At 71.4% G+C, this 114,329-nt stretch carries 102 protein-coding genes (2 of these 102 only partly in view); 55 read left to right on the forward strand and 47 right to left on the reverse strand.

The features are described from left to right. The 5 genes in view from ABZ738_RS06990 to ABZ738_RS07010 are tightly spaced (at most 56 nt apart) and all read left to right on the forward strand, a layout consistent with a single transcriptional unit that may run on beyond the window. Positions 1 to 731: the 3' portion of a hemolysin family protein gene (locus ABZ738_RS06990; protein WP_176092526.1), read on the forward strand. 271 nt of this gene lie to the left of the window's left edge; 731 of the gene's 1,002 nt are visible here — the last part of the coding sequence; the start codon falls outside the window, past its left edge; the stop codon is at positions 729 to 731. Between the two features lie 33 nt (positions 732 to 764). Further along, complete coding sequence (trpS, locus tag ABZ738_RS06995) at positions 765 to 1,790, forward strand: tryptophan--tRNA ligase (protein WP_176092527.1); 1,026 nt, start codon at positions 765 to 767, stop codon at positions 1,788 to 1,790. Between the two features lie 49 nt (positions 1,791 to 1,839). Continuing rightward, positions 1,840 to 2,385 carry a 2'-5' RNA ligase family protein gene (locus ABZ738_RS07000; protein ID WP_236145582.1) on the forward strand — a complete coding sequence of 182 codons (546 nt, stop codon included), beginning with the start codon at positions 1,840 to 1,842 and terminating at the stop codon, positions 2,383 to 2,385. 3 nt (positions 2,386 to 2,388) lie between these two features. After that, on the forward strand, positions 2,389 to 3,312 hold the full coding sequence (locus tag ABZ738_RS07005; protein ID WP_131051662.1) for a YhjD/YihY/BrkB family envelope integrity protein: 924 nt from the start codon (positions 2,389 to 2,391) through the stop codon (positions 3,310 to 3,312). Between the two features lie 56 nt (positions 3,313 to 3,368). Beyond that, entirely contained in the window at positions 3,369 to 3,806 is a 438-nt protein-coding gene (locus ABZ738_RS07010; RefSeq protein WP_357211643.1) for a hypothetical protein, read from the forward strand. Between the two features lie 129 nt (positions 3,807 to 3,935). Here the strand turns inward: ABZ738_RS07010 and ABZ738_RS07015 are convergent, their stop codons facing one another. Continuing rightward, entirely contained in the window at positions 3,936 to 5,567 is a 1,632-nt protein-coding gene (locus ABZ738_RS07015) for a glycoside hydrolase family 13 protein (RefSeq protein ID WP_357211645.1), read from the reverse strand. 205 nt (positions 5,568 to 5,772) lie between these two features. After that, on the reverse strand, positions 5,773 to 6,855 hold the full coding sequence (locus tag ABZ738_RS07020) for a LacI family DNA-binding transcriptional regulator (protein WP_236145581.1): 1,083 nt from the start codon (positions 6,853 to 6,855) through the stop codon (positions 5,773 to 5,775). 326 nt (positions 6,856 to 7,181) lie between these two features. On the opposite strand from ABZ738_RS07020, the gene ABZ738_RS07025 reads away from it, so the two are divergent. The 11 genes from ABZ738_RS07025 to ABZ738_RS07075 all read left to right on the forward strand — a co-directional run bounded on the left by ABZ738_RS07025 (position 7,182) and on the right by ABZ738_RS07075 (position 19,592). Then, positions 7,182 to 8,486 carry an extracellular solute-binding protein gene (locus ABZ738_RS07025; protein ID WP_357211647.1) on the forward strand — a complete coding sequence of 435 codons (1,305 nt, stop codon included), beginning with the start codon at positions 7,182 to 7,184 and terminating at the stop codon, positions 8,484 to 8,486. A gap of 100 nt (positions 8,487 to 8,586) precedes the next feature. Beyond that, positions 8,587 to 9,606 carry a sugar ABC transporter permease gene (locus tag ABZ738_RS07030; protein WP_131051657.1) on the forward strand — a complete coding sequence of 340 codons (1,020 nt, stop codon included), beginning with the start codon at positions 8,587 to 8,589 and terminating at the stop codon, positions 9,604 to 9,606. Continuing rightward, positions 9,606 to 10,478 carry a sugar ABC transporter permease gene (locus ABZ738_RS07035; protein ID WP_357211650.1) on the forward strand — a complete coding sequence of 291 codons (873 nt, stop codon included), beginning with the start codon at positions 9,606 to 9,608 and terminating at the stop codon, positions 10,476 to 10,478. Before ABZ738_RS07030 ends, ABZ738_RS07035 begins: the two co-directional genes overlap by 1 nt. Before the next feature lie 50 nt (positions 10,479 to 10,528). Then, positions 10,529 to 10,870 (forward strand): hypothetical protein, encoded by a 342-nt coding sequence (locus ABZ738_RS07040; RefSeq protein ID WP_131051655.1) that lies wholly within the window; start codon positions 10,529 to 10,531, stop codon positions 10,868 to 10,870. Between the two features lie 274 nt (positions 10,871 to 11,144). Beyond that, positions 11,145 to 12,209, forward strand: coding sequence for a BMP family ABC transporter substrate-binding protein (locus ABZ738_RS07045; protein ID WP_357211789.1), 1,065 nt, complete (start codon positions 11,145 to 11,147; stop codon positions 12,207 to 12,209). A 251-nt stretch (positions 12,210 to 12,460) separates the two neighbouring features. After that, positions 12,461 to 14,110, forward strand: coding sequence for an ABC transporter ATP-binding protein (locus tag ABZ738_RS07050; protein WP_357211791.1), 1,650 nt, complete (start codon positions 12,461 to 12,463; stop codon positions 14,108 to 14,110). 76 nt (positions 14,111 to 14,186) lie between these two features. After that, a complete protein-coding gene (locus tag ABZ738_RS07055) occupies positions 14,187 to 15,509 on the forward strand; it encodes an ABC transporter permease (RefSeq protein ID WP_131051654.1) in 1,323 nt (440 codons plus the stop codon). A gap of 3 nt (positions 15,510 to 15,512) precedes the next feature. Further along, positions 15,513 to 16,796: an ABC transporter permease gene (locus ABZ738_RS07060; RefSeq protein WP_131051653.1), complete on the forward strand. Its 1,284-nt coding sequence runs from the start codon at positions 15,513 to 15,515 to the stop codon at positions 16,794 to 16,796. A gap of 16 nt (positions 16,797 to 16,812) precedes the next feature. Then, complete coding sequence (locus ABZ738_RS07065; RefSeq protein ID WP_357211653.1) at positions 16,813 to 17,526, forward strand: cytidine deaminase; 714 nt, start codon at positions 16,813 to 16,815, stop codon at positions 17,524 to 17,526. Beyond that, entirely contained in the window at positions 17,523 to 18,803 is a 1,281-nt protein-coding gene (locus ABZ738_RS07070) for a thymidine phosphorylase (protein WP_131051651.1), read from the forward strand. The genes ABZ738_RS07065 and ABZ738_RS07070 overlap by 4 nt, the downstream gene beginning before the upstream one ends. 108 nt (positions 18,804 to 18,911) lie before the next feature. After that, complete coding sequence (locus tag ABZ738_RS07075) at positions 18,912 to 19,592, forward strand: DUF4272 domain-containing protein (RefSeq protein WP_131051650.1); 681 nt, start codon at positions 18,912 to 18,914, stop codon at positions 19,590 to 19,592. On the opposite strand, the gene ABZ738_RS07080 is transcribed toward ABZ738_RS07075, so the two are convergent. Then, positions 19,589 to 20,578, reverse strand: coding sequence for a putative RNA methyltransferase (locus tag ABZ738_RS07080; protein ID WP_176092532.1), 990 nt, complete (start codon positions 20,576 to 20,578; stop codon positions 19,589 to 19,591). The two genes, ABZ738_RS07075 and ABZ738_RS07080, sit on opposite strands and share 4 nt — an antisense overlap. A 74-nt stretch (positions 20,579 to 20,652) precedes the next feature. Here ABZ738_RS07080 and ABZ738_RS07085 point away from each other — a divergent pair, with 74 nt between their 5' ends. Continuing rightward, the gene (locus ABZ738_RS07085) at positions 20,653 to 21,732 is read left to right on the forward strand and encodes an adenosine deaminase (protein ID WP_357211655.1); all 1,080 of its coding nucleotides are present in this window, start codon (positions 20,653 to 20,655) and stop codon (positions 21,730 to 21,732) included. Between the two features lie 15 nt (positions 21,733 to 21,747). On the opposite strand, the gene ABZ738_RS07090 is transcribed toward ABZ738_RS07085, so the two are convergent. Next, positions 21,748 to 22,089 (reverse strand): hypothetical protein, encoded by a 342-nt coding sequence (locus ABZ738_RS07090; protein WP_254876712.1) that lies wholly within the window; start codon positions 22,087 to 22,089, stop codon positions 21,748 to 21,750. A 461-nt stretch (positions 22,090 to 22,550) separates the two neighbouring features. Here ABZ738_RS07090 and ABZ738_RS07095 point away from each other — a divergent pair, with 461 nt between their 5' ends. The 4 genes from ABZ738_RS07095 to ABZ738_RS07110 all read left to right on the forward strand — a co-directional run bounded on the left by ABZ738_RS07095 (position 22,551) and on the right by ABZ738_RS07110 (position 27,501). Continuing rightward, complete coding sequence (locus tag ABZ738_RS07095) at positions 22,551 to 26,027, forward strand: nitrate- and nitrite sensing domain-containing protein (RefSeq protein WP_357211657.1); 3,477 nt, start codon at positions 22,551 to 22,553, stop codon at positions 26,025 to 26,027. Further along, the gene (locus tag ABZ738_RS07100) at positions 26,024 to 26,428 is read left to right on the forward strand and encodes a roadblock/LC7 domain-containing protein (protein WP_131057168.1); all 405 of its coding nucleotides are present in this window, start codon (positions 26,024 to 26,026) and stop codon (positions 26,426 to 26,428) included. Before ABZ738_RS07095 ends, ABZ738_RS07100 begins: the two co-directional genes overlap by 4 nt. A gap of 100 nt (positions 26,429 to 26,528) precedes the next feature. Next, positions 26,529 to 26,906: a DUF742 domain-containing protein gene (locus ABZ738_RS07105; protein ID WP_131057170.1), complete on the forward strand. Its 378-nt coding sequence runs from the start codon at positions 26,529 to 26,531 to the stop codon at positions 26,904 to 26,906. Between the two features lies 1 nt (position 26,907). Further along, on the forward strand, positions 26,908 to 27,501 hold the full coding sequence (locus ABZ738_RS07110) for an ATP/GTP-binding protein (RefSeq protein WP_117228677.1): 594 nt from the start codon (positions 26,908 to 26,910) through the stop codon (positions 27,499 to 27,501). A 427-nt stretch (positions 27,502 to 27,928) separates the two neighbouring features. On the opposite strand, the gene ABZ738_RS07115 is transcribed toward ABZ738_RS07110, so the two are convergent. The 9 genes from ABZ738_RS07115 to deoC form a co-directional block, all read right to left on the reverse strand. Continuing rightward, a complete protein-coding gene (locus ABZ738_RS07115; protein ID WP_357211660.1) occupies positions 27,929 to 30,295 on the reverse strand; it encodes a transposase in 2,367 nt (788 codons plus the stop codon). Between the two features lie 40 nt (positions 30,296 to 30,335). Continuing rightward, on the reverse strand, positions 30,336 to 31,388 hold the full coding sequence (locus tag ABZ738_RS07120) for a DNA primase (RefSeq protein ID WP_131057309.1): 1,053 nt from the start codon (positions 31,386 to 31,388) through the stop codon (positions 30,336 to 30,338). A 158-nt stretch (positions 31,389 to 31,546) separates the two neighbouring features. Then, positions 31,547 to 33,367, reverse strand: coding sequence for a thiol reductant ABC exporter subunit CydC (cydC, locus tag ABZ738_RS07125; protein ID WP_357211661.1), 1,821 nt, complete (start codon positions 33,365 to 33,367; stop codon positions 31,547 to 31,549). Further along, complete coding sequence (cydD, locus tag ABZ738_RS07130; protein ID WP_131054601.1) at positions 33,364 to 35,034, reverse strand: thiol reductant ABC exporter subunit CydD; 1,671 nt, start codon at positions 35,032 to 35,034, stop codon at positions 33,364 to 33,366. Before cydD ends, cydC begins: the two co-directional genes overlap by 4 nt. Positions 35,035 to 35,161: 127 nt before the next feature. Beyond that, on the reverse strand, positions 35,162 to 36,067 hold the full coding sequence (locus ABZ738_RS07135) for a M56 family metallopeptidase (RefSeq protein WP_131054600.1): 906 nt from the start codon (positions 36,065 to 36,067) through the stop codon (positions 35,162 to 35,164). A gap of 10 nt (positions 36,068 to 36,077) precedes the next feature. Further along, entirely contained in the window at positions 36,078 to 36,578 is a 501-nt protein-coding gene (locus ABZ738_RS07140; protein ID WP_176092538.1) for a BlaI/MecI/CopY family transcriptional regulator, read from the reverse strand. A gap of 366 nt (positions 36,579 to 36,944) precedes the next feature. Beyond that, positions 36,945 to 37,769, reverse strand: coding sequence for an aldehyde dehydrogenase family protein (locus ABZ738_RS07145; RefSeq protein WP_357211664.1), 825 nt, complete (start codon positions 37,767 to 37,769; stop codon positions 36,945 to 36,947). Further along, entirely contained in the window at positions 37,762 to 39,192 is a 1,431-nt protein-coding gene (locus ABZ738_RS07150) for an aldehyde dehydrogenase family protein (RefSeq protein WP_131054597.1), read from the reverse strand. Before ABZ738_RS07150 ends, ABZ738_RS07145 begins: the two co-directional genes overlap by 8 nt. Positions 39,193 to 39,197: 5 nt before the next feature. After that, positions 39,198 to 40,157 carry a deoxyribose-phosphate aldolase gene (deoC, locus tag ABZ738_RS07155; RefSeq protein WP_357211667.1) on the reverse strand — a complete coding sequence of 320 codons (960 nt, stop codon included), beginning with the start codon at positions 40,155 to 40,157 and terminating at the stop codon, positions 39,198 to 39,200. Between the two features lie 132 nt (positions 40,158 to 40,289). Between deoC and upp the strand changes: the two genes are divergently transcribed. Both upp and ABZ738_RS07165 read left to right on the forward strand, forming a co-directional pair. Next, on the forward strand, positions 40,290 to 40,922 hold the full coding sequence (gene upp / locus ABZ738_RS07160) for a uracil phosphoribosyltransferase (RefSeq protein WP_131054595.1): 633 nt from the start codon (positions 40,290 to 40,292) through the stop codon (positions 40,920 to 40,922). Positions 40,923 to 41,001: 79 nt separating this feature from the next. After that, positions 41,002 to 41,676, forward strand: a complete 675-nt coding sequence (locus tag ABZ738_RS07165; RefSeq protein ID WP_176092542.1) for a GPP34 family phosphoprotein — start codon at positions 41,002 to 41,004, stop codon at positions 41,674 to 41,676. Positions 41,677 to 41,693: 17 nt separating this feature from the next. On the opposite strand, the gene ABZ738_RS07170 is transcribed toward ABZ738_RS07165, so the two are convergent. From ABZ738_RS07170 to ABZ738_RS07195, 6 genes are all read right to left on the reverse strand, one after another. Further along, a complete protein-coding gene (locus ABZ738_RS07170; protein WP_357211669.1) occupies positions 41,694 to 41,816 on the reverse strand; it encodes a hypothetical protein in 123 nt (40 codons plus the stop codon). A 94-nt stretch (positions 41,817 to 41,910) separates the two neighbouring features. Beyond that, positions 41,911 to 42,465: a hypothetical protein gene (locus tag ABZ738_RS07175; protein WP_357211671.1), complete on the reverse strand. Its 555-nt coding sequence runs from the start codon at positions 42,463 to 42,465 to the stop codon at positions 41,911 to 41,913. A gap of 292 nt (positions 42,466 to 42,757) precedes the next feature. Further along, positions 42,758 to 42,961 carry a DUF397 domain-containing protein gene (locus ABZ738_RS07180; RefSeq protein WP_357211673.1) on the reverse strand — a complete coding sequence of 68 codons (204 nt, stop codon included), beginning with the start codon at positions 42,959 to 42,961 and terminating at the stop codon, positions 42,758 to 42,760. Continuing rightward, positions 42,954 to 43,838, reverse strand: a complete 885-nt coding sequence (locus tag ABZ738_RS07185; RefSeq protein ID WP_357211675.1) for a helix-turn-helix transcriptional regulator — start codon at positions 43,836 to 43,838, stop codon at positions 42,954 to 42,956. Before ABZ738_RS07185 ends, ABZ738_RS07180 begins: the two co-directional genes overlap by 8 nt. Before the next feature lie 215 nt (positions 43,839 to 44,053). Further along, positions 44,054 to 45,772: a phospho-sugar mutase gene (locus ABZ738_RS07190; protein ID WP_357211676.1), complete on the reverse strand. Its 1,719-nt coding sequence runs from the start codon at positions 45,770 to 45,772 to the stop codon at positions 44,054 to 44,056. A gap of 46 nt (positions 45,773 to 45,818) precedes the next feature. Then, positions 45,819 to 47,942, reverse strand: a complete 2,124-nt coding sequence (locus ABZ738_RS07195) for a serine/threonine-protein kinase (protein WP_131054491.1) — start codon at positions 47,940 to 47,942, stop codon at positions 45,819 to 45,821. Between the two features lie 207 nt (positions 47,943 to 48,149). Here ABZ738_RS07195 and ABZ738_RS07200 point away from each other — a divergent pair, with 207 nt between their 5' ends. Together ABZ738_RS07200 and ABZ738_RS07205 are read left to right on the forward strand one after the other, a co-directional pair. Next, a complete protein-coding gene (locus ABZ738_RS07200; protein WP_357211678.1) occupies positions 48,150 to 49,736 on the forward strand; it encodes a methylmalonyl-CoA mutase family protein in 1,587 nt (528 codons plus the stop codon). A 480-nt stretch (positions 49,737 to 50,216) separates the two neighbouring features. Then, positions 50,217 to 51,479 carry an amidohydrolase gene (locus ABZ738_RS07205; RefSeq protein ID WP_131054493.1) on the forward strand — a complete coding sequence of 421 codons (1,263 nt, stop codon included), beginning with the start codon at positions 50,217 to 50,219 and terminating at the stop codon, positions 51,477 to 51,479. Here ABZ738_RS07205 and ABZ738_RS07210 read toward each other — a convergent pair. Next, a complete protein-coding gene (locus ABZ738_RS07210) occupies positions 51,436 to 52,449 on the reverse strand; it encodes a DUF4349 domain-containing protein (RefSeq protein ID WP_357211681.1) in 1,014 nt (337 codons plus the stop codon). The genes ABZ738_RS07205 and ABZ738_RS07210 overlap by 44 nt on opposite strands. A gap of 113 nt (positions 52,450 to 52,562) precedes the next feature. Between ABZ738_RS07210 and ABZ738_RS07215 the strand changes: the two genes are divergently transcribed. The 3 genes from ABZ738_RS07215 to ABZ738_RS07225 all read left to right on the forward strand — a co-directional run bounded on the left by ABZ738_RS07215 (position 52,563) and on the right by ABZ738_RS07225 (position 54,944). Then, a complete protein-coding gene (locus ABZ738_RS07215) occupies positions 52,563 to 53,195 on the forward strand; it encodes an MBL fold metallo-hydrolase (RefSeq protein ID WP_357211683.1) in 633 nt (210 codons plus the stop codon). Between the two features lie 4 nt (positions 53,196 to 53,199). Then, entirely contained in the window at positions 53,200 to 54,132 is a 933-nt protein-coding gene (locus tag ABZ738_RS07220; protein WP_357211685.1) for a hypothetical protein, read from the forward strand. Positions 54,133 to 54,206: 74 nt separating this feature from the next. After that, positions 54,207 to 54,944: a hypothetical protein gene (locus tag ABZ738_RS07225; RefSeq protein ID WP_357211687.1), complete on the forward strand. Its 738-nt coding sequence runs from the start codon at positions 54,207 to 54,209 to the stop codon at positions 54,942 to 54,944. Positions 54,945 to 55,038: 94 nt separating this feature from the next. Here the strand turns inward: ABZ738_RS07225 and ABZ738_RS07230 are convergent, their stop codons facing one another. After that, positions 55,039 to 55,494, reverse strand: coding sequence for a gamma-glutamylcyclotransferase (locus tag ABZ738_RS07230; protein ID WP_131055326.1), 456 nt, complete (start codon positions 55,492 to 55,494; stop codon positions 55,039 to 55,041). 106 nt (positions 55,495 to 55,600) lie between these two features. Here ABZ738_RS07230 and ABZ738_RS07235 point away from each other — a divergent pair, with 106 nt between their 5' ends. Further along, positions 55,601 to 57,004, forward strand: coding sequence for an NAD(P)H-quinone dehydrogenase (locus ABZ738_RS07235; protein ID WP_176092550.1), 1,404 nt, complete (start codon positions 55,601 to 55,603; stop codon positions 57,002 to 57,004). Between the two features lie 66 nt (positions 57,005 to 57,070). Here ABZ738_RS07235 and ABZ738_RS07240 read toward each other — a convergent pair whose 3' ends face one another. Both ABZ738_RS07240 and ABZ738_RS07245 read right to left on the reverse strand, forming a co-directional pair. Beyond that, positions 57,071 to 57,829 carry a DUF998 domain-containing protein gene (locus tag ABZ738_RS07240; protein ID WP_131055330.1) on the reverse strand — a complete coding sequence of 253 codons (759 nt, stop codon included), beginning with the start codon at positions 57,827 to 57,829 and terminating at the stop codon, positions 57,071 to 57,073. Between the two features lie 490 nt (positions 57,830 to 58,319). Beyond that, positions 58,320 to 58,763: a DoxX family membrane protein gene (locus ABZ738_RS07245; protein WP_131055332.1), complete on the reverse strand. Its 444-nt coding sequence runs from the start codon at positions 58,761 to 58,763 to the stop codon at positions 58,320 to 58,322. Positions 58,764 to 58,848: 85 nt separating this feature from the next. On the opposite strand from ABZ738_RS07245, the gene ABZ738_RS07250 reads away from it, so the two are divergent. Continuing rightward, on the forward strand, positions 58,849 to 59,451 hold the full coding sequence (locus ABZ738_RS07250) for a TetR/AcrR family transcriptional regulator (protein WP_357211690.1): 603 nt from the start codon (positions 58,849 to 58,851) through the stop codon (positions 59,449 to 59,451). A 42-nt stretch (positions 59,452 to 59,493) separates the two neighbouring features. Here ABZ738_RS07250 and ABZ738_RS07255 read toward each other — a convergent pair whose 3' ends face one another. Further along, the gene (locus tag ABZ738_RS07255; RefSeq protein WP_176092554.1) at positions 59,494 to 60,933 is read right to left on the reverse strand and encodes a GuaB1 family IMP dehydrogenase-related protein; all 1,440 of its coding nucleotides are present in this window, start codon (positions 60,931 to 60,933) and stop codon (positions 59,494 to 59,496) included. A 15-nt stretch (positions 60,934 to 60,948) separates the two neighbouring features. Continuing rightward, the gene (locus tag ABZ738_RS07260) at positions 60,949 to 61,545 is read right to left on the reverse strand and encodes a LysE/ArgO family amino acid transporter (RefSeq protein ID WP_176092555.1); all 597 of its coding nucleotides are present in this window, start codon (positions 61,543 to 61,545) and stop codon (positions 60,949 to 60,951) included. A 71-nt stretch (positions 61,546 to 61,616) separates the two neighbouring features. Here ABZ738_RS07260 and ABZ738_RS07265 point away from each other — a divergent pair, with 71 nt between their 5' ends. Then, entirely contained in the window at positions 61,617 to 62,513 is an 897-nt protein-coding gene (locus ABZ738_RS07265) for a LysR family transcriptional regulator ArgP (RefSeq protein ID WP_131053124.1), read from the forward strand. A gap of 90 nt (positions 62,514 to 62,603) precedes the next feature. Here the strand turns inward: ABZ738_RS07265 and ABZ738_RS07270 are convergent, their stop codons facing one another. After that, entirely contained in the window at positions 62,604 to 64,355 is a 1,752-nt protein-coding gene (locus ABZ738_RS07270; protein ID WP_131053123.1) for a biotin carboxylase N-terminal domain-containing protein, read from the reverse strand. Positions 64,356 to 64,537: 182 nt separating this feature from the next. Here ABZ738_RS07270 and ABZ738_RS07275 point away from each other — a divergent pair, with 182 nt between their 5' ends. Both ABZ738_RS07275 and ABZ738_RS07280 read left to right on the forward strand, forming a co-directional pair. Further along, positions 64,538 to 65,497, forward strand: a complete 960-nt coding sequence (locus tag ABZ738_RS07275; protein ID WP_131053122.1) for an ATP-binding cassette domain-containing protein — start codon at positions 64,538 to 64,540, stop codon at positions 65,495 to 65,497. Positions 65,498 to 65,517: 20 nt separating this feature from the next. Then, a complete protein-coding gene (locus ABZ738_RS07280; protein WP_176092558.1) occupies positions 65,518 to 66,273 on the forward strand; it encodes an ABC transporter permease in 756 nt (251 codons plus the stop codon). A gap of 179 nt (positions 66,274 to 66,452) precedes the next feature. Here the strand turns inward: ABZ738_RS07280 and ABZ738_RS07285 are convergent, their stop codons facing one another. From ABZ738_RS07285 to ABZ738_RS07305, 5 genes are all read right to left on the reverse strand, one after another. Further along, complete coding sequence (locus tag ABZ738_RS07285; RefSeq protein WP_176092559.1) at positions 66,453 to 67,106, reverse strand: O-methyltransferase; 654 nt, start codon at positions 67,104 to 67,106, stop codon at positions 66,453 to 66,455. A gap of 9 nt (positions 67,107 to 67,115) precedes the next feature. Then, positions 67,116 to 67,772, reverse strand: a complete 657-nt coding sequence (locus tag ABZ738_RS07290; RefSeq protein ID WP_357211694.1) for a nucleoside triphosphate pyrophosphatase — start codon at positions 67,770 to 67,772, stop codon at positions 67,116 to 67,118. 37 nt (positions 67,773 to 67,809) lie between these two features. Next, positions 67,810 to 68,940 carry a type VII secretion-associated serine protease mycosin gene (mycP, locus tag ABZ738_RS07295; protein ID WP_357211695.1) on the reverse strand — a complete coding sequence of 377 codons (1,131 nt, stop codon included), beginning with the start codon at positions 68,938 to 68,940 and terminating at the stop codon, positions 67,810 to 67,812. A gap of 1,381 nt (positions 68,941 to 70,321) precedes the next feature. Beyond that, positions 70,322 to 70,783 (reverse strand): hypothetical protein, encoded by a 462-nt coding sequence (locus ABZ738_RS07300; protein ID WP_131053117.1) that lies wholly within the window; start codon positions 70,781 to 70,783, stop codon positions 70,322 to 70,324. Positions 70,784 to 70,884: 101 nt separating this feature from the next. Beyond that, positions 70,885 to 71,097, reverse strand: coding sequence for an acyl-CoA carboxylase subunit epsilon (locus ABZ738_RS07305; RefSeq protein WP_131053116.1), 213 nt, complete (start codon positions 71,095 to 71,097; stop codon positions 70,885 to 70,887). A 92-nt stretch (positions 71,098 to 71,189) separates the two neighbouring features. On the opposite strand from ABZ738_RS07305, the gene ABZ738_RS07310 reads away from it, so the two are divergent. After that, positions 71,190 to 73,565, forward strand: a complete 2,376-nt coding sequence (locus ABZ738_RS07310) for a serine/threonine-protein kinase (protein WP_131053115.1) — start codon at positions 71,190 to 71,192, stop codon at positions 73,563 to 73,565. A gap of 145 nt (positions 73,566 to 73,710) precedes the next feature. After that, a complete protein-coding gene (locus ABZ738_RS07315) occupies positions 73,711 to 73,890 on the forward strand; it encodes a hypothetical protein (protein ID WP_131053114.1) in 180 nt (59 codons plus the stop codon). Positions 73,891 to 73,970: 80 nt separating this feature from the next. Here ABZ738_RS07315 and ABZ738_RS07320 read toward each other — a convergent pair whose 3' ends face one another. After that, positions 73,971 to 74,726, reverse strand: coding sequence for a GH25 family lysozyme (locus tag ABZ738_RS07320; protein WP_176092561.1), 756 nt, complete (start codon positions 74,724 to 74,726; stop codon positions 73,971 to 73,973). Between the two features lie 185 nt (positions 74,727 to 74,911). Here ABZ738_RS07320 and ABZ738_RS07325 point away from each other — a divergent pair, with 185 nt between their 5' ends. Continuing rightward, the gene (locus ABZ738_RS07325; RefSeq protein WP_357211699.1) at positions 74,912 to 75,658 is read left to right on the forward strand and encodes a M50 family metallopeptidase; all 747 of its coding nucleotides are present in this window, start codon (positions 74,912 to 74,914) and stop codon (positions 75,656 to 75,658) included. 87 nt (positions 75,659 to 75,745) lie between these two features. On the opposite strand, the gene ABZ738_RS07330 is transcribed toward ABZ738_RS07325, so the two are convergent. Continuing rightward, on the reverse strand, positions 75,746 to 77,329 hold the full coding sequence (locus ABZ738_RS07330) for an acyl-CoA carboxylase subunit beta (protein ID WP_131053111.1): 1,584 nt from the start codon (positions 77,327 to 77,329) through the stop codon (positions 75,746 to 75,748). Between the two features lie 74 nt (positions 77,330 to 77,403). Between ABZ738_RS07330 and ABZ738_RS07335 the strand changes: the two genes are divergently transcribed. Then, positions 77,404 to 78,279, forward strand: coding sequence for a biotin--[acetyl-CoA-carboxylase] ligase (locus tag ABZ738_RS07335; RefSeq protein WP_176092563.1), 876 nt, complete (start codon positions 77,404 to 77,406; stop codon positions 78,277 to 78,279). Between the two features lie 117 nt (positions 78,280 to 78,396). Then, positions 78,397 to 78,957 (forward strand): PH domain-containing protein, encoded by a 561-nt coding sequence (locus tag ABZ738_RS07340; RefSeq protein ID WP_176092564.1) that lies wholly within the window; start codon positions 78,397 to 78,399, stop codon positions 78,955 to 78,957. An 80-nt stretch (positions 78,958 to 79,037) separates the two neighbouring features. On the opposite strand, the gene ABZ738_RS07345 is transcribed toward ABZ738_RS07340, so the two are convergent. Continuing rightward, positions 79,038 to 79,757: a GtrA family protein gene (locus tag ABZ738_RS07345; RefSeq protein ID WP_131053564.1), complete on the reverse strand. Its 720-nt coding sequence runs from the start codon at positions 79,755 to 79,757 to the stop codon at positions 79,038 to 79,040. Between the two features lie 101 nt (positions 79,758 to 79,858). Continuing rightward, positions 79,859 to 80,386 carry a GtrA family protein gene (locus ABZ738_RS07350; protein ID WP_131053576.1) on the reverse strand — a complete coding sequence of 176 codons (528 nt, stop codon included), beginning with the start codon at positions 80,384 to 80,386 and terminating at the stop codon, positions 79,859 to 79,861. A gap of 426 nt (positions 80,387 to 80,812) precedes the next feature. On the opposite strand from ABZ738_RS07350, the gene ABZ738_RS07355 reads away from it, so the two are divergent. From ABZ738_RS07355 to ABZ738_RS07365, 3 genes are all read left to right on the forward strand, one after another. Continuing rightward, a complete protein-coding gene (locus ABZ738_RS07355) occupies positions 80,813 to 82,663 on the forward strand; it encodes a phosphoenolpyruvate carboxykinase (GTP) (protein ID WP_131053565.1) in 1,851 nt (616 codons plus the stop codon). 31 nt (positions 82,664 to 82,694) lie between these two features. Beyond that, on the forward strand, positions 82,695 to 83,555 hold the full coding sequence (locus ABZ738_RS07360; protein WP_357211703.1) for a hypothetical protein: 861 nt from the start codon (positions 82,695 to 82,697) through the stop codon (positions 83,553 to 83,555). Between the two features lie 323 nt (positions 83,556 to 83,878). Then, positions 83,879 to 84,649, forward strand: a complete 771-nt coding sequence (locus tag ABZ738_RS07365; protein WP_131053567.1) for an isoprenyl transferase — start codon at positions 83,879 to 83,881, stop codon at positions 84,647 to 84,649. A gap of 37 nt (positions 84,650 to 84,686) precedes the next feature. Here ABZ738_RS07365 and otsB read toward each other — a convergent pair whose 3' ends face one another. From otsB to ABZ738_RS07380, 3 genes are all read right to left on the reverse strand, one after another. Next, positions 84,687 to 85,511, reverse strand: coding sequence for a trehalose-phosphatase (gene otsB / locus ABZ738_RS07370; RefSeq protein ID WP_131053568.1), 825 nt, complete (start codon positions 85,509 to 85,511; stop codon positions 84,687 to 84,689). 88 nt (positions 85,512 to 85,599) lie between these two features. Continuing rightward, the gene (locus tag ABZ738_RS07375) at positions 85,600 to 85,953 is read right to left on the reverse strand and encodes a hypothetical protein (RefSeq protein WP_131053569.1); all 354 of its coding nucleotides are present in this window, start codon (positions 85,951 to 85,953) and stop codon (positions 85,600 to 85,602) included. A gap of 159 nt (positions 85,954 to 86,112) precedes the next feature. Beyond that, on the reverse strand, positions 86,113 to 86,553 hold the full coding sequence (locus ABZ738_RS07380; protein ID WP_131053570.1) for a helix-turn-helix transcriptional regulator: 441 nt from the start codon (positions 86,551 to 86,553) through the stop codon (positions 86,113 to 86,115). Positions 86,554 to 86,817: 264 nt separating this feature from the next. Between ABZ738_RS07380 and ABZ738_RS07385 the strand changes: the two genes are divergently transcribed. The 5 genes from ABZ738_RS07385 to ABZ738_RS07405 all read left to right on the forward strand — a co-directional run bounded on the left by ABZ738_RS07385 (position 86,818) and on the right by ABZ738_RS07405 (position 90,965). Further along, positions 86,818 to 87,162, forward strand: coding sequence for a hypothetical protein (locus ABZ738_RS07385; RefSeq protein ID WP_131053571.1), 345 nt, complete (start codon positions 86,818 to 86,820; stop codon positions 87,160 to 87,162). A 28-nt stretch (positions 87,163 to 87,190) separates the two neighbouring features. Then, a complete protein-coding gene (locus ABZ738_RS07390; RefSeq protein WP_131053572.1) occupies positions 87,191 to 87,523 on the forward strand; it encodes a hypothetical protein in 333 nt (110 codons plus the stop codon). A gap of 281 nt (positions 87,524 to 87,804) precedes the next feature. Next, positions 87,805 to 89,220: a PhoH family protein gene (locus ABZ738_RS07395; RefSeq protein WP_131053573.1), complete on the forward strand. Its 1,416-nt coding sequence runs from the start codon at positions 87,805 to 87,807 to the stop codon at positions 89,218 to 89,220. 292 nt (positions 89,221 to 89,512) lie between these two features. Beyond that, positions 89,513 to 90,196: a lytic transglycosylase domain-containing protein gene (locus ABZ738_RS07400; RefSeq protein WP_131053574.1), complete on the forward strand. Its 684-nt coding sequence runs from the start codon at positions 89,513 to 89,515 to the stop codon at positions 90,194 to 90,196. Between the two features lie 115 nt (positions 90,197 to 90,311). Next, on the forward strand, positions 90,312 to 90,965 hold the full coding sequence (locus ABZ738_RS07405) for a rhomboid family intramembrane serine protease (RefSeq protein ID WP_131053575.1): 654 nt from the start codon (positions 90,312 to 90,314) through the stop codon (positions 90,963 to 90,965). On the opposite strand, the gene ABZ738_RS07410 is transcribed toward ABZ738_RS07405, so the two are convergent. Both ABZ738_RS07410 and glpX read right to left on the reverse strand, forming a co-directional pair. Beyond that, positions 90,895 to 91,935, reverse strand: coding sequence for a DMT family transporter (locus ABZ738_RS07410; protein ID WP_254877028.1), 1,041 nt, complete (start codon positions 91,933 to 91,935; stop codon positions 90,895 to 90,897). The genes ABZ738_RS07405 and ABZ738_RS07410 overlap by 71 nt on opposite strands. Before the next feature lie 29 nt (positions 91,936 to 91,964). Further along, positions 91,965 to 92,996, reverse strand: a complete 1,032-nt coding sequence (glpX, locus tag ABZ738_RS07415; RefSeq protein WP_131055994.1) for a class II fructose-bisphosphatase — start codon at positions 92,994 to 92,996, stop codon at positions 91,965 to 91,967. 148 nt (positions 92,997 to 93,144) lie between these two features. Here glpX and ABZ738_RS07420 point away from each other — a divergent pair, with 148 nt between their 5' ends. Both ABZ738_RS07420 and ABZ738_RS07425 read left to right on the forward strand, forming a co-directional pair. Then, positions 93,145 to 93,807, forward strand: a complete 663-nt coding sequence (locus ABZ738_RS07420) for a DUF4245 domain-containing protein (protein WP_131055996.1) — start codon at positions 93,145 to 93,147, stop codon at positions 93,805 to 93,807. A gap of 94 nt (positions 93,808 to 93,901) precedes the next feature. Beyond that, complete coding sequence (locus ABZ738_RS07425) at positions 93,902 to 94,735, forward strand: hypothetical protein (RefSeq protein ID WP_357211710.1); 834 nt, start codon at positions 93,902 to 93,904, stop codon at positions 94,733 to 94,735. 81 nt (positions 94,736 to 94,816) lie between these two features. On the opposite strand, the gene ABZ738_RS07430 is transcribed toward ABZ738_RS07425, so the two are convergent. Both ABZ738_RS07430 and xseA read right to left on the reverse strand, forming a co-directional pair. After that, the gene (locus ABZ738_RS07430) at positions 94,817 to 95,038 is read right to left on the reverse strand and encodes an exodeoxyribonuclease VII small subunit (RefSeq protein WP_131056000.1); all 222 of its coding nucleotides are present in this window, start codon (positions 95,036 to 95,038) and stop codon (positions 94,817 to 94,819) included. Between the two features lie 31 nt (positions 95,039 to 95,069). Then, entirely contained in the window at positions 95,070 to 96,320 is a 1,251-nt protein-coding gene (gene xseA / locus ABZ738_RS07435; protein ID WP_131056002.1) for an exodeoxyribonuclease VII large subunit, read from the reverse strand. A gap of 120 nt (positions 96,321 to 96,440) precedes the next feature. On the opposite strand from xseA, the gene ABZ738_RS07440 reads away from it, so the two are divergent. Both ABZ738_RS07440 and ABZ738_RS07445 read left to right on the forward strand, forming a co-directional pair. Continuing rightward, on the forward strand, positions 96,441 to 97,430 hold the full coding sequence (locus tag ABZ738_RS07440; protein ID WP_131051942.1) for a 4-hydroxy-3-methylbut-2-enyl diphosphate reductase: 990 nt from the start codon (positions 96,441 to 96,443) through the stop codon (positions 97,428 to 97,430). 53 nt (positions 97,431 to 97,483) lie between these two features. Continuing rightward, positions 97,484 to 97,939, forward strand: a complete 456-nt coding sequence (locus ABZ738_RS07445; protein ID WP_176092571.1) for a hypothetical protein — start codon at positions 97,484 to 97,486, stop codon at positions 97,937 to 97,939. 222 nt (positions 97,940 to 98,161) lie between these two features. Here ABZ738_RS07445 and ABZ738_RS07450 read toward each other — a convergent pair whose 3' ends face one another. Further along, positions 98,162 to 101,428: a S8 family serine peptidase gene (locus ABZ738_RS07450; RefSeq protein ID WP_176092572.1), complete on the reverse strand. Its 3,267-nt coding sequence runs from the start codon at positions 101,426 to 101,428 to the stop codon at positions 98,162 to 98,164. 161 nt (positions 101,429 to 101,589) lie between these two features. Next, positions 101,590 to 102,762 carry a DNA recombination protein RmuC gene (locus ABZ738_RS07455; RefSeq protein ID WP_131051945.1) on the reverse strand — a complete coding sequence of 391 codons (1,173 nt, stop codon included), beginning with the start codon at positions 102,760 to 102,762 and terminating at the stop codon, positions 101,590 to 101,592. 109 nt (positions 102,763 to 102,871) lie between these two features. Between ABZ738_RS07455 and ABZ738_RS07460 the strand changes: the two genes are divergently transcribed. Next, a complete protein-coding gene (locus tag ABZ738_RS07460) occupies positions 102,872 to 103,645 on the forward strand; it encodes a hypothetical protein (protein ID WP_357211713.1) in 774 nt (257 codons plus the stop codon). Positions 103,646 to 103,781: 136 nt separating this feature from the next. Here the strand turns inward: ABZ738_RS07460 and ppc are convergent, their stop codons facing one another. Then, positions 103,782 to 106,568 carry a phosphoenolpyruvate carboxylase gene (gene ppc, locus ABZ738_RS07465; RefSeq protein ID WP_131051947.1) on the reverse strand — a complete coding sequence of 929 codons (2,787 nt, stop codon included), beginning with the start codon at positions 106,566 to 106,568 and terminating at the stop codon, positions 103,782 to 103,784. A 250-nt stretch (positions 106,569 to 106,818) separates the two neighbouring features. Between ppc and ABZ738_RS07470 the strand changes: the two genes are divergently transcribed. Continuing rightward, positions 106,819 to 107,859 carry a S66 peptidase family protein gene (locus tag ABZ738_RS07470; protein WP_357211715.1) on the forward strand — a complete coding sequence of 347 codons (1,041 nt, stop codon included), beginning with the start codon at positions 106,819 to 106,821 and terminating at the stop codon, positions 107,857 to 107,859. Positions 107,860 to 107,905: 46 nt separating this feature from the next. Here ABZ738_RS07470 and ABZ738_RS07475 read toward each other — a convergent pair whose 3' ends face one another. Next, entirely contained in the window at positions 107,906 to 108,604 is a 699-nt protein-coding gene (locus ABZ738_RS07475; protein ID WP_357211717.1) for a hypothetical protein, read from the reverse strand. Between the two features lie 12 nt (positions 108,605 to 108,616). Then, positions 108,617 to 109,528, reverse strand: a complete 912-nt coding sequence (locus tag ABZ738_RS07480) for a cyclase family protein (RefSeq protein WP_131051950.1) — start codon at positions 109,526 to 109,528, stop codon at positions 108,617 to 108,619. A 210-nt stretch (positions 109,529 to 109,738) separates the two neighbouring features. Between ABZ738_RS07480 and mfd the strand changes: the two genes are divergently transcribed. The 3 genes in view from mfd to ABZ738_RS07495 are tightly spaced (at most 22 nt apart) and all read left to right on the forward strand, a layout consistent with a single transcriptional unit that may run on beyond the window. After that, positions 109,739 to 113,410, forward strand: a complete 3,672-nt coding sequence (gene mfd, locus ABZ738_RS07485) for a transcription-repair coupling factor (protein ID WP_357211719.1) — start codon at positions 109,739 to 109,741, stop codon at positions 113,408 to 113,410. A gap of 22 nt (positions 113,411 to 113,432) precedes the next feature. Next, positions 113,433 to 114,176 carry a hypothetical protein gene (locus ABZ738_RS07490; protein WP_357211721.1) on the forward strand — a complete coding sequence of 248 codons (744 nt, stop codon included), beginning with the start codon at positions 113,433 to 113,435 and terminating at the stop codon, positions 114,174 to 114,176. Positions 114,177 to 114,178: 2 nt separating this feature from the next. Continuing rightward, positions 114,179 to 114,329: the start of a nucleoside triphosphate pyrophosphohydrolase gene (locus tag ABZ738_RS07495; RefSeq protein ID WP_131051953.1), read on the forward strand. The gene runs 830 nt beyond the window's last position; only the first 151 of its 981 coding nucleotides appear in the window; its start codon is at positions 114,179 to 114,181; its stop codon lies off the right edge, out of view.

Below are 114,329 nucleotides of genomic sequence, written 5' to 3' on the forward strand. Positions count from 1 at the left end.
TGGTCCGCGAGGTGATGATGCCCCGCACCGAGGTGGTGTTCCTCTCCGCGGCGCTGACCGTCGCCGAGGCCGCACCCCTGGTCCGCGCCGGTACGCACACCCGCTATCCGGTGGTCGACGGCACCCACGACGACGTGGTCGGTGTGGTGCACCTGCGCGACGTGCTGCTGCGTCCGGACCGCGACCCGGGCACCACCGTCGGCGAGCTGGCCCGGGAGATCAAGCGGCTGCCGGCCAGCAAGCGGGTGCTCGCCGCGTTGACCGAGATGCGGCGGGAGGGGCACCACCTGGCCGTGGTGATCGACGAGTACGGCGGCACCGCCGGCATCGTCACCTGTGAGGACCTGGTCGAGGAGCTGGTCGGCGAGATCCACGACGAGTACGCCGACTCGCCCGAACCGGCTCTCGCCGGGCTGCCCACGGTGGTCGACGGACGGCTCAACCTGACCGACTTCGCCGAGCGCACCGGCGTGCACCTGCCGCACGGGCCCTACGAGACGGTGGGCGGCTTCGTGATGGCGGCGCTGGGTCGGTTGCCCGCAGCGGGCGACGAAATCCCGGTGCCCGGGGCGGGCGACGATCCCGCCGCGTCCGGCGGCTGGCTGCTGCGGGTGCTCACCCTGGAGGGACGCCGGGTGGCCCGGCTCGCGGTCACCGTCGCCCGCCTGCCCGAACAGCGTCGCGATCCGGGCGGCGTCGCCGAGCGGGCGCGACCTGCCGGCCCGTCATGACGGACGCAGGGTGTTGCTGACAGAATCGGCGGCATGTCCGACGTTCCCGCCCGCCCGCGCGTCTTCTCCGGCATCCAGCCGACGGCCGACTCGTTCCACCTCGGCAACTACCTGGGCGCGGTCCGGCACTGGGTGGCGTTGCAGGAGTCGCACGACGCCTTCTACTGCGTGGTCGACCAGCACGCGATCACGGCGGGACACGAACCGAAGGTGTTGCTCCAGCGGTCGCGGACGGCCGCCGCGCAGCTGCTCGCCGTCGGGCTGGACCCGGAACGCTGCACCCTGTTCGTGCAGTCGCAGGTGCCCGAGCACGCGCAGCTTGCCTGGGTGCTGGGCTGCATCACCGGTTTCGGCGAGGCGAGCCGGATGACCCAGTTCAAGGACAAGTCGCAGAAGCAGGGCAACGAGCGCGCCAGCGTCGGGCTGTTCACGTACCCGATCCTGCAGGCCGCGGACATCCTGCTCTACCAGGCCCACGCCGTGCCGGTCGGCGAGGACCAGCGGCAGCACCTGGAGCTCTCCCGGGACCTGGCGCAGCGGTTCAACTCGCTGTTCGGCAAGACCTTCACGGTGCCCGCGCCGCACATCGTGAAGGAGACCGCCAAGATCACCGACCTGCAGGACCCGACGGCCAAGATGTCGAAGTCGTCGTCCTCCCCGGGCGGCATCGTGGACCTGCTGGAGGACCCGGCCCGCTCGGCCAAGAAGATCCGCTCGGCGGTCACCGACACCGGTCGGGACATCATCTTCGACGCCGAGACCAAGCCGGGCGTCTCCAACCTGCTCACCATCTTCTCCGCGTTGAGCGGGCGCGGCATCGACGACCTGGTCGCCGCGTACGCCGGCAAGGGCTACGGCGACCTCAAGAAGGACCTCGGCGAGGTGGTGCGGGAGTTCGTCACGCCGATCCAGCAGCGCACCCGCGCGTACCTCGACGACCCGGCCCAGCTCGACAAGCTCCTCGCGGGCGGTGCGGAGAAGGCCCGGGCGGTGGCGGCGCCCACGCTGCGCACCGCGTACGAGCGGGTGGGTTTCTTCCCGCCGGTACGCGGCGAGTAGTCGCCCGCGCGAGGGCGAGCAGTCGGTGGCCGGAGAGGTGACGCGGAGCGTGGATCAGGGCAGCGGTGTCCCGTCGACCGACGACATCGTCCAGATCGGCATCGCCGTCGACATCCCCGAGCCGTGGGGCGGCGAGCTGACCCGGCGCCGACTGGCCTCCGGCGACCCGAACACGGTCCCGGCACACGTCACCCTGCTCGGGCCGACCGAGATCCCGGTGTCCGCGCTGGCCGCGGTGGAGGGGCACCTCGACCGGGTCGCCGCCGAGCACCTGCCGTACACCCTGCACCTGCGCGGCACCGGCACCTTCCGGCCGGTGACGCAGGTGGTCTTCGTGACGGTGGCGGCCGGCATCAGCGAGTGCGAACTGCTCGCCGCCGCCATCAACGCGGCCCCTCAACTTCGCCGTGAGCTGCGCTTTCCCTACCATCCACACGTGACGGTGGCGCAGGACGTCGCGCCGGAGGCCCTCGACCGGGCGTACGAGGACCTCGCCGACTTCTCCGCGATGTTCGAGGTGGAGGGCTTCACCCTGTTCTCGCACAGCGGGCAGACGCGGTGGCAGCCCCGCCGGTACTTCCGGCTGGGCGGCTGACCGGTGAACCTGCTGGGACGGGTCGAGGCGGGCGTCGACCGTGGCCTGCGGAGCGCCCGGCACCGCTCCCCGGCCTTCGGGCACCTGTGGCGGGCCGGGGTGCGCTACACCGACCTGCACGGCGGGCGGTTGGCCGCCGCGATCGCCTACTACGGCTTCTTCGCGGTCTTCGCCCTCGCCCTGGTGTCGTACGCGGCCTTCGGCGCGATCCTGGACGAGAACGACGAGCTGCGCGCGGGGGCGGAGGAGTTCCTCCGGGAGAACCTGCCGTTCCTCGATCCGGCGCAGGTGGCCGAGAGCAGTGGCACCGTCGGCGTGGTGGGCCTGCTGATCCTGATCCTGACCGGGATCGGCTGGGTGGAGGCGATCCGGTCCTCGCAGCGGCTGATCCACGGCCTGGACCAGCACCCCGGCAACCTGGTCGTCCGCCGGTTGGTCGACCTCGGCGTACTCCTCGTGGTCTTCGTGCTGCTCGGCGTCTCGGTGGCGGCGGTCGACGCGTTGGAGACGCTGCTGCGGTTCCTGCTGCGCAGCACCGGCTCCGTCGGGCTGACCACGGTCAGCGCGGTGCTCAGCGTGGTGGTGAACGCGGTGCTGGCGACGCTGCTGCTGGTGGCGGTGCCCCGGCTGCGGATGAGCCGGGCCCGGTTGCGGCCGGTGGTGCTGCTCGTCGCGGTCGGCATCACGCTGCTCAACACCGTCGGGCGGTTCTGGGTGGGGCGGGTGGAGCACAACCCGGCGTACACCGTGGTGGCCACCGCCGTGGGCCTGCTGGTCTATCTCTACCTGCTCAACCAGTTGGTGCTCTTCGGTGCCGCGCTGGCCGCGACCAGCCGACGCGGCCAGGTGGTCGACCTGGCGAGCCGTCCCCGGCCCGTCGACCTCGACGTGGAGAGCGATCCCGGCACCCCCGGCGGGGCCGGTTGACCGTGATGTGTGGGGAACCCGCCCCCACCTCGTCGGGCACCGACGATGATGGGCCCGTGGGGGCACTTGTGACGTTGGACCTGCCGAGCGACTCACCGATGCTCGACCTGCCGTGGATCATCACGTTCGGGCCGCTCGGAGACGCCGACGAGTGGGAGCCGGTGGTCTGCGGGCCGTACGAGCGGCCGCACGCGCTGGCGCTGGCCGAGGCGGTGGTGGCCGAGGAGTCGTTGATGGCGGTGGTCGAGCCGCTGGTGCCGGCGGTGAACGTGGCGCAGATCCGTGGTGAGATCGCCGCCGCGCAGCTCGCCGCCACCGACGAGACGGTCCGGGTGGACCAGGCCGACCTGTACGGCGACTACGAGGACACCGTCGACGAGGAGGAGATGGCGGCGGCCGAGCGGGGGGACACGGGCGGGCCGCTGCCGGTGCCGGACGAGGACGAACTGCGGGCCGGCTTCGCCCGCATCGCGACGCGGCTCCCCGGAGGCTGACGAACCACCCGGCACCGGTGCCCGGACGTCGTCGTCCGGGCACCGGTGCCCGCACCGCACCCCCCACCACAAGGGGTCGTCGTCCCGGTCATCCCGGCGGGGACCAGGTCGTCGGGGGTGATACCCCGGTCAGCGCCGTTCGAACCAGGCGGCCGTGTCACCCGGGAGCAGGTGGCCGCCGTCGCGTTCGGTGAGCGGCGCGCTGGCCACGAGCGGCGTGCCGTACCCGTCGATCAGCACCGGCGAGTCGCCGGTGTTCACCACGCAGGTCAGCACCACGGAGTCGACCTCCCGGTGGAACGCGAGCACGTCCGGGCCGGTCTGGCGCCAGGTGATGCCGCCGACGCCGGCCAGTGCCGGATGGGTGTGCCGGATCCGCAGCGCCGCCCGGTACAGCTCCAGGGTCGAGCCGGGCACGCCGGCCTGGGCGGCGACCGAGAGGGACTGCCAGGTCGCCGGGGCCGGTAGCCAGCTCAGCGCGCTGCCGGCCGGTCCGAAGCCGTACGGTGCCAGGTCACCGCTCCACGGGATCGGCACCCGGCAGCCGTCGCGGCTCTCGCCGGTACGCAGGAAGGCCGGGTCCTGACGCAGCTCGTCGGGCAGGTCGAGCACCTCGGGAAGCCCCAGTTCCTCGCCCTGATAGAGGTAGGCGCACCCGGGCAGGGCGAGCATCAGCAGCGCGGCGGCGCGGGCCCGGCGCAGCCCGACCTCCCCGTCGCCGTACCGGGTGACGTGCCGTTGCCGGTCGTGGTTGGAGAGCACCCAGGTGGTGGGGGCGCCGACGATGGTGGACTCGCCCAGCGCGGTGTCGATCACCTTGCGGAACGAGTCGGCCGACCAGGTGGCGTCGAGGAAGTCGAAGCTGAACGCCTGGTGCAGCTCGTCCGGGCCGATGTAGCGGGCCAGTCGCTGCGGGGTCTCCGCCCACGCCTCGGCCACGGCCATCCGGCCGCCGGGGTAGCTGTCCAGGATGGGACGCCAGGTGCGGTAGATGTCGTGCACCTCGTCCTGGTCGAAGTAGGGCAGGCGGCCCTTGCCGAGCAACTCGGACTGGCGACGGCCGGTGGTCATCGAGCTGAAGCCGACGTCCGGCAGGCCCTCCGCCTTGATCATGCCGTGGGCCACGTCGATGCGGAACCCGTCGACGCCCCGGTCCAGCCAGAACCGCAGGACGTCCTCGAACTCGGCGCGTACCTCCCGGTGGCGCCAGTTCAGGTCGGGTTGGGTCGGGTCGAACAGGTGCAGATACCACTGGCCGTCGTCGACCCGCGTCCAGGCGGGGCCGCCGAAGATGCTCTCCCAGTCGTTCGGGGGCTGCGCACCGTCTTCACCCCTGCCGTCGGCGAAGAGGTACCGCGCCCGCTCGGCCGCGCCGGGGGCGGCGGCCAGCGCGGCCTGGAACCACGGGTGCTGGTCGGAGGTGTGGTTCGGGACCAGGTCCACGATGATCCGCAGCCCGAGCGCGTGCGCGTCGGTGATCATCGCTTCGAAGTCGCCGAGGGTGCCGAACATCGGGTCGACGTCGCGGTAGTCGGCCACGTCGTAGCCGCCGTCGACCATCGGCGACGTGTAGAAGGGGGTCAGCCAGAGCGCGTCCACCCCGAGGTCACGCAGGTAGGGCAGACGTTCGCGGATGCCCTGGAGATCGCCGATGCCGTCGCCGTCGGAGTCGGCGAAGCTGCGGACGTAGACCTGGTAGACGACGGCGGATCGCCACCAGTCGGCGTCGGAGGTCAGCGGCGACGGAGTGCTGGCGGTCATCGGGTGTTCCCCGTTCTGTGGTGCGGGACGGCGGCACCCGGGCGTGGGCGAGGTGGCGCGGGTGTCTGAGAAGGATGCCGCCCCGCCTCTGCAAGAGTCAAGCATTTCTTGCGCAAGGGGGGCGGTGGATGTGCCGCTCCGAGGGCGGCAGGCGGCCGGAATCAGCCCGACCTTCACGCCAGGCGGAGGTGGCAGGTGTCCGGCGTCACGCCGGGATCGACAGCACCGGCGACGCCGGTCGCCGACCCTGGCCGCCCTGCGGGGCGCTGTCGTCCCGACGGGCCACCGCGGTCGAGCCGCGCACCACCAGCTCGGGACGGAAGAGGTACTCCGAGCGCGGGGCGGCGTGGCCGTTGATCTCGTCCACCAGGGCCCGGACCGCGGCGACCGCCATCGCGGTCACCGGCTGGCGCATGGTGGTCAGCGGCGGGTCGGTGAAGGCCATCAGCGGCGAGTCGTCGTAACCGACCACCGACAGGTCCTCCGGGACGGAGAGTCCGCGCTGCCGGGCGGCCCGGATCGCGCCGAGTGCCATCAGGTCCGAACCGCAGACGATCCCGGTGACGCCCCGCTCGATCAGGCGGCCGGCGGCGGCCTCGCCGCCCTCCACGCCGAACAGGGAGAGTTCGGTGAGCTCGCGCAGTTCGTCGTCGTCGAGCTGGACGAGGCGCGCCATCGCGGTCTTGTATCCGCTGACCTTGCGCTGCACCGGCACGAACCGGTCCGGCCCGGTGATCAGGCCGATCCGACGGTGGCCCAGGGCGCCCAGGTGCGAGACGGCCAACTCCGCCGCCTCGCGGTCGTCGCAGGAGACGAAGGGCGCCGGGATGCCGGGGGCGTATCCGTTGATCATGACGATCGGCAGCGGCCGGGCGATCAGGGTGCGGTACCGGTCGTGGTCGGCGGCGGTGTCGGCGTGCAGCCCGGAGACGAAGACGATCCCGGAGACCTGCCGGTCGAGCAGCATCTCCACGTACTCGTCCTCGCGGACACCGCCGGGGGTCTGGGTGCAGAGCACCGGGGTGAACCCGGTCGGGGCCAGCGCCGACTCGATGATCTGGGCGAAGGCGGGGAAGATCGGGTTGTCCAACTCCGGCACCACCAGGCCGACCAGCCCGGCGCTGCGCTTGCGGAGCCGGGCGGGGCGCTCGTAGCCGAGCACGTCGAGGGCGGTCAGGACGGCCTGCCGGGTCTCGGGTGCCACGCCGGGCCGGTCGTTGAGCACCCGCGACACCGTGGCCTCGCTGACGTCGGCCTGCTGGGCTATGTCGGACAGGCGAGCGCGCATGGCCGCACTGTAGCTCACCCTCAACTTCTTGCGCAGTGGTCGGCAAGAACTTGCAGAAGTGGGCAGCAGGCGGCGATTCGCTCCCACATCGGCGCTGTCGCAACGGCCTCCATCGGGACGGTGGGTGTGTTTCCGGTGTGCAGAGCGTGATCCAGTCGCCGTCTGCGGGCGGCTGGACCGTTGGGAAATGCCGGTAAAGCCGCAGTTGTGGAGTGGTCGGGTTGCGGATCCAGCGCGGTTGTTGCGGTGATGTTCGCAAGGGGTTTCGAGTTACGCAAGTTCTTGCTACTGTCCCGCCGACACCCGGCAGGAATCTAGGAGCGAACATGCGTCGCACAGCCAGGGGGATCGCCGTACTCGCCTCCGCCACCCTCGCCCTCTCCGTCGCCGCCTGCGGCGGCGGAGAGGACAACCCGGCTGATGGGCAGTCCACCGTCGACCCCGCTTCCCTCACCGCAGAACTGACCTGGTGGGACACCTCGGACCCGCAGAACGAGGGCCCCGCGTTCCAGGAGCTGATCGCCAAGTTCAACCAGACGCACCCGAACGTGAAGATCAACTATCAGTCGGTCCCGTTCGGTGAGGCGCAGAACAAGTTCAAGACCGCCGCGCAGGCCAAGAGCGGCGCTCCGGACATCCTCCGCGCCGAGGTGGCCTGGGTGCCGGAGTTCGCCTCGCTGGGCTACCTCTACGCGCTGGACGGCTCCGAGCTGCTCGCTGACTCCTCGGACTTCCTGGAGACGCCGCTGGCCTCCAACAGGTTCGACGGCAAGACGTACGGCGTCCCGCAGGTCACCGACAGCCTGGCGCTGATGTACAACAAGGAGCTGCTGAGCCAGGCCGGCGTCGACGCGCCGCCGAAGACCTGGGCGGAGCTGAAGACCGCCGCGCAGGCGGTCAAGGAGAAGACCGACGCCGAGGGCGTGTACGTCAACCCGGCCGGCTACTTCATGCTGCCGTTCATGTACGGCGAGGGTGGCGACCTGGTCGACACCGCGAGCCAGAAGATCGTCATCAACTCGGAGCAGAACGCGGCCGGACTGGCGATCGCCAAGGACCTGATCACCAGCGGTGCGGCTGCCAAGCCGTCCGCCAACGACGCCTACGGCACCATGATGACCCTCTTCAAGGAGAAGAAGGTCGCCATGATCATCAATGGCCCGTGGGAGGTCAACAACGTCACGTCGGCCCCCGGCTTCGGCGGCCTGGAGAACCTGGGCGTCGCCCCGGTGCCGGGCGGCTCGGCGCGGGCCGGTGGCCCGGTCGGCGGCCACAACTACGTGATCTGGTCCGGCATGCCGCAGGAGAAGGTGGACGCCGCCGTCGCGTTCGTGAAGTTCATGAGCTCCGCCGAGTCTCAGGCGTTCCTGTCCGAGAAGCTCGGCCTGCTGCCGACCCGCACCTCCGCGTACGCCCTCGACGCGGTGAAGAACAACCCGGTCGTGGCCGCGTTCCAGCCGGTCGTGGAGGCCGGTGTGGGCCGTCCGTGGATCCCCGAGGCCGGTCAGTTCTTCGGCCCGCTCGACCAGATGGCCACCGAGGTCCTGATCCAGAACAAGGACCCGAAGGCCGCGCTGGACACCGTGGCCCGGAAGTACAAGGCCGAGGTCGTGCCCGGCTACGGGCTCTGACCGTCCGCGCCGGCTCCGGCCGGTGACCTTTCGGCACCCGGCAGGGTCGCGCGGCCGTCGCGGTCGCGCGCCCCTGCCGGACTTCTCCTCGGGAGCGCTGATGACCACCGTGACAGCCGACCCGGCGCCGTCGTCCACGACGCCGCCCGGCCGGTCCGCTCGAACGTCCCGGCTGCGCCGCAGTTGGGACAAGCACTGGTACGCCTGGGCGATGGTGCTGCCCGTCGTGATCGTCCTGGCGGTACTGATCTTCTACCCGCTCTTCCGCGGGATCTGGCTCTCCTTCACCGACCTCACCGAGGCCAACCAGGTCGCCGAGATCTGCACCAAGTCGATCACCGGCAGCGAGGTGTGCCGGGACAACCCCAACAAGTGGGAGTTCGTCGGCCTCGACAACTACGTCCGGGTCCTCACCGGCCAGGTCGGCGACTTCTGGCAGTGGACCGGCGTCACGCTGATCTGGACGTTCGTCTGCGTGGCCTGCCACTTCGGTCTCGGCCTCGGGCTGGCCACCATGATCAACCGGCCGATGTGGGGCCGCAGCATGTACCGGGTGCTGCTGGTGCTGCCCTGGGCGGTGCCCGCCTTCGTCAGCGCCTTCGCCTGGAAGTTCATCTTCAACGAGCGCTTCGGCCTGGCCAACGCCCTGCTCTCGGCGGTCGGCATCGACCCGGTCTCCTGGTTCGCCGACCGGTGGACGGCGCTGCTGACCGCCATCGTCACCAACATCTGGCTCGGCGTGCCGTTCATGATGGTGGCCCTGCTCGGCGGGATGCAGACCATCCCGTCCGAGTTGTACGAGGCGGCCGAGATCGACGGCGCCTCGCCGTGGCAGCGGTTCGTCAACATCACCCTGCCCGGCCTGCGTCCGGTCAGCATGACCGTGGTGCTGCTCGGCACCATCTGGACCTTCAACATGTTCCCGATCATCTTTCTGGTGACCGAGGGGCAGCCGGCAGGGCAGAGCGAGATCCTGGTGACCGGTGCCTACCGGGCGGCGTTCGAGGGCATCCGCAACTACTCGCTCGCCTCCACGTACGGCGTACTGATCCTGTCGATCCTGCTGGTGTTCTCGATGTTCTACCGGCGGGCCCTGCGCAAGCAAGGCGAGGTGTGGTGATGGCGCAGGCACGCAGACCCGCGCAGGTGCGCGGACCCGGCCGCAGTCGCCGTTCGCCGCTGAAGTCGGTCCTGCTGCACGGCACGTTGATCCTGGCCTCGCTGATCGCGGTCGGCCCGATCGCCTGGGTGCTGTTGTCGTCGCTGAAGCCCGGGTACGCGATCCAGAGCAGCGAGCTGACGCTGTTCCGGGACACCACGCTGGCCAACTACAGCTACGTGCTGACCAGCACGAACTTCCCTAGGTGGTTCCTCAACTCGGTGATCGTCGCGGCGTTCACCATGAGCATCGGCATCTTCCTGTCGGCCACCACCGGCTACGCGGTGTCCCGGTTCAACTTCCCGGGTCGCCGGCCGCTGATGATGGTCTTCCTGGTCACCCAGATGTTCCCGGTGGCCATCCTGATCGTGCCGATCTACACGATCATGGCGCGGCTCGGGCTGATCAACACCATGCCCGCGTTGATCATCGCGTACCTGACCATCGCGGTGCCGTTCTGCGCCTGGATGTTGAAGGGCTACTTCGACTCCATCCCGACCTCGCTGGACGAGGCGGCGGCGCTGGACGGGTGCGGTCCGTTCGCCACCTTCTGGCGGGTGGTGCTGCCGTTGGCCCGCCCGGCGGTGGCGGTCACCGCGTTCTACACCTTCCTCACCGCGTGGGGCGAGGTGGCGTACGCGTCGGCCTTCATCCAGACCGACAACAAGTTCACCCTGGCCTACGGCCTCCAGCAGTTCGTGCCGCAGTTCAACCCGCAGTGGGAGTACCTGACGGCCGCCGCCGTCCTGGTCACCGTCCCGGCCGGGCTGGTCTTCTTCGTCGCCCAGAAGCACCTCGTCTCCGGCCTGACCGCGGGCGGCACGAAGGGCTGACCGGAAGGCCCTCTACTACAAACCGTCGTTGATAGGGCAGGATGGGTCGGGTGGAAGCACTTCGACTCATCCTCCTCTACGGCCACCTGATCGGCTTCGCGCTGCTGCTCGGCGGCGCGATCGCCCAATACCTCACCGGCAAGATCCGGATCAACGCCGCGATGCTCTGGGGCGCGGTGATCCAACTCGCCACCGGCATCGGACTCTCCGCCCCGCTGCGCGACGGCGACGAGCCGGCACCGGCGAAGCTTGTGACGAAGCTGGTGTTCGCGCTGCTGATCTTCGTAATGGTCTTCTTCTCCCGCAAGCGGGACGAGGTGAACCGTGGGCACTTCCTCGCCATCGTGGGATTGACCCTGGTCAACGCCGCTGTCGCGGTCTTCTGGCGGTGAGCGGCGAGCCCGTCGATCATCGCCGGAAAGGGACTTAACGGACGCACCTTCGCCCGCCTGTCGCCACCCTGAGTGATCTGCCCCACCGGAGCATTACGTACGGGTAACAGGCCTCCAACAGTCCTGCACGATTGTCGTTCGGCAGGTGGGCGCGGGCGTACGCTCTGCGTCCGTAACGTGGGATGCCGGCGGCACAGCGCAAGCCGGTTCAAGGGAGCCACCGCAACCACGCGGTGTGCAGTGGGAAGGAGACGTCTTGCGCTCGGTGCGTGGGATGCGGATCGCCTCGGTCATCGCGGCGGGTGGGCTCGTACTGAGCGCCGCCGCCTGTGGCGAGGCCCCGGATGAGGACAACAACGCCGGTACGGGCGGCGAGAAGTTCACCGCCTGTATGGTCACCGACGTCGGCGGCATCGACGACAAGTCGTTCAACGCCTCGGCCTGGAAGGGCCTGCAGGACGCCAAGGCTGAGAACAGCAACATCGAAATCAAGAACACCGCGTCCAAGGCCGAGGCGGACTACGAGCCGAACCTCACCCAGTACGTGAACCAGGACTGCAACTTCATCCTGGCCGTCGGTGGCCTGATGACCGACGCCACCAAGAAGATCGCCGAGGCGAACACGGACCAGCAGTTCGCGATCGTCGACGCCAACCCCGGGGTGGGCAACGTCTACCCGATGGAGTTCGACACCGCCCAGGCCGGCTTCCTCGCCGGATACGTCGCCGCCGGCATGAGCGAGAGCGGCAAGGTGGCCACCTACGGCGGCATGAAGATCCCGCCGGTGACCATCTTCATGGACGGCTTCGTCGACGGCGTCGCGCACTACAACCAGGCCAAGAGCGCCGACGTGCAGGCCCTGGGTTGGAACAAGGAGACCCAGAACGGCTCCTTCACCAACGACTTCATCAAGCAGGACGAGGGCAAGAAGGTCAGCGACGCGCTGGTCGCCCAGGGCGCGGACATCATCATGCCGGTCGCCGGCGGCGCCGGCCTCGGCACCACCGGTGCGGCCAAGGCCTCCGGCGGCAAGTACAACACCATCTGGGTGGACGTCGACGGCTGCGAGAGCACGCCGGACTGCTCGGCGATCATCACCACCGTGGTGAAGAACATCCCGGGCGCCGTCAAGGAGGCCGTGCTCAAGGCCGCCGGTGGCGAGAAGCTCAACGCCGAGGAGGGCTTCGTCGGCACGCTGGCCAACGACGGCGTCTCGATCGCCCCGTACCACGAGTTCGAAGGCAAGGTCCCGGCCGAGCTCAAGGCCGAGGTCGACAAGCTCAAGGCGGACATCGCCGCCGGCACCGTCAAGGTCGAGTCGGCCGCCCAGCCGAAGTGACCCGTCACCGGTCGCCCCGGTGAGACGATCACCGGGGCGACCGGTACGCGGAGCCGAATCATGATCCGGCCGCTCCGGCGCGGGGAGACCCGCGCTCGGGGCGGCCGGTCCGCGCCCCCGGTCGGGTCCCGGCCGCACACCGTCCGCCAGCAGCTACGCTGCACCATCGCTTCGCACTCCAGGAGGTTGCGCTGAGACTCGAACTGCGCGGCATCACCAAGCGGTTCGGTGATCTGGTCGCCAACGACCACATCGACCTGACGGTGGAGCCTGGAGAGATCCACGCCCTGCTCGGCGAGAACGGCGCGGGCAAGTCGACCCTGATGAACGTCCTCTACGGGCTCTACCAGCCCGACGAGGGCGAGATCCTGGTCGACGGCACGCCGCTCAAGCTGCGCGGCCCCTCCGACGCGATCGCCGCCGGCATCGGCATGGTGCACCAGCACTTCATGCTCGTACCGGTCTTCACCGTCACCGAGAACATCATGCTCGGCGCCGAACAGGTGCGCGGCGGCATCGCCGGATTCCTGGACCGGCGCCGCGCGCGCCGCGAGGTCGCCGAGGTCTCGGAGCGCTACAACCTGCGGGTCGACCCGGACGCGGTGATCGAGGACCTGCCGGTCGGCGTCCAGCAGCGGGTCGAGATCGTCAAGGCGCTGACCCGCGACGTCGACCTGCTCATCCTGGACGAGCCCACCGCGGTGCTCACCCCGCAGGAGACCGAGGAACTACTCACCGTGATGCGGTCGCTCAAGGCCGCCGGCAAGTCCATCGTGTTCATCACCCACAAGCTCGGCGAGGTCAAGGCGATCGCCGACCGGATCACGGTGATCCGGCGCGGTAAGACGGTGGGCACCGCGTCGCCCGACGCCAGCCGGGACGAGCTGGCCGCACTGATGGTCGGCCGCAGCGTCCGGCTCACCGTGGATAAGGCGCCGGCCACGCCGGGCGAGCCGGTGCTGGAGATCTCCGGCCTGGTCGTCGACGACGACCGGCAGGTCCGCGCGGTGGACGGCATCGACCTGACCGTACGCGCGGGCGAGGTGCTCGGCGTCGCGGGCGTGCAGGGCAACGGGCAGACCGAACTGATCGAGGCGGTCATGGGGCTGCGCCCGGTGCTCGCCGGGACGATCAGCCTCGACGGTCAGCGGGTCGACGGCTGGAGCACCAAGAAGGTGCTGCGCGCCGGGGTCGGCTACGTCCCCGAGGACCGCAGTGTCGACGGCCTGGTCAAGGAGTTCAGCGTCGCCGAGAACCTGGTGCTGGACATCTACGACCGGCCGCCGTTCGGCAGCGGGCTGTCGCTCAAGCCGGACGCGATCGCGAAGTCGGCGCAGGAGCGGATCGACCAGTTCGACGTCCGGACCTCGTCGGCGCAGGCGCCGGTGGGCACGCTCTCCGGCGGCAACCAGCAGAAGGTGATCGTGGCACGGGAGCTGTCCCGGCCGCTCAAGCTCTTCATCGCCGCCCAGCCCACCCGGGGCGTGGACGTCGGTTCGATCGAGTTCATCCACAGCCAGGTCATCCGCGAGCGCGACGTGGGCACCGCCGTGCTGGTGGTCTCCAGCGAACTCGACGAGGTGATCGGGCTGGCCGACCGGATCGCGGTGATGTATCGCGGCCGGGTCATCGGCATCGTCGGCCCGGACACCCCGCGCGAGGAGATCGGTCTGCTGATGGCGGGCATCACCCCCGACGCGACCGGCGGTTCCCCGGAGAGCACCCCAGCCGCCGACGGCACCGCCGTGGCGACCATCGACCGGGACGACGCAGCGGTGACCGACGCGGACGCGGCGAGCGCCGACGGCACGACCGCGACCACCGACCGCGACGTCACGGCCACCACCGACGGCGTGGCCCCGGCCCCCGAGGGTCCCGGCAACGAGGACGAGAAGGCATGAGCGAGCTCTGCGAGCGAATCATCAGGCTCAGTGCGGTGGTGCCTCATGACGGTACGGAGCGAAGCGGAGTGCCGGCATGACCACTTCTTCCCAGCCTGGCTCGCCGGACAAGGAACCGGCGAGCGAGGAGCAGGCCAACCGGACGGCGATCGGCAACACCGAGCGCGCCGAGACGGCCACCACCGGGCAGTCCCCGCAGGGACGGCCCACCCTGGGTCGGCTGTTCCTGGAGAACCTGTGGGCGGCCAACACGTTCACCGTGACGCTGCTGTCGCTGGTGCTGGCGATGGTGGTCGGCGCCATCCTCATGATCATTTCTGATCCGGACGTGCTGGGCACCTACGCCTACTTCACCGCCCGCCCCACCGACGCGCTCAACGCGAGCTGGACGCTGGTCAGCGAGGCGTACGCGAACCTGTTCAAGGGCAGCGTCTTCGACCCGGCCGCCACCACCGTCAACGCGGCGCTGAGCCCCATCTCGGAGACGCTCACCTACACCGCGCCGCTGGTCTTCACCGGCCTGTCGGTAGCGCTGGCCTTCCGGGGCGGCCTGTTCAACATCGGTGCCCAGGGACAGGCCACCATGGGCGTGATCCTGGCCGCGCTGGCCGGGTTCCTGCTGCCGCTGCCGCCCGGCCTGCACCTGCTGGTCGCGGTGCTGGCCGGTGCGGTCGGCGGCGCGATCTGGGGTTTCATCCCCGGCATCCTCAAGGCGCGGACCGGCGCCCACGAGGTGATCAACACGATCATGCTCAACTACATCGCGGTCTACTTCCTGACCTGGCTGATCGTGCAGAACGGCGTGCAGGACCCGAACCGCACCGACGCGATCAGCCGGCCGGTGGACGCCTCGGCCCAACTGCCGCGGCTGTTCGGGGACGGGCTGCGGGCGCACGCCGGAATCATCCTCGCCGTGCTGGCCACCCTGGCGGTCGCCTGGCTGCTCAACCGCTCCACGCTCGGCTTCGAGCTGCGCGCGGTCGGCGCCAACCCGGACGCCGCCCGCACCGCCGGCATCAGCGTCACCCGGACGTACGTGCTGATCATGGTCTTCGCCGGGGCGCTGGCCGGACTGGGCGGCTCGCAGATGGTGCTCGGCACCACGGCCGCCGCCCTGACCCCGCTGGTGGTCGCGCAGATCGGCTTCGACGGCATCCTGGTAGCCCTGCTCGGTCGCGTGAAACCGTGGGGAGTGGCGCTGGCCGCGCTGCTCTTCGGCGCGTTGCAGGCCGGCGGCAACCGGATGCAGTCGTACTCGGGGATCTCGCTGGAGCTGGTCACCGTGCTCCAGGCGCTGATCGTCATCTTCATCGCCGCGCCGGCCCTGGTGAAGGCGATCTTCCAGCTCCGGGCGGCCCGCGCCGCCCGGTTGCAGACGAGCCTCGCGAAGGGCTGGTGAGGCATGTCCACCATGGCCGTCCCCGACGTCGCGGTCGCGCAGGTCGACGAGGGCTTCTGGACCCGGACCCGCAAGGTGGGCCTGGTGCTGTCGGCCCTCGGCCTGCTGGCCACCGTGCTGTTCGGCGCGCTCGCCACCGGTGAGCAGGCCCGCTTCACGCTCAGCGAGGACTCCGCCGGGGCCGCGTTGGAGATCCACGGGACGGTCGGCGCGGTCCTCTTCGGACTGATCGCGCTGGCCGCCGGGGTGGCGATGCTCGCCACCCGCCTGCCGAAGCGCTGGTTCGTCCCGGTGCTCGCCGTCGGTCTGGTCGCCTTCGTGCTCTCCTTCCTCTGCTGGCAGGTCTCCGCCGCACCGACCGGGCAGAACTTCATGCCGCTGGTCAACATCGTGCGCGGCACGTTCCTGCTCGCCCTGCCGTTGATCTTCGGTGCGCTGGCCGGTGTGCTCTGCGAGCGCTCCGGCGTGGTCAACGTGGCCATCGAGGGTCAGTTGCTGATGGGCGCGTTCAGCGGCGCGCTGTTCGGCAGCATCAGCGGCAGCATCTGGGTGGGCCTGGTCGCCGCCGCGATCGGCGGCGCGTTCATCTCGCTGCTGCTCGCCGTCTTCTGCATCCGCTACCTGGTCGACCAGGTGGTCATGGGCATCGTGCTGAACCTGCTCGCGGTCGGCATCACCGGCTTCCTCTACGAGCGGCTGATGCAGACCGACGCGGCGCGCTACAACAGCGCTCCCCGGTTCAGCAACTGGGAGATCCCGCTGCTCTCCGACATCCCGGTCCTCGGGCCGGCGCTGTTCCAGGCGAACATCTTCCTCTATCTCGCCCTGCTGCTGGTGCTCGTGATCCACATCGCGCTGTTCCGCACCCGGTGGGGTCTGCGGACCCGCTCGGTCGGCGAGCACCCGACGGCGGCGGACACCCTGGGCGTGAAGGTGCTGCGGGTGCGCTACCGCAACGTACTGCTGGCCGGGGTGGTGGCCGGCATCGGCGGCGCGTCGTACACGCTGGCGCTCTACTCGTTCACCAAGAACATGATCGGCGGTAAGGGCTTCATCGCCCTGGCCGCACTGATCTTCGGTCGGTGGAGCCCGACGGGGGCGCTGCTCGCCGCGCTCTTCTTCGGCTTCGCCGACCAGTTGGCCACCTACCTGGGCGCGATCAACAGCATCATCCCCGGCCAGTTCCTGGCCATGCTGCCGTACCTGGCGACGATCCTGGCCGTGGCCGGGCTGGTCGGCCGGGTCCGGGCACCCGCCGCCGACGGCAAGCCGTACATCAAGGGCTGATCCAGGGGAGCGCAGCATGGAGATCGACTGGGCGCGGTTGCGCGCCGCCGCCACCGAGGTGATGCGGCACGCGTACGTGCCGTACTCGAAGTTCCCGGTGGGCGCGGCGGCACTCGTCGACGACGGCCGGGTCGTGGTGGGCTGCAACGTCGAGAACGCCGCGTACGGTGTGGTGCTCTGCGCCGAGTGCGGCGTGATCTCCTCGCTGCACGCCACCGGCGGAGGCCGGATCGTCGCGCTGTCCTGCGTCGACGCCACCGGTGAGCCGCTGATGCCGTGCGGGCGCTGCCGGCAACTGCTCTGGGAACAGGGCGGGCCGGAGTGTCTGATCGAGGCCAGGGGCGGTCCGCTGCGGATGGCGGAGCTGCTGCCGCACGCCTTCGACGTGGCCGACCTCGACGCGGTGACCCGGGAACGGCCGGTGCCGGTGGTCCCCGACCGACTGGCCGCCTGGCGGGGACGCGGCACCGTCTTCGTGCACCCCGACCTCTCCGCCGGCCAGCAGATCTGGACGGCCTACTGGGAACGGTCGGCCGGCGACGACGCGGGCGCCGAGACCGGGGTGCTGGAGGAGGCGCCGACCTGGGACGACCCGGCGGAGGCGATCACCTGGGGGTTGGCGCGTACGCCCCGGGTCGTGGTGGTGGACGCGTCGGGGACGATCTTCTGGGCCGGTGAGGGTGAGCCGCCGGTGGAGATTCCGGTGCGGTGGGATGGGACTCAAGGGTGAGTGTGTTTACTGCGGTTGACGTGATTCGGGCGAAGCGGGACGGGGGAGTGCTCTCCGACGCGCAGATCGACTGGGTGGTGGACGCGTACACCCGGGGGGCGGTGGCCGACGAGCAGATGTCGGCGCTGGCCATGGCGATCCTGCTGAACGGCATGACGGGACCGGAGATCGCCCGGTGGACGGCCGCGATGATCGCCAGCGGCGAGCGGCTCGACCTGTCGTCGGTGTCCCGGCCGACCGTGGACAAGCACTCGACCGGCGGTGTCGGTGACAAGATCACCCTGCCGCTCACCCCACTGGTGGCCGCGTGTGGCGCGGCGGTGCCGCAGCTCTCCGGGCGCGGCCTCGGGCACACCGGCGGCACGCTGGACAAGCTGGAGTCGATCCCGGGCTGGCGGGCCGCGCTGAGCAACGAGGAGTTCACCGCCCAACTGCGCGATCTCGGGGCGGTGATCTGCGCCGCCGGGTCGGGGCTGGCCCCGGCCGACCGCAAGCTGTACGCGTTGCGGGACGTCACCGGCACGGTCGAGGCGATCCCGCTGATCGCCAGCTCGATCATGAGCAAGAAGATCGCCGAGGGCACCGGCGCGCTGGTCCTCGACGTGAAGGTCGGCTCCGGCGCGTTCATGAAGTCGGTCGACGATGCCCGTGAGCTGGCCCGGACCATGGTGGAGCTGGGCGGCGCGCACGGCGTCCGCACGGTCGCCCTGCTCACCGACATGTCGACGCCGCTCGGCCTGGCCATCGGCAACGGGGTCGAGGTCACCGAGTCGGTCGAGGTGCTGGCCGGCGGTGGCCCGGCCGACGTGGTGGAACTGACGCTGGCACTGGCCCGGGAGATGCTCGACGCCGCCGGGCTGCCCGACGCCGATCCCGCAGCCGCCCTGCGCGACGGGCGGGCGATGGACGTGTGGCGGTCGATGATCCGCGCACAGGGCGGTGACCCCGACGCGCCCATGCCCACCGCGCCCGAGGTCGAGGTGGTGCGCGCCGAGACGGACGGCTACGTCGCGACCGTCGACGCGTACGCCATGGGGGTTGCCGCGTGGCGGCTCGGCGCCGGCCGGGCGCGCAAGGAGGACCCGGTCAGCGTCCCCGCCGGGGTGCTGTTGCACAAGCGGCCCGGTGACCCGGTGCGGGCCGGTGACCCTCTCTACGAGCTGCGTTCCGAGAGTCCGGAGAGGATTCCGGGGGCGCTGGCGGAGGCGGCCCGGGCGGTGACTCTCGCGGCGACACCGTCGGTCCCGAATCCACTGGTCCTCGAACGGGTGGAGTGAGTCCACCCTGGTCGCGCCCCATGGTGCCGGGCCGGTCTGGCCGCTATCCTCGCAGGCCAGGGGGGACAATCGGCGCCCGAGACATCATGACCAGACAGGGATGTTGCCGTGATCGTGCCTGCCCCCGACCCTCGCGAGGTGCGTGAAGCGAGCCTGGAGGAGCTGTCCCGGCTGCGGCTGCCACTGCCGCCACCGCAGTTCCCGCTGGTGTGGGAGCCCGGCGACGAGATCGAGTTGCGGCCGACCCCGGAGGTCGAGGCGCGGATCGCCGTCCTGCACCTGATCCAGGCGCGCTGCTTCGGTATGCCGCCGCAGGCGGCGATGAGCTGGTTGCTGGCGTCGCACCTGTTGGAGATGGTCACCCCGCCGGAGTTCCAGTTCGTCACCGGCGCCAAGGGCGACCACCGTTCGTTCGTGCTGCACCACGACGCGCTCTTCGCCCTGACCTGGGTGCTCGGCCTGACCAAGCAGCTCGATCCCACGCTGCCGGTGGACGAGCGGCTGGTGGAGCGTCTGCCGAACATCGTCGAGGGGGAGACCTTCCGGCGCTGGCAGGCCCGCATCCTGACCGCGCCGCAGCATCCGGCCGACGCCGCCGCCCTGCTTGACCTGCACTACTGCCTGGACTGGGCGTACCTGGAGGTGAGCCGGGCCGGGCGGTTGTTGCCGGGGCTGGTGGACGCCAACGCCATCGGCCAGCGCCGTTGGGCGCTGGAGTGGGCGGTGATGCTGCGCGGGCCGTACCACGACGAGCCCCCGGGCTGGGAAGAGGTCGACCTCTCCACCTAGGGACGCGGGCGGTACACGCCGAGCCGGACCGAGACGGTCACCCGGACCGGCTCGCCGAGGGCGGTGATCCGGTCGGCCAGCCCGGCCGGGTCGGTGTGCCAGGCGCTCGGTCCCATGCCGACGAGTGTCCGCACGTCCGCACCGGTCAGGCGCAGCTCCTGTCGGTGCGCGGTGTGCGACTCCTCGACGAAGTGCCCGCCGAGGCCGGCGGCGACCCGGTCCGCCTTGGCCGGGTCGACCCGGAGCAGGTCGAGCGCGTCGACCAGCTCGGTGAGGTGGTCGACGGCCGGCGTCACCACCAGCAGCCGCCCGGTCGGTGCGAGGACCCGGTGGAACTCGGCGCCGTTGCGGGGCGCGAAGACGTTCAGCAGCAGCGCCGTCGACGCGTCCGCCAGCGGCAGACGCTGCCAGGTGTCGGCGACCGCCGCGGTGATCCGGGGGTGCGCCCGGGCGGCCCGGCGCAGCGCGGGCTTCGAGACGTCCAGGGCAAGACCGACGGCCGCCGGCAGCGCCGCCAGCACCGCGGCGAGGTGCCGACCGGTGCCGGCGCCCGCCTCCACCACCAGCGGGTACGCCCCGACGTCGTCGGTCGGGACATCCTGGTGCGGCCCCTTTGCTCTGCTTACCTCGGCGCAACAGACACGCCCGGAAACCGGTGCGTCCGTTGAAGCAGAGCAAAGGCAGCGCGGGACACCTGGGTGCGGGGTGGCGGCCTGCCCGGTGACGCGGGTGGCGGCCTCGGCGAGGGCGGCGGAGATCAGGTCGTAGTGGCCGGCGGCGAGGAAGTCCGCCCGTGCGGCGACCATCTCCGCGCTGTCGCCGCCGTGCGGGGCGCGGCCGGCGAGCAGGTTGACGTAGCCCTGCCGGGCGATGTCGAAGCTGTGCCGACGCGGACACGTCAACGTGCCGGCGGCACCGGCGGAGACCTCGCCCAGCGGGTCTGCGCAGACCGGGCAACGCAGCCGCTCGACGACGCGAGTTTCCATCACCACAGCAGGTTGCAGGCCAGATCCACGCTCCCGAGCGTACCCAGCGGTCCGCTGCGGACTAGGGTCTGGTCATGGCCGCGAACATCGGGTATGAGGACATCGTCAAGGCGCCGAAGGCGTTGCTGCACGACCACCTGGACGGCGGTCTGCGGCCCGCGACGATCGTCGAGCTGGCCGCCGAGGTCGGTCACGAGCTGCCCACCACCGACCCGGCGGAGCTGGGGCGCTGGTTCGTGGCGGCGGCCGACTCGGGTTCGCTGGAGCGCTACCTGGAGACGTTCGCGCACACCGTGGCCGTGATGCAGACCGCTCCGGCGCTGCGCCGGGTGGCCCGGGAGTGCGCACTGGACCTCGCCGCGGACGGGGTGGTCTACGCGGAGGTGCGCTTCGCCCCGGAGCAGCACCTGGAACGCAATCTGAGCCTGGACGAGGTGGTCGAGGCGGTGCTGGCCGGGTTCGTCGAGGGCAGTGCGCTCGCCGCCGAGGCCGGTACGCCGATCCGGGTCGGCACGCTACTCACCGCGATGCGGCACGCGGCGCGCTCGCAGGAGATCGCGGAGCTGGCGGTTCGCCATCGCGACCACGGGGTGGTGGGGTTCGACATCGCCGGTGCCGAGGCCGGTTTCCCGCCCACCCGGCACCTGGACGCCTTCGAGTACCTCCAGCGGGAGAACTTCCACTTCACGATCCACGCCGGTGAGGCGTTCGGGCTGCCCTCCATCTGGCAGGCGATCCAGTGGTGCGGAGCCGACCGGCTGGGCCACGGCGTACGCATCGTGGACGACATCACCGTCGGCGCGGAGCCGGTGCTCGGCCGGCTGGCCGCGTACGTGCGGGACAAGCGGATCCCGTTGGAGCTCTGCCCGTCGTCCAACGTGCAGACCGGTGCCGTGGCGTCGATCGCCGAGCACCCCATCGGGCTGCTGCGTGACCTGCGGTTCCGGGTCACCGTGAACACCGACAACCGGCTGATGAGCGGCACCTCGGTGTCCCGGGAGATGGCGTTGCTCTGCGAGGCGTTCGGCTACGGCTGGCGTGAGGTGCAGTGGTTCACCATCAACGCGATGAAGAGCTCCTTCATCCCGTTCGACGAGCGGCTCCGGATCATCGACGAGGTCATCAAGCCCGCGTACGCCAAGCTGCTGGCCTGAGTCTGCGGCGCCGGCTCACCGGGCCGGTGGGTGGCCGGGGCGGTGCAGGCCGGCGACCTGACGCAGGATCTCCCGGGCGCGGGCGGCCTCCGCGCCCAGTCCGGTCTGGCGGCGCAGCACGGCCGGCTCGGCCCGCAGCAGCGTCACGCCCCGGCGCAGCAGCACCCGGGGGCCCTTGCGCTGCTCGGCCAGGTCGCGGGCCAGTCGACGGAGGAAGGTCGCCCCGCGCGGTCGGCGCAGCGCGTACGCCCCGGCGAGCACGCCCCGGAGTCGGCACTCCTCGACGATCTCCGCGGCGAAGATCCCTTCGGCCACGAAAAGTGGCGAGTCGGCCAGCTCGAACGGCCGATTGGCCACCCGGCGGTCCTCATTGATGGCGTATACCGGGACGTCTGCCCGACCGTCCATCGCCAGTCGGGTTATCACCTCAACGGCTGTTTCGGCGTCCCACGAGGCGGGCGACTCCCAGTCGATCTGGCCGTCTCGGCGTGGTAACGATGGGTCATCGCCATTCTTGTAGAAATCGTCCAAACAGAGCACTGGCAGGCCGGTTTGTCGCGCTACGTACGACTTCCCGGAGCCGGAGGGGCCGGCGAGCAGGACGACTCGGTGCGGGGGCTTCATTACCTTCAGTGACTCCGAACAGACGGACCGCGATCAAATTGCGTCAACATCTCATCACACCTTTGGCTGGGGCCAACCTGGGCTTTCTCTTTCCGGAGAGGCGTGATGGAATCTCGGATGGTCCGACCCGCCGGGTCGGCTGCTGGGCGTTGTCCGCAAGACAACGCGGACGCTGCAATCACGAGGGCGGTGACGTGAGCAAACGACCGAAGACGGCAGGCTCCTTCCTGTCGCGTATGGGTCGACCGGTCGGTCGGCTCCGCGACATGCCGATCTGGTCCAAGCTCGGTCTCATCATGATCGTGCCGACCATCGCCACGGTCGTCGTGGGCACGAGCGGTCTGGTCGACCACCTGGACTCGCTCAGTGACGCCAACCGGGCCGGCGACCTCGCGGAACTCATCGGGCACTCCGGTGCCCTGGTGGACGGTCTGCAGGACGAGCGGACGGCTGCCGTCCTGCTCCTCGGCGTGCCGCCGCAGTCGGCCGGGCAGGCCGAGTCGGAGGCGAAGAAGAACGCCTCCGCGCGCTACACCGATGTCGCGGGCGCCGTCGACCGGGCCACGGATCCCTACTCGTCGCAGCGCTCCGACCTCACCGACCTGCCGCCCAGCCTTCAGGATCTGTTGACGGCGATCGACGAGCGCCTCGGTGACCTGCCGGGCACCCGGAGCCAGGTGATCAACGGCAAGTTCAAGATCACCGACACGCTCCAGTCGTACGACGAGCTGATCAACCAGCTGCTCTCCGTGCGGGACTCGGCCAGCCAGCTCGCCGGTGACAACGACCTGAGCGACCGGATGCGTGCCTCCGCCGCCGTCGCGCGGGAGAAGGAGTGGCTCTCCGTCCGCCGGGTGGTCGTGCACCGCGCCATGATCCAGGGCGGCATGAGTTCGACCCTGCGCACCGACTACATCTCCAGCGAGACCGGCCAGCAGCAGGCGCAGCAGAGCTTCAACGCGGTCGCCACCGAGGCCGAGGCGGAGTTCCACGCCCAGACCGTCGGTGGTGGTGACCGGCGTGAGGCGACGATCTATATCAGCCAGGTCAACGCCGACACCTCGGACACCCTCGGCGGACTCGACTTCACGCCGGAGCAGTGGGACACGGCGCTGGTCGCCAACGGTCGGCTGATCCGGTCGGTGGAGTCCAAGTTCGACTCGGACGTCGCCGCCGAGGCCGCCACCCTCCGCTCCGACGTGCAGCGGCAGGTGTTCCTGGAGACCGGCCTGCTGCTGACCACGCTGCTCTTCGCTATCTTCCTGGCGTTCCTGGTGGCCCGCTCGATGGCCCGTTCGCTGCGTGACCTCCGACAGGGCGCGCTCTCCATCGCCCAGTACGGCCTTCCCCAGGCGGTGGCCCGGCTGCGCGACCCGCAGGTCACCGGCCAGCTCTCGCCGATGCAGCTCGCCAACCAGATCGCCGAGCCGCTGCCGGTGCGCAGCAAGGACGAGTTCGGGCAGGTGACCGAGGCGTTCAACGCCGTCCACCTGGAGGCGGTCCGGACCGCCGCCGAGCAGGCCGCCCTTCGGGCGTCCGTCGCGACCATGTTCGTCAACCTCGCCCGCCGTTCCCAGATCCTGGTCGACCGGCTGATCGGCCACCTCGACCGGCTGGAGCGCGGCGAGGAGGACCCGGACCGGCTGGCCGAGCTGTTCCAGCTCGACCACCTGGCCACCCGGATGCGCCGTAACGACGAGAACCTCCTGGTCCTCGCCGGTGCCGACTCGACCCGTGTCCAGCGGGAGCCCGCCGCGCTGATCGACGTGCTCCGGGCGGCCCAGTCCGAGGTCGAGCACTACACCCGGATCGAGTTCGGCGTCATCGACCGGGACATCGAGGTCGCCGCGCACGCCGTCAACGACCTGGTCCACCTGGTCGCCGAGCTGTTCGACAACGCGACCGCGTTCTCTCCGCCGGACTCCCAGGTGCTGGTGGAGGCCCGCCGGGTCGGTGACCGCGCCACGCTGTACGTCGAGGACCGCGGCATCGGCATCAGCGCGGAGCAGTTGACCGACCTCAACGAGCGCCTCGCCACGCCGCCGCAGGTGGACGTCGCGGTCTCCCGGATGATGGGCCTGGTCGTGGTCGCCCGGCTGGCGTCCCGGCACGCCGTCCGGGTGGAGCTGCGTCCTGGCAACGACCGGGGCACCGTCGCCGACGTCACGTTGCCGCCGACCGTGCTGGTGCCGCGTGCGCTCTCCGGCCGTGGGCAGCAGCACCCCGCGCTGCCTCCTGCCGCCCCCCAGCCCGGCCCGGCCCCCGCGTTCGGTGGCATGCCGCCGACGGGTCACAACGGCCACGGTCCGGGCATGCCGCAGGTTCCCACGCAGCGTCCCGGTGGCTCCGGCAACCAGGTGACCCTGGGTGGCCGACCCTTCGACCCGGCCAGCCGCAACGGTGCCGGTGCACCCGGCTTCATGGCCGGCGCGGGCAACCTGCCCGCCTGGTCGGACCTGACCGGTGCCAGCGGCGTCCCGGGCGGCAACAACTTCGCCCCGCGGAACCCGAACGGGTCGTCGCACGACCCGCTGCCGCAGCGTCGCCACACCGACGAGCCGCACTCGGGGCAGCAGCCGAACATCCCGCGTCAGCTTCCGAGCAGCCCGGAGGCGGCTCCCTACGCGCCGCCCGCGGTGTCCGCGCCGCCGGTGCCGCCGGTCTCGTCGCCGCCGGTCTCGGGTACGCCGTACTCCGCGCCGCCGGTCTCCGGCGCCCCGGTCTCCGGGCACCCGGTCTCCGGTTCGCCGGTCTCGGGTGCGCCGGGCGGCTTGCCGCAGCGGCCCGTCTCGCCGGGCACCGGATACCAGCAGCCCTCGGCGCCGCCGGCCTGGCCGCCGGTCGCCGGGGAGACGGCCGCCCCGGCGGTGCCCGAGCGACTGGCCGCCGCGCTGGACATGACCACCGAACTGCCTCGGGTGTCGCGTCAGACGCCGCAGCAGACGCCGTCCGCCTGGCCGACCTCGGCGCCGCAGCCCCAGCCGACCACGCCCACGCCGCCGCAGGCCCAGAACCGGCAGCGGTACGCGGACGAGACGATGGAGCTGCCGATCTTCCGGGAGCTGGAGTCCGCGTGGTTCCGCACCCGTCGTCCGGGGCCGGAGGAGTCGGCCGGCGCCCGCCAGCCGGCGGCCAACGGCGCCACGACCCAGCAGATCACCGCGATCGACCCGGGTCGGCCCGCGCCGCAGCCTCCGGCCGCGCCGGCAGCCAAGCCGCCGATGGCAGAGGCACCGACGGCCGCAGCCGCGTCCGGCGGGAACGGCGGGTTCCGTCCCAGCGGTGGCGGCGAGAACAGGCCCTCGTACCGGTCCGCGCCGCAGGATAATGTGTGGCAGACCGCGGCCGACGACGGTTGGCGGGCCGCCAGCGCGGCCAGCCAGGCGCCGGCGGCGGCCGCCGCCACCACGCAGACCGGGCTGCCGAAGCGGACGCCGATGGCCCAGCTTGTGCCGGGTGCGGTCGAGAAGCCGGCGGCCACGGTGCAGAAACGTAACCCCGAGTCGGTGCGCGGTCTGCTCTCCGCCTACCACCGGGGTGTCCAACGGGGACGTAACCACCCGTCGGACAGCAACCCGACCGGCCCGGAGGGAACTTCGGGCGGGCAGCAATCCTCGCAGTCTGGCTCAGGCCCGGTGGCCGGGAGCGGGCAGAAGGAGCAAGAAGGATGACTAGTACGCAGGATCTCGGTTGGCTGTTGGCCAACTTCGCCGATCGGGTACCCGGTGTCGCGCACGCGGTCGCCGTCTCCGCGGACGGCCTGCTCCTGGCGTCGTCACGAGACCTTCCGCGGGATCGGGCGGACCAGCTGGCGGCCATTGCCTCCGGCCTGGTCAGCCTGACCCAGGGTGCCGCCCGCTGTTTCGAGGGAGGGGCGGTGCTGCAGACCGTGGTCGAGATGGACAACGGCTTCCTGTTCCTGATGTCGATCTCCGACGGCTCGTCGTTCGCGGTCCTCGCCGCGCGTGCCAGCGACGTGGGACAGGTCGGGTACGAGATGGCTCTGCTCGTGGACCGGGTGGGCGATGCGCTGACTCCGGCGCCACGTACCGCCGTCGGGATGATGGGCTGAGCGTCGCGCCAGCCGGTGGGGCGGGTGAGGCGCGAACACGACTTACGAGGAGTAGCGCCGGTGCGAGCCGGTGCCGGGGACGAAGGAGGTGAGCGGCGACATGGCCGATCGTGACGAGCCGACCGGCGCTTTGGTCCGTCCATACGCCGTGACCCGCGGTCGTACCCGTCCTCGCCTCGACATCGCCCTGGAGGCGCTGGTCGAGACCACGGTGCGCGGTCGGGCCGTTGCCACAGGCAACGGCGGGCAAGGCCGAGAGCACCAGTACATCGCTGCGCTGTGTGACGGACGTGTGCAGTCGCTCGCTGAGATCGCGGCGCGTATGCAACTTCCGCTCGGCGTGGCCCGGGTGCTCATCGCCGACATGGCGACGGACGGCCTGGTCGCTATCCACGAGCCGACCATCCTGGACGACTCGGACGACGCGGTGGGCACTGAATTGCTGGAGAGGGTGCTGAGTGGACTTCGCAGGCTCTGACATGTCGCACCGTCCGCCGACCCCGAGCGGGCGCGTGACGTCGGCGAAGATCGTTATCGCCGGTGGATTTGGCGTCGGCAAGACGACGCTGGTCGGCTCGGTCTCGGAGATCACGCCGCTGACCACCGAGGCCATCATGACGTCCGCCGGTGTCGGCGTCGACGACACCCGGCAGGTGCCGGGTAAGACGACGACCACGGTGGCCATGGACTTCGGTCGTATCTCGATCGATCGTGACCTGATCCTGTACCTCTTCGGTACGCCGGGTCAGACCCGTTTCTGGTTCATGTGGGATGAACTGGTCCGGGGCGCGATCGGCGCGGTCGTGCTGGTGGACACCCGCCGGTTGGCGGACTGCTTCGCGGCGATCGACTTCTTCGAGCACCGGCGGCTGCCGTACCTGGTGGCCATCAACTGCTTCGACGGCATGCAGTACCACGATCCGCAGGACGTCCGGGAGGCGCTCGCTATCTCCAGCGACGTGCCGGTGGTGGCCTGCGACGCCCGGAACCGCGAGTCGACGAAGCACGTGCTGATCTCGTTGGTCGAGTACGTGCTCACGATGCGCCGTACCCGGGCCGTCGCTCCCGCCTGACGATCGGCTGCCGCGCCCGGTGCCGACCAGGAGGGCACCGGGCGCGCAATGCTGTCCGCAGCCCGGCCGGAGGTTCGGCGGCTCGGTCGGGGCCGCCCGGCCGACCGCTCAGCTCGGGCGGTTCCAGGCCACGTCGGGTGGACCGCGAGACTGCGCAGCGTGCGTGTGGCGGCTCCGGAGCGGGCTGATGTCCCCGGGACCACCACGGCGTCCGATCGGGCCGTCACGGCGCGCTGGGCGGCGTGGATGACGCCGGCGAATGACACGGGGAGCCCTACCGTGCGGACCACCTCCACCCCGGCGGCACGCGGTGCACGATCATGACCTGCGGGGTTGGTGCGTTGGTCATGCACACGCCCGGTCGACTCGATGTCGAATCAACCGGGCGTGGGTGAAAAAACGCAGGTGAGCGGGGTTGTGGCAGGCGTCAGGACCGGTAGCCGGCGGAACGGTACTCGTACTCCCGGTCGTCGTCGCGCTCGCCGGAGTCCCGGGTGAAGTCCCAGCCACCGGCGGACTCCCGGCCCGGTCGCCCGCCGACCGCGAAACCGCCGATCTCCTGCCCGCGACGCCAGCCGCGGAAGTAGCCGGTGGTGTTCTCGGCCAGGCTGGCCGCGTCCCGGACGATGCGCAGCGGACGCTCCTCGCGCAGCGGCGAGCCGGGCACGAGGTTGGCCTGCGGCACCCGCTTGGGCAACCCGGCCCCGGTCTCGGCACCCACCGCCGGACGGGCGGCCTGCTCGGCGGCCTCCCAACCGGTGTCGGCCAGGCTGGACCACTCCAGGTCGGCGCTCTCGCCGTGCCCGACGAACCAGGCGGACCTGGCCTGAGCAAAGATCAACAGGTCGCCGTCGCCCTCGTCGGGGACGGGCGGCGGCCGGTGCTCCACCGGCGGCTCCGCGCGGCGCGCCGGCGGGGTGAGGTCCAACCGCTCCACCGGACGCCCGCCACGTGCCGGGTCACCCCGGTCGACCAGCCGCAGCGGCGGGGTCTCCTGGGCCGACTCGGCGGAGCTGCGCAGGGCACGGTCGGCCAGCGGCGGCGGCTCGACCAGTCGCAGCACCGGCGGCTCGGGCGGCAGGTCGTCGGCGAGCCACGGCGGGGTCACCCGACGCTCCGCACCGAGGTCGGCGGGGGGCTGCGGTGCTTCGTGCCGCTTCCGGTCGTCGTAGGCGGAGGTGACCACCGGATTGAGCGGCGAGGTGACGTCCGCCGGGTTCTCCGGGTTGTTCACCAGCGGCCAGTTGGCCCGCGACCCCGGGGGTGCCGTCGGCTCCTGATCGGGTCGGGGCGCCGGCACCGGAACGCTGAGGTCGGTGGCGCTGAACCCGCCGGTCGGCGGTTCGCCGTTGGTCTTCGGACGCGGCGGGATGATCGTGCGCTGCCGTTCGGCCCGCGCGCTGTTGATCGCTGCGGTGGTGAGTGTCGGCCGGAACGGTTCGCCGGCCTCGGCGGGCGGCACCGTCCCGCGCTGCGAGGGCGCGATCGGCGTGATGCCGGGCGGCGGCGGGGGCGGCGTCGAGATCGGACGGTTCGTCGGGCCGTCGATGCGCGACGGGCCGGGCTCGGCGTGCGTCGACGGCGCGGAGACGGGCGGGCCGGACATCGCAGCCGGCGTCAGCGGCATGGGTGCGACGGGCGGCGGTGCGACCGGTGCCGGGGCGACCGGCGGCGGACCGAGCGGACGCGGCGACGCGGGACCGCTGCCGGGCTGCGGCTCGGGCCGACTGCGGCGGCCACCACCGGCCGGTTCGGGCCCGGTGGGCCGGACCGGGCGCAGACCGGGGGCGGGAGCCGGAGCGGGCGCGGCGGCGGTGGAGGCCAGCTCGCCCACCGGCTCGCCCCGTCGGGCGGCGGCCCGGCGTCCGACGGCCGGTGCGGGGGGAGCGGTGCGGGCGTGCAGGGCGCCGACCAGCGCCTCGCAACCGGCGTCGCAGGCCCGGACCGAGGCGACCGCCTGTCGGATCGTCTCGGCGGCGGCGGAGGTGAGGGCCCGGTTGACCGTGGACCGGCGCGGCGTTTCGGAGATCGCCACCCGAAGCGCGGTGACCGCCTCGTCGATCGCGTCCGCCTCGCCCGCGCCCTCGGCCGCGAGCTGGGCGGTGACGGCGTCGGCGGTGACCGCCGCGTCACGACCGCGTCCTGCGGCGTCGGTGAGCATGCCCGGCTCGGGCAGCGCGTCCAGCACCGCCAGCGGGATCGACTCGGCCGGATCCGGGTAGGCCCGCAACGCGGCCGGGTAGAGCTCGCGCAGCACCTCGCGCAGCGCGGCTGCGGCGGAGTGCCGGCCGGCGGCCAGGGCGGCGTGCGCCGCGAGCACCTGCTTGTAACCGGCGAGGTCCCGGGGTGCCGGCAGGGTCACCGCGGAGAGGGCGCCGGCCTGGAGGGCGCGAGCCAGTCCGACAGCCCGTCGGACGGCCGGCGGGGCCTGCATCTCCTCCAAGGAGTCGTCGTCGGCGAACCGCTCGGCGAAGTCGTCGACCGAGTCGTCGTCGGCGATCGCCAGCGGACGACCGGCGGCGCTGAGTAGCGAGGTGACGGTGTGGTCGTCACTGTCGGCGGCAATCGCCGCACCGCTCGGCCCGCCTGAGCGCTCCACGAGCAGCGTGACCAGCCGGGCGTAACCCGCCGGGTCGTCGCTCACCTCGCAGACATGCAGCAGACGGCCTGCGTCGTCGACCACAGCGGACGTCAGCGTCGAACCGGCCGAGACCGGTCGGCCAGCCGGATCCGCCGAGGCCAGACCGCAGTACACGCGCACGAGCGCCACGGCGTCGTCCTCCTCCCGGAACACAGGGTCTTCTCTGCCAGAGACTGATGCTCCCTGGTGCGCGTCAGTCGCGCCAGTCCACGACCGCAGAGATCTTTCCGACAATGGTCCGCCAACCCAGACTTGCGGTTTGTGCCCCAATTTTCTTCAGCTTACGTCGACCGAGGAATCCGCCGATGCCGCCCTTGACAGACGCGCGTAGCGCGTCGTCCAGATCGTCGAGGCTGGAGCCGCTGGACAGCATGTCGAGCACGGCGGGCAGGCGCAGCGCGTACGACAGGTCGCGAGCGACCTCGCCCGCCTCGATGAGCAGCGTCGGAGCCCAGCTGTCGTGGCCACCCCGCAGGTTCTCCACTACCAGATCGAGCTCGTAGACGTCCTCCTCAAGCGGGGCGATGTCCGCCGGTTCCACCCGTTCGGACAATTCATTCCAGCTGTCCAGCTGGGACATATCGTTGGGCGCACCGGAACGGACGAAGCTGACCAGGGATTCCGGGGTCTTGAACAGCAGCAGCCGTCCCCGGTGACTCAGGAAGACGGGGACTTCCTCGTCGCCGTCGTCGTCCGCCTTCTCGTCGGCGTCCTCGTCGGCGTCGGAGTCCTTCTTCGAGGTGGACTTGCCCGAGGCGGACTTGCCCGACTCCTCGTCCTTGTCCTGCTTCTCGTCCTCGTCGCTCTCGGCGAACTCCCGGGCGACGTCCTCGTCGAGGATCACGACGTCGTCGTCCTCGTCGTCGGTCTCGACGACCTGCCGACGGGCCAGGAACGGGTCGTCGGCGTCGCGTTCCGCGACGTCGGTCGGGGTCAACTCACGGGCCGGCCGGTAGGCCCGCAGGGTGAAGCCGGTGCCGGCGGGCAGAGCGACCTCGATCGGGTCGATCCGCAGCTCGTCCCAGAGGGCGCGGGACGCCTGGGCCGCCGCGCTGTCCGCCTCCTCGACGTCCGACGACTCGTCGTCGGCCTCCCGCTCGGCGGGGTCCGGCTCGGCGACGGCCTCCGGCTCGGTGGCGTCCGGCTTGGCGGGGCCGGTGGTGTCATCGAGCTCGGGCTCGTCGGCGTCCGGCCGTTGGGGCGACTGGCGGGCCACGGTGACCTCCGTGTGCGTCGGGCTGCCCACTCACCGACTCGATGTCGATGAGTGACTCTGGGCACATACCCTAATGGGCTGCTCTGGGTAATCGGTGCCCGCACCCCGATGGCGGTCCCGACAACCCGTACGCCGCGCCGTCGCCGGCCGGTGCCGGTCGGCCCGGCATCGGTGACGCGCCGCACAGGTCAGGGCCGGTGCGGGCCGGAGAGCGCGAGGTAACCGTGCTCGGCGGCCTGCTGCACCACCCACTGGTCGCGGTACCAGCCCTCGGCGTCGACCAGGTCCGCGTGTGGTCCCCGCTGGACCACCCGCCCGGCGTCGAGCACCAGCACCTCGTCGAGCCCGTCGAGACCGGTGAGTCGATGCGTGATCAGAAGCACCGAATGCCCGGCCGGCGTGGCGGCCAGGGTGGAGGCGAGCACCTCGTCGGCGGCGACCGGGTCGAGACCCTCCGTCGGCTCGTCCAGCACCAGCACGCCGGGTGCGGCGAGCAACGCGCGGGCCAGCGCCAACCGCTGCCGTTGACCACCGGAGAGCTGCCCACCCTCCTCGCCGACCACGGTGTCCCAGCCCTCCGGCTGCGCCCGTACCCAGTCCGCCAGGCCGGCGGCCTCGGTGGCGGCGGCCAGTGCTGCCTCGTCGGCGTCGGGGCGGCCGAGGAGCAGGTTGTCCCGGACGGTGGCGTGGAAGACGTACGCCTCGGCGAGCAGCCCGCCGACCGCCCTCGGCAGGTCCTCCGGCGGGTACGTCGACACGTCGTGGCCGTCCAGACCCACCCGACCGCTGTCCGGGCGTACCGCACCGGTCAGCACGGCGGCGAGGGTGCTCTTGCCGGCCCCGCTCGGGCCCACCACCGCGATCCGGCGGCCGGGCGGCAGGTCGAGGTCGAACCGGTCGAGCGCGGCGGGCACCCCGGCCCGGTAACGGACCGTGACCTCCTCGAACCGTACCCGGGGGACGTCGCGCCGCTCCGTCGACGGGTTGTCCCGCCCACCGGTCGGCTCCCCGGCGGCGGCCGGTGTGTCGCGGCTCTCGGCGGCCGGCGTCAGCAGCGGGGCGACCCGGGCCAGTCCGGAGCGCAGACCGGTCCACTGCCGGGCGGCACCGACCAGCGCGAGGGCGATCTCCACGGCGGCCAGCGTGCCGACCGCCAACACCCCGATCCACGCGCCGGACACGTCGGTCCGCAGCGCCACGACCACCACGGCACCGGCGGTGAGCCCGGCGACCAGCACCCCGAGGGCGTCGACGGCGAAGCCGCGCGCGGCGAGCCGCCGCTCCAGCCGGGCGAGACGGCGGGCCCGCCCACCGGCGGCGTCGAGCGCGCTGGCGGTGGCACCGAAGGCGGCCAGGTCGGCGGCGCCGTGGGTCAGGTCGACCGCGTCGGTGGCGAGGGCACCGCGCAGTGGTGCCATCTCGGCGGCGGCCCGCCGGGTCAACGCGGTGGCCAGCAGCGGCAGGCCCACGCCTGCGACCAGCAGGCCGACGGCGAGGGTGAGCGCTGCCGGCGGCGAGATCAGTGCGGTCAGGCCGACGGCCACCAGGCTCACCGTCGCCGCGGCGGCGGCCGGGACGAGTACCCGCAGCAGCAGGTCCTGCACCGCCTCCACATCGGAGACCAGACGGCTGAGCGCGTCTCCGGTGCGCGGCGGGGCACCCCGTCGGGCGGCGAGCGTGGCGAACACCCGGGCCCGGACGTCGGTGACGAGCCGGAGCACCGCGTCGTGCCCGGCCAGCCGTTCCGTGTAGCGCAGCACGCCCCGGCTCACCGCGAGCGCCCGCACCGCGACGATCGCCACGGTGAGCCGGTCCAGTTCCGGCCGACCGGCGGCGGTCATCAACAGCCAGGTGGCGGTGGCCATCAGGGCGAGGGCGGCGAACTCGGTGGCCGCCGCGAGCAGTCCCGCTCCGACCAGCCGTCGCAGGTACGGCCGGGCCAACCGGAGTACGGCCGCCTCGGGCGACGAGTCGACACGGCGGGTCGTGGTGGCCGGAGCGGTGCTCATCGGGCCTCCCCGGCCGGTTGCGGGGTCAGCTCGGTGACCCGACCGTCCTCGACCCGCAGGATCCGGTCGGCGTCCTCCAGCAGCGCGGGGCGGTGTGCGACCAGCAGCGCGGTCCGTCCGGTCACCAGTCGACGGGTGGCCGACAGCACCGCCGCCTCGGCGGCGGCGTCCAGGCGGGCGGTCGGTTCGTCGAGCAGCACCACCGGTGCGTCCCGCAGGAACGCCCGGGCCAGCGCCACCCGCTGCCGCTGGCCGCTGGACAGGCCGTGCCCGCGTTCGCCGAGCCCGGTGTCCAAGCCGTCGGGCAGCGCGGCGACCACCTCGTCCAGCGCCGCGTCGCGCACCGCTGCGGTGATCGCCTCCGGTGCGGCGTCGGCGTGGCCGAGGCGGATGTTGTCGGCCAGCGACGCGGCGAACAGGTGGGCCCGCTGCGGCACCCAGGCCACCTGTCGACGCCACTCGTCGGCGTCCGCGCCGGCCAGGTCGACACCGCCGACGGTGACCCGCCCGGTGGTCGGTGCGACGAAGCCGAGCAGCAGCCCGAGCAGGGTGCTCTTGCCGGCGCCGCTCGGGCCGATGATCGCCACCCGCTCGCCGGGCCGGATGGTCAGCGACACGTCCCGCAGCGCGGTGGTGCGTTCGTACGCGACCGTCACCGCCTCGAACCGGATCTCGCCGCGCCCGTCGGGCGACGCACCGGAGCGGGGTACGGGCGTCGGCGCGGAACCGGAGAGCGTGAGCGCCTCGTCCAGCGCCGTGAGGCCCTCCATGCTGGCGTGGAACCGGCTGCCGGCGGCCCGCAACGGCAGGTACGCCTCCGGGGTGAGCAGCAGCACCAGCAGCGCGGTCTGGAGTGCCAGCCCGCCGTCGAGCAGGCGGAGACCGACCGGGACCGCGACCAGCGCCACCGACAGGGTGGCCACCAGCTCCAGCACCAGGGCGGAGAGGAAGGCGATCCGCAGGGTCTGCATGGTGGCGACCCGGTGCCCGTCGGCCATCCGCCGCACCGCGTCGGTCTGCGCGCGGGCCCGCCCGAACGCCCGCAGTGTGGGCAGCCCGGCCACCATGTCCAGGAAGTGCCCGCCGAGGCGGGACAGCCGCCGCCACTGCCGTTCGGTGGCGGCCTGGGCCTGCCAGCCGAGCAGCGCTCCGAAGATCGGGATGAGCGGCAGGGTCAGTGCGATGATCACCGCCGAACTCCAGTCGGCGAAGACGACCCGACCGAGCACCGCCACCGGCACCGTGACGCTCAGCACGAGCTGCGGCAGGTAACCGGTGAAGTAGGCGTCGAGCGCGTCCAGTCCACGCCCCGCCAGCGTGGCCAACTGTCCGGCCCGCTGGCCGGCGACCCAGCCCGGACCGTGCCGGGCGACCGCGCCCAGCAGATCGGCCCGCAGCGCGGCCTTCACCGTGGCCGCCGCCCGCGCCGAGACCGCGCCCTGCGCCCACACCACCAGCGCGCGGGCCGCGACGGCGGCCACCAGACCGGCCAGCGCGACGCGGTCCAGCCGCCCGGTGAACGCGGTCGCCAGGAGCATCGCCAGGGCGGTCGCCTGCGCCACGACCAGTCCGGCGGCGAGCACCCCGAGCAGCGCGAGCAGCACGAGGTCGCGTCGGGCCGCAGGGACCCGGCGCAGCAGCCGTGGGTCGAAGGGGCGGCGGCTCACCAGGGCACCGGTGCCCGACCGTCGGTCCGTCCCCGGAGAATCCGCCAGCACATCGCCTGGCAGCCTAGTCGGGACGCGCCGAGCGCCCGCGAGCGCGGAGCGGGTACGCGGGACACCACGTCGGTCGTCAGCTCAGGAACAGCGAGATGGGCAGGGCGGCCACGGTGGTGGCCACGGTCAGCGCGGTAGCACCGATCAGCCGGGCGGGGCGTTCCGCGACCATCAGCCGCTGCACCCGTACGTCCAGGTCCCGGTCGCCCAGACCGAGCGTGCCGACCGGCGTGATCCGGTTCTCGGCAGCGGCGAACCGGCGCAGCGCACCGGCCAGCGGGGCCTCCGCGTGCAGCTCCCGAGCCTTGTCGTCGGCACGCATCTCGACCAGCAGCGACACCCGCTCGTGCGCCTCGTGCACCCAGCGCAGCCACGGCAACGCCCGGCACAGCGCGGTGAACGGCATCAGCACCAGATCGTGCCGCTCCTCGGCGTGCGCCCGCTCGTGCGTCAGCACCGCCTCCAGCTCGGCCCGGTCGAGCAGACTCAACGTGCCGGCGCTGACCACCACCCGGGGCTTCACTCCCGGCAGGCAGTACGCCGCCGCACTCGGATGGTCGAGCACCAGCGCCCCGGGCACGGTGGGGTCCTGCCGGGCCACCAAAGCCAGCAGGTCCCGGTGCCGCCGCTGCGCGCGCACCGTGCCGTGGATGCTGCGTACCGTCGAGGTCAGCAGCACCGCGCCGATGCCGAACCCGACGCCGACCAGCCCCAGGTGCACCGGGCCGACGCCCACCGGAAGCGTGCTGTGCCACAGGTCGTTCGCGAGCGCCAGCAGCGCGCTGCCGGTGCCCCGGTCGTACGCGGCCAGCCCGATCGCGATCGGCAGGCCCACCGCGGAGAGGCCGGCGGCCAGGCCGACCGCCTGCCAGCAGAGGATCGCGACCCGAGGGGTACGCCAGGTCCAGGTGGAACGGGTGAGTACCTGCGCGATCAGCCAGCAGGCCAGCATCGCGGCGGCGAAGTGCACGGTCTGCGCCACGTCGTCGCCCCTACCGCTCCGCGGTCTCGTCGGCCCGACCCGGCCGGGTCGTCCGGTCCCGTCGGATCGCCTGTTCCGGTGCGGGTGCCTCGACCTGATCGGTCAACGCCGCACCGTCGCCCGGCCCGTCCGGCGTACCCGGGGTCATCCCGGCCTCGGCGGAGAGCGCGGCCCGCAGGACATCGGCCTCGGTGCCCGTCACCGAGCGGGCGAAGCGGACCAGTGCCGCGTCGCGGCTGCCACCCAGGTCCAGGGCGTCGAGCATGATCTGGGCGATGTACGCCTCGCGGCTGGCGGTGGCCCGATAGCGCCAGGCCCGCCCTTCCCGCTCGCGCTGCACCATGCCCTTGCCGGCGAGTCGGTCCAGCACCGTCATCACCGTCGTGTACGCCAACTCGCGCCCGGCCAGCACGTCGGCGACCTCGCGCACCGTCACCCCGTCGGACGCGGCGGGAACCGTGTCCCACAGCACGTCCATCACCGCACGCTCAAGATCCCCCAGCCGAGTCACCCCTGAATCCTACCCCCCGTAGTAGACCCCCCGCCCCGCACCCGCCTCCCACACCCGCTCCCCACACCCGCTCCCCACATGCCCCGCCGATCATGGAGCTCCGGCAGAGCTTCAGGCAGGATATGCACCCTTTGCCCGCGCCCCCACTCCATGATCGCCGCACCCGGCCCCCGGCGGCGCGAGAGCACGCCCCGCGAACACCCCCCGCAACCGGTGACTCAGCGAAAGGCGGCACCCGAAAGCCGCCACCAGAACTCCGACCGCGCCCAGGTCAGGTTTCCGGGGGGAGCCCACCCGCGTAGGGATCAAGCCTGACCGCCCGGAGCGGGTGGGCTCCCCCCGGAAACCCCCACAGCAAGAAAGGAATCACACCCCCTTGGGATGCCACACCGTCTTCGTCTCCAGCAACGCCGTCATCCGCCCGAGCCCCGGATCAGCCGACCAGTCGTGCCCGGAGCCCACCGGACGGAGTACCCGCTTGAGGTTCTCCGCGGCCTTGATCTCCAGGTCGACCGCCAGGTCCGCGTCGGTGACCCCGGTCAGGTCGATCGCGTTGACGTCCATGTGGGCGGCGAGCGTGGGTACGGTCTCCGGCAGCCGCCCGGTGAGGATGTTGACGACACCGCCGGGCAGGTCGGAGGTGGCGAGCACCTCGGCGAGGGTGATCGCGGCCAGTGGCGCGTCCGGGGAGGCGGCGACCACGACGGTGTTGCCGGTGACGATCGCCGGAGCGATCACGCTGACCAGGCCGAGCAGGGGCGGGCTCTCCGGGGCCACCACGGCGACCACGCCGGTCGGCTCGGGTGCGGAGAGGTTGAAGTAGGGGCCGGCGACCGGGTTCGCGCCGCCGTACACCTGCGGCAGCTTGTCGGACCAGCCCGCGTACCAGACCCAGCGGTCGGTGGCGGCGTCGACTTCGTCGGCGGGTACGCCGAGACCGATGAACTGGTCGCGGCGGCCCTCCAGCATCTCGGCGACGCGGTAGAGGATCTGACCCCGGTTGTACGCGGTCGCTCCGGCCCAGCCCTTCACGGCGGCGCGGGCGGCGACCACGGCGTCCCGGGCGTCCTTGCGGGAGGCCAGCGACACGTTGGAGTCCTGCACGAGATACGACCGTCCCGACTCGCTACGCGGGAACTTCCCGCCGATGAAGAGCTTGTACGTCTTGCGTACCGCGACCCGCTCAGACATTGAGGTACGCCTCCAGCCCGTGCCGGCCGCCCTCGCGACCGTAGCCCGACTCCTTGTAGCCGCCGAACGGCGAGGTGGGGTCGAACTTGTTGAACGTGTTGGCCCAGACGACTCCGGCGCGCAGCCGGTCGGCCATCCACAGGATGCGGGAACCCTTCTCGGTCCAGATTCCGGCGCTGAGCCCGTACGGCGTGTTGTTGGCCTTCTCCACGGCCTCGGCCGGGGTGCGGAAGGTCAGCACGGACAGCACCGGGCCGAAGATCTCCTCGCGGGCGATCCGGTGGGCCTGGGTGACGCCGGTGAAGATGGTCGGCGCGAACCAGAAGCCACGGTCCGGCAGCTCACACGGTGGCGACCAGCGCTGCGCGCCCTCGGCGGCGCCGGCTTCGGTCAGCTCGTGGATCCGGGCGAGCTGGGCGGCGGAGTTGATGGCACCGACGTCGGTGTTCTTGTCCAGCGGGTCGCCGACGCGCAGCAGCGCCATCCGACGCTTGAGCGATTCCAACACCTGCTCGGCGACGGACTCCTGGACCAGCAGCCGGGATCCGGCGCAGCAGACGTGCCCCTGGTTGAAGAAGATGCCGTTGACGATGCCCTCGACCGCCTGGTCGACGGGAGCGTCGTCGAAGACGATGTTGGCGGCCTTGCCGCCGAGTTCCAGGGTGAGCTTCTTGTCGGTGCCGGCGACGGCGCGGGCGATGGCCCGGCCGACGTCGGTGGAGCCGGTGAACGCCACCTTGTCGACGCCGTCGTGTTCGACCAGGGCGCGGCCGGTCTCGCCGGCGCCGGTGACGATGTTGACCACACCGGCCGGGAGGTCGGCCTGCTGGCAGATCTCGGCGAAGAGCAGCGCGGTCAGCGGGGTGGTCTCGGCGGGCTTGAGCACCACCGTGTTGCCGGCGGCGAGCGCCGGGGCGATCTTCCAGGCCAGCATCAGCAGCGGGAAGTTCCACGGGATGACCTGCGCGGCGACGCCGAGCGGTCGCGGGTTCGCGCCGAACCCGGCGTGCTCCAGCTTGTCCGCCCAGCCCGCGTAGTAGAAGAAGTGCGCGGCGACCAGCGGCAGGTCGACGTCGCGGGACTCCCTGATCGGCTTGCCGTTGTCCAGCGACTCCAGCACGGCCAGCTCACGCGAGCGTTCCTGGATGAGGCGGGCGATCCGGAACAGGTACTTGGCCCGGTCCCGGCCCGGCATCGGACCCCAGACCTTCTCGTACGCCGTCCGCGCGGCCCGGACCGCGCGGTCCACGTCCTGGCTGCCGCCCTCGGCGACCTCGGCGAGTACCTCCTCCGAGGAGGGGCTGATCGACTTGAAGCTGCCGCCGTCGGCCGGGTCGACGAAGGCGCCGTCGATGAACAGGCCGTAGGAGGGCTTGATCTCCACCACCGAGCGCGACTCGGGGGCGGGTGCGTATTCGAACATCGCGTTCAGTCCAGGGTGAAGTAGTCGGGACCGGCGTAGACACCGGTCGTCAGCTTGGTGCGCTGCATGAGCAGGTCGTTGAGGAGACTGGAGGCGCCGAAGCGGAACCAGTCCGGGTCCAGCCAGTCCGGCCCGACGGTCTCGTTCACCATGACCAGGTACTTGACGGCGTCCTTGGTGGTCTTGATGCCGCCGGCCGGCTTCACGCCGACCTGTCGACCGGTGGCGGCCCGGAAGTCGCGGACCGCCTCCAGCATGACCAGCGTCACCGGCAGGGTGGCCGCGACCGGGACCTTGCCGGTGGAGGTCTTGATGAAGTCGCCGCCGGCCAGCATCGCCAGCCAGGAGGCACGGCGTACGTTGTCGTAGGTGGCCAGTTCGCCGGTCTCCAGGATCACCTTGAGGTGGGCGTCCCCGCAGGCTTCCTTGGTCGCCACGATCTCGTCGTACACCTCGGCGTAGCGACCGGCCAGGAACGCGCCCCGGTTGATCACCATGTCGATCTCGTCGGCGCCCGCCTCGACGGCGGCCCGGGTGTCGGCGAGCTTGATCTCCAAGGGCGCCTGACCGGACGGGAACGAGGTCGCCACGCTGGCCAGGTGCACGTTCGAGCCGCGCAGCACCTCGGCCACGTGGGGGACCATCGCGGGATAGACGCAGACCGCGCCGACATGCGGGCAGGAGGGGTCGGCCGGGTCGGGGCGCAGCGCCTTGGCGGCGAGCGCGCGTACCTTGCCGGGGGTGTCCGCGCCTTCGAGCGTGGTGAGGTCGACCATTCGGATCGCGAGGTCGATCGCCTGTGCCTTGGCGGTGGTCTTGATGGAGCGGGTGCCGAGTTGGGCTGCCCGCTGCTCCGCGCCGACCTGGTCCACGCCCGGTAGGCCGTGCAGGAAGGTCCGCAGAGCGGTCTCGGATCGTCCCAGCTCGGAGAGGTCCGACCGGGCCGACGTCGCTGTCGCCGTCATGCGCCGAAGTCTACGCAGGCGGGAGCCACCCGATCTTGATCATGACGGCGGGCGGGTGTCCCGGGTGAGCGACGTCGCTGCTCGGGGCCGGGGCCCGTGCGTCGGGGTCCGGGGCGGGTAGGTTGAGCGATCGTGGACGTACACGTCATTGACCATCCGCTCGCCCAGTCCCGGCTGACCGCCATGCGGGACGAACGGACCGATTCCGCCTCGTTCCGGGCGGCGCTGCACGAACTCACCACCATGCTGGTGTACGAGGCAGCGCGCTCCTTCCCGATCGAGCGGTACCCGGTGCAGACCCCGGTGACCGGCACCGAGGGCACCCGGCTGGCCAACCCGCCGCTGCTGGTGCCGGTGCTGCGGGCCGGTCTCGGCATGGCCGACGCCGCGCTGGGTCTGCTGCCGGAGTCGTCGATGGGCTTCGTCGGGCTGGCCCGGGACGAGGAGACCTTCGAGCCGCGCGCCTACATGGAGTCGCTGCCCCGCGACCTGAGCGGCCTGCCGGTGCTGGTCCTGGACCCGATGCTGGCCACCGGTGGCTCGCTGGAGCACTGCTGCCGGCTGCTGGCCGACCGTGGCTGCACCGACATCACGGTGCTCTGCGTACTCGCCGCACCGGCCGGCATCGCCCGGCTGGAGCGGTCCGGCCTGCCGCTGCGTCTGGTCACCGCGTCGATCGACGACGGTCTCAACGACAGCATGTTCATCGTGCCCGGTCTCGGTGACGCCGGGGACCGCCAGTTCGGCGGCATGCCCCGGTTCTGATCCGTCTGTCGTCGTCCCACGCTCGTGGTGGCGGGTTTGTCGTGCGGGCGGTGGCATCGAGCGGCTACCGTCTCGGGCCATGACTGGTGTTCCGCTCGCCGAGGAACTGCTCCTGTTGGCGTACGACGACGAAACCGGCAAGGCGACCATGCCCCGGATCAGCCTCGACCTGGGCATGGCCGCCGCCGTGTTGATCGAGCTGGCCCTGGCGGGCCGGATCGCGTACGCCGAAGGCGCTCTGACGGTGGTCGACGCGACACCGACGGGCGAGCCGATCACCGACGACGTGCTGTCCCGGATCGCGGCGGACACCCCGCACAGCCCGTCCTCCTGGGTGCAGCGGCTGCGGCACGGTCTGCGCGACAAGGTCCTCGGTGACCTGTGCGCACACGGGGTGGTCCGGGACGTCGACGAGACGGAGATGGGCTTCATCCACGTGCACCGCTACCCGGTGCTGGACCCCTCGGTGGAGGCGGAGACCCGCCAACGGCTCGCCGCCGCGCTGACCGGTGAGGCACCCGACGAGCGGACCGCCGCCCTGGCGACGCTGGTCGCCGTACTCCGGATGGAGTCGGCGCTGGGGGCGACCGGCGAGGACGCCACCGAGGCCCTCCGCCGGTTGGAGGAGATCGCCAGTGGTGCCGGCTTCTCCGGCGAGGTGGGCCTGGAAAGCTCCGTGGTCCGCCCCTCGGTCGGCCTGGTGGTCGCCGCCCTGGGCCGCGCCGTCCAGGCCGCCCTCGGCCCCCGTCGCTGACCGGCCTGCCACACCCTTCATTCCGCCGCCCCGCCGCCCCGCCGCCCCGCCTCCCCCTCGCCGGTCTCGCCCAGCGCTTCGCCGATCATGGAGTTGCGTTTGGTGAATCGTACTGATCTGTCCACCTTCGCGACCGCCATAACTCCATGATCGCGTGGGTGTGGATGGAGGCGTGGTGGGGCGGGGAGGGGTGGTGGCGAGGGTCGGGGGCGCGGGTGGTCGGTCTGGACGGGGTTAGGCATCCAGCGGGGGTTCGACCGGCTTGAAGTCGCCGTCGTAGAGATCCAGTGACACGAACACCTGACGCGAGCCGCTGAAGGGATCCGAAGCCAGCCCGTACAGGCGGACGTGCGCGTTCGGGTGTCCCCGGAGTGCGTCGACGACCGTGTCGGCCTCGATGCCCGTGCGAACTCTGAGGCGCTCCCACTCGCCGGCGGGAACGCGGACGTCCTCGATCCGAATGCGTCTGAAGCTGCCTCGGCGGATCCGGGGCATCCACGACGAGTTCAGCGGCAGCTTGATCAGGATGCGCGTCAGTCCGTCGGCGGTTCTTTCGTGATCAACTCGGAGTTCGGCGTGAAATGCCACGTCGACCGCATCGCGATGCCCGACGTTGGACACCGTGGCGACGAGTTCCGTCGTTCCCTCGCCTGCTCCGGACGGCGTCACGGCCATCGGCGAGGACCAGGCAAGTTGTGGGGAAAACACTCGGAAGACTATCCAGAGCATGAGAATCGACTGAAAGACACCGATTGGAATCCCGACGAGAAGCGAGATCATGACGTCCATTGATGCGGGAACCTCCCTGGATGACGCGCCTTGATGGGGCAAAGGAACCTGCGTCGAATTGTCGCTCCGGGCATCCACTGTTCCAGTGATGGTCAAGCTCGCGAGGAATCCAGGTCCCGGCAGGGGCTGTGCACCTCGGTCGAGCGTGCACAGCCCGGCCGGCGGCGATCGAGCTCGTACACGTCGGTCGATGGACGCGCCGACGTGCGACACGACGGGTTCGGCCGAGCGCGGCATCTCGCTCAGGCCACGCGTGCAGGGCAGTCGTGACGCTGCCCGGTGGAGTGGGAGGTCAGTGCGGTAGGTGGGTGGTGCGGACGGCGGTGACGAAGGCGGACCAGGCGGTGGGCGTGACGGTGAGGGTCGGGCCGGTCGGGTCCTTGCTGTCGCGGATGCCGACGACGTCGGACAGGTTGTCGGCGACCTCGACGCACTCGCCGCCGTTGGTGCCGCTGCGGGTGCTGGTGCGCCACTGTGCGCCGGTCAGATCACTCATAGCACTCTCCCCGGATGGCATCGATGAGCTCCATCGATTCTCCCTCCCCGAGCGCGATGGATTCCAGCCCTCGCCAGACCCGCACGTAGGCGGCGATCTCGTGCGGCTGGTCGAGATAGAGCGCGCCGGTGAGCCCTTCGACATAGACGGTGGGTGGTTCGGACGGGCTTCCGAGCAGGGAATCCGGGAAGTCGAGCAGCACGAAAGTGCCCGCCTCGGCGGCGAGTGGCGGGCCGGCGGCGAGCGGCAGGACGCGGATCGAGATGTTGTGCCGTTGGCCGACGGCAAGCAGGTGGCGGAGTTGACCGGCCATCACCGGCCGGTCGGGCACCGGGCGGCGCAGCACCGCCTCGCTCAGCATCACGGTCAGTTCCGGAGCGGGTGGAAGCCGTCGCGTCAGTAGTCCCTGCCGCTGGATTCGGAAGTGCACCACCTTCTTCCGTTCCTCCTCGCCCAGATCGGGCCGGTTGTGCAGAAAGAGCGCGGTGGCGTACTCGGGAGTCTGCAGAATCCCCGGCACCAGTTCGGCGTTGTAGTACCGCACGCTACTCGCCACGTTTTCCAGCCCGACATAGAGCGAAAACCAGGCGGGGATGGACTGGCCGTACGCGTGCCACCATCCCTCGGCCTTGCTGACCTCGGCGAGCCCGACCAGCACGCTCGCCTGGTCGGGTGTGGCCTGGTAAAGCTCGCAGAGCACGCGCACGTCCGGACCCCTGGCCGGGGAGAGGCCGCGCTCGATCCGCCAGATCTTCTGTCGCGAGCAGTCGAGCCGGTCGGCTGCCGCCTCGATGCTGACCCTGGCATCGACCCGCAGTTGGGTGAGCAGCCTGCCGAGCTGCCGTCGCGGGACGGTCGAACCGTTCGTTGCATGCACCGTGCAACACTCCTCAGTTCCAGAATGCAACCAGATTCCGCCGTCGAGGAAACGTATTGCGAACTCGTTTCCGCCGGATGCGGAAATGGCGATGGTTGATGGAGTGATGCTATTTGTCGACGCGCAACGCGGGCAAGCGGTAGCGCTCGGTGATTGTGCTCGGGTGTTAGGAGGGGACCCCTGCTATGCACGAGGCGTTAATAAGGTGCCCTTCCTTACATCCCTAAAGCCCGCGCAACCTCCAGCCGCAACTCTCCGACGGCCGCCTCCGCGCGAGCACGGGCCGCCGCGACGTCACCGTCGGCGACCTGCTCGACCACCTCCAGGTACGCCTTGAGCTTCGGCTCGGTGCCGGAGGGCCGGATCACCACCCGGGCCGCCCCGGTACGCAGGATGATCACGTCCGCCTCGGGCAGCAGGTCCTGTGCTTCGGTGACCGGTTGGCCGAGCAGCGTGTCCGGGGTGGCCGCCCGGATCCGGGCCATCGCGTCGGCGATCAGCCGCAGGTCGTCGACGCGGACCGAGAGTTGATCGGTGTGGTGGACGCCGAACTCGGCGGCCAACTCGTCCAGCCGGTCGGTGAGCGTACGGCCCCGGGTCTTGAGGTCGGCGGCCAACTCGGCCACGGTCAGCGCGGCGGTGATGCCGTCCTTGTCGCGTACGTGGTCGGGGGCGACGCAGTAGCCGAGTGCCTCCTCGTAGCCGAACACCAGCGGCGCGGAGCCGTCCCCGGCCCGCACGATCCACTTGAACCCGGTCAGCGTCTCGCCGTACGGCAGGTTCCGGGCGGTGCACATCGCCCGCAGCAGCGACGACGAGACGATGGTGGTGGCGTACAGGCCGGTCACCCCGTGCCGCATCAGGTGGTCGGCGAGGAGCACCCCCACCTCGTCACCCCGCAGCATCCGCCAGCCCGCACCGCCCGCTGCGCCGCTCGGCCCACCCGCGACGGGGGCAGAGGGCGCGCTGGCCGGGGTCCGGACCGCTACGGCGCAGCGGTCGGCGTCGGGGTCGTTGGCGATGGCGAGATCCGCGCCGGTGGTGTCGGCGAGCGCGACGAGCAGGTCCACCGCGCCCGGTTCCTCCGGGTTGGGGAAGCTGACCGTCGGGAAGTCGGCGTCCGGTTCGGCCTGCTCCGGGACTACGCCGGGCACCGGGAAACCGGCGGCGGCGAAGGCGGCGGTGAGGACCGCCGCGCCGACGCCGTGCAGCGGCGTGTACGCCACCGTCAGGTCGCGGGATCCGCCGGGCGACACCACCTGCACCGCCCGTGCCACGTAAGCGGCCACCAGGTCGTCACCGAGCACCTCGCCCCCGGGACCGAGTGGCACCCGGCTCAGCGGGCCGACCGACCGGATGGCGGCCTCGATGCCGGTGTCGGCCGGCGGCACGACCTGCGCTCCGGCACCGGAGTCGCCGCCCAGTTCGGCACCGAGATAGACCTTGTAGCCGTTGTCCTGCGGCGGGTTGTGGCTCGCCGTCACCATCACCCCGGCGACCGCACCCAGTTGCCGCACCGCGTACGCGAGCACCGGAGTGGGCAGCGGGCGGGGGAGCAGCAGGGCCGGGCGACCCGCCCCGGTGGCCACCCGGGCGGTCTGCTCGGCGAACGCGCGGGAGCCGCGCCGGGCGTCGTACCCGATGACCACCGGGCCGGTGCCGCCCTCGGCGGCGAGCCAGGCGACCAGCCCGGCGGCGGCCTGGGTGACCACGGCGAGGTTCATGCCGTTGGGACCGGCGCGCAGCGGGCCGCGTAGCCCGGCGGTGCCGAAGGTCAGCGGCCCGGCGAAGCGGTCCGCCAGTTCGGCGGCGCTGTCCGGCAGGCGGTCGAGCACCGCCCGCAGTTCCGCCTGGTCGGCCGGGTCGGGGTCGTCGGCGAGCCAGCGCTGGGCTTGCTCGCGGATGGTGTCGATGTCAGTGGTCTCCGCCGCCATTGCCTCTTGATAGCACGGCGGCGGATCACCGTGGACGTCTCCCCGGTCAGCCGGCGGAGGTGAGCTGGAACGACTTGAGCATCTCGTCGTAGATCGGCTTGCTCTCGTCGAACCGGGCGTCGCTGACGGTCAGATAGAAGGAGTAGATCCGGCCCTCGTGGGCCACCCCGTGCCAGACGCCGTGCCGCATGGCCTCGCCGTCACCGCAGGTGTACTCGAACTCGGCCGACGGCTTGCCGGCCAGTTCCTTGTCCGCCATCGAGATCTGCGTGTACGGCTTGGCGCAGGAGTTGGACCGCGTCCTGAGGTTGTTCTCCGCGCTCTGCGCCCAGCGGGTCGAGCTGCCGGCCCACTTCTCGTTGAGGATGCGGACCCGGCGACCGCTGTCGTCCGGGTCGGTGTAGTCGATGTAGACGGCCCCGGCCGGGGCGGTCCGCTTCCAGCCCTTCGGCACCAGCATCTGCACGCCGCGCGCCGAGTGCTCCTGCATCTCGACCGGGTCCCCCTCGTCCGAGGAGTTGCCGGGTCCGGCGACCGGGTCGGTGACGGGCGGGTCGCCGCCGCCGGAGAGCGCCACCACGCTGATCAGCAGGACCAGCACCAGGCCACCGGCCGCCGCGAGCTGGACCTTGCGCGGCCAGCCCTTCACGGTCTCGACCGCGCGGGTCCCCGTGGCCTTGGCCTTGTCGAGGGGGCTGCTGCCGCCACCACCGGCGGGCGGTGCTGGTGCGCCGTACGGCTGGCGGGGCGCGGCGGGCCAGCGACCGCCGTAGTCGCCGCCGAGCTGCTGGGTGGCCTCCGGCCGGGCACCGAACCCGTACGCCCCGGCACCGATGTGCTGAGTCGCGTCCGCGCCGATGCGCTGGGTGGCGTTCGCGCCGATGTGCTGGGTGGCGTCGGCCCCGATCCGCTGGGTCGCCTCCGCACCACCGATCCGCTGGGTGGCTTCCGCACCACCGATGCGCTGGGTCGCCTCGGCCCCGCCGCCGTAGGTGCGGCCGGCGGACGAGGCGGCGTTCTGCTGACCCGGGCGGGCCAGCGCGTCGGCGCTGGTGTCCTCCATCGCGGCGGCACTGGCGGCGGTGGCCTTGCCGGGCCGCTCACCCCGGCTGAGGGCGGCCAGCCGGTCGGTCAGCGACTCACCGGGGGCGAGCATCGCCGGGCCGCCGATCTCGGCGGACGGCGTGGACTTCTTCGCCGGGGCGGCCGGCGCGGTGATCGGCGCGGACTGCTGCGGCATCCGCACCACGGAGTAGGGGTCGGTCATCGAGTTGACCGCGGACGCGGTGCTGCTCAGCGGGCCGGCGAGCAGTTCGCGCAGCATGGCGCGCGCGGTGTGCACGTCGAGTCGACGGGCCGGGTCCTTCTCCAACAGGCCCATCAGCACCCGGGTCAGCGGGCCGCTGCGCTGCGGCGGGGCCGGCGGGTCCTCGACCACCGCGTGCATGGTCTCGATCGGGTCGCCCCGGTCGAAGGGCGGTCGGCCCTCCACGGCGGTGTAGAGCGTCACGCCGAGGGAGAACAGGTCGCTGGGCGGGCCGAACTCCTGGCCCATGGCCCGCTCGGGCGAGATGAAGTGCGGCGAGCCCAGCACCATCCCCGGCGTGGTGAGCTGCACGTCGGTGGGCATCCGGGCGACACCGAAGTCGGTCAGCACGCAGCGACCGTCGGAGCAGATCAGCACGTTGGCCGGCTTGACGTCGCGGTGCAGCACCCCGATGGCGTGAGCCACCTCCAGGGCGCCGAGCAGCGCGATGCCGATCTTGGCGACCACCCGCTGGGCGATCGGCCCGTCCTCGATCACCATGTCGGCGAGGCTGCGGGCGTCCAGCAGCTCCATCACGATCCACGGGCGTCCGGCCTCGGTGACCACGTCGTACACCTGGACCACCGCCGGGTGGGCGATGGCGGCTGCCGCGCGGGCCTCGCGCAGGGTGCGTTCGTACATCGCGTCGCGGTCGCTGGGTGCCAGGCCGGGCGGTAGGACGACCTCCTTGACCGCCACGTCGCGCCGCAGAAGTGTGTCTGTGGCCCGCCAGACCGTGCCCATGCCACCGTTGCCCACCGTGGAACGCAACGAGTACCGGTCACCGATGACGGTGCCGGGTGTCGCGCGGCCGTTGGTAGGGATGCTGACTGGTCCGCCGCTCCACGTCGGGATCTGAGTCACAGAAAAGCCACCGGGGGAAGTCGAGGGGGCTGGGACACAACCTCTCTATCTTGCTGGTTCAGACGCCCGATGCGAAACCCGGCGCGGCGGACGTTTACCGACCGGAACGGTACGTGTGCAGGTCCTCACGTCGAGTGGTGGCGTCGAGCGGGCCAGTGTGCGCTATCCCTCACCCAGTGACCAGCACATTCGTCCTACCATCCGGTGATGAGCGAACGGCGGCGGTCAAGCGAGTCCGGCTTCCCGATCGAGGGCGTCTACACGGCGGAGCACCTGCCGGGTGATCTGGACTCCCGGCTGGGCGCTCCCGGCGAGTACCCGTACACCCGTGGGGTCTATCCCACCATGTACACCTCCCGCCCGTGGACCATGCGTCAGTACGCCGGCTTCGGCACCGCCACGGAGTCCAACGCGCGGTACCACCAGTTGTTGCGGGCCGGCACCATGGGTCTCTCCGTCGCCTTCGACCTGCCCACCCAGATGGGGTACGACTCCGACGACCCGATCGCCTCCGGCGAGGTCGGCAAGGTCGGGGTCGCCATCGACTCCATCGAGGACATGCGGCTGCTCTTCGACGGCATCCCGCTGGACAAGGTCTCCACCTCGATGACGATCAACGCGCCGGGCTCGGTACTGCTGCTGCTCTACCAGCTCGTCGCCGAGGAGAACGGGGTGCCGGGCGCCGCGCTCAACGGCACCATCCAGAACGACATCCTCAAGGAGTACATCGCGCGGGGCACCTACATCTTCCCGCCGAAGCCGTCGTTGCGGCTGGTCGCCGACACGTTCGGCTACTGCCGGACCGAGGTGCCGAAGTGGAACACCATCTCGATCTCGGGCTACCACATGGCCGAGGCCGGTGCCTCCCCGGTGCAGGAGATCGCCTTCACGCTGGCCAACGGCGTCGAGTACGTCCGCGCCGCGATCGCCGCCGGGCTGGCCGTGGACGACTTCGCGCCCCGGCTGTCGTTCTTCTTCGTCGCCCGCACCACGCTGCTGGAGGAGGTGGCGAAGTTCCGGGCGGCCCGGCGGATCTGGGCTCGCCTCATGCGCGACGAGTTCGGGGCGAAGAACCCGAAGTCGCTGATGCTCCGCTTCCACACCCAGACCGCGGGCGTGCAGTTGACCGCCCAGCAGCCCGAGGTGAACCTGGTCCGGGTCGCGGTGCAGGGGCTGGGCGCGGTGCTCGGCGGCACGCAGTCGCTGCACACCAACAGCTTCGACGAGGCGATCGCGCTGCCCACCGAGAAGGCGGCCCGGTTGGCGCTGCGGACCCAGCAGGTGCTCGCGTACGAGACGGACCTGACCGCCACGGTGGACCCGTTCGCCGGGTCGTACGTGGTGGAGGCGATGACCGCCGAGATCGAGGCGGCGGCGGACGCGCTGATGGGCCGCGTCTTCGAGTTCGGGTCGTCGGTGGAGGCCATCGAGGCGGGTTTCCAGAAGCGCGAGATCGAGCAGTCCGCGTACCAGATCGCGCAGGAGATCGACTCGGGTGAGCGGGTGGTGGTCGGGCTCAACCGGTTCACCATCGACGCCGAGGAGCCGTACGAGCCGCTGCGGGTCGACCCGGCCATCGAGGCGGCGCAGGGCGAGCGGCTGGCCAAGCTGCGGGCCGGGCGGGACGGCGCGGTCGTCGAGCGGGCCCTGACCGAGTTGCGGGAGGCCGCTTCGGGCACCGGCAACGTGCTCTACCCGATGAAGGCCGCCCTGCGGGAGCGGGCCACCGTCGGCGAGGTGTGTGGGGCGCTGCGCGAGGTGTGGGGCGTCTACCGCCCGACCGACCGCTTCTGAGTCGTTCTCGGCACTCTTCCGGTCGCTTCTCGCCACTCTTCCGGTCGCTGTACGTGTCGACGCGGCCGTCTCCGGGTATCCCGTCCGAATGATCTCGTTGACGCACACCCTGTGCGGTCGAGGACTGTCCGGACGTGTGAACGTCCACCGGTGCCGATCGCCGTGGGTGGTCGGGTAATTGTCGTACCGTCAGTTCATCGCGCCGACTAATGCGACAATTCGGAACGACGGGCGACGAGTTTCGACAAGATTCTCCGCCCGCATCCCCGATTACGCGTTGTAGGAGGTGGGGGGCGGATGGCAGCGTACGAACGCGATCTACCTGCTGTCCCACCCGTCTACGGGCACTCCAAGCAGGGCATACGTGACGCTGTGCGGTCCGACCATCACCGGAACGAGGTTGCGCAGAGTTACCTTCAGGGGTCTACGCTGTCTGCTGTCCCCGATGATCCATCCATTTCTAGTGATCGAGAATTCGACGTGACGAGTGCGTTGACCATGCCGACCGGCGAGCAATTGGCGTCGTCCTGGCCCGAGGCGCCACCGACCGGTGGCCAGCCCCTGCCGTCCGAGCTGGACCACCTGCTCGCCCTCCGGGTACCGGGCCTTATCGCCACGCGCCGTCACATTCACGCGCATCCGGAGCTGTCCGGTTCGGAGTTCGACACCGCCGCCCTGATCGCCCGGGAACTCACCCTGGCCGGGCTCAGCCCCCGGATGCTGCCGAAGGGCAACGGGGTCATCTGCGACGTGAACGGCCGCCCCGACGGGCCGGTGATCGCGCTGCGCGCCGACATCGACGCGCTGCCGCTGACCGACGTCAAGGACGTGCCGTACCGCTCCACCGTGGACGGGGTCTGCCACGCCTGCGGGCACGATGTGCACACCACGATCCTGCTCGGTGTCGGCATGCTGCTCGCCCAACTCGCCGACCTGGGCGAGCTGCCCGGCCGGGTCCGGTTGATCTTCCAGCCGGCCGAGGAGATCCTGCCCTGCGGATCGCTCGAAGTGATCGAGGCGGGCGGACTGGACGACGTGGTGCAGATCTTCGCGCTGCACTGCGACCCGAACCAGCCGGTCGGCAAGGTCGGCCTGCGGGTCGGGCCGATCACCGCCGCCGCCGACAACGTGACCGTCCGGCTCACCGGGCCGGGCGGGCACACCGCCCGCCCGCACCTGACCGTCGACCTGGTCGACGCGCTCGGCCGGCTGATCACCGAGGTGCCCGCGCTGATCAGCCGCCGGGTGCCGGCCAACAGCGGGCTGCTGCTGGTCTTCGGCCACGCCTCCGCCGGCACCCGCTACAACGTCATCCCCTCCGAGGCGTCCGCCTCCGGCACGCTGCGGGTGATGGACCGGGACGCCTGGGAACAGGCCCCGAAGATCGTCACCCAGGTGGTCCGGGACGTGATCGCCCCCACCGGGGCCACGGTCGACCTGGAGTACCTGCGGGGCCGCCCGCCGGTCTGCAACGACGCGGCGGCGATCAACGTGCTGACCTCGGCCACCGTCGCCGCGCTCGGCCCGGAGGGCGTCGCCGAGACCCCGCAGAGCATGGGCGGCGAGGACTTCTCCTGGTATCTGGAGTACGTCCCCGGCGCGCTGGCCCGGCTCGGGGTCGGCCGCTCCGGGCCGAACGTGGACCTGCACCGGGCGTCGTTCGACGTGGACGAACGGTGCATCCCGGCGGGCGTACGACTCATGGTGCAGACCGCGCTCCAGGCACTGGCGGCGGTTCGCTGACCGACGACGACCCGAGGCCCACCCCGGGCGGTGGCGGCGTGCCGATCGGCGCGACCAGCACCGGCTCGGGGCGGACCCGGCGGCGTCGGCGGTGGCTCCACCACCAGAGCGCGCCCAGCGGTACGCCGAGGACCAGCAGCCAGGGCAGCACCGCGCCGAGCACGGTGAGCAGGACGGTCATCGAGGCGAGAAAGACCGTCCAGCCCCCGCTCAGCCCGGCCAGGAAGCCGATCTCCCGCTCCTCGTCGGCGGTGCTGGCGTCCGGCCCCACCAGCGTCACGGTGATCGTGGAGAGCGCGGTCAGATCGGCGAGCCGCCGCTTCTTCGCCTCCAGCGAGGCGAGGTCGGCCTCCCGTCGGGCCAGCTCGTTCTCCAGGCTGACCAGGTCGGCGATCGAGTCGGCCCGGTCGAGCAGCCGGCGACCGCTCTCCACCCGGGCCCGCTGGGTGGCGATCCGCGCATCGAGGTCGACGGTCTCCTCGGTGACGTCCTCGGTGTCGATCTGCCGGCGTTCCTGCCGACCGAGACCGGCCAACTCCTCGACCACCGGATAGAACCGGTCCGCCGGCACCCGCAGGGTCAGTTCCGCGACCGCGTCCGCGTCCGAGCTGCGGCGCTGGTCGCCGCCGACGAAGCCACCCACCCGGGTGGCCGCACCGGTCGCCGCCCGTGCCGCGGCCTCCACGTCGTCCACCTGCACCCGGATGGATCCGGTGTAGACGATGGACCGCTGGTCGACCCGGGTGTCCGCCGCCGCGCCGGCACCGCCCCGCTGATCCGCCGGACCGGGCCGCTCGCCCGCCGGACCGGCGCCGTCCGCCGCCTGCGGCGCGGCGGCCCGGCCCGCCTCGTCGGAGGTCGCCGCGCTGTCGCTGCCGCTGTCGCCACTGCCGCAGCCGGTCACCACCAGCAGCATGACCAGCGCAGTCAGTCCCGTCGCCGCGTGCCGGCGGGCTCTTGTCGGAGTCATCGATGTTCCCTTCTTCGACCCTGAGCGGGTGATAGCTCGGACGTCGAGCGCTGCCTCCCCGGTTCCGGCAGACTGCGCTCAGGACGTCACGATTCGATATGGGAGGCATCACGATGCGGATCACCAAGTACGCCCACTCGTGCCTGCGGGTCGAGCACGACGGGGGAGTGCTGGTCGTCGATCCGGGTGTGTTCAGCGAGGCCGCCGTGGCACTGGACGGGGCCGACGCGGTCCTGATCACCCACGAGCACCAGGACCACGTGGACGCCGAGGCGATCAACCGGCAACTGGCCCGGCGGCCGTTCACCATCCACGGACCGGCCTCGGTGGCCGGACCGCTCGGCGACGCGGCCGAGGCGCTGCGCCCGGTCGCCCCCGGAGACACGTTCACCGCCTCCGGTGTCCCGGTCCGCGCCTACGGCGGTCGGCACGCGGTCATCCACCCGGACATCCCGCTCGTCGACAACCTCGGCTACCTGCTGGACGAGGTGGTCTACCACCCCGGCGACGCGCTGTTCGTGCCGGACGACATCCAGGTCGACACGCTCTTCGCCCCGATTCACGCGCCCTGGTCGAAGTTCTCCGAGGTGGTCGACTTCATCCGGGCGGTGGCACCGCGCCGGGTCTACGCGCTGCACGACGCCCTGCTCAACGGCAACGGCCTCGCGGTGCTCGACCGGCAGTACACCGCCCTGTCCGGCAGCGAGTACCGACGGCTGGAGCCGGGCAGCCGGCTCGACGGCTGAGTCGATGCCCGCACCGCCGTCCGACCCGGTGCCGCGGCTCTACCGCACGCCACCGGACCGTTTCGTCGCCGCCCGCGACGAAGCGGTGGCGCAGGCCCGGCACGCCGGGGACGTGCGGGGAGCCCGCGAGATCGCCCGACTTCGTCGCCCCACGGTCGCCGCCTGGCTGGTCAACCTGCTCGCCATCGAGCGACCCGAGCTGGTGGGCGACCTGGCGCAGTTGGCCGACGCGTTGCGGGACGCCCAGCGCGAGCTACGCGGTCCGCGCCTGCGGGAACTCTCCGCGCAGCGGCGGTCCGTGGTCGCCGCCCTGGTCGCCGAGGTACGCCGGCTCGCCGCCGACGTGCCGGGGGCGCCGTCGGCCGGGAAGCTGCCGCTGGCCGAGGTCGAGGCGACCCTCAACGCGGCCCTCGCCGACCCCGGCGTGGCCGAGCAGGTGCGATCCGGTCGACTGCTCCGCCCCGCCCACTACGCCGGGTTCGGCGAGGTGCCCCGGCCCCAACTGCGGCTGGTCACCGGCGAGGAGGAGCCGCCCGCACCGGCGCCATCCGACCGTCGGCAGGACCGCGGCGCGATGCGGGCCGAACAGGCCCGACGGGCCGCCCGTGCCGAGCTGACCCGCCGCCGCAGGGCGCTGGAGAAGGAGCTGACCCGGGCGCGTACCGACCAGGAACGGGCCGAGACGGACCTCGACGCCGCGCAGTCCGCCGAGCGCGCCGGCACGGCCGCGCTGGACGCGGTCGAGACGGAACTGGCCGAGATGGAACGCCGCCGGGCCGTCACCGAGCAGGAACTGAGCCGGTCCCGACTGGCCCGCCGGGCCGCCGAACGGGCCGCCGCCGTCGCCCGGCGACGCACCGGTGAGGTGGAGGCCGCGATGGAGGCGTTGACCGCCGAGGAGGGGGATGCCGACTCGGGCACCGGCGCGGCAGACTGATCCGTCATGGACGGACCTTCGGTCGGATCCTTCGTGGACGGACGCTCGGACGCCTGCGCGCCGGGCGGCACCGCATGACCCCGGAACAGGTGGCGGCGGCCAGCAAGCCGGTGGTGCTCGCGCTCGGCGAGGCGTACGTCCGGTGCCCCACCACGCTGCGTCGGGCCCGGCTGCTCGGCATCTCCGGCTGGGCCTTCTACATCACCGGGCGCGCCGGGGCACTGGGTGACGTACGGGCCGAGACGGTCGCCGCCGCGCTCGGGTTCATCGCCCCCGACGCCGTCGCCGACGGCTGGGACGCCGCCGCCCGCACCGTACGCCCCACCGAGGTGGCCGCCGCCAGCCTGGCCGAGTGCTGTCGCTGGGGCGAGGACCAGCTTTCCGCGCTGCCCCGCGTCGACCGGCTCGCCACCCTCCTGGAACGGACCGTCGCGGCGGCCGACGCCAGCGCCATGCCGCTCTTCGCCGCCTGGCGGGCCGTGCCCTCCGAGCCGGGGAGCCCGGGTGCGCGGGCCGCCGCCGGGCTGCGCCTGCTCCGCGAGCACTTCACCGGCGCGCACCTGGTGGCCGTACGGGCCGGCGGGATGACGCCGCTGGAGGCGGTGCTGGCCGGGCCGGAGGGCGAGAGCGGGGCGATGGCCTGCGGGTGGCCGCCACCGTACCCGCCGGTCGGGCCGCTGGTGCGTCGCCGGCTCTGGGCCGAGGCGGTGACCGACCGTCTGGTCGCGCCCGCCTTCGCCGTGCTCGGCCCGGCCGACGGCGCCGAACTGGTCGAGTTGTTGACCGAGGCGCGGGCGCACACGCAGGGCTGACCGGCGGTGTCGGGCGGTGACCGGCGTCCGGCTCGGCGGGGGTGCCGGGCAGGGCGCCGCCGGTCGGTAGCAGACTGGGGGTGTGGGAGACGCGCTAGGCCGACGCCGTGCCGGTGGGGCGGGACCGCAGCTCGACGACGTAGTCGTCCGGCGCGCCCGCCTTCTCGGCGGCGTTCGCGATCTCCGAGACGTACCACGAGGTGGGCAGGCCACCCTCGTAGCCGTCGAAGACGTACACCCACGCCGTCACGTCGCCGTCCAGCGTCGAGACCCGGACGGTCAGCTTCCGGTACGTACCGGCGGTGACACCCTCGATCTCGTCGAGCTGGGCCGCGTCGTACGCGTGGATGTCGTAGAGCGCCACGAAGACGCGGTCGCCGGGGGACTCGACCACGGTGCTGACGGCACCCTCCCAGCCGATCACGTCCTCGCCGGCGAAGGTGAGTCGCCAGCCTTCCAGCCAGCCGATGCCCACCATGGGGGAATGCGGGCAGTAGGCCCGCATTCGGGCAGGGTCCAGGTTCGAGCCGTAGGCGGCGTACAGACGCACGGCGATGACGATAGCCCGCCGGGCGGGTGGGGGAGAATACGACGGTGCGTGTCGGACGCGTCGGGGAGAAGAAAGTCACTGTGAGCATGGACGAAGGGCGGTCGTGGTGAGCCAGATCGTGATCATCGGCGGGGGGCCGGCCGGTTACGAGGCCGCGCTGGTCGCCGCTCAACTGGACGCCGCCGTCACCGTGGTGGAGGCCGACGGCGCGGGCGGAGCCTGCGTGCTGTCCGACTGCGTACCGTCGAAGACGTTCATCGCCAGCTCCGAGGTGGTGACCGGATATCGGGACACCGAGGTGTTCGGGGTGCACTCCGACGGCCTGGAGGCGGTCACCGTCGACGCCCGGGCGGTCCACGAGCGGGTCAAGCGGCTCGCCCTGGCGCAGTCGTCCGACATCCACGCGAAGCTGCTCAAGGCCGGGGTCACCTTCGTCTCCGGGCAGGCCCGGCTGGGTGAGGACACCCTCGGCCACACCCACCGGGTGATCGTCACGCCCGACGGCGGCGCGGCACCGTACTCGATCAGTGCCTCGACGGTGCTGGTCGCCACCGGCGCCACCCCCCGCCAACTGCCCACCGCCGTGCCCGACGGCGAGCGCATCCTCACCTGGCGGCAGGTGTACGACCTGCCCGAGCTGCCCGAGCACCTGATCGTGGTCGGCTCCGGCGTGACCGGCGCCGAGTTCGCCAGCGCCTACCTGGCGATGGGGGTCGAGGTCACCCTGGTCTCCAGCCGGGACCGGGTGATGCCGCACGAGGACGCCGACGCGGCGCAGGCGATCGAGCGGGTCTTCCGGGCCCGGGGCATGAGCATCCTGAACAACTCCCGCGCCGAGGGGGTCCGCCGGACCGACGACGGCGTCGAGGTCGTCCTCTCCGACGGCCGCAAGGTGTACGGCTCGCACGCGCTGATCGCGGTCGGCTCGATCCCGAACACCGAGGAGCTGGGCCTGGCCGAGTACGGCGTCACGCTGGCCCGGGGCGGTTACGTGACCGTGGACCGGGTCTCCCGCACCAACGTCCCCGGCATCTACGCGGCCGGTGACTGCACGGGTGTCCTGCCGCTGGCCAGTGTCGCCGCGATGCAGGGCCGGATCGCCATGTGGCACGCGCTCGGCGAGGCGGTCCGGCCGTTGCGGCTGCGTACCGTCTCGGCGAACGTCTTCACCGACCCCGAGCTGGCCACCGTGGGTGTGTCGCAGGACGAGATGGACGCCGGCAAGGTGCCGGCCCGGCAGGTGATGCTGCCGTTGGCCGGTAACGCCCGGGCGAAGATGGACGAGGTGGCCGACGGTTTCGTCAAGCTGTTCTGCCGTCCGGCCAGCGGTCAGGTGATCGGTGGCGTGGTGGTGGCGCCGAAGGCGAGCGAACTGATCCTGCCGATCACGATGGCGGTGGAGAACAACCTCACCGTCAACGAGCTGGCCCAGACCATCACCATCTATCCCAGCCTCTCCGGCTCCCTCACCGAAGCCGCCCGCCAACTCATGCTCCACGAACTCGAATAACCACCCGCCCGCCGCACCCCCGCCGTGCCCCCGCCGTGCCCGTCCCCGCCCGCTGAGCCCCCGCGATCATGGAGTTGTGCCTGCCGATAGGTGCACTTCGGCGGCTTTTGTCGAAGCCATAACTCCATGATCGCCGGGATCGCCGGGATCGCCGGGGAGAGGCCCGGGGCGGGGTGTGGGGAGGAGGGTGGCGGCCAGGACGGTGAGCAGGACAACCTCGGCGAGGATGAGGGCGCGCTCGATCAGGCCGTAGTAGGCGCGGTCGCCGGGGTAGGCGGACCAGATCATCGCGGCGGCGAGGAGCAGGCTGGCGACGGCCAGCGCGCGCAGCCACCGGGCGGTGCGAGCGGTGCTGGCGGTACCAGCCGTGCTGGCGGTGCGAGCGGTGGTGGGCAACTGGGCGGCGATCAGCCAACCGGCGAGCGGCAGGGCCAGGAAGGCGACCACTGAGGCATACCGGTGCAGGTAGGCGGCGGTGTCCATCTCGGTGCCGGGCGGGTTGGTGGGTACCAGTCCGGCCAGCAGCAGCCCCCCGGCCCAGGCGGCGAGCAGCACCTGGGCCGCGCCGACTCCACCACGGCCGGTACCGGCCGGTCCGGCGGGTCGGTCGAGGCGGCGCAGTCCCAGGACGAGCACGGCGGACGCTGCGGCGAGGGTGAGCATGGCGAGGTGGATGGCGCCGCCGGACTCGGAGACGGCGTAGTCGCTGACGGTGAGGTGCAGCGGGTCCAGGTCCTCGACACCCGCGTGGCCGATCACGGCGAGCAGTGCCGCGAGGACGATGCCGCCGAGCGCCAGCGTCGCGCTGTTCCGGGTTGCAGGCATGGCTCAGCCTGTCGCGGCGGGCACCTCAGACGGATCCGGGACGAGCACCGAAATCCGTCCTCGGGGACACCCCGAGTGTCGATCCGGCTTTCCCCGGTGACGGGCGTCGGGGTACCGGAGGGGAGCGTGTCACCTCTGTCCGGTCACCGGGTGAGTTGACCGGAACATACCGAGAGTGACGGAGTGTCCGACATCACCGCGTCGGTCGCGGGCGCTGATGACCAGCCGCACCGTCTCCCGCCCCGGGGCCGACGGGCACCTTTCGGCACTACTACCAGGGAGATCGGGCAGGGTCGTCGCCAATCGATGGTCGCGGGATCGGCGTCGGGACGCGTACCGTTGTCGGCGCGCGGCCCAGTGGGCGCCGGGTCCCCCGTTCCTGGTGCCCGGGTCGCCGCCGGGCCGCTGGCAGGTCCCGTGCCAGCGGCCCGGCCACCCTCCGCCGCCCGCCACCGTTGATGACGGGTGAGAACCCGGCGGCGTTGATCGGTCATGGCCCGACGGCGACCGCGACGGCGGCGGCGAGAAAGACGACCTGGAGTGCGGTACGGACGCCGAGCGGGGTGACCGGGCGCCCGCCCAGGGTGAGTCCTCGGCGCGCGGCCGAGACGTTCGCCGGGAACATCGCCAGCATCAGTACGGCCAGTCCGGCGGCGGTCCAGCGGGCGGTGGCCGGCACCAGCAGGCCGACCGCGCCCACGAGTTCCAGCACGCCGGTCACCGTGACCAGCAGGTCCGGTCGGGGCAGTCGGGGTGGGACCATCTCGATCAGGTCGCGTCGCCGGCCGGTGAAGTGTGCGATCCCGGTCAGCACGAACATCACGGCCAGCCCGACCCGCAGGGCCGGGTGCCAGCCGTCGAGCACGGAAATCCCGACCAGGCCGGCCAGTCGGGCGAGCGCGGTGCCCGCCACCAGGGCGATCAGCGGAGCCATCGGTACCTCCTCGAAGACCAATCTTGTCGCCGACAAGATTGGCTCGTGATGGCGTATCTTGTCAATGGCAAGATAGGCTCGGGTGATGACCGGCACCCGCGGCTACCACCACGGCGACCTGCCTCGTGCCCTGCTCGCTGCGGCGGAGGAGGCGATCAGGGAGTCGGGCCCGGCGGCGCTGAGCCTGCGTGACCTGGCCCGACGTGCCGGCGTCTCGCACGCCGCCCCGGCCCACCACTTCGGCGACCGGGCCGGCCTCTTCACCGCGCTCGCGGTGCAGGGCTTCGACCTGCTCGCCGAGGCGCTGGAATCGACCGGCGGCGAACTGCTGGACCTCGGCGTGGCGTACGTCGACTTCGCCGTGCGGCACCGCGCCCATTTCGAGGTGATGTTCCACCCCGATCTCTACCGATCCGATGCCGCCGAGGTCCGGGCCGCCCGGGACCGTGCCGGTGCCGCCCTGCACGCCGGGGTGACGGCACTGCCCGCCGCTTCGACGGACGCCGGCGACGGGCGGGGCGGCGTGCACGGGCCGCTTGGTGACGCCCTGGCCGCATGGTCGATCGTGCACGGCTTCGCCACGCTCTGGCTGGCCGACGCGCTACCACCCGGGGTGGGTGACGACCCGCGAGAGGTTGCCCGAACGGTGATCGAGCGCCTCTTCACTCCGGCGGCGGACCCCGGCTGAGCGAACCCCGGCCGTCACCAGCCGACTGTCACCAGCCGACTGTCACCAGCTCGTCGGCAGCGGCATCCCCTCGGTGTAACCGGCGGTGCTCTGCACCCCGACCAGCACCCGATCGTGGAACTCGTCCAGGTTCCGTGCGCCGGCGTAGGTGAAGGCACTGCGTACGCCGGAGATGATCTCGTCGATCAGGTCCTCCACCCCGGGCCGCGTCGGATCCAGGTACATCCGGGCCGACGAGATGCCCTCCTCGAAGATCGCCTTCCGGGCCCGGTCGTAGGGGCTGTCGTCGCCGGTCCGGGCGCTGACCGCGCGCGCCGAGGCCATCCCGAAGCTCTCCTTGTACCGCCGGCCGTCCTCGTCGGTGTAGAGGTCACCGGGCGACTCGTAGGTGCCGGCGAACCAGGAGCCCACCATCACGTTCGACGCACCGGCGGCCAGCGCCAGCGCCACGTCACGCGGATGCCGTACCCCGCCGTCGGCCCAGACGTGCCGGCCCAGCTCGCGGGCGGCAGCCGCGCAGTCCAGCACCGCCGAGAACTGCGGGCGACCCACCCCGGTCATCATCCGGGTGGTGCACATCGCGCCGGGTCCGACGCCCACCTTGACGATGTCCGCACCGGCCGCGACCAGGTCGCGTACGCCGTCGGCGGTGACCACGTTGCCGGCCGCCACCGGTACGCCCGGGTCGAGACCCCGGACGGTCCGCAATGCGCTGATCATCCGCTCCTGGTGGCCGTGCGCGGTATCCACGACCAGGGTGTCCACCCCGGCTTCCAGCAGCGCCGACGCCTTGCCCGCCACGTCGCCGTTGATGCCCACCGCCGCCGCGATCCGCAGCCGGTCCTGGGCGTCCACCGCAGGTCGGTAGAGCGTCGCCCGCAACGCGCCCGGCCGGGTGAGCACCCCGACCAACCGACCCTCGCCGTCCACCACCGGCGCCAACCGCCGCCGCGCCACGCTGAGCCGGTCGAAGCCGGTACGCGGATCCGCGTCCACCGGCACGGTGTGCAGATCGGCCGACATCACATCGCGCAACTGGGCGAAGCGGTCCACCCCGACCGTGTCCGCCTCGGTCACCACCCCCATCGGGCGGCTCTCCTCGTCGACCACGATCACCGCGCCGTACGCCCGCTTGGGCAACAGGTGGATCGCGTCACCGACGGTGTCGTTCGGGCCCAGCGCGATGGCCGTGTCGTGCACCAGGTGCCGCTGCTTGACCCAGGCGACGACCTCGGCCACCACCTCGATCGGGATGTCCTGGGGGATCACCGCGATGCCGCCGCGCCGGGCCACCGTCTCGGCCATCCGCCGGCCGGCGACCGCCGTCATGTTCGCCACCACCAGCGGGATCGTGGTGCCCGTACCGTCGCCGGTGGAGAGGTCGACGTCCAGCCGTGAACCCACCTCCGACCGGGCTGGGGCCATGAAGACGTCGTTGTAGGTCAGGTCGTACCCGGGAGTCGCGCCACTGAGGAACCGCACCCGGCCATCATTCCCTCAGCTCACCAACAGCGCGACCGCTACCACCACCATCACCAGCGCGATCACGCCGTCGAGCACCTGCCAGACCCGGGCCCGGGCGAGCATCGGCGCGAGCCGGTACGCCCCCGCGCCGAGTGCGCTGAACCAGACGACGCTGGCCACCGCCGCGCCCAGGCCGAACAGCCACCGGTGCGGCTGCTGCTGCGCGATGCCGCCGAGCAGCAGCACGGTGTCCAGGTAGACGTGCGGGTTGAGGTAGGTGAAGGCGAGGCAGGCCAGCAGCGTCGCGCCGAGCCGCGCCGGGGGCCGCTCGGCCGGCGTGAGCGCGCTCGGACGCCACGCGCGGCGGGCGGCCAGGGCCGCGTACCCGAGCAGGAAGGCGGCCCCGCCCCAGCGGATCGCGGTGAGCAGGTCGGGTCGGGCCGCCACCACCGACCCCACCCCGGCGATGCCGACGCCGATCAGCAGGGCGTCGGAGATCGCGCAGGTCAGGACGACCGGCACCACGTGTTCCCGGCGCAGACCCTGACGGAGTACGAAGGCGTTCTGCGCGCCGATGGCGACGATGAGGGCGATGGAGAGGGAGAAACCGGCGACGACAGAGGTGAGCACGACGCCGACGGTAGGAGCGCGGGTACGGATCAGTCCAGCTAAAGATTCTTCATCCGGTTAAGCTGAACTGCATGGGCGGTCTGGACTCCACCCAGCTCCGGACACTTGCCGCCGTGGTCGCGGAGGGCAGTTTCGAGGCGGCGGCACGCCTGTTGCACGTCACGCCCTCGGCGGTCAGCCAGCGCATCAAGACACTGGAGGAGACCGTCGGGCAGGTGCTCGTCCGGCGGCACCGTCCCTGCGACGCCACCGAGGCCGGGCGACCGCTGCTGCGTCTGGCCGGGCAACTCGCCCTGCTCGAACGGGAGGCGCTGGCCGATGCCCGGGGGCCGCTCGGCGGCGACCGGAACCGTACCCGGGTCGCGATCGTGGTCAACGCCGACTCGCTCGCCACCTGGTTCCCCGCTGCCCTGGCCCGGCTGCCCGACCAGCCGGAACTCTCCTTCGACATCCGGCAGGACGACCAGGACCACACCGCCGCCCTGCTCCGCGACGGGGTGGTGACCGCTGCGGTGACCGCCCAACGCGAGGCGGTGCAGGGCTGCCGGGTACGCCGTCTCGGCACGATGCGCTACCGGGCGCTGGCCGCGCCGTCGATGGCCCGACGATGGTTCGCCGACGGCCTCACCCGGGCTGCGGCAGCCGCCGCACCGGTGGTGGTCTTCGACCGCAAGGACCGGATCCAACACCGCTTCCTGCGTACGGTGACCGGGCACGCGGTCGACCCACCGGTGCACTACGTGCCGTCGGTCCCGGCGTTCAACGAGTCGATCCGGCTCGGCCTCGGCTGGGGAATGATGGCCGAGCAGATCGCCGACGCCGACGTGGCCGCCGGACGCTGCGTGGACATCGCCCCCGGCCGGGTGCTGGACACCCCGCTCTACTGGCAGCACTGGCGACTCGACTCGCCGGTGCTGACCGCGCTGACCACCGCCGTCTGCACGGTGGCCGCCGAATCCCTGCGCTGAGATGTCAGGACCTGCGCTGAGATGTAAGGAGGGGTCCCCTGCTATACACCAGGCGTTAGCAGGGGACCCCTCCTTACATCCGGGAACGCCTCAGGCGATGGTGCAGATGGCGGCGCCGGCGGTGATCACCGCGCCGACCTCGGCGGCCAGGCCGCCGACCGTACCCGCCTTGTGCGCGTGCAACGGCTGCTCCATCTTCATCGCCTCCAGCACCACGACCAGGTCGCCCTCGGCCACGGTGTCGCCGTCGGCGACCGCGATCTTGACGATCGTGCCCTGCATCGGCGAGGTGAGCGCGTCACCGCCCGCCGCCGCGCCGCCCGTGGCACCGCCGCCCCGACGGGTGGGCTTCTTCGCGCTCGGTGCGGCACCCGCCGTACCCGCGCCCAGCCCGGCGGGGAGGCTGACCTCCAGCCGCTTGCCGCCCACCTCGACCACGATCGTCTCGCGCTCGGCCGGGGCGGCCGGGCCGTCGGCCACCGCGGTGAACGGCGGAACCGTGTTGTCGAACTCGGTCTCGATCCAGCGGGTGTGCACCGTGAACGGCTCGGCGGTGAACGCCGGGTCACGGACCACCAGGCGGTGGAACGGCAGCGCGGTGGCCATCCCCTCGATCACCATCTCGTCCAGCGCCCGCCGGGCCCGATCCAGCGCCTCGGCGCGGGTCTCCCCGGTGATGACGACCTTGGCGAGCAGGCTGTCGAAGTTGCCGCCGATCACGTCGCCGGCCGAGATGCCGGTGTCCACCCGCACGCCGGGCCCGCTCGGCAGCCGCAGGGCGGTCACCGTGCCGGGAGCGGGCAGGAAGCCCCGGCCCGGGTCCTCGCCGTTGATCCGGAACTCGATGGAGTGCCCGCGCGGCGTCGGGTCCTCGGTGAGCCGCAGCTTCTCCCCGTCGGCGATGCGGAACTGCTCGCGTACCAGGTCGATGCCGGCGGTCTCCTCGGTCACCGGGTGCTCCACCTGGAGCCGGGTGTTGACCTCCAGGAAGGAGATGGTGCCGTCGTTGCCGACCAGGTACTCCACCGTCCCGGCACCGTGGTAGCCGGCCTCCCGGCAGATGGCCTTCGCGCTCTCGTGGATCTGCGTGCGCTGCGCGGCGGTGAGGAACGGCGCCGGTGCCTCCTCGACCAACTTCTGGTGCCGGCGCTGCAACGAGCAGTCCCGGGTGCCGGCGACGATCACGTTGCCGTGCTGGTCGGCCAGGACCTGCGCCTCGACGTGGCGCGGCTGGTCGAGGTACCGCTCGACGAAGCACTCGCCCCGACCGAAGGCCGCGACCGCCTCGCGGGTGGCCGATTCGAAGAGCTGCGGGATCTCCTCCATGGTGCGGGCCACCTTCAGGCCACGCCCGCCGCCCCCGAAGGCGGCCTTGATGGCCACCGGCAGACCGTGGTCGACGGCGAAGGCCATCACCTCGTCCGGGCTGTCCACCGGGTCCGGGGTGCCGGGCACCAGGGGAGCACCGGCCCGCTGGGCGATGTGCCGGGCGGTGACCTTGTCGCCGAGGTCGCGGATCGCCTGCGGGGTGGGGCCGATCCAGGTCAGGCCCGCGTCGATGACCGCCTGGGCGAAGTCGGCGTTCTCGGAGAGGAAGCCGTAGCCGGGGTGCACCGCGTCGACGCCGGACCGGGCAGCGACGTCGATCAGTTTGTCGATGCGGAGGTAGGTATTCGCAGCGGTGTCGCCCTCCAGGGCGTACGCTTCGTCGGCGAGCGTGGCGTGCAGGGCATCCCGGTCGGAGTCCGCGTACACCGCGACGCTGCCCAGGCCGGCGTCCTGGCACGCGCGGATGACCCGGACGGCGATCTCGCCCCGGTTGGCGATGAGTACCTTGCGCACCTTGGTGGCTCCTCCCGGCGGGTTTCTGACCGGGAGTTTATAGCTCACGGTGGTGCCCCGAACGATCGCTCAGTGTGGGATGACGCACTGTCTGGCCAGGTCGTCGGCGGCGTGGTGTCGTACCGATGTGGTGGAGTGCCGTGACGATATGGCCGGAGAGTGGCCATGAGCGGGGAGTGGAAATGATCGAGACCAGAGGGCTGCGGAAGTCGTTCCGCAGCCGGGCCGGTCGGGAGACGAAGACCGTCGAGGCGGTACGCGGCGTCGACCTGGACGTCCCGGCCGGTGAGATCTTCGGGTTCCTCGGCCCGAACGGCGCTGGCAAGACCACCACGTTGCGGATGCTGGCGACGCTGATCGAGCCGGACGGCGGGCAGGCCACCATCGCCGGTGCCGACCTGCTCAAGAACCCGGGTGAGGTACGCCGTCGGATCGGTTACGTGGCCCAGGGTGGCAGCACCTGGGACGAGTCGACCGCGCGTGAGGAACTCGTGCTCCAGGCCCGGATGTACGGCATCGGCAAGGCCGAGGCCCAACGTCGGGCGGTACGCGCGCTGGAGGCGTTCCAGCTCAGCGAGTTCGCTGACCGCAAGTGCAAGACGTACTCGGGCGGTCAGCGACGGCGGGTCGAGATCGCGCTCGGCATCATCCACGAGCCGAAGATCGTCTTCCTGGACGAGCCCACCACCGGCCTGGACCCGCAGAGCCGGGCGCACATGTGGGACGAGATCCGGCGGCTACGGACCGACGGGATGACCGTCTTCATCACCACGCACTACCTGGACGAGGCCGACGCGCTCTGCGACCGCATCGCGATCATGGACCACGGCGAGGTGGTCGCCGAGGGTACGCCGACCGCCCTCAAACGGGAGATCTCCGGCGACGTCGTGCTGGTCGGCCTCGACATCGTGGCCACCGGCGAGGCGGAGAAGCTGCTCGACGGCGAGGAGTACGTGAACCGGCTGGAGAGTCTGGAGGACGGCGGCCTGCGCCTCTTCGTCGACGACGGCGCGACCGCCATCCCGCGGATCCTGCGCCGTGTCGACGGTGCCGGTCTCGACCTCAAGTCGATCGAGCTGCACCGCCCGAGCCTCGACGACGTCTTCCTCACCAAGACCGGCCGCTCGCTGCGCGAGTCCTGACCCGACCAGGAGAAAGTCCCATGAAGCTCGCCCGCGACACCTGGCTGATCTTCCAGCGGCAGTTCCACCTGCTGCTGCGCAACCCCGTGTGGGTCTTCGTCGGCGTCTTCCAGCCGGTGATGTATCTCCTCCTGTTCGCCCCGCTGCTCAAGCCCGCGCTGAACGCGCCGACCCAGGCCGAGGCGTACAAGATCTTCGTTCCCGGCCTGCTGGTGCTGCTGGCCATCTTCGGCGGCCTGTTCCAGGGCTTCGGCCTGATCGCCGAGCTGCGCGCCGGAGTGATCGAACGCTCCCGGGTCACCCCCGTCAGCCGGCTCGCCCTGCTGCTCGGCCGCTCGCTGCGCGACGTGGTGTCGCTGATGGTCCAGGCGGTCATCATCACCCTGCTGGCGCTCCTGTTCGACCTGCGGGTCTTCATCGGCGACCTGCTGCTGGCATACCTGATGCTCGCCCTGATCGCGCTGATGACGTCGGCGGTCAGCTACGGCGTCGCGCTCAAGGTCAAGAGCGAGGACGCGCTGGCTCCGCTGATGAACACGGTCGCCCAGCCGGTGCTGCTGCTCTCCGGCATTCTGCTCCCGCTCGCCTTCGCGCCCGGCTGGTTGCAGGGCGTCGCCAAGTGGAATCCGTTCTCCTGGGCGGTGGACGGCACCCGCGCGCTGTTCAACGGCGACATCGGCAACGACCGGGTCTGGCAGGGGCTGACCATCATCGCGATCCTCGCCGCCGCCGGCGTCTATTGGGCGGCCCGCCAGTTCGCCCGCAGCGTCCGGTGACGTGAAAGGAAGGGCACCTTATTAACGCCTGCGGTAGAGCACGGGCACCCTGTTAACGCCCCGCTCACCCAGCGGCGGCACGACCGACACTCAGCGGCACGGCCGACGACCGTCGATCCGGACGCCGGCACCGGTCCGCGTACCCCAACCGGGGAGGCGACCGGTGCCGGCGTGAACGGTCAGTGCACGCGGGCGAGAGTCAGGCCGTCGGCGATCGGCAGCATCACCGCGTCGACCCGTACGTCGGCGAGGACGTCGTCGTTGAACGCCGCGATGGCCCGGTCCGCCTCGCTCTCCGGCGCCACCACCCGTCCGTGCCGCAGCACGTTGTCCACGGCGATCACGCCACCCGGCCGCATCCGGGGCACCAACTCGTCCCAGTAGAGCGGATAGCTGGTCTTGTCGGCGTCGATGAAGGCGAAGTCCAGATACCGCTCCTGCGGCAACTCCCGCAACGTCTCCCCGGCCGGGCCGATACGCAGCTCGACCCGGTCGTCGACACCGGCCCGCGCCCAGTACCGGCGCGCGATACCGGTGTACTCCTCGGAGATGTCGAAGCAGGTCAGGCGCCCGCCGTCGGTCAGGCCCCGGGCGATCGCCAACGAGGAGAGACCGGTGAACGTGCCCACCTCCACCGCGTTGCGGACACCGAGCAAGCGGGTCAGGAACGTCAGGAAGGCGGCCTGCTCCGGCGCCACCTGCATGGAGGCGTGCTCCGGCAGGAGGGCGAGGGTCTCCTCGGCCAGGTCGCGGACGATCTCGTCCGGTGGCGCGCCGTGCGCGACGAGGTACGCGTGCAACTCGTCGGTGAGCGGAATCGACTTCAGCGTCATGTTCGGACGCTAACCGAGCGGCTCGACGATCTGGTTACCGGGCGCCACTTTCGTCCACAAATCGGTAATCCGCAGGTCCAGCTCGTCGAGCAGCCGCCGCAGCAACGGCATCGACAACCCGACGACCGTGCCCGGATCACCCTCGATCCGCTCCACGAACGCCCCGCCCAACCCGTCGATCGTGAACGCGCCGGCCACCGCCAGCGGCTCGCCGGTGGCCACGTAGGTGGCGATCTCCCGGTCACTGATGTCGGCGAAGTGCACCACCGTGGAGGCCACGGCCTCGGCCCGACGCCCACTGACGATGTCGATGAGACAGTGGCCACTGTGCAGCACTCCGCTGCGCCCCCGCATCCGCTCCCACCGTCGGGTAGCGTCTGCCGCGTCGTCGGGCTTGCCGAAGATCTCACCGTCGAACGCGAGCACCGAGTCGCAGCCGAGCACCAATGTCCGTTGACCGTCGCCGGGCGCCAGCCGGGTCAGCACCGCCTCCGTCTTGAGTCGGGCCAACTCCAGGCAGAGATCCTCCGCCCGATCGGTCACCACCACACTCTCGTCGACACCACTGACCAGCACGTCCGGCTCGATGCCGGCGGCCTGCAGAGTCTTACGGCGGGCAGGGCTCGCCGAAGCGAGCACGAGGCGGAGCGGAAGCACATCAGACACGCGCACGACGGTACCGCCAACCGTCCGCCCAGACCCCTCAGCGGCTGATGCGTGGCGGCGGGTCGTCCGACCGTCGCCGCCGCCGGACCCACCACACCCCACCGGCACCGGCCGCCAGCAGCACCGCCAGAGTCACCAGACCTCGCACGGCCGCACCGTCCTGATCGGCCTCAGGACCCACGGCCCGCGTCGTGCCCGGCCCAGGGGTGGCCGACCCGCTCGGCCCAAAACCCCTCGGCGGTACGTCTGCCGTGAGCGCCGCCACCAGATCGATCACGCCGTAGCCGTACTGGTCGTCGCGCCCGGGAGGCCCCTTGTCGATCGCGGTCGCCGTCAACCGGTGCGCCACCTCGTCCGCCGGCAGATACGGATACTTGGCCCGAATCAACGCCGCCGCCCCCGCCACGATCGCCGTAGCTCCCGAGGTGCCTGTTCCTACCCGGTATCCACCGTCAAAGTTGGTGCTGTAGATCTCGACCGCTGGCGCGACGACATCGATCTCGCCCCCGGACACCGAGATCGCAGATCGCTTGCCGTCTTGGTCGATTCCGCCCACGGCGACTACATCTGGATAGGCCGCTGGAAAGCCTACGGCCTCGTCTTCTGGAAGGTTCCCCGCAGCGGCCACTATTAAAACGTCTGCCTGCTGTGCTAACTGAACTGCCTTTTGAAGTCGAATATCCGGAGCTCCGGTGGAGGAGATGCTAATGACGTCGGCGCCGTTGTTGACCGCATAAGCGATCGCGCGAGCCAGATCGTGAGCTGTGCCCTCCTGTCCGGCCGACTTGAAGCGGACCGGAAGGATCTCGGCTTCAGGTGCGATTCCGAGTGTGCCGCGACCTGAGGATTGGCCATGTGAAGCAATTAGGCCTGCCATGGCCGTTCCGTGGCCATCTACATCCTGCCAACCGTCACCGTTGCTATCCGCCACGATGTCCGCACCGGGAAGCAGGTTTTTGCGCAGATCGGGGTGCGGTGCAACGCCAGTGTCTAATACAGCGACTACTACTCCTTTTCCTTGGCTGGTCGCATGTGCCTTCTTTGCGCCAAGGTAGTCAAGATGGCCCTGCAGCTTGCGTATCTGAACGGTGTCCGGCTCTGAAGGAATGGCTAGCGCGTGGCTGGGTGTCGGTGCGGTGAATGCGATCAATAGCAGAGCCATGCGCATAACTCGATGGTCTAAGTTCACCGACTTAGGCCGATGGCTGGCCCTGGGTCGATTGGTCCGTCGTCGTCGGGTGGCCTTACAATGGGGCTAACGCCCTGATCAGTTTCCCAAGGATTCTCTGGGTCCCAGTGGCGGGGGTGCTTAGGATCGCGACCGGGTTGACTGGGGTGTTCGGGCGACCCGCGAAACCCGCGCGCGATCGAGACTCCCGAGTGTGGGGATCCGCCATAGGGTGGAAACGCATGGCCGGCACCTAGTCCTCTTCCCGCACCGGGGCGAGAGCCGGCTCCGCCGGTTGGGCCCGAGCCGGCTGCGCCGCCCCCAATCACGCCGCCAATTGGGTTCACTCCGCGCGAATGGTTGGTTCCTGCGGCGGGTTGGCCAACGCCTAAAACTGGTGGCCCTCCGATAATTCCACCTGGCGGCATTGGGCGTGGTGTAACGCTTGGTGCGCCTGTTTTCGGCCGTTGTGCTTGGCCAGGCTGCACCTGCCTTGACTCTGAGGCGAGAGGTCGCGTGACAGAGGACGTCGATGGAATGGACGGTGCGTCCCTGCCAGGGGAGGATGCTGGCGCCGTGGACGGTGGTGTTGGGTTTGCCGGAGTAGGGGGCGGATTAGCGTTGCCTAGCACCGGACCCGGGTTAGCGGCTGCGGGTGTCGTCGCCGACTGCGACAGTCGGGGCAGTTGAGTGTCGCCTGATGTGACTTTGACGTTTGCTGGCATTGGGACAATGGGCGGAATGGCGGGTAAGGGAGTGCCGCCGCCTGCATCGAACTCGGATTCTGGCTGATCCTTGGCAGGTTGCCTTCGTATTGCTGGCGGGGGCTGGCGGAGGGTTACTTGGGCCTGTTGGAGGTCGCTGCTCAGGCCGTACATGATGCCGCGCGCCCTGACGTTCAACTGCTCCAGATCGGCATCGGTCACCGGTGGTCGGCTGTTCCGGCTGCCGGCGACGGCTTTCGGGTCGGCGGCTGTCTGTTCCCATCCGCGCTTCTGTCGGAGCTTGTCCGCGTACTCGTCGTGGATCTTCTTGAGTTCGGTGCGGGTGCTGGTGATGGCCTGGGTGGCGGCGGTGAGCGCGCTCTGGTTGGCGCTGGCGGCGTCGTGCGTGCGCTGCACCTGCGCGATCAGGTCGTCCAGCTCGGCGAGGTAGGCGCGGGCGGCCTCGTTGGTGTCGGGCGGCCAGGCCCGGGCGAGACGCTGGCGGTACGTCCGGAGGCGGTGCAGGTGTTGGTCGGCCAGCTCGGAGATCTTGCGCCAGCCGGCGACGTGCCGCCAGTGGTTGTCGGGATCGTGGTCCTGGAGGCAGGCCCACATGTCGGCGACGCTCATCAGGTACCAGTCGGTGAGGCCTCCGCTGCGGCCGACTCCCGGGTCCCTCACGGCAGCACCACCGACCCGTCGTTGTCGGGGCCGGTCGGATTGGTCAGCGACGGTGAGGGTGTGGGCTGGGCGGGTACGTCTCCCGGCTGCCCGAGCGCCTGCTGGACGTCGGCGACGCGGGCTGCGGAGAAGGCGTCGGTGTCGGCGTACCGGTCGGCCACCTGTCTGGCGGCGCGCGCCAGGTGGCCGGTGGTGTGGCCGAGGCCCCAGACGGCGTTCGTCGTGGCCTGCTGTGTCTCCCAGTGGGCCCGCATGAACTGCACCAGCTCGATGAAGGCGTCGGCCGGATTCGGCACCCGGGTCAGCATGTCGTCCGCGATGCGCGGCAGGTGGGGCGTGTAGTTGCCGTCCACCTCGGCGCGGAGCGTGTCGGCGAATTCCCGCATCTGGCGGAGGTCCGCCTCGACGCCACGGTGGCCGCCTGACCAGGACGCCTGTCGATCATCCTCAGGGATCATCGGCCCTCCAAACTGTAACGGCCCGGTTCCCCTCTGTGAGGCTAATCCTTGGACGCCTCCCCGGCAGCCCCGGTCGCCGTCGACAGCCTCGCCGATCCGCGTCAGCGGGGCAGACCGGAGGCGCGCCAGGCGCCGCTTCCCGGGAGCAGTGTGGCACCGGCCGGTCGGCCGCTGCGGGCCCAGACCGAGACCGGGGTGGTGGCGGCGACGGGGGCCGGGCGGGAGCGGACGACGATCGCGCCCACCAGCGCGGCCAGTTCCTCGGCGGTCGGCACGCCGCGGACGACCCGGAACAGCGGCTCCTCGACAGACATGCACCCCAGCGTACGCGCTGTGAGCTCGACCTCCGGCACACAGTGGCGTGCCGACGGTGTGAGCGTCGGGGGTGGCGGGTACCGTCTCAGCGATGTCTGAGCCTTCCCCCCAACTCGTCGCCGACCGGTACCGGCTCCTCTCGCCGCTCGGTCAGGGCGGCATGGGCCGGGTATGGAAGGCGCGCGACGAGGTGCTGCACCGTGACGTCGCCATCAAGGAGTTGGTCCCGCCGCCGGGCCTGACCAACGAGGAGCGCCGCGAGATGCGCGAACGCTCGCTGCGGGAGGCGCGCGCCATCGCCCGCCTCAACAACATCAACGTGGTACGCATCTTCGACGTGCTCCGCACCGACGGTGACCCGTGGATCGTGATGGAGTACGTCGCGTCCCGTTCGTTGCAGGACACCCTCGCCGAGGACGGGCCGGTGCCGGCGGCCCAGGCGGTGCAGATCGGGCTGGGCGTGCTCAACGCCCTGAAGGCGGCGCACAAGGCCGGCATCATGCACCGCGACGTCAAGCCCGGCAACGTGCTGCTCGGCACCGACGGTCGGGTGGTGCTGACCGACTTCGGCCTGGCCACGATCCCCGGCGACCCGAACGTCACGCGCACCGGCATGGTGCTCGGCTCCCCGGCGTACATCTCGCCCGAGCGTGCCCGGGACGGCACCACCGGTCCGGAGGCGGACCTCTGGTCGCTGGGTGCCACGCTCTACGCCGCCGTGGAGGGCAAGTCACCGTTCGCCCGACCGTCGGCGATCAGCACCCTGGCCGCGCTCGCCACCGAACCGGTGCCGCCGGCCCGTAACGCCGGACCGCTCAAGCAGGTGCTCGCCGGGCTGCTGCGCAAGGACCCCGAGGAGCGGATCACCGCCGAGTCGGCCGAGCGGATGCTGCGCCGGGCCAGCGGTAAGCGGAGTCGGGGCATCTCGCTGCTCGACGGTGTGCGCCGGCCGGGGCCGAACGGGCCGCGTGAACCGCGTCAGCCGATGGTGCCCGCGCCCCGCCCGTCGGGGGAGCAGCCCACCGCGCCGGTGACTCCGCCCGTGCCCCGTACGCCCTCGGCCGTGGGTCCGCTCGCGGCGGGTGCCGCCGCAGCCGGCGCGACCACCTCCGGTCCGTCTGGCTCCGGTGCGACGGCCGGAAAGCCGCCGGTCTCCGACGCCGCGCCGACGGCGAAGGTCGCGGCTCCCACCGGCGCGGACGCCGATCCGACCACGAAGATGGACGCCGACCTGACCGCGAAGGTCGACGCCGGTCAGGACGCGGACCCGACGACGAAGGTGGACGCGGCGTCGACCGCTGCCGGTGCCGCCGGTGCGGGGCTGACGTCAGGTGCGGACGCGGCATCGTCCGCGACGGATTCCGGGGCCGACTCCGGCGGGTCGACCACGGAGACCGCGACCGGCCGCGACGACGCCCCGGCGGCCCAGGACGGCGGGGACACCGCCCCGGCCGGTACGCCGACGACGCCGGACGGATCCGACGCGACCGTGCGGGCTGCCGCGACCAGCGGAGCAGCCGCTGCCTCGGCCGACGTCACCAAGGTCGACGGTCCCGCTGTGGAGGCGAAGGCGCAGGCCGACGCGAGCGCGACGACCGACCGGCCCGGCTCGGGCGAGCCGACCCGTCGGGTCGGCCCACCGGCTCCCACGGCGGCCGCCACCCCCGTCGCGCCCGCCTCGACCTCGTTGATGCCGTCGGCACCGGTGAGCCCGGCGGCACCGGCTCGGGGTTCCGTCTTCAAGACCGGCCAACTCCGTTCCGAGCGCACCCGCCGTGCCGTGCTGGTCGGCGCACTGGTCGCGCTGCTGCTCGTCGGCCTGGTGGTGGCGGTTCCGCTGCTCACCAGCGGTGACGGCGACGGCGGCGACACCCCGCAGGACACGGCCGGCACGTCCGAGTCGTCCGCACCGCCGACCTCGGAGCCGGCCGCGCCACCACCGACCTCTGCCGCACCGCCCAGCGCCTCCCCGTCGGCGTCCCCGTCACCCACCCCGTCCGAGAGCGCCGCCGGTGGCCTGCCCGAGGGCTGGACGTTGCGGAACGACCCGGTGGGCTTCAAGGTGCCGGTGCCGGAGGGCTGGCGGCGCAGTTCCGGCTCCACCTGGGTCAAGTACCGCGACCCGAACGGCGTCAGCGAGCTGACCATCGACCGCACCTCGTCGCCGCAGCGGGACGCGGCGGCCACCTGGCGGCAGCTCGAACCGGGTCGGAAGAACGTCCGTGGCGTGCAGAACTACCGGTTCATCGACATCTCGACGATCGACTGCAAGTGGCGGACCTGCGCTGACTGGGACTGGAACCAGACCCGCAACGGGGTCGAGCTGCGGGTACGCAACCGGGGCTTCGTCACCGCCAGCAACCGGGGCTTCGCCCTGCGCTGGGAGGTGCCGAACAGCGAGTGGGACGCGCAGTTGCCGAACTTCGAGACGGCGTTCCGCGAGTTCGTGCCGGACCGTCAGGACTGAGGTCCGCCGACAGCAGGGCGGTCGAGACGAGGCATGACCGTCCGTCGTTCGGGGTACCTGATCTCGAAGGACGGAAGGGAGGCCCGAGATGGGTTACCGACCAAGGGATGCCCGAACCCGACTGACACTGTGGACGAGCGCAGTGGTGGGTGTCGGCGTACTACTGTTCGTCACCTTCGGAGTCGCACTGCTGGCCACGTTGCTGAGCGTCGTGACGCTCGCCGGGGCCGCGTACGTGGGGTGGGCCGTCACCCGTCGGGGCACGGTGGCCCGGCACGGCGGTGTCGGCGTACCCGTGGCACTCGCCGCGCGACGGCGGGCCTGAACCGGCGGTGGTCACGCCACGGCGGCGGGCCGACGTCCCGAATCCACTCGGTGGACGTCGACCCGCCGTCGTGACGTGTGTCAGGCGGTGTTGTTGGCCAGGGCGATCAGCCGGTTCCGGTCGCCGTTCCAGTAGTTGCGGTCGACCGCGCCACTGATGCCGGCGACGCTGCCCGAGTCGGTGTACTGCCAGAAGCTCCAGACCGGGGCGCCGGCCGGCAGCGCGCCGACCGAGGAGGACCAGCGGGCGACCCAGACCGGGTGGTTGGTCCATGGGCCGGTCCAACTGCCGGTGCACTGGTTCCAGAAGCTGGTGGTGGTGTAGATGACCGCGTAGCGACCGGTACGCGAGCGGTAGGTGTTCAGGAAGTCCTGCACCCAGTTGCGCATGCCGGTGGTGCTCAGGCCGTAGCAGTAGCCGCCGCTGTACGGGTTCGCCTCCAGGTCCAGCGCGGCGGGGAGCGTACGGCTGTCGGCCGACCACGCACCGCCGTTGGAGGCCAGGTAGTTCGCCTGAACGGCGCCGGAGGAGATGTTCGGCCGGGCGAAGTGGTACGCGCCCCGGATCACCCCGGCGTTGTACGCGTTGACGTAGTTCGTGTTGAAGTTCGGGTCCTTGTAGCTCGTACCCTCGGTGGCCTTGATGAAGGCGAACTGGATGCCCGCGTTGCGGACGCTCGTCCAGTTGATGGTGCCCTGGTAGCGCGAGACGTCGATGCCGGGCACGGTGGCCGCCGCGGCGGGGGTCGCGGTGGCGACGAGCCCGGCAGCAGCGGTCGCGAGTACGGTGAGCGCGGCGGCGGTCAGCCGGCGCAGCGTTGGTCTGGTCCGACCCATGGCGTCCTCCTGAGACGACTGTCGATAGACAGACATCTTTGAAGGTGAATGCCCGCCAAGGCAAGAGATACTAAGAAAACTTTCAATACGGTACGGGTCGACCACGGACGGGTGTCCCGGCCGGCACCGGAACGAGACAGCCCGCCCTGGGACCTTCGTGCCCTGCGGGCGTAGGCTGCCGCCCCATGGTGTCGATCGAGGGCATGACCGCGTTCTGGGACCGTCTGCTCGGCGCGCAGCCCGACCCGCCCCCGCTGCTGGTGCTGCTGACCGGCCTGGTCGCGCTGGTGGTGGTCTCCACCCGGATGCCGTGGCGGATCGCCCGCAACGCGATCACCATCGCGCACGAGGGCGGTCACGCGTTGGCGGCCGTACTCACCGGACGCAAGCTGCACGGCATCCGGCTGCACTCGGACACCTCGGGCCTCACGCTCTCGGCCGGGCGTCCCACCGGACCGGGCATGGTGCTCACCCTGCTCGCCGGCTATCTGGCCCCGCCGCTGGTCGGTCTGGGCGGGGCGTGGCTGCTCGCCGGAAACCGGATCACGCTGCTGCTCTGGCTCGCGGTGGTCCTGCTGCTGGCGATGCTGATCATGATCCGCAACGTGTACGGGGCGCTGACGCTGGTGGTCACCTGTGGTGCGGTGCTCGCGATCTCCTGGTACGCCAGCCCTCAGGTGCAGGCCGCCTTCGCCTGGACCGGCGTGTGGTTCCTGCTGCTCGGCGGCGTACGCCCGGTGGTGGAGTTGCAGCGGCTGCGCACCCGGCGCGGGATGCCGGCCTCCGACGCCGACCAGTTGGCGGGCATCACGCCGCTGCCGCCGTTCTTCTGGGTGCTGCTCTTCGGCATCGTCAACGTCGTCGTGCTGGTGGTGGGCGGCCGGATGCTGGCCGGGCCGCTGCTGACCGACGCCGGCATCGCCTTCTGGTGAGCTACGCCGGTGTGCGGCGCAGTTGTTAGGAGGGGTCCCCTGCTATACGCCAGGCGTTAGCAGGGGACCCCTCCTTGCACGCAACCCCTACAGCGGGATGTTGCCGTGCTTCTTGGGCGGGAGCGTCTCGCGCTTGGTGCGCAGCACCCGCAGGGCACGGACGATCTGGAGCCGCGTCTCGTGCGGCGGGATGACCGCGTCCACGTACCCGCGTTCGGCCGCGACGTACGGGTTGGCCAGGGTGTCCTCGTACTCGGCGATCTTCTCGGCCCGGACCGCGGCCGGGTCCTCGGCGGCGGCCAGTTCCTGGCGGTAGAGGATGTTCACCGCGCCCTGGGCGCCCATCACCGCGATCTGCGCGGTCGGCCAGGCGAAGTTGAGGTCCGCGCCCAGGTGCTTGGAACCCATCACGTCGTACGCGCCGCCGTACGCCTTGCGGGTGATCACGGTGACCTTCGGCACGGTGGCCTCGGCGTACGCGTAGATGAGCTTGGCGCCCCGGCGGATGATGCCGTCCCACTCCTGACCGGTGCCGGGCAGGAACCCGGGTACGTCCACGAAGGTCAGCACCGGGATGTTGAAGGCGTCGCAGGTACGCACGAACCGGGCCGCCTTCTCGCTGGCCGCGATGTCCAGCGTGCCGGCGAAGTGCATCGGCTGGTTGGCGACCACGCCCACCGGACGCCCCTCGACCCGCCCGAAGCCGACCACGATGTTCTGCGCGTAGAGCGGCTGGACCTCCAGGAACTCCCCGTCGTCGAGGACGTGTTCGAGCACCCGGTGCATGTCGTACGGCTGGTTGGCCGAGTCGGGGACGAGGGTGTCCAGCTCCCGGTCGGCGTCGGTGACGGTCAGCTCCGCCGGGGCGTCGAAGACCGGCGGCTCGTCCAGGTTGTTGGCGGGCAGGTGGGACAGCAGCGCCTTGACGTAGTCGACCGCGTCGGACTCGTCGGAGGCGAGGTAGTGGGCGTTGCCGCTGCGGGTGTTGTGGGTGCGCGCCCCGCCGAGGTCCTCCATGCCCACGTCCTCGCCGGTGACCGTCTTGATCACGTCCGGGCCGGTGATGAACATGTGCGAGGTCTGGTCGACCATGACGGTGAAGTCGGTGACCGCCGGGGAGTAGACCGCCCCACCGGCGCACGGGCCCATGATGAGCGAGATCTGCGGGATGACGCCGCTGGCGCGTACGTTGCGGAAGAAGATCTCGCCGTAGAGGCCGAGCGACACCACCCCCTCCTGGATGCGGGCGCCGCCGGAGTCGTTGATGCCGACGACCGGGCAGCCGATCTTCATGGCCAGGTCCATCACCTTGACGATCTTCTGCCCGAAGACCTCGCCGAGGGAGCCGCCGAAGACCGTGAAGTCCTGGGCGAAGACACAGATCTGCCGGCCGTCGACGGTGCCGTAGCCGGTGATCACGCCGTCGCCGTACGGGCGGGAGCGGTCCAGGCCGAAGTTGGTGGACCGGTGCCGGGCGAACTCGTCCAGCTCGACGAAGGAGCCCTCGTCGAGCAGCATCTCGATCCGCTCCCGGGCGGTCTTCTTGCCTCGCGCGTGCTGTTTCTCGACCGCGCGGGCCGACCCGGCGTTCACTGCCTCGTCGACCCGTCGTGCCAGGTCCGCCAGCTTGCCCGCGGTGCTGTGGATGTTGGTCCCGGTCTCGGTAGTCACCCTGGGAATATAACGATGGTTCAGGTCGCCGCCGCTGTGCAGTTCGCCTCACCCGTGGCCCGTAGGCTGGCCGGATGCCGGATTCGCCGTACACCGACCTCGATCGTCCGCCGCTGTCGGCGACCCGGTTGCGCCGGGCGCTGGTGGCGCCGTACGGCCCGTGGACGCGTCTGGATCTGAGGGCCGAGACCGGTTCCACGAACGCCGACGTCGTCGAGGCGGCCCGGACGGGGGAGCCGGAGGGCCTCGTCGTGGTCGCCGAGCGGCAGAGCGCCGGGCGGGGGCGGCGGGGGCGGGCCTGGCAGTCACCGCCGCGCGCGGGCATCGCGACCAGCGTGCTGCTGCGGCCCGGCCAGGCCGTGCCGGACCGTGCCTGGTCGCCGGCACCACCGTCCGGGTACGGCTGGCTGCCGCTGTTGGCCGGTGTCGCGCTGGTCGAGGCGGTGACTCTGTTGGCGGAACTGGACGCCACCCTCAAGTGGCCCAACGACCTGCTGCTCGGGGACGCCAAGTGCGCCGGGATCCTCGCCGAGGCGGTGCCCGGACCGGGTCCGGAGGATCCGCCCGCGATCGTGCTCGGTGTCGGGTTGAACGTCACGCTGCGCGCCGACGAGCTGCCGGAACATCCGACCGGACTGCCGGCCACCTCCCTGCAACTGGCCGGTGCGGTGGCCACCGACCGGGACCCCCTGCTGCGGGCACTGCTCCGGGCGGTCGCCGACTGGTACGCCCGCTGGCGTGCCGCCGGTGGGGACGCGGCCGCCTGCGGCCTGCGGGACGCGTACCTGGCGGTGTGCGGGACCGTGGGCCGCGAGGTGCGGGCCTTCCTGCCCGACGGCACGGAGCTCACCGGCACCGCCACCGGGGTCGACCTCGACGGTCGGCTTCTGGTCACCACCGCCGCCGGGGAACGCTCCCTGGCCGCCGCCGACGTCCTCCACCTGCGCTGACCCCGGCCGGGCCGAATCGTCGGCGGGGTACGCCGCCGAGGTCGGCCGCGTGGCGGATGTGAGGGGGTGGCACTGGGGGGTTACGGTCTGCGCGTCCGTTCCTGCGAGGAGGTTTCCGTGGCGTTCCCCGAGGACGTGCTCACCGAAGACGAGCATGTCGTGCTGCACCTGCATCCGCACTGGAAGACCATGGTCCGTCCGGTCGTGGTGCTGGTGTTCGCCATCGCCGCGGTGGCGGTCGGTGTGCTGTTCCTGCCCGCCGGTGGGGGCGGCTCGATCACGCTCGCCGTGATCGGCGGCCTGGCGTTGCTGGCCGTACTGGTGCTGACCGTCTGGCCGTGGATCGGTTGGCGCACCACGCACTTCCTGTTCACCAACGAGCGGGTGGTGCTCCAGCACGGCGTCTTCTCCCGCGAGCGGCGGGACATCCCGCTCAGCCGGGTCAACGACCACTCCATGAACCAGCAGTTCGTCGGCCGGCTGCTCGGCTACGGCACGCTCACCATCGAGTCGGCCGGCGAACGCGGCCAGTCCGTGCTTCCCGACGTGCCGAAGGTGGACCGGGTGCAGACGAAGCTCTACGAGCTGGTCGAGGCCTTCCACGACAAGCACTCGCTCGGCGACGGCGAACTGCGCGAGATCCTCGCCGAACGGGACACCAAGGGTGGCGGCCTCTGAGGCTGCCCCACCCGGTCCACGACCGGACGGCATGGGAAACGCCCGTCGGCGAGTGCCGGCGGGCGTTTTCGTCGTCCGGGTCAGCGGCGCCGGAACCGGCGCGGCGCGGGAGCCGGCTGGAGTTGGGCGGCCAACTCCTCCTCCAGTTCCTTGTCCAACCCCGCCAGCTCGGCCTGCGGGGCCGTCGGCGTCGGCCGGGGCTGCACCGCCAGCGGCGGCGGCACTGGTGGCGGAGTGGCCGGTGGCTCCTCCTCCTCCAGCTCCGTCATGGCCTCGGCGAGTTCGGCGACCGGGTCCATCCCGGCCATCGTGTCCCACTCGTCGCGGGGCAGCCCGGCCCAGGTGGTCTGGGTGGGCTCGACCGCCGGTGCGGGCTGGAAGACGAACGTGCGGTACGACCAGAAGCGGAAGAGTGTCGCCAGCAGCACACCAACCGTCTTGGCGACGTTCAGGGCCAGCAGGCCGGTGACGCCCAGCCCGTATTTGGCGGCTGCCAGCACGCCCAGCTCGATCAGCAGACCCACGCCGTTGAAGAGGAAGAACAGGGCGTATTCGCGCTGCATGGCCGACTTGGGCCGATCGCGATACGTCCAGTGTCGATTCATCAGATATGACGTGATCGTCGCCACCACGGTGGCCACGACCGTCGCCTTCAACTGCCCATCGACGAAGACGGTGAGTGCGAGCGCGTTGAACACGGCGTAGTTGATGACCGTGTTGACGCCGCCGACCAGGCCGAACTTGAGAGCCTCGTGGATGAACTTCTGCCAGCGCTCAGGCAGCAGACGGACGAGAGGCATGGGCAACACCTTAGGGCAGTGGGCGGGGTACGGCTGGCTTCGGACGGGACCGGCTGACTGTGACGGGACCAGGTGGCTCTGACGGGACCGGAGGCGGCAGGTCACGCGTCCCGGTCCGGGTCCGCTTCCGCACCGGTCGGGGTTCCCGCTTCGACGAAGACGAACCGTCGGTACGACCAGAAACGGAACAGCGTCCCGAGCCCGGTGCCGACGACGAAGCTGGCGATGTTGTCGGCCAGGCGGGTCTGGAAGATCTCCGGCCAGATGCTGCCCAGCCCGTACCTGCTGATGGCCAGGCACCCCACCGCGATGCCCAGGCCCACCGCGTTGAAGAAGAAGAACAGCGCGTACTCGCGGGCCGGGTTGGAGCGCTTGCGGTGCCGCCAGGTCCAGAACCGGTTGCCCAGGAAGGCGAAGGTCGCCGCGATCACCGTGGCGATGGTCTTGGCGGTGACCTGCTCGACGTTCTGCGGCCCGATCAGGTAGTTGAACAGGGCGAAGTCGATGACGAAGGCGATGCCGCCCACGGTCGCGAACTTGCTCATCTCCCGCACGAGGTGACCGAACCGGTCGACCAGGGAGTGGACCAGACCCGTGCGGGTCTGCGGGGAGCCTGGCTCCCCGGTCATTGTGGCGGCCACGAAGCGAGCGTACCGGTTGCCGGGGTCGCGATCGGGTAGCAACGGCCACCGGGGCCCGCCGGGGCGGTGGTACGGACAGGCACGAACGGAGCGTAACCGGACGGCTGCGATTCGGTGTTGTTTCGCACTTCCGCTCACGAGGTCGAAAAGTGACCTGTGACTCTTTGGCGTAGCGCCGTTGACCTGAGGTCCGCCGCAGGATTTGCGTGAAACTGCGCGTGAAAGCGGGTAAAGGCTCGTGATGCCGCAGCGTGGCCGCACCTTGTGCAGTTCTTCACAACCAGTACCACTGACTGGGGCTGTACATCGGTTTACGCTGAGCCCAATCCCATGTTTCCACGAAGGCGACGCATCGCGGCGCCGAGACTCGTGCACTCCATAGACCGGTCAGCGTCGACCACAAGGAGATGTGTCATGGTTGCTCCGGCCACCGTCAGGGGAATCGATCAGGCCCCGACGTCCCATCCCAAACTTCTCGCCTGGGTCCGTGAGGTCGCTGAACTGACCACCCCTGAGCAAATCGTCTGGGTGGACGGCTCCGATCAGGAATGGCGTCGCCTCACCGACGAACTCGTCGATGCCGGCACGCTCATCCGGTTGAACCCCGAGAAGAAACCAAACTCGTTCTACGCCCGTACGGACCCGACGGATGTCGCGCGGGTCGAGGAGCGCACCTTCATCTGCTCCGCGGACGAAGCGGATGCCGGGCCCACCAACAACTGGATGGCCCCCGCTGAGATGAAGCGGACCATGACCCCGCTCTACCGCGGTTCGATGCGCGGACGGACGATGTACGTCATCCCGTTCGTCATGGGCCCGGTCGAGGCCGAGAAGCCCATGTTCGGTGTCGAGATCACCGACAGCCCGTACGTGGTCGCGTCCATGCGGATCATGACCCGGATGGGCGCCAGGATCCTGGAGGCGATGGGCGACGACGCGGACTTCGTCCGCGCGCTGCACTCGATCGGCGCGCCGCTCGCGCCGGGTCAGCAGGACGTCGCCTGGCCGTGCAACGAGACCAAGTACATCTCGCACTTCCCGGAGAGCCGGGAGATCTGGTCGTACGGCTCCGGGTACGGCGGCAACTCGCTGCTCGGCAAGAAGTGCTACTCGCTGCGGATCGCCAGCGTGATGGGGCGGGACGAGGGCTGGCTCGCCGAGCACATGCTGATCCTCAAGATCACCTCGCCGGAGGGTCGGGTCTACCACATCGCGGGTGCGTTCCCGTCCGCCTGCGGCAAGACCAACCTGGCCATGCTGGAGCCGACCATCCCGGGCTGGAAGGTCGAGACGATCGGCGACGACATCGCCTGGATGCGCTTCGGTCCGGACGGCCGGCTCTACGCGGTCAACCCCGAGTACGGGTTGTTCGGCGTCGCGCCCGGCACGGACTGGAAGACCAACGCCAACGCGATGCGGACGCTGGAGCAGGGCAACTCCGTCTTCACCAACGTCGCCCTGACCGACGACGGCGACATCTGGTGGGAGGGCCTCGGCGAGCCGCCGGCGCACCTGATCGACTGGAAGGGCAACGACTGGACGCCGGAGAGCGAGAACCTCTCCTCACACGCGAACAGCCGGTTCTGCACGCCGATCACCCAGTGCCCGATCCTCGCCGACGACTACTTCGACCCGAACGGCGTCCCGATCGACGCCATCCTGTTCGGTGGCCGGCGGCGGGACACCGTCCCGCTGGTGACCGAGGCGCGGGACTGGGTGCACGGCGTCTACATGGGGGCCACGCTCTCCTCGGAGACCACCGCCGCCGCCTCCGGTGCGGTGGGCGTGGTGCGGCGTGACCCGATGGCCATGCTGCCGTTCATCGGCTACCACGCCGGTGACTACTTCCGGCACTGGATCGAGATGGGCAAGGGCACCGACGGCGACGAGTCGAAGCTGCCCCGCGTCTACTACGTCAACTGGTTCCGCAAGGACCCGGAGGGCAACTTCCTCTGGCCCGGCTTCGGCGAGAACTCCCGCGTGCTCAAGTGGGTCATCGAGCGGATCGAGGGTCGCGCCGAGGCCGTGGAGACGCCGATCGGCATGGTCCCGACGCCGGACGCGCTCGACGTCGACGGCCTGGACATGACGCCGGAGGACGTCCGGATCGCGCTGAAGGTCGACCCGGCGGAGTGGCGCGACGAGTTGCCGCTGGTCACCGAGTGGTTCGAGAAGTTCGGCGACAAGCTGCCCGGTGTCCTCTGGGCGGAGCTGGACGCTCTGCGCGCCCGACTCGACGCGGAGCAACCGCAGCGCGGGGTGTGATCGACGCCGGATCCGGGCATCATCGGATCTCATGAGGACGGCCGCCGAGACCGAGGTCCGGCGGCCGTCCGCCGTCCGGGCGCTGACCGCACTGCTCGCCGTGACCGCTGCGGCCACCGTCGTGGTCGAGGTGCTCAACTGGTGGTACGCGCCGGAGCAGGGCTTCGGCCTGGCGGTGCGTACCGGTTGGGCGATGCTGCGCTCGTTCGGCTTCCTGCTGCTGATCGGCCACGTGCGCCGGGGCCGGACGGTGGCCCGCCCGCTCGGCCTGATCCTGGCGATCACCACGGTCTTCGCGGTGGGCCGGCTGATCGTGCCCCGGCAGGGCGTGCCGTCCCTGCCGGGCCTGCTCGGCTTCGCCCTGCTCACCGCGCTCTGCGCGACCGTGGTCTGGCTGCTGTACCGGTCCCCGGCGATCGCCGGGCACCTGGTGCGACACCGGTCCCGGCTGGTGATCGACCGGTCCGGCATCTCCTGGCGGGAGACACCGCCGCGCCGGCCGGAGACGAACGCCTGGCTGCTGACCAGCCGGGTCGCCGCGTTCACCTACAGCCCGCTGATGCTGGTGCCCGCCCTGGTCGCCACCGCCGGGATCGTCGACGGTCGACTGATCGCCGTGCCGGCGGTGCTGTTCTGGCTGGGCGCCGGCATCGCGACCAGCTACCTGGTGCTGTTCTGCACGGCCTTCCTGCTGCGGGGCAAACGCTGGGCGGGCACCCTGCTCGTGGTGGTCAGCGTCGCCGTACTCGCGGTCGACCTGCCGCTGTGCTGGTGGCTGCTCGGCGTCGACGGTCTGGTCCGGGACGGCGCCCCACTGGTCGCCGCCGCCGTCCTCGCCGTCTACGGCGTGCGCCGGGCCGCCCGAGTCTCCACCCCGGCGTCCCCGGCCTGATCCCGCCGCGCGTCCGCACCCGACTACCTCCGCGCCCGGCGTGTCGGCGGGCCGGATGGGAGGTGTTGCTCGGGCCCTTTGCTCTGCTTCAACCGACGCAACAGAATTCATGCGTTTTCGGTGCGTGGGGTGAAGCAGAGCAAAGGGCGCTCCGGGGGTGACCGGCAACCCACGTGACAGCCCGTGGGAGAGGCGCGGCGACGGCGTGGTAGCGGCGTCGGCGCAGGTGGTGGGCGGGGTGCGGGGGCGGTACGGAAGGGCCACGGCGTGGTGTCGGCCACCGGCACCCGGATCCGGGTGGGGGCTCGCTACCCTGCAAGGTGATGACTCTGCGGAAAATTCTCTACTCCGTCTACGAGCGGCGGTTGACCGCCAAGCTCGCGGGCCGTCCCGTGCCCCAGCACGTGGGTGTGATGTGCGACGGCAACCGCAGGTGGGCCCGGGAGATGGGGCTCGTCGACCCCAACGACGGGCACCGGATGGGCGCCGAGCGCATCAAGGAGCTGCTGCGGTGGTGCGACGCCGCCGGCGTCGGGCACGTGACGCTCTGGCTGCTCTCCACCGACAACCTGTCGCGGCCGGCGGAGCAGCTCGACCCGCTGCTCCAGATCATCGAGGACCTGACGACCGAGCTGGCCGAGCAGGGCAACCCGTGGCGGCTGCGGATGGTCGGGGCACTGGACGTGCTCCCCGCGCAGCATGCCGCCGCGCTCAAGGCAGCCGAGGAGCGCACCCGGGAGCGCGGCGGCGGCGCCCAGGTCAACATCGCGGTCGGGTACGGCGGCCGGCGGGAGATCATCGACGCGGTGCGCTCACTGCTGCTGGAGCAGGCGGCCAACGGCGGCACGCTGGAGGACCTGGCCGGCTCGCTGGACGTCGACGACATCTCCGAGCACCTCTACACCCGGGGGCTGCCGGACCCGGATCTGATCATCCGGACCAGCGGCGAGCAGCGCATGTCGGGCTTCATGCTCTGGCAGTCGGCGCACTCGGAGTTCTATTTCTGCGAACTCAACTGGCCGGACTTCCGTCGCGTCGACTTCCTCCGCGCCCTGCGCTCGTACGCCACCCGCCAGCGCCGCTACGGCGTCTGACCGTCGCATCGGCCTGAGGCGACACCGCCGTACCGCCTCAGGTGAGGTGGTGCGTGGCCTCGGTGAGGAAGTCGCCCAGCGCGGCGGGGGAGTCGATGGTGAGGTCGGCGGCCTCGGCGACCTCGTCACCGGTCTCCGGGTTGGCCACCGCGACGCAGACGCCCAGGAAGTCGGGGTCGGCGGCGGCGCGGGCCCGCAACGCGGCGAAGGCCTTGATGTCGGAGACGTCGTCGCCGAAATACCAGGCACCGCCGACGCCCTGCACCAGCTCGCCGATCACCATGCCCTTGTCCCGGTCGACCGGCGGCTTGACCTCCAGCACCATCCGCCCGACCTGCAACCGCAGGCCGAGGCGCTCGGCCTGCGCGCGACCCCACTCCTCGATGGTGGCGGCCAACTGCGGGGCGGTACGCCAGTGCAGCGCCACGGAGAGCCGCTTGTACTCGACGAGGGCACCCGGCGGCAGCTCGGCACGGGCCAGGTCGGCGAGTTCGGCCATGGTCGGCACCCAGGGCAGCGCGGCCGGCTCGGTGACGGTCTCGCCGCCCGAGTGGCTGTGCTCCAGGCCGTAGAGCCCGTAGAGGTCGACGCCGGTGAGCCCGCCGAAGTGCTCGCGCAGGAACTCCACCGGACGCGCGGAGACGATTGCGATCCGCCGGACGACCGGGGCGAGTGTCTCGATCGCGGCCAGCACCTTCGGCGCGGGTTGCACCTGCGTGGGATCGTCGGCCACTGGCGCGAGTGTGCCGTCGAAGTCGAAGAAGAGGATGGTCTCGGCTGCCCGGTCGGCGGTTGTCTGCCAGGCCTGGTCGGCGTTCAACGGGGTCTTCGGCGGCTGGTTGCCCAGATTCAACGGCGGCACGCGCGTCAGCGTACCCCGGCTTCGGCCGGTCATTCCTGGCGTGGAGCCGGCGCGGTCGTCGGGCGGGGTCAGCGTTCGGCGCGCGGGGTCAGCGTTCGGCGGCTCCCCGGCCCCGACGTACGAAGGGCACCACGGCCGCTTCCTGGCCGTGGCTGAGCAGGTAGCCCTCCACGAAACCGGTGTTCCGGTCGCCGGTGTGGGCCTCGATGTCCCGGAGCCGCTCGACCAGGAACTCGGTGAGCGCGGTGAGCCGGTCGTCGAGCCGGTCGTGCAGCTCGGCGAGGACGGCCAGGACGATCGCGGTGGCCGCGGTGGTGAGCGCGAGAAGGTTCACGAGCAGGGGAAGCTGCCCGCCGTTCAGAGCCAGGGTGACCGCGTTCCCGGTGACGCAGAGCGTCAACGAGACCGTCGCGACCACGACCGCCATCCATTTCAGGGTCATGACAGACCCCCTTCTGTCCCGCAGGGCTGGGTTCGGCCTTGTCCCGTCCCCCCGCCGACGACGAGCCCAAGCAGTACGAATACGGACGCTAGCGCGCCCGTTCCGACCCCGTAGCGAAACGAATGAGGCTGACCTGCCGTTCTTTCGCCATCTGAGGAACTAACTGGCGGCGTCGCCTCGTTTTCGGACACCGGCCGGCAGGGTCGGGCGATATGCGAGATAACGAATGGTTTCTCTAATGTGGAACTTCTCCGCGTCGGAGACCTCCGGGTCGACCAGTCGACGCAGGAGCGCCTCGACGTCGGGGTCCATCGGCGGTGGCGGCGGGGCGGACCGGCGCGACGCCGTACGGTCCCAGCCGAGCGCCGCGAAGGCCGCAGCCGGGTCGAGCCCGAGCCCCTCGCAGAACGCGACCACCCGTTCCGCCTCCGGGTCGCTGGCCCAGTCGCCGCGGACCCAGCGGTTGATGGTCTGGCGTGAGACGCCGGTGCGTCGGGAGACCTCGGTGCCGCTCCACGCCCGGGTGGCCCGGGCCTCATCGATGGCGCGTCGGACGAAGGTGGCGAAGGCGATCTTCCGCGCGTTGGCCGTCTCGGTCACGTGGTGACCGTACGGCGAATGCGCCTCATGAGAAGTCCCGGGCACGCCTTTGTCACGCTTGCGTGACGCTGATCCTGGCCTGGCAATTCGGGATGAAGTGCTGTTCTTGAGGGGTGTCACCTGGGCAGGATAGATGTCCGTGGGGGTCGAGGCAAACAAACGAAAAGCTGATACTGTCACGCCCATGGGACAACCTACGGTGTGTCACGTGAATGAGACGATAGGTGCTCAGCTGCGTCACGCGCTCGGTGCAAGGGGGGAGTGGTGACCGAACTCGCGACCCGTGCCCAGGCATTCGGTCTGATCGCGGAGGGCGTCGCCGCCGGCCTGATCGCGCCGTGGCGGCTCTATCTCGCCCGGGGCTGTCGCTACCTGTCGCTGTCCGTCGGTGACCGGGCCGAGTGGAACGCCTGGCGTACCCACCTCGGCTGCCCGGAACTCAGCGTCCGGGTCTACGACGCCGGCGGGGAGATCCGCCGCTCCTCGGTGGCCGAGGTGGTGGTGGACGGCTGCCGGATCAGCGTCGAGCTGGTCGAGGAGATCGGCACCGACGATCTCGACCGGTTGCTGATCGCCGACCCCACCACGGTCGAACCGGAGGAGAAATGACGATCGGGCGAGGAACCGGGGCCGCCGGATGAGCCCGTTCCTCGCGATCTTCCTCGTCCTGGTGCTGGCCGCCACGAGCTATGCCGCCGGTCGGCTGCACGGGCAGCTCAGCTACCGGATCGGCTACCGCTTCGGCTACCGCCAGGGGTACTTCGACGGTGACCGGGGAGCGTGGAACCGGCGTCGTCGGGACGCGCAGGCGGCCATCGCCACCGCACTCGCGGTGACCGCGCCCGCCAAGCGGGTCTCCGCCGGGGTGGTCCGACCCGGCACCACGTACACCGGATCGTCGTTCACGGAGCCGGCCGCCTCGGTCGTGGGGCGGCACCCGACCAGCACCCTGGTCCGGCGGACCGGCTGAGTCCGGTGACGGTGGGTCCACCGGCCGGGATGCGCGCAGGGGGCATGCATCCCGGCCGGTCCGCCGCCTGATCCGCCGGTGGCACCAGCAGTTAACGAAAGGCCACTAGCCGGGACGGGTGCGGGCGGCTAGCGTCTAGGCATGGCGCGGGATTGTCCCGAGCCAGCCGGCCCGCCCGGCCTGCGACCTCGCACACGGGGCCCGCATCCGACCCCGTGTCAGCCGGGCACCGGAGGAGGCGGACCGCGGGTGGCCGGGTGCCCATCCGCCGGAGCAGGCCTGTGACGACTCGCCGTACTACCCCCGGTGCCGACCAGAGCCCGGCCTCGACTGCCACGACTCGCCGCACCACCCGTAGCCGCCGGACCGCCGCGGCCGGGTCGGCGGACACCAGGGAGCCCCGACCAGCGGGCCAATCCTTCGTCCTGGACACCTCCGTGCTACTCAGCGACCCGGCGGCGTTCCACCGCTTCGCCGAGCACGAGGTGGTGCTGCCGCTGGTGGTGATCTCCGAGCTGGAGGGCAAACGACACCATCCCGAGCTGGGCTGGTTCGCCCGACAGTCGCTGCGCACGCTGGACGAGTTGCGGGTACGCCACGGCCGGCTGGACCGGCCGATACCCGCCAACGACGTCGGCGGCACGCTGCGGGTGGAGCTGAACCACACCGACGACGGGGTGCTGCCGCCCGGTTTCCGCAACGAGTCCAACGACGCCCGGATCCTCTCCGTCGCGTTGAACCTCGCCGCCGAGGGGCGGGAGGTGACACTGGTCAGCAAGGACATGCCGTTGCGGGTCAAGGCCGCCTCGGTCGGGCTGCGGGCCGACGAGTACCGGCACGGCCAGGCGAGCGACCCGACCTGGACCGGGATGGCGGAGCTGGAGTTGGGCGAGGAGGACATCTCCCGGCTCTACGGCGGCGAGACCATCGACGTGGACGCCGCCGCCGGCCTGCCCTGCCACACCGGTCTGGTGCTGCACTCCGCCCGGGGCTCGGCGCTCGCCCGGGTGTTGCCGGACAAGACCGTACGGCTGGTGCGCGGCGACCGGGAGGCGTTCGGGGTGCACGGGCGCTCGGCGGAGCAGCGGATCGCCTTGGACCTGTTGCTCGACGAGTCGATCGGCATCGTCTCGCTCGGCGGCCGGGCCGGCACCGGCAAGTCCGCGCTGGCGCTCTGCGCCGGGTTGGAGGCGGTGATGGAGCGTCGCCGGCACAAGAAGGTGATCGTCTTCCGCCCCCTGTACGCCGTCGGCGGCCAGGAACTGGGCTACCTGCCGGGGTCGGAGTCGGAGAAGATGTCGCCCTGGGCGCAGGCGGTCTTCGACACGCTCGGCGCGGTGGTGCACGAGAACGTCCTGGAGGAGGTCACCTCCCGGGGGCTGCTCGAGGTGCTGCCGCTGACCCACATCCGGGGTCGGAGCCTGCACGACGCGTTCGTCATCGTGGACGAGGCGCAGTCGTTGGAGCGGGGCGTCCTGTTGACCGTGCTGTCCCGGATCGGCCAGGGCTCCCGGGTGGTGCTGACGCACGACGTCGCGCAGCGGGACAACCTGCGGGTGGGTCGGCACGACGGCGTCACCGCCGTGATCGAGGCACTCAAGGGTCATCACCTGTTCGCGCACGTCACGCTCAGCCGATCGGAGCGATCTCCGATCGCCGCCATGGTGACCGACCTGTTGGAGGATGTCCCCCAATGATGCCCGCTTAGGGCGTTTTAGAGCTGTTATTTGCCGTGACCCATGTCACAATCGAGGCTGGCGGTTTCCCATCAGCCTCACCGTGCGCGATGGTGTCCAGCGGGCGCCCACGCACCTGACGCATCGTTGGTGATCGTTCGTCACTCCACGAGGGGGTCGGCCGATTCGCCGGGAAGCGGACGGGGTGCGTCTTCGGCCACCGGCCTCACCGGTGGCGGGCGCTCGCGGCACGCCTCGGCCCGGTATGGCCGTGGTCACGCCGCGTCCCTGACCCCGACGAAGGGATCACCACGTGAGTCGGCCATGGAGCCGGTTCACCGCCCGCGCCACAGCCGTAGCGCTGCTGAGCATGGGCGTGGCCGGCGGTTTCTACCTCAGCGAGGACCGCCAGTCTCAGCGCCAGGGCCCAGGCGCGCAGGTGGCCGGAAGTGTCACCGAGATCGACGTCGAGTACCGACAGGAGTCGCAGCGGGTCTCCCGTCAGGTTCGCGCCGCTCGGGAACAGGCCACCGAGACCAGGAAGCGGGCCCGTGCCGCCGCCGAGAAGGCCCGCAAGGCCGAAGAGGCAGCGCGCAAGAAGAAGGCCGAGCAGGAGCGGAGGGCCCGAGAAGAGGCCGCGGCGCGTGCCGCCTCCCGGCCGTACGACGGCCCGATCCCCGCCTCCTGCGCGGAGTACGGCGGCAACCGCAAGATCGGTTGCGCCATGATGATCGACGCAGGATTCAATATCGACCAGTTCCCCTGCCTCGACAAGCTGTGGAACAAGGAGAGCGGCTGGAACCACAAGGCCCGCAACCCCTCCTCCGGCGCCTACGGCATCCCACAGGCGTACCCGGGCAACAAGATGGCCTCGGTCGGCGCCGACTGGCAGACCAACCCGGCCACCCAGATCACCTGGGGGCTCGGTTACATCAAGGGCCGGTACAGCAATCCCTGCGGCGCGTGGGCGAAGTCGCAGAGTTCGGGCTACTACTGAGTCCCACCTGAGCACCTTGACGACGGCGGTACGCGGCACTCGCGTACCGCCGTCTTCGTCCCCGGTGGTGGGCGAAAAGTGGCGGCTGCCCGCGATTGCTGATAGCTCTTGACGGGTGACCCTGCAGCCCGGAAGCGGCGACCCCCACCGGTTCGGCACCGATGCGTTCTACGCCTCCATCGGCCGGGCTTTCGTCGCCATGTGCGCGGTGGTGCCGGTCCTCTTCCTGATCGAGGGTCTCGACCAGTGGCTCGGCGCCGGCTTCGACGCCGCCGCCGGCATCATCCCGCAGCGCATCGACGGGCTGGACGGCGTCTTCTTCTCACCGTTCCTGCACCACGGCTTCGACCACCTCTACAGCAACAGCATCCCGCTGATCCTGCTCGGCACCTTCGTGCTGGCCGCGGGCGCCCGCCGGTTCCTCTGGTCGACCCTGGTGATCGTGCTGGTCAGCGGGCTGGGTGTGTGGTTCACCGGCTCGCCCAACACGATCGTGGTGGGCGCCAGCGGTGTCATCTTCGGCTACCTCGGCATCCTGCTGACCCGGGGCATCTTCGAGCGGAGCTGGTGGAACTTCGCCGTCTTCCTGTTGGTCGGCCTCCTCTACGGCGGCCAGTTGGTCGGCGTCCTGCCCACCGACGAGCGGATCTCCTGGCAGGGACACCTGTTCGGGCTGCTCGGCGGCATCGTGGCCGCGATCATCTTCCGGCGTCGCCGGACCGACCTCGACGGGCCGTACCGCTCCGAGTCCCCGATGACGATGCCCTGACCCCGTCGCCGTCACGCCGCCGGGCCCGAGCGGCCGCGCCGATCCGGCCACCGAGCGCGGCGACCGCCACCGCCACCAGCGTCAGCGCCGCGCCGAGCACCGTACTCGTCGCCGGGCGGGTCTGCGCGGAGGGAAGCAGCACGTCCAGCAGCACCGCGCCGACGACCTGACCGGCGACGGTGGCCAGGCCGAGCAGCAGCACGCCGGTGAGGCGGACCACCGCCGCCGCCACCGCGATGAAGGTCACCCCGATCGGCCCGCCCAGATAGAGCCACGGCTCGGCGGGCAGGTCACCGGCGGGCACACCGCGTACGGCGAGGCTGACCACGAAGACGGCCAGCAGGGCGGCCGTACCGACGGCGAAGTTGACCAGCGTGGCGGTCACCGTGCTCCGGGTGGCCTCGCGGACCCGCCCGTTCACCGCCTGCTGCCAGGCCACCCCGACGCCGGCCAGCAGCGGCAGCAGGGCCAGACCGATGGTGGCCGGTTCGGCCAGCCGATCTCCGACGGCCAACAGCACCGCGGCCACGGTGAGGACCGCACCGGCGAGCCGGGCGAGGGTCACCGGCTGCGGCCCGCTCGGGCCGACCCCGGCCCGGTCCACGACGAGACTGCTGCCGGACTGTCCGGCGACCACCGCCACGGTGAACACGGCGACGCCGAGCGTACCGACGGTGGCGCTCTGGGTGAAGACGAGGAACGCTCCGCAGACCCCGCCGAGGCACTGCCAGAGCCGCAACCTGCCGGTGCCGAGCGCGGCGCGCAGCGCGGTCAGGCCCCGACGCCCGTTCCCGGTGGCGACGCCGAGCACCACCAGCACCAGCAGCCCCAGGCCGAACGAGACCAACGCGGCGGCGACCCCGTCGTCGAGCCGTACGCCCAGCTCGCCGTTGATCCGCGACTGGGTGGCGACGGCGACCCCGGCGACGGCTCCCAGCGCCACGGCACCGGCCCGCCGACCGGCCGACACCGTCGGCCCGGTCGCCGTCGCGCCCTGACTCAAGCCTGTTGGTCCAGGGGGCGGCCGTCGAAGTCCACCGCCGAATAGAGCGCCAGCTTCTCCAACTTGTGGAACGAGTCGATCACCCGGATCGTGCCGCTCTTGGACCGCATCACGATCGACTGCGTGTACGCCCCACCCGAGCGGTAGCGCACACCCTTCAGCAGGTCACCGGAGGTGACACCGGTCGCCACGAAGAAGCAGTTGTCCCCGGTGACCAGGTCGTCGGTGGTGAGCACCCGGTCCAGGTCGTGCCCGGCGGCGAGCGCCTTCTCCCGCTCGGCGTCGTCGCGTGGCCAGAGCTTGGCCTGCATCATCCCGCCCATGCACTTGAGCGCGCAGGCGGCGGTGATCCCCTCCGGGGTGCCGCCGATGCCCATCAGCACGTCGACGTCGGACTCGCCCCGGGCGGCGGCGATGACACCGGCGATGTCGCCGTCGGAGATGAACCGGATGCCCGCCCCGGTACGCCGGATCTCCTCCACCAGCCCGTCGTGCCGGGAGCGGTCGAGTACGCAGACCGTCACCTCGTCGAGGCCGGTGCCCTTGACCTTGGCGATGCGGCGCAGGTTGTCGGCCACCCCGGCGTTGATGTCGACCACGTCCGCGTACGCCGGGCCGACCGCGAGCTTCTCCATGTAGAACACGGCGCTCGGGTCGAACATCGCACCCCGTTCGGCGACCGCCAGCACCGCGAGCGCGTTCGGCATGCCCTTGCTCATCAGCGTGGTGCCGTCGATCGGGTCGACCGCGACGTCCACCTCCGGGCCGGTGCCGTCGCCGACCTCCTCGCCGTTGAAGAGCATCGGGGCGTTGTCCTTCTCGCCCTCGCCGATCACCACGACACCCTTCATCGGGATCGAGTTGATCAGCTTGCGCATGGCGTCGACGGCGGCGCCGTCGCCGCCCTCCTTGTCACCCCGGCCGACCCAGCGACCGGCGGCCATCGCCGCGGCCTCGGTCACCCGGACCAGGTCGAGGGCGATGTTGCGGTCGAGGTTCTGTGGGGTACGCGTCCTGGCGGTCGTCATGAACGGCTCCTCCTCGCGGCGGTGCGGGGTTGACCGGGCCGGGTCCTGCCGGCTTCGTTCCTGATCCTCACACGATGGCGGACCCGCGACCGGGGCGGGGCGGTGATGGGCCGGATACCGCCGGTCGGGCGGCTGCGAGAATGGCCCGGTGGAACCCGCACAGCCTGCCGACCGCGCAACCGCAGACCAGCCGTCGACGGCCGAGCAGCCGACCGTCGACCGGGCCGCCGGACCGGACGTACCCGAGGACCGGCCGGAGCCGACGCGGACCGCCGGGGAACCGGCGGCCGAGACCGCCCCGGGACGCTCCGAGCGCAGACCCCGCGACATGGCCATCTCGCTGCTGGTGCTGCTGGTCCCGATCGCCCTGCTGATCGCCTTCTCCCGGGGCTTCCTCGGTGGGGACGCGCCGAGCACGGTGAACCCGACCCCCGCCTTCGATCAGGCGCGCTCGGCCGCCGCCTTCCCGGTCTCCGAGCCGTCCGGGCTGCCCGACGGGTGGAAGACCGTACGTGCGGCGTACCGGACCACGGAGGAGGGCGCGACCCTGCGGGTGGGCTATCTCACTCCCGAGGGGCGTGGTCTGCAACTCGTGCAGAGCAACGTGCCACCGGAGCGGCTGCTGCCCACCGAGCTGACCGAGCAGGGGCGACCGCAGGGGCAGGCCGACCTCGGGTCGGGCGCCTGGCAGCGGTACACCGGGCGGGGCAACGAGCAGGCATTGGTGTTGCTCGAACCGGAGCGGACCGTGATCGTCGTCGGGGACGCCCGGGACAACGAACTGCGCGAGATGGCCACCGCCGTCGACTGAGCCTGCTTCGTGGTGATTGCGGGCGGCGTCGGCAGGGAACAGGAGAGGCGAGCCACCGGCGCGGGAAGCGTCGGGTGACCGCTGGGAGACACCGATGACCATTCGCAGACTGAGCGCCGGTCTCATGGCCGCCGCCTTGCTCACGCCTGGAGTCGCCGCCTGCACAACCTCCGGTGACACCGCGCCCACCACCACCGCCACACCGTCCGCCACCGGCTCCGGCGCACGCGCCGCGGACTCCGAGGCCAAGCAGGCGCTGCTGGACTCGACCAAGGAGATCAGCAACGGCAACTTCCGGTTCACCATGTCCGGCGTCGGCTCGGTCGCCGAGGGCCAGGTGCACCAGCCGAGCCAGAGCGCCGAGATCCGGGTACGCCTGGGCGAGCCGACCGACGACCTGGCGATCAGCCTCGACCTGATCCACGCCAAGCCGGACAGCTGGGTCAAGGTGGACCTCAAGGGCGGCGCCGCGACCAGCGTGCCCGGCCTCGACCGGCTGAACCTCGGCAAGTTCCAGCACCTCGACCAGAGCCGGATCCAGGGAGACCGCAACCTCGGCTTCGACTTCGACAAGGTCGACCCGGCCGGGAGCGCCGCGCTCACCCAGGCGGTCACCGAGGTGCAGCGCACCGGTGACGGCACCTTCTCCGGCACCATCGACGTCTCCAAGGCCGCCGAGGCCGGCTCGCTGGACCAGGGCGTGGTCACCGCGCTCGGCCCGGAGGCCAACGCGGTGCCCTTCACCGCCACCACCGACGCGCAGGGCCGCCTCACCGAACTGGTGCTGCGGATGCCGCCGACGGGGGCCGCCGCCGGCCAGGAGATCAAGATGACGTACAGCGACTACGGCAACGCGACCGCCGCGCAGAAGCCCCCGGCCGACCAGGTCGTCGAGGCGCCGCCGGAGTTGTACAACCTGTTCAAGTAAGCGGTCCCTCGCGGGGCGGCGACGAGACGCGGCGGGAGCCTTCCGGCTCCCGCCGCGTCGTGTCCGGGGTACGTCCAGGCGTCAGGTCGTCGACTCCTGGCGGGCGGCGTCGATCCGGGCACGGGCGCCGTCGAGGCGACTCTGGCAGATCACCGCCAACGCCTCACCGCGCTCCCACAGGGCCAACGACTCCTCCAGCGACGTCCCGCCGGCCTCCAGCCGCTCCACCACCGACGCCAGTTCGGCACGAGCCTGTTCGTAGCTGAGCCGCTCGTCCGACCCGTCGGTCTTCTCGTCAGTCATCGCTTGCCTCTCCCACAACAGGGCCGACAGGTCAGGGGTTCACGGTGGCCGACAGTTCGCCGTCGGCGACGCGTACCCGCAGCGGGTCACCGGGTGCCACGTCGCCGGCGGCGCGGACCACGTGGCCGTCGGCGCGCTGCACGATGGCGTACCCCCGGTCCAGGGTGGCGGCCGGTGAGAGCGCGCGCAGCCGGGCCAGGGTGTGCCGGAGGTCGTCGTCGGCGGCGGCGATGCGGTGGTCCAGGCAGCGCACGGCCCGCTGGCGCAGGGCGGCCAGGTCACCGGCCCGCTGCTCCACCATCACCTGCGGGCGGGCCAGCGCCGGACGGGAGCGCAGCGCCTCGATCCGGTGCGACTCGCGGTCGACCAGGTGGTGCACCGCGCGCCGCAGCCGGTGGCGGGCCTGCCCGATCAGGCGTACCTCCTCGGCCAGGTCGGGCACCACCCGCTTGGCCGCGTCGGTCGGGGTCGACGCGCGGACGTCGGCCACGTAGTCGACCAGCGGCGCGTCCGTCTCGTGGCCGATCGCGCTGACCACCGGCGTACGGCAGGCGAACACCGCCCGGCAGAGGGCCTCGTCGGAGAAGGGCAGCAGGTCCTCGATGCCGCCACCGCCCCGGGCCAGGATGATCACATCGATGCTCGGGTCGCCGTCCAGCACCTTGAGCGCGTCCACGATCTGCGGCACGGCACCGGGGCCCTGCACGGCCACGTTCACCGTCCGGAACTCCACCGCCGGCCAGCGGCGACGGGCGTTGGTGAGCACGTCCCGCTCGGCGGCGCTGGCCCGGCCGGTGATCAGCCCGATCCGCTGCGGCAGGAACGGCGGCCGGCGCTTGCGGGCCCGGTCGAACAGCCCCTCGGCGGCGAGCAGCTTCTTGAGCTTCTCCAGCCGTGCCAGCAGCTCACCGAGACCCACCTGCCGGATCTCGTCGGCCCGCAGGCTGAGCGTGCCCCGGGCGGCATAGAACTCCGGCTTGGCGTGCAGCACGACGCGGGCGCCCTCGCGCAGCTCCGGCGCGCCGGTGTCGAGCACGTCGCGGTTGGTGGTGACGGTCAGGCTCAGATCCGCCGACGGGTCACGCAACGTGAGGAACACGGTGCTGGCGCCGGGCCGCCGGCTGATCTGCGCCACCTGCCCGTCGACCCAGACCCAGCCCAGGCGCGCCACCCAGGCGCCGATCTTCTGACTGACCACGCGCACCGGCCACGGCTCCTCCGCGGTGCTGGCGCCTGTGCCGGCAGCCGTCCCGCTCCCGGTCGCCGTCCCACCCGTACTCACCCGCCCACCCTAAGCCCACCCACCGACCGCCTCGCTGATCACGACCGGGGCGGCGGCCGACGGGGTCGGCGGCGGGGCGCGCGCGGTGCCGGGGGCGCGGGCGGCACGTACGATGGGGGCGTGACTGAGGGCGAGAGGACTTCCGGGACCGGTAAGCGCGTGCTGCTCGCGAAGCCCCGTGGATACTGCGCGGGCGTCGACCGGGCGGTGCAGACCGTCGAGGAGGCGCTCAAGCTCTACGGTGCCCCGATCTACGTCCGCAAGGAGATCGTGCACAACAAGCACGTGGTGCGGACGCTGGAGGCCCAGGGCGCGATCTTCGTCGAGGAGAACGAGGAGGTCCCCGAGGGGTCCACCGTCATCTTCTCCGCGCACGGCGTGGCGCCCGAGGTCTACGAGCAGGCGAAGGAGCGGTCGCTCAAGGCGATCGACGCGACCTGCCCGCTGGTGACCAAGGTGCACCACGAGGCCAAGCGGTTCGCCGCCGAGGACTACGACATCCTGCTCATCGGCCACGAGGGTCACGAGGAGGTGATCGGCACCTCCGGCGAGGCCCCCGACCACATCCAGTTGGTGGACGGCCCCGAGGACGCCGACCGCGTCACCGTGCGCGACCCGAGCAAGGTCGTCTGGCTGTCGCAGACCACGCTCTCGGTCGACGAGACCCTGGAGACCGTGGCCCGGCTCAAGAAGCGGCTGCCACTGCTCCAGTCCCCGCCCAGCGACGACATCTGCTACGCCACCAGCAACCGGCAGCACGTGGTCAAGGAGATCGCGGCCGAGTGCGACGTGGTGCTCGTGGTGGGGTCGCGCAACTCCTCCAACTCCGTACGGCTGGTCGAGGTGGCGCTGGACGCCGGTGCCCGCGCCGGACACCTGGTCGACTTCGCCCACGAGATCGACGACGCCTGGCTGACCGACGCCCGGACGGTGGGCCTCACCTCCGGCGCGAGCGTGCCGGAGGAACTGGTGCAGCAGGTGCTCGCGCACCTCGCCGAGCGCGGCTTCGCCGACGTCGAGGAGGTGGTGACCGCCAACGAGCGCCTCACCTTCTCGCTGCCGCAGGAACTCAAGCGCGACATGAAGGCCGCTGCGGCGGCCCAGAGCTGATCCGTCGGCACGCGCTGATGGAACGGTTGACCTTCCGGACACGTCAGACCGGCATGAGGACCCTTCGGATCGCCGCCACCGCGCTGATCGTCTGCACGGCGCTCGTCGCCTGCGGCGGTCAGGACGCCGGGACCGGCCCCACCACCGCCCCGACCCCGACGGGAGCGTCACCCGTGACCGAGCTGCCGACCCCGGATCCGACCGGCCCCGTGCCCCCGCCCTCCGACCCGGTGGACCCGACCGCCCCTGTCAGCCCGCCGCCGGCCGGCACGACCCGGGGCGTGCCGACCTCGCCGCCGGTCACCGGTGAGATGACGCTCACCGGTCGGGTCGAGGCCGGCGTGGAGCCCGGCTGCCTGCTGCTCGACGGCTACCTGCTGTTGGGCGGGCCACGTGACGTACTCACCTCCGGTGCCTCGGTGACGGTGACCGGTCGGCCCAACCCGAGCCTGATGACGACGTGCCAGCAGGGCACCCCCTTCCAGGTCGCCACCGCCAAGCGCGGCTGACCCACCCCACCCGCGCTGCGGTACGCGCCCCCGGGCGCGCACCGCAGCGCCCTGTCGATCATGGAGTTGCGGCAGCGGCAGAAGGCGCGTATCACCCCCAACTGCTCGCCAAAAGTCCATGATCGGCGGGCGTGTCCGGCGGTGGTGGAGAGGACAGCGAAAAGGCGGAAGCCCGCCTCCGGGTGGACCGGAGACGGGCTTCCTGGTGGTGCGGTGGTGGTGTCAGTTCACTGCGCCGACGGAGACCGCGCCGCGGCCGACGACTGCGCCTTCGGTGGTCACCACGGTCAGCTCACCGTAGAGCGCCCGACCCGCCGACGGGGTGGACTGGGCGGTCACCGAACCCGAGAGGTTGCCGGTGGCGCCGTTGGCCAGGGTGAGCGTGCCACCCGAGGCCGTCAGGGTGCCGAGCGACGGGGACGAGAACGAGTCCCGGTAGTCGTACTGGGTGCTGCCACCCGCACCGTCCACCGCGTACGCGTCCACGACGACCCGGTAGGTGCCCGCGACCGGGTTGGTCAGGGTCACCGCCTCCTCCGAGTCACCGTCGGCCTGCTGCCCGACCAGGGTGGTGCCCCGGTAGATGAACAGGTCGAGGTCGGCGCTTGCGTTGGACGGGTTGCCGATGCGGGCGGTGAAGCTGGTGGCGCCCGCCGGCACCTCGACGGTGAACTCCTGCTTGGCCAGCTCGACGATGGTCGGCCGCTCGGTGTGCACGCTGGACAGCGGGCCACCCTGGCCGGTCACCGAGACCGGGCCGAAGGTGTTCTTCAGCGACCAGGTCACCGGGGTCGGGACACCGGCGGTGACCGCCGGCAGCTCGACCACGGCCGGCTCGACCGCAACGCCCTGCACCCGTGCCTGGAGCTGGTACGGGTTGTTCAGGGCCGGCGAGGTCCGCCGCGACTCCACCTCGATCTCCCAGACACCCGGCAGTGGGTTCTGGTAGTCACGCTCGAACGCGTTGCAGACGACCGTGCTGGCGAAGTTGGTGTAGCAGGCCAGGCTGGAGGTGCTCTCCACCGGGACGCCGTACGGGTTGAAGGCGATGAAGCGGGTCTGCGACCCGGTGGCGATGCCGGAGAGGTTCACCTGCAACGCCCCGGCACCCGGCGGCACCGTCACGAAGTACGACGTGGTGCTGTTGCGCTCCACGGTGCCCCGCGCCGAGTAGGCGAAGGCGGGCTTGCTGACGTCGTTCGAGGCCACCACGACGGCGGAGAACTCGAAGTCGATCGTGTTGGTGCGCGGGTCGTCGACCGTGACGATCGTGCCGTGGGCACCGGCGGTCTTCGGCTTCGCGGTGACCGTGATGGTGACGGTCTTGTTCAGCGGCAGCGTGACGTTCTTCGGCGCCGAGAAGGTGCCGTTGTTGCCGCGCAGGCCGATGTTGTGCTTCACGTTGCCGGTCGGGCCGCTGGTCCGGGTCAGCTTGACCTGGTACGACTTCGACTGGTTGACCTTGTGTCCGCCGTTGGCGGCGTCACACCGGTTGTAGACGCCGGTGCCGCTGTTCGGCGTGGCGAGCTGGCCGGAGAGGACGGTGCAGACCGGAGCCTCGGCGGTGTAGTCGTTCGGCTCGCTGCTCTTGCGCAGCAGCTTCCAGGCACCCGGCACGTCGAACATGCCGTAGCCCTGACCGAAGGTGGCGGTGTTCGCGATCGGCTTGGCCGAGCTGTAGATCGCCCGGCGCAGCGCGGCCGGGGTCACGCCCTGGTCAGTGGCCTTGGCGGCCGAGAGCAGCAGCGCGGCACCACCGGCGGCCTGCGGGGAGGCCATCGACGTACCGTTGGACATGCCGTAACCCGACGGGAGCGGGTAGCCGGCCTCGGCGACCGGGTTGCCGGCCTGCCAGACCGGGGTGGTGGAGATGGCAGAGCCCGGAGCGGCGATGTTCGGCTTGGCACCACCGTCCTCACGCGGGCCGCGCGAGGAGAAGTTGAACAGGGCGTTCTTCTGCTTGACCACCGAGCCGTAGTTGGCCAGCCAGGTGTCCTTGCTGATGCTGGCCGCGACGCTGACCACGTTGGTGGACGCGGACGGGTCGCCGATGGTGTTCACACCCGGGCCGGAGTTGCCGGCCGAGATGAACATCTGCACACCGTAGGTGGTGATCAGGTTGTTGTAGAGGACGGCGCGGGCGTTGTTGCCGTCGTTGAGCGCCGGCAGGCCGCCGATCGACATGTTGATGACGTCGACGCCCCGGTTGATCACCAGGTCGGCCATGCCGGTGGTGAGCGCCGCGTACGTGCAGCCGCCGCCCCAGGAGCAGGCGCGCGAGGAGACGACCTTGGCGCCGGGGGCGGCGCCGTTGAACGCCTTGTTGCCCAGCATGCCGTACGCGGCGGTGATGCCGGCGACGTGCGTGCCGTGCGAGCCCTCGACGATGCCGATGTTGACGTAGTCGACCAGGCCGGGGCCGCCGAGCGGGGTGGTGTCGACGTTCTTGCGGTACTCGACCACGAACGACATCCGTTCGGTGATCGGAGTCGCCGGGTTGTCGGTGCCGAAGTGGTTGACGTCGAACTTCTCCTTGTAGGGCCGCATCAGGGCCTCGTCGGTGAAGTCGCCGTCCTGGTCGGTGTCCACCCAGATGTTGTTGGTCACCGGGTCGAAGAGCACGCCGAACTGGTCGGTGGTGTCCCCGTCGCGGTTGACGTCACCGCCCGGCTCGCTGTTGGCGGTGATGTTCTCGCTGAACAGGTTGAACCGGTAGGTGCCGGCCGGCGCGGTCCAGGTGCGGCCCGCGACGGTGAACGTGGGACCGGTGACCTGCGTGATCATCGGCCGCCAGGTGGGGTCCTCGAACGGGTCGGTGGCGGTGACCCAGTCGACGATCTTGCGCTCGCCGGTGGTGGTCTTCTGCAGCGCCGGGTGGTCCAGGTCCACACCGGAGTCCATCACGCCGATGGTGACGCCGCGCCCGTCCCACTTGGGGTTCTGCTTGACGAACTTGGCCGCACCGATCTCGCCGGTCGGCATGTAGGGGTTGTCGGCGGGCGTCTTGGCACCGGGGCCGCTGAGCGTGGAGCCCTGCTTCTCGGCCTTCTTCGCGCCCGGGACGACCTCCGGCTTCGGGTCGGGGAGCTGGATCTTCTCGTCCAGGTCCACGGCGGCGACGCCGGGCAGGGTGGCGGCCGTGACCGCCTTGCCGGTCGGCACCTTCGCCAACACGTAGCCGATGGTGTCGTAGCGCTCGGTGACGGCGGCACCGAGGTCCTTGAGGTCGTCCGCGACGTCCTTCGCCTTGCCCTTCTCGGTGGCGACGATCATCGTGACGGTGGGGGCCTTCTTCGCCTCCGCCTCGGAGAGCAGCTTGGCGTCGTGCTCGCCGAGCGCCTCGGCGGGGGTGGCCTGCGCGGCGTCGGGTCCGGCAGGAGCGGCGCTCGCGGTGGCGGTACCGCTGACCACGGTCACGGCGCCCGCCGCCATGACCGAGGCGAAGAGCGCGGCGGAGGTACGCCGGCTCAGGATTCGGGGTTTACTCACGTTCTCTTTCCTCCAGAGAACAGGGCGCCCTCAGATGCAGGGCACGCGTGAGGCGAATCCTTCGTGGTGCCGACCATCGATGTCACTACCGGCAGGTACGTTGTGACCATCTCGTGATACGCGAGACGCGCAATGTCACATCGAAGGTGGTAAGGGTCTGATTAGTCCGGCCGAATTCGACCATCCGTTGTGGAAAGACCATCGACCAGTTCCGGTGCCTGCGGCTGGCGAGGGGCGATCTCGACCTGGTTCGGCACCGCCAACTCCTGGTCGGAAACGCCCAGTTCGGCGAGCTTACGCGCGCTGACCAGCACCCGCGCCTCCAACGAACCCACCGCCCGGTTGTACGCGGTCACCGCACCGCCCAGCGACGCGCCGAGCTTGCCGACGTGGTCGCCGAGGGTCGACAACCGTCCGTACAGCTCCCGGGCCAGCGTGTGGACCGCCAGGGCGTTCCGGGCGAGTTGCTCCTGCCGCCACGACCACGCCACCGTACGCAGCAACGCGACCAGGGTGGCCGGCGTGGCCAACACGACGTTGCGGGTGAACGCGTGCTCCAGCAGCGTCGGATCGCGCTGCAGCGCCACGTCCAGGAACGGGTCGGCCGGCACGAAGAGGACCACGAACTCCGGGGTGGACTCGAAGGCCGTCCAGTACGACTTGGCGGCCAGCGCGTCCACGTGCCCCCGCAGGTGCTTGGCGTGCAGGTCGAGGTGCGTGTCCCGCCCCCGCTCGTCGCGCGCCTCCATCGCGGTCAGGTACGCGTCGAACGGCGCCTTCGCGTCCACCACCACACTGCGCCCCCCGTGCAGCCGGACCACCAGGTCGGGGCGGACCGTCTGCTGGTCGGTGGCGGCGGTGACCTGCTCGGAGAAGTCACAGTGCTCCAGCATCCCGGCGGCTTCCACGATCCGCCGCAACTGGTGCTCGCCCCACCGGCCGCGTACCTGGGGAGCGCGCAGCGCCGCCACCAACTGCTTGGTCTCGGTACGCAGCTCACCCGAGACCGTGCTCATCGACCGCACCTGTTCGCGCAGCTCCGCGTACGCGTCGACGCGGTCCCGCTCCAACTCGGCCACCCGCTGCTCGTAGCGGCGCAACGTGTCGTGCAGCGGCGCCACCGCCCGGGCCACCGCCTCCTGGGACTGGGCCGTCGCCTCGTAGCTCAACGCCCGCATCGACTGCTCCAGCCGCCCCTCGCCCTCACGGGTGGCGCGCAGGGTGGCGTCCAGCCGGGCGATCTCGGTCGCCGCGCGGGCCCGCGCGGCGAACCAGCCCACCGCACCGCCGGCACCGAGACAGACGACGACGACCGCCAGAGTCGAGAGCTCCATTCCGACGAGCTTGCCAAAGATGAGCGCTTCGCGCCTCGATCGGCACCGCGTGCCGCGTCCGACCTCGTCAGGAGGTGGGCCGCTGGCAGATGGTGGGTACGTTGGAGTGGTGGAACTTCTGCTGGTCGTACTCCTTGTCGCAGGTCTCGTCGGTGCGTTCGTCTGGTGGCAGCGGGAGCGCGCCGCGCGTGAGGCCCGGAAACTCGCCGATGTCCAAGCCGACGCCCGACGCTGGTACGAACGCCTCGGTGGGCAGGTGATGACGCTCAGCGGTGACGATCCGGCGGTGCGTCAGGCGCTGGCCGACGCCGCCGAGCGGTACCACGCGGCCGGGTCGCAGATGGAGCAGGCCAGGAGCATCACGCAGTTCACGTTGGCCCGGGAGACCGCGGTGGAGGGGCTGACCTACGTCCGGGCGGCCCGGACGGCACTCGGCATCGATCCCGGGCCACCCCTGCCACCGCTGGCCGCCGCGAGTGGGGCCGGCGAACTGACCGTGCCGCGCCAGGTCCAGGTGCAGGGCCAGAAGTTCAAGGCCGGTCCGCAGCCGGGCCGGGACACGCCGTACTACTACCCGGGCGGGCGGATGCAGGGCCGACCGGTGCCGTCCGGCTGGTACTCCACTCCCTGGTGGAAGACGGCGCTGGGGGCCGGAGTCGGCGTACTCGGCGGCATGCTGATCGCCGACGCCCTCTTCTCGCCCTCGTTCGGCGACCCCGGCTACGACGCCGGTGCGGCGGCGGGCCTGGACGACCAGGGCGGCGACTTCGGCGGCGACGCGGGCGACCTGGGCGGTGGTGACTACGGGGGCGGCGACTTCGGCGGTGGCGACTTCGGTGGCGGTGATTTCGGCGGCGGTGATTTCGGCGGTGGCGACTTCTGACGTCGCGTTCTGACGTCGGCGGCAGCGCCCGCAGATGTGTCGCGGCAGCGCCCGCAGATGTTAGGAAGGGTCCCCTCCTATACGCCAGGCGTTAGGAGGGGACCCTTCCTTGCAGTGCTTCCGAACCTCGCCGCGGTCAGCCGGTGTTGCGCATCCCGGCGGCGATGCCGTTCACGGTGGTGAGCAGCGCGCGCTCCAGAGCCGTACCGTCGCTCGGGGCCCGTCGGCCGCCCGGTGCGGTGGCCACCGCCCGACCGGCGGCACCGGAGTCGCGGTACTGCCGCAGCAACGCCACCTGGAGGTGGTGCAGCGGCTCCAGGTAGGTGTCGCGTACCGCCAGGGTGCGTTGCAGCACGGGGGAGTTCTCCAGCAGGTCCGGCGAGTCGGTGACCGCCAGCACCTCCCGCCGGGTCAACTCGTACTCCTCCTCGATCTTGGTGAAGATCGGGTGCAGCTTCTTCGGCACGAGGGTCTCCACGTACCGGCGGGCGATGTCGAGGTCGGTCTTGGTCAGCATCATCTCCACGTTCGACAGGAACGTGCGGAAGAAGTGCCAGTTGCGGTTCATCTCGGAGAGCACGTCGGCCAACCCGGCCTCGCGGGCGGCGGCCAGACCGGACCCCACCCCGAACCAGCCGGGCACGATCTGTCGCGTCTGGGTCCAGCCGAACACCCACGGGATGGCTCGCAGCCCGCCCAGGCCGGCGCCGGTGTTCGGTCGCTTCGCCGGCCGGGAGCCGATGTTCAACGCGCCGAGCAGCTCCGTCGGGGTGGACGCCCAGAAGTACGCCGGCAGGTCCGGGTCCTCCACCAGCGACCGGTACGACCGGAACGCCGACTCGGACACCACGTCCATCGCCGCGTCCCAGCGCTCCAGCATCTCGGCGGGCTGCCGGGGCGCGGTGTGCAGCAGCGTCGCCTGGAGCGCGGCGGCCACGGTCAGCTCCAGGTTCTCCCGGGCCAGCGCGGGCAGCGTGTACTTGTCGGAGATGACCTCGCCCTGCTCGGTCACCTTGATCGCGCCGTCGAGCGTGCCGTACGGCTGGGCCAGGATCGCGTCGTGCGTCGGTCCGCCGCCGCGCCCCACCGTGCCGCCCCGGCCGTGGAACAGCCGCAGGTGCACCCCGTGTCGGGCGGCCACGTCCCGCAGCGCCCGCTGTGCCCGGTGGATGGACCACTGGCTGGTGGTGATGCCGGCCTCCTTGTTGGAGTCGGAGTAGCCCAGCATCACCTCCTGCACGTCGCCCCGGGCGGCCACCAGCGTCCGGTACGCGGGCAGCGACAGCAGCTCGTCGAGGAGTTCGCCCCCGGAGTTCAGCTCGGCCGGGGTCTCCAGCAGCGGTACGAACCCGACCCGCGCCCGACCGCTGTGCACGTCGACCAGGCCGGCCTCGCGGGCGAGCACCACCGCGGCGAGCACGTCGTCCACGCCGAGGGTCATCGAGATGATGTACGACTCGATCACCTCGCCGCCGAACCGGTCCTGCGCCTCGCGGATGGCGCTGAACACGTCGAACGTCTTGCGCGCCGCCTCGGTCAACGGGGTGTCGGCGGTGGAGAGCGGCCGACGACCGGTCAACTCGTCGGCGAGCAGCTTGGTGCGCTCCAGCCTGGTCAACGCCGGGTAGTCCTCGACCTCGCCGACCGCCCGGTAGAGCTGGATCAGCACCTCGTGGTGCTTCTCGGCGTGCTCCCGGACGTCCATGGTCGCCAGGTGCAGGCCGAACGCGGAGACGGTCCGGATGGTCGAGGCGAGCCGGCCGACGGCGGTGAGCTGCCCGGAGTTGCGGGCCAGTGAGGCGCGCAGCAGATCCAGGTCGGCGATCAGCTCGGCGGAACCCCGGTAGTCGCGCCCCGGCACGTGCGGAGTGCCCTGACGCAACCGGGCTCGCGTGTTGGCCAGCTTGGCGCGGACGCAGCGGGCCTTGAGACGGTACGGCTCCTCGGCGTTGACCCGGCGGAACCGGGGCGCCACCTCGGGCAGCGCGTCCAGGTCGGCGGCGAGGCTGGCGGAGAGGTCCAGCGACACGTTGCGCAGCCGGCGGGAGACGGAGACCTCGTTGATCAGCTCATCCATCGCCGCCTCGGTGGCGGTCAGCCCGTGCTCGTGCTGGATGGCCAGCACCTCACGGGTCACCGTCGGGGTGACGAAGGGGTTGCCGTCGCGGTCGCCGCCGATCCAGGTGCCGAAGGTCAGCGGACGGGCGGTCGGCGAGGTCTCCACACCGAGGGTGCGCAGCGTCTCGGCGAGGTCGTCGAGCACCTGCGGGGCCGCCTCGGCGTACAGGTCGCGCAGGTAGTAGATGGCGTTGCGGGCCTCGTCGGTCGGGTCCGGCCGGTCCAGCCGCAGCTCGTCGGTCTGCCACATCAGGTCGAGCAGCTCGGCCAGTCGGCGGTTGGCCGGGCCCTCGTCACTGGCCCCGTAGAGGATCGCGTTGGCCGTCTCGGTGTCCAGCTCGTCGGCGATGGCGCGGAGCTTGGACAGGATCGAGCGGCGGGCCGCCTCGGTCGGGTGGGCGGTGAAGACCGGGCGTACCGCCAGCCGGCGGGCCACCGACGCGATCTCCTCGGCCGGTACCCCGCGCTCGGCGATCATCTTGGCCGCCTGGTCCAGCCAGCCACCCTGCACGGCGCGGCGACGCCGCAGGTCCCGGGCCCGGTGCACCTGCTCGGTGATGTTGGCCAGGTGGAAGTAGGTGGAGAAGGCGCGGGCCAGTTTGGTGCCGGTGGTCACGTCGAGCCCACCCAACCGCCGGGCGGCGGCGGGGGCGTCGGTGCGTACCTGGGCGCGGATCTCCTCGACGAGGTCGAGCAGGGGGCGGCCCTCCTGGCGGGCCAGGGTCTGCCCGAGCAGGGTGCCCAGCCGGCGGATGTCGGCGCGTAGGGCGGCGTCGGGCCCGTCGTGATCGTGCTGGTCGGTCACCGTGCGCTCCTTACGTGAGTACGAAGGACAGCGCTGTCCGACTTCCCCGATCGTATCCGCGCGCACCCGGGTGAAAGGAGGGGCCCCTTGTTATCGCCTTTTGTATAGGAGGGGTCCCCTCCTTTCACCCGGAAGGAGGAGTGAGGGACGTCCGCGCTGGTGGCGCCCCATGCAGCGGGCAGATCCGGGGTCGAGCCCGCCCACCCGCGGTGATCAAGGCCACGCCGCCGAGGGGCGGTACCGTCGGCCCATGCCGTCGTTGCGCTACCCACCGAAGCCCCGCCCGGGGGACCGGGTCGCGATCGTCTCGCCCTCCGCCGGACTGCCGGGCCTCTTCCCGCACGTGTACGAGTTGGGCCTGCGCCGACTGCGCGAGGAGTTCGGGTTGGAGCCGGTGGAGTACCCGACCACCCGCGTCATGGGTGCCGACCCGCGGGACAGGGCCCGCGACCTGACCGAGGCGTTCGCCGACCCGACGATCACCGCCGTGCTGGCCACCATCGGCGGCGACGACCAGATCACCGTCACCCCGCACCTCGACGACGACGTGCTTCGCGCCAACCCGAAGCCCTACTTCGGCTACTCCGACAACACCAACCTGCTCCATCACCTGCACCGCTTGGGGATCGTCGGCTACCACGGCGGGTCGGTGCTGGTGCACCTCGGCCGCCCCGGCGCGCTGCACCCGATGACCGCCGACTCGCTGCGCGCGGCGCTGTTCGGCTCCGACTGGTACGACCTGTCGGCGGCGCCGGAGTGGGGCGACGAACCGGCCGACTGGAACGACCCGGGCTGCCTGGCGGCGGAGCCGGTGATGTTCGCCGGTGCGGGCTGGCGCTGGCAGGGACCGGCCACGACGGTGACCGGCCGCACCTGGGGCGGCAACCTGGAGGTGCTGCACTGGCTGCTCGCCGCCGACCGGGTCGCCCCGGCGGAGTCGTTGCGGGGGTCGGTCTTTCTGATCGAGACCTCGGAGGAGTTGCCGCCCGCCGTCGAGGTCTACCGCATGTTGCGCAACCTCGGCGAGCGCGGCCTGCTCGCCGGCTTTCCCGCCGCACTGGTCGGCCGCGCCAAGGCGTGGAACTTCGACCGCCGGCTCACCCCCGACGAGAAGGCCGGCTACGCCCGGGAGCAGCGCGCCGCCGTGACCCGGGCGTTCGCCGAGTACGCCCCCGACGCGGTGCTGGTCTTCGACGTCGACCTCGGTCACACCGATCCGCAGTTGATCGTCCCGTACGGCGGGGAGGTGCGGGTCGACGCGGTCGACCGCCGCATCTCGGTCCGCTACTGACGGCCCGTGTCCCGGGGCGGCGGCCGGACCACCACCCCGGGGGCGCTCAGGTGAGCTGGCAGCGGCCGGCGCTGTAGTGGGCGACGGCCGCCAGGATCTCCGCCTCGGGCTTGTCCGCGAAGTTGAGGGTGGCGACCAGGCCGGAGCCGTACAGGACGTTCAACGGCGCGCTGTCGAACGCCGTGTAGCCGCCCAGGTTCGGCATCGTCGCCGGATTGTGCGGCTTGACCACCAGCATCTTCTCCAGGCTCCACCGGCGGCGGGAGATCTGCGCGACGGCCTCCCACGGCAGCCAGATCGCCTGACCACGGGTGGGCCGGCTGCGGATCCAGAGGCCCTCGTGGCTCAGTGCGAGCACCGGACCGCCGGAGCCGATCAGCCAGAGCTGGAGGCCGACCGGCAGGGCGACCAGGAGGAGCAGACAGCCCAGCGCGATCGCCAGGCCGAGTCCGGCGCTGCCGCGTTCCGCCGAGTTCATGGAGCCGAGAACGAGGAAGCCAGCACAGCAGGCGAGCGGGCCGAGGGCGGCCAGCAGGACGCCACCGATGACCAGACCGCGCTTGGCGAGGTTGGGGCGTACGACGAAGGGCTGGTCCTCGGGGATGCGCTTGACCACGGGGGTCGGGTGCGGACCCGACGGCCAACCGCCGTGCGAAGACTGGGCGGGTTGACCGCCGTACGGCGGCTGGGCGGGTTGACCGCCGTACGGCGGCTGGGGCGGGTGTCCGGGCGGCGGGTAGGTCACGGTTCTCCGGTCTCAGTCGATACGGGCGTAGGCGCGGACGGGGAAGGTACCCATACCGGCGACCTTCGGCGGGGCGGCGGTGAATCGGAAGCCGTCGGGCGGAAGCTGGTCCAGTCCGGTCAGATGCTCCACGATCGGGACACCGGCGGCCAGCAGGATGCTGTGCGCGGGACGCGTACCGCCCGCCGCCGGGCTCATGTCGTCGATGTTGATCGAGTCGATGCCGACCAGGGCGACACCGGCGTCGACAAGCGCCCGGGCGCCGTCGCCGGTCAGGTGGGGTGCCTCCGGTGCGCCGTACCGGGCGGTGCCGAAGTGCGCGTCCCAGCCGGTGTGCAGCAGCACTGCCTTCCCGGCGACGTCGTACGGCGCCAGCAGCAGGCGGTCCACCGCACGGGTGCCGACGGGCAGGCGCACCACGAGCGCGGGCAGCTCGGCCAGGCGGTCCAGTCCGACGCCGGCCAGGTCGCTGCCGTCGGCGTAGCGGTGCGCGGGGGTGTCCAGGTACGTCCCGGTGTTGGCGATCATGTCGATCCGCCCGACCTGGAACTCGGTGCCCGGGGCGTAGGCGCTCCGGGAGTCCTCCCGGGTCAGCCACTCGGTGATCCGGGGCGTCGGCCAGCCGGGCAGGGTGGTCATCCCGTCGGTGACGACATGACTCAGCTCGACGAACCGGTGGCCGGTGCCCGGGGCGGTGGCCGTGACGCCGCGACCGCCCTTGTGCGGCTCCTCGACGATCGTCGTGCCGGTGATGCGGACCTCGGCCACCATCAGCAGCCCGAGGTGCCGGACGAAGAGCGCCGCCAGGTCCTCGTCGGTGATGCTCCGGCCGGGGATGTCCAGCCGGAAGCCCTCGGTGCGCAGACCGCCGCCGTTGGCGAAGGTGACGTCCGCGTCGAACTGTGCGCGAAACTCCCCGTTCATGCCGGGCAGCCGACCACAGCGCCCGGCAGTCGTCAAGATCCTGCTGGTGGCCCCGACCGTACGCGCGGACCGGCAGGCCGCAGGCGTGCCGGAGCCCGGACGTCGTGGACGGCGGTGGATCGTCCGACCGGAGAGATAGTGTCGACCGGTGGAACCCCCCGTCCGGACGGACGCGGGGCGATCGTCGTGTCCTCACCCGCGGAAGTGATCATGACTGCGCTCACCGGACTGTTCGCCGCCGCCCTGGCCGACCCGGGGCTGGCCCGTGTGCGTGACCTGGCGCGCTCGGGTGCGGCCCAGGTCGACGGCCTCGACCTGACCGCGCCACCGGCGTTGCGCCCGTTCGCGGTCGCCGCCGTCGCCGCGGACCCCGCCGAACAGGGGCGGGACGCGACGGTCGGCGGTGCCGGGCGGCCGGTGCTGGCGGTCACCGCCACCAGCCGTGAGGCGGAGGACCTGGTGGCGGCGCTGGGTGGGCTGCTCCCCGCCGAGCAGGTGGCGATCTTCCCGAGCTGGGAGACGCTGCCGCACGAGCGGCTCTCGCCGCGCTCCGACACGGTCGGTCGACGGCTGGCGGTGCTGCGCCGGCTGGCCCACCCGGACTCGGCGGACGCGCACGGGCGCACCGGGCCGCTGCGGGTGGTCGTGGCGCCGGTCCGGTCGATGCTGCAACCGCAGCTCAAGGGACTCGGCGACCTGGAGCCGGTGCGGCTGTCCGCCGGGGACGAGGCCGACCTGGAGCAGGTGGCGCGCCGGTTGACCGACATGGCGTACGCGCGGGTCGACCTGGTCACCAAGCGGGGCGAGTTCGCCGTCCGTGGCGGCATCCTGGACGTCTTCCCGCCCACCGACGAGCACCCGTCGCGGGTCGAGTTCTGGGGCGACGAGGTGGAGGAGATCCGCACCTTCGCCGTGGCCGACCAGCGCACCATCGAACAGGTGCCGCAACTCTGGGCACCGCCCTGCCGGGAACTGCTGCTCACCCCGGCCGTCCGGGAGCGGGCCGCCGAGCTGGCCGGGCAGCACCCCGAGCTGGCCGAGATCCTGGACAAGCTGGCCGGCGGCATACCGGTGGAGGGCATGGAGTCCCTCGCCCCGGCGCTGATCGGCGACGACTCGATGGAGTTGCTGCTGGACTGCATGCCCGAGGGCACGCACGTCCTGCTCTGCGACCCGGAGCGGATCCGCACCCGGGCGCACGACCTGGTGCGTACCTCTGAGGAGTTCCTCCAGGCCAGCTGGGCCGCCGCGGCCGTCGGCGGCCAGGCCCCGATCGACCTCGGCGCCGCCGCCTTCCGCACCCTGGCCGACGTCCGCGCGGCCGCCGCCACGCGGCGCCGGCCCTGGTGGACACTGTCCCCGTTCGGGATGGCCGAGCCGGACGCCGCCCCGGAGCGGCAGCCGTGGGAGGACGCGCCGGAGGCGGTCGACGTCACCCCCGACGACGCCATCGCGGTGAGCCTGAGCGCCCAGCCCGCGCCGCTCTATCACGGCGAGACCGACCGGGTGGTGGCCGACCTGACGCGCTGGACCGGTGAGGGCTGGTCGGTCGCGCTGGTCTTCGAGGGGCACGGCCCCGCCCACCGGGCCGTCGAGGTGCTCCGCGACGGTGGCCTGGGCGCCCGGATGACCGAGCAGGTCCCGGACGCGCCCGTGTCGGGCGAGGTCCTGGTCACCTGCGGCAGCCTCACCGGCGGCTTCGTCGACGAGGCGGCCCGGTTCGTGCTGCTCACCGGCAGCGACGTCACCGGTGGCCGGGGCGTCTCCACCCGGGACATGCGCAAGATGCCGAGCCGGCGGCGCAACACGATCGACCCGTTGGAGCTGCGGGCCGGCGACCACGTGGTGCACGAGCAGCACGGCATCGGCCGGTACGTGGAGCTGGTGCAGCGTACGGTCAACGGCGCGTCCCGGGAGTACCTGGTCATCGAGTACGCCGCGAGCAAGCGCGGCCAGCCCGGCGACCGTCTCTTCGTCCCCACCGACCAGCTCGACCAGCTCAGCCGGTACGTCGGTGGTGAGCAGCCGACGCTGCACAAGATGGGCGGCTCGGACTGGCAGAAGTCCAAGGCCCGGGCCCGCAAGGCGGTCAAGGAGATCGCCGCCCAGCTCATCCAGCTCTACGCCGCCCGCAAGGCGTCCAAGGGGCACACCTTCGGCCCGGACACCCCGTGGCAGCGGGAACTTGAGGACGCCTTCCCCTGGCAGGAGACGCCCGACCAGCTCGCCGCCATCGAGGAGGTCAAGCGGGACATGGAGCAGAGCGTTCCGATGGACCGGCTGATCTGCGGCGACGTCGGCTACGGCAAGACCGAGATCGCGGTACGCGCGGCGTTCAAGGCGGTCCAGGACGGCAAGCAGGTGGCCGTGCTGGTGCCCACCACCCTGCTGGTGCAGCAGCACTACAACACGTTCGCCGAGCGGATGAGCCAGTTCCCGGTGACGATCCGGCAGCTCTCCCGGTTCCAGACGCCGAAGGAGGCCGAGCAGACGCTCGCGATGGTCGCCGACGGCACCGCCGACATCGTCATCGGCACCCACCGACTACTGGCGGCCGCCACCCGCTTCAAGTCGCTCGGGCTGGTCATCGTCGACGAGGAGCAGCGGTTCGGCGTCGAGCACAAGGAGCACCTGAAGTCGATGCGGGCCGCCGTCGACGTGCTGAGCATGTCGGCGACCCCGATCCCGCGCACCCTGGAGATGGCGATCACCGGCATCCGGGAGATGTCCACCATCGCCACCCCGCCGGAGGAACGGCACCCGGTGCTCACCGCCGTCGGGGCGCAGGACGACCGGCAGGTGGCCGCCGCCATCCACCGCGAGCTGCTCCGTGACGGACAGGTCTTCTACCTGCACAACCGGGTCGAGTCGATCGAGCGGGCGGCCCGCCGCCTGCGCGAGCTGGTGCCCGAGTCCCGCGTCGCGGTGGCGCACGGCCAGATGGGCGAGGACGCCCTGGAGAAGGTCATGGTCGGCTTCTGGGAGAAGGAGTTCGACGTCCTGGTCTGCACCACGATCGTGGAGTCCGGCATCGACATCCCGAACGCCAACACCCTGATCGTGGAGCGGGCCGATCTGCTCGGCCTGGCCCAGTTGCACCAGATCCGGGGCCGGGTGGGCCGGGGCCGGGAGCGGGCGTACGCGTACTTCCTCTATCCGCCGGAGAAGCCGCTCACCGAGCACGCGCACGAGCGGCTGGCCACCATCGCCCAGCACACCGAGTTGGGTGCCGGCATGTACGTGGCGATGAAGGACCTGGAGATCCGGGGTGCCGGCAACCTGCTCGGCGGCGAGCAGTCCGGGCACATCGAGGGCGTCGGGTTCGACCTCTACGTCCGGATGGTCGGCGAGGCGGTGCAGGCGTTCAAGGGCGAGCGTCCCGAGGAGGAGACGGACGTCAAGATCGACCTTCCGGTGGACGCGCACCTGCCGCACGACTACGTCGGCGTGGAACGGCTGCGCCTGGAGATGTACCGCAAGCTCGCCGAGGCGCGCGACGAGGAACGGCTGCGCGAGGTGGCGGCCGAGATGACCGACCGCTACGGCGAGCCGCCCGCACCGGTGCAGAACCTGATCGCGGTGGCGCGGTTCCGGCTGCTGGCCCGCCGGTACGGCCTCACCGACGTCAGCGTGCAGGGCAGGCACCTGCGCTTCGGCCCGCTGCCGCTGCCCGACTCGAAGCAGATGCGGCTCAAGCGCTACCACCCGGACTCGGTCTACAAGTCCGCGCTCGACCAGGTCAGTGTGCCCCGGCCGACGACCCGCCGGATCGGTGGCGAGCCGTTGCGCGACCAGGCTCTGCTGGAGTGGTGCGCGCAGCTGCTCTCCGACGTCCTCGGCGCCCCGGCGGTGCCTGCGGGTGCGGGTGCCACCGGTGGGTAGGGGGCATGAGAGAGTGACGGGCATGCGTGCTCGCCGTCTTGTCGCCGTCGCCAGCGTGGCGGTCGGCCTCGTCGCCCTCTCCGGTTGCCGTTCCGAGCCCGGTGTCGCCGCGTACGTCGGTGACCACCGGATCACCGAGGACGCCGTCACCGAGGTCATCGACGACGCCCGGGCCAAGAACCCGGAGCCGACCGAGGCGGCCGAGCAGGTGCCCGGCCAGCAGCAGGTACGCCTGCCCGGGCGCAGCGAGGTGGTGAGCACCCTGGTGCTCGGCCAGGTCTGCGAGCGGATCTCCGCCGCCGAGGGTTACCGCCCCCAGGGGCAGGCCGAGGCGGCGCAGGTGGCCCAGCAGCTCGGCATCAGCCCCGAGGCCACGTACGCGCGGCAGGTCGCCGAGCTGTACACCTGCCTCTCCGGCATCCCGGTCGGCTCGCCGGTGGCACCGACCGAGCAGGATCTGACCGAATTGGTCGCGGCGGGCAAGCGGGCCGGTGCGGTACCCGCCGACGTGACCGTCGAGCAGGCCGCCCCGCAGCTCGACGGTGAACAGCTCCGGCAGGCGCTGGCCACCCGCAACGCCCTCTCCGAGGCGGTCGACACGTACGACGTGACGGTCAACCCGCGCTACCGTCCGCTGCAGTTCCCGGTGCTCAGCTTCGCCGGCCAGGCGGTGGCGGTGGGTGTGCCGCTGGGTGAGCCCGGTTCCGACGCGGTCACCGACGTCTCCACCCCGAGGCCGGCGCAGACCGGCCCGGCCGACAGCTGACCGTGCCTCGGATCGTCCTGCTGGTGACCTCACCCCGGTTGCCGGCCGGTCTGCTGACGGCGACCGCCTGGGACGTCGTACGCGCCGCACCGGTGCTCGCCGGAGCGGAGAGCGAGCTGACCACGGCCCTGCGGGTGGCGGGCGCCGATCTGC

The sequence above is a fragment of the Micromonospora sp. NPDC047793 genome (genome assembly GCF_040642635.1).
Taxonomy (GTDB): Bacteria; Actinomycetota; Actinomycetes; order Mycobacteriales; family Micromonosporaceae; genus Micromonospora.

Excerpts from the sequence above, each read along its gene's own strand:
- trpS (WP_176092527.1), top strand. The coding sequence starts at position 765 with ATGTCCGACGTTCCCGCCCGCCCGCGCGTCTTCTCCGGCATCCAGCCG.
- ABZ738_RS07015 (WP_357211645.1), bottom strand. The coding sequence starts at position 5,567 with ATGACCGCCAGCACTCCGTCGCCGCTGACCTCCGACGCCGACTGGTGG.
- ABZ738_RS07020 (WP_236145581.1), bottom strand. The coding sequence starts at position 6,855 with ATGCGCGCTCGCCTGTCCGACATAGCCCAGCAGGCCGACGTCAGCGAG.
- ABZ738_RS07025 (WP_357211647.1), top strand. The coding sequence starts at position 7,182 with ATGCGTCGCACAGCCAGGGGGATCGCCGTACTCGCCTCCGCCACCCTC.
- ABZ738_RS07030 (WP_131051657.1), top strand. The coding sequence starts at position 8,587 with ATGACCACCGTGACAGCCGACCCGGCGCCGTCGTCCACGACGCCGCCC.
- ABZ738_RS07035 (WP_357211650.1), top strand. The coding sequence starts at position 9,606 with ATGGCGCAGGCACGCAGACCCGCGCAGGTGCGCGGACCCGGCCGCAGT.
- ABZ738_RS07045 (WP_357211789.1), top strand. The coding sequence starts at position 11,145 with ATGCGGATCGCCTCGGTCATCGCGGCGGGTGGGCTCGTACTGAGCGCC.
- ABZ738_RS07055 (WP_131051654.1), top strand. The coding sequence starts at position 14,187 with ATGACCACTTCTTCCCAGCCTGGCTCGCCGGACAAGGAACCGGCGAGC.
- ABZ738_RS07060 (WP_131051653.1), top strand. The coding sequence starts at position 15,513 with ATGTCCACCATGGCCGTCCCCGACGTCGCGGTCGCGCAGGTCGACGAG.
- ABZ738_RS07065 (WP_357211653.1), top strand. The coding sequence starts at position 16,813 with ATGGAGATCGACTGGGCGCGGTTGCGCGCCGCCGCCACCGAGGTGATG.
- ABZ738_RS07080 (WP_176092532.1), bottom strand. The coding sequence starts at position 20,578 with ATGGAAACTCGCGTCGTCGAGCGGCTGCGTTGCCCGGTCTGCGCAGAC.
- ABZ738_RS07085 (WP_357211655.1), top strand. The coding sequence starts at position 20,653 with ATGGCCGCGAACATCGGGTATGAGGACATCGTCAAGGCGCCGAAGGCG.
- ABZ738_RS07100 (WP_131057168.1), top strand. The coding sequence starts at position 26,024 with ATGACTAGTACGCAGGATCTCGGTTGGCTGTTGGCCAACTTCGCCGAT.
- ABZ738_RS07105 (WP_131057170.1), top strand. The coding sequence starts at position 26,529 with ATGGCCGATCGTGACGAGCCGACCGGCGCTTTGGTCCGTCCATACGCC.
- ABZ738_RS07110 (WP_117228677.1), top strand. The coding sequence starts at position 26,908 with ATGTCGCACCGTCCGCCGACCCCGAGCGGGCGCGTGACGTCGGCGAAG.
- cydC (WP_357211661.1), bottom strand. The coding sequence starts at position 33,367 with ATGAGCACCGCTCCGGCCACCACGACCCGCCGTGTCGACTCGTCGCCC.
- ABZ738_RS07145 (WP_357211664.1), bottom strand. The coding sequence starts at position 37,769 with ATGTCTGAGCGGGTCGCGGTACGCAAGACGTACAAGCTCTTCATCGGC.
- ABZ738_RS07150 (WP_131054597.1), bottom strand. The coding sequence starts at position 39,192 with ATGTTCGAATACGCACCCGCCCCCGAGTCGCGCTCGGTGGTGGAGATC.
- deoC (WP_357211667.1), bottom strand. The coding sequence starts at position 40,157 with ATGACGGCGACAGCGACGTCGGCCCGGTCGGACCTCTCCGAGCTGGGA.
- ABZ738_RS07165 (WP_176092542.1), top strand. The coding sequence starts at position 41,002 with ATGACTGGTGTTCCGCTCGCCGAGGAACTGCTCCTGTTGGCGTACGAC.
- ABZ738_RS07170 (WP_357211669.1), bottom strand. The coding sequence starts at position 41,816 with ATGGCGGTCGCGAAGGTGGACAGATCAGTACGATTCACCAAACGCAAC.
- ABZ738_RS07175 (WP_357211671.1), bottom strand. The coding sequence starts at position 42,465 with ATGGACGTCATGATCTCGCTTCTCGTCGGGATTCCAATCGGTGTCTTT.
- ABZ738_RS07180 (WP_357211673.1), bottom strand. The coding sequence starts at position 42,961 with ATGAGTGATCTGACCGGCGCACAGTGGCGCACCAGCACCCGCAGCGGC.
- ABZ738_RS07190 (WP_357211676.1), bottom strand. The coding sequence starts at position 45,772 with ATGGCGGCGGAGACCACTGACATCGACACCATCCGCGAGCAAGCCCAG.
- ABZ738_RS07200 (WP_357211678.1), top strand. The coding sequence starts at position 48,150 with ATGAGCGAACGGCGGCGGTCAAGCGAGTCCGGCTTCCCGATCGAGGGC.
- ABZ738_RS07210 (WP_357211681.1), bottom strand. The coding sequence starts at position 52,449 with ATGACTCCGACAAGAGCCCGCCGGCACGCGGCGACGGGACTGACTGCG.
- ABZ738_RS07215 (WP_357211683.1), top strand. The coding sequence starts at position 52,563 with ATGCGGATCACCAAGTACGCCCACTCGTGCCTGCGGGTCGAGCACGAC.
- ABZ738_RS07220 (WP_357211685.1), top strand. The coding sequence starts at position 53,200 with ATGCCCGCACCGCCGTCCGACCCGGTGCCGCGGCTCTACCGCACGCCA.
- ABZ738_RS07225 (WP_357211687.1), top strand. The coding sequence starts at position 54,207 with ATGACCCCGGAACAGGTGGCGGCGGCCAGCAAGCCGGTGGTGCTCGCG.
- ABZ738_RS07240 (WP_131055330.1), bottom strand. The coding sequence starts at position 57,829 with ATGCCTGCAACCCGGAACAGCGCGACGCTGGCGCTCGGCGGCATCGTC.
- ABZ738_RS07245 (WP_131055332.1), bottom strand. The coding sequence starts at position 58,763 with ATGGCTCCGCTGATCGCCCTGGTGGCGGGCACCGCGCTCGCCCGACTG.
- ABZ738_RS07250 (WP_357211690.1), top strand. The coding sequence starts at position 58,849 with ATGACCGGCACCCGCGGCTACCACCACGGCGACCTGCCTCGTGCCCTG.
- ABZ738_RS07265 (WP_131053124.1), top strand. The coding sequence starts at position 61,617 with ATGGGCGGTCTGGACTCCACCCAGCTCCGGACACTTGCCGCCGTGGTC.
- ABZ738_RS07275 (WP_131053122.1), top strand. The coding sequence starts at position 64,538 with ATGATCGAGACCAGAGGGCTGCGGAAGTCGTTCCGCAGCCGGGCCGGT.
- ABZ738_RS07280 (WP_176092558.1), top strand. The coding sequence starts at position 65,518 with ATGAAGCTCGCCCGCGACACCTGGCTGATCTTCCAGCGGCAGTTCCAC.
- ABZ738_RS07285 (WP_176092559.1), bottom strand. The coding sequence starts at position 67,106 with ATGACGCTGAAGTCGATTCCGCTCACCGACGAGTTGCACGCGTACCTC.
- mycP (WP_357211695.1), bottom strand. The coding sequence starts at position 68,940 with ATGCGCATGGCTCTGCTATTGATCGCATTCACCGCACCGACACCCAGC.
- ABZ738_RS07300 (WP_131053117.1), bottom strand. The coding sequence starts at position 70,783 with ATGATCCCTGAGGATGATCGACAGGCGTCCTGGTCAGGCGGCCACCGT.
- ABZ738_RS07305 (WP_131053116.1), bottom strand. The coding sequence starts at position 71,097 with ATGTCTGTCGAGGAGCCGCTGTTCCGGGTCGTCCGCGGCGTGCCGACC.
- ABZ738_RS07310 (WP_131053115.1), top strand. The coding sequence starts at position 71,190 with ATGTCTGAGCCTTCCCCCCAACTCGTCGCCGACCGGTACCGGCTCCTC.
- ABZ738_RS07320 (WP_176092561.1), bottom strand. The coding sequence starts at position 74,726 with ATGGGTCGGACCAGACCAACGCTGCGCCGGCTGACCGCCGCCGCGCTC.
- ABZ738_RS07325 (WP_357211699.1), top strand. The coding sequence starts at position 74,912 with ATGGTGTCGATCGAGGGCATGACCGCGTTCTGGGACCGTCTGCTCGGC.
- ABZ738_RS07335 (WP_176092563.1), top strand. The coding sequence starts at position 77,404 with ATGCCGGATTCGCCGTACACCGACCTCGATCGTCCGCCGCTGTCGGCG.
- ABZ738_RS07345 (WP_131053564.1), bottom strand. The coding sequence starts at position 79,757 with ATGCCTCTCGTCCGTCTGCTGCCTGAGCGCTGGCAGAAGTTCATCCAC.
- ABZ738_RS07350 (WP_131053576.1), bottom strand. The coding sequence starts at position 80,386 with ATGACCGGGGAGCCAGGCTCCCCGCAGACCCGCACGGGTCTGGTCCAC.
- ABZ738_RS07355 (WP_131053565.1), top strand. The coding sequence starts at position 80,813 with ATGGTTGCTCCGGCCACCGTCAGGGGAATCGATCAGGCCCCGACGTCC.
- ABZ738_RS07360 (WP_357211703.1), top strand. The coding sequence starts at position 82,695 with ATGAGGACGGCCGCCGAGACCGAGGTCCGGCGGCCGTCCGCCGTCCGG.
- ABZ738_RS07365 (WP_131053567.1), top strand. The coding sequence starts at position 83,879 with ATGACTCTGCGGAAAATTCTCTACTCCGTCTACGAGCGGCGGTTGACC.
- ABZ738_RS07375 (WP_131053569.1), bottom strand. The coding sequence starts at position 85,953 with ATGACCCTGAAATGGATGGCGGTCGTGGTCGCGACGGTCTCGTTGACG.
- ABZ738_RS07390 (WP_131053572.1), top strand. The coding sequence starts at position 87,191 with ATGAGCCCGTTCCTCGCGATCTTCCTCGTCCTGGTGCTGGCCGCCACG.
- glpX (WP_131055994.1), bottom strand. The coding sequence starts at position 92,996 with ATGACGACCGCCAGGACGCGTACCCCACAGAACCTCGACCGCAACATC.
- ABZ738_RS07425 (WP_357211710.1), top strand. The coding sequence starts at position 93,902 with ATGACCATTCGCAGACTGAGCGCCGGTCTCATGGCCGCCGCCTTGCTC.
- ABZ738_RS07430 (WP_131056000.1), bottom strand. The coding sequence starts at position 95,038 with ATGACTGACGAGAAGACCGACGGGTCGGACGAGCGGCTCAGCTACGAA.
- ABZ738_RS07445 (WP_176092571.1), top strand. The coding sequence starts at position 97,484 with ATGAGGACCCTTCGGATCGCCGCCACCGCGCTGATCGTCTGCACGGCG.
- ABZ738_RS07455 (WP_131051945.1), bottom strand. The coding sequence starts at position 102,762 with ATGGAGCTCTCGACTCTGGCGGTCGTCGTCGTCTGTCTCGGTGCCGGC.
- ABZ738_RS07470 (WP_357211715.1), top strand. The coding sequence starts at position 106,819 with ATGCCGTCGTTGCGCTACCCACCGAAGCCCCGCCCGGGGGACCGGGTC.
- ABZ738_RS07480 (WP_131051950.1), bottom strand. The coding sequence starts at position 109,528 with ATGAACGGGGAGTTTCGCGCACAGTTCGACGCGGACGTCACCTTCGCC.
- mfd (WP_357211719.1), top strand. The coding sequence starts at position 109,739 with ATGACTGCGCTCACCGGACTGTTCGCCGCCGCCCTGGCCGACCCGGGG.
- ABZ738_RS07490 (WP_357211721.1), top strand. The coding sequence starts at position 113,433 with ATGCGTGCTCGCCGTCTTGTCGCCGTCGCCAGCGTGGCGGTCGGCCTC.